At 72.1% G+C, this 115343-nt stretch carries 106 protein-coding genes and 1 tRNA gene (2 of these 107 only partly in view); 76 read left to right on the top strand and 31 right to left on the bottom strand.

Annotated elements, in window-relative coordinates; genetic code table 11:
• The 9 genes from moeZ to J2X46_RS01890 all read left to right on the top strand — a co-directional run.
• Positions 1–43 carry the 3' end of an adenylyltransferase/sulfurtransferase MoeZ gene (moeZ, locus tag J2X46_RS01930; protein WP_310246217.1) on the top strand. The gene continues 1157 nt to the left of window position 1, outside the view, so the window shows 43 of its 1200 coding nt (coding positions 1158–1200); its start codon lies off the left edge, out of view; it ends in the stop codon at positions 41–43.
• Positions 44–80: 37 nt separating this feature from the next.
• Entirely contained in the window at positions 81–953 is an 873-nt protein-coding gene (locus J2X46_RS01925) for a hypothetical protein (protein ID WP_310246213.1), read from the top strand.
• 77 nt (positions 954–1030) lie between these two features.
• A complete protein-coding gene (locus J2X46_RS01920; RefSeq protein ID WP_310246211.1) occupies positions 1031–1828 on the top strand; it encodes a DUF4129 domain-containing protein in 798 nt (265 codons plus the stop codon).
• Complete coding sequence (locus J2X46_RS01915) at positions 1825–2274, top strand: hypothetical protein (protein ID WP_310246210.1); 450 nt, start codon at positions 1825–1827, stop codon at positions 2272–2274. The genes J2X46_RS01920 and J2X46_RS01915 overlap by 4 nt, the downstream gene beginning before the upstream one ends.
• Complete coding sequence (locus J2X46_RS01910; protein WP_310246207.1) at positions 2261–3283, top strand: MoxR family ATPase; 1023 nt, start codon at positions 2261–2263, stop codon at positions 3281–3283. Before J2X46_RS01915 ends, J2X46_RS01910 begins: the two co-directional genes overlap by 14 nt.
• On the top strand, positions 3280–4557 hold the full coding sequence (locus J2X46_RS01905) for a DUF58 domain-containing protein (RefSeq protein ID WP_310246203.1): 1278 nt from the start codon (positions 3280–3282) through the stop codon (positions 4555–4557). The genes J2X46_RS01910 and J2X46_RS01905 overlap by 4 nt, the downstream gene beginning before the upstream one ends.
• Entirely contained in the window at positions 4557–5075 is a 519-nt protein-coding gene (locus J2X46_RS01900; RefSeq protein WP_310246201.1) for a hypothetical protein, read from the top strand. The genes J2X46_RS01905 and J2X46_RS01900 overlap by 1 nt, the downstream gene beginning before the upstream one ends.
• Positions 5072–5404, top strand: coding sequence for an MGMT family protein (locus J2X46_RS01895; protein ID WP_310246198.1), 333 nt, complete (start codon positions 5072–5074; stop codon positions 5402–5404). The genes J2X46_RS01900 and J2X46_RS01895 overlap by 4 nt, the downstream gene beginning before the upstream one ends.
• A gap of 5 nt (positions 5405–5409) precedes the next feature.
• Positions 5410–6078: a lysophospholipid acyltransferase family protein gene (locus J2X46_RS01890; RefSeq protein ID WP_310246196.1), complete on the top strand. Its 669-nt coding sequence runs from the start codon at positions 5410–5412 to the stop codon at positions 6076–6078.
• On the opposite strand, the gene J2X46_RS01885 is transcribed toward J2X46_RS01890, so the two are convergent.
• Genes J2X46_RS01885 through J2X46_RS01875 form a run of 3 tightly spaced genes read right to left on the bottom strand, consistent with a single transcriptional unit; the run spans position 6051 to position 9681 of the window.
• Positions 6051–7484, bottom strand: coding sequence for a DUF1116 domain-containing protein (locus tag J2X46_RS01885; RefSeq protein ID WP_310246194.1), 1434 nt, complete (start codon positions 7482–7484; stop codon positions 6051–6053). The two genes, J2X46_RS01890 and J2X46_RS01885, sit on opposite strands and share 28 nt — an antisense overlap.
• Entirely contained in the window at positions 7481–8965 is a 1485-nt protein-coding gene (locus J2X46_RS01880) for an FdrA family protein (RefSeq protein ID WP_310246191.1), read from the bottom strand. The genes J2X46_RS01885 and J2X46_RS01880 overlap by 4 nt, the downstream gene beginning before the upstream one ends.
• Positions 8962–9681, bottom strand: coding sequence for a DUF2877 domain-containing protein (locus J2X46_RS01875; protein WP_310246188.1), 720 nt, complete (start codon positions 9679–9681; stop codon positions 8962–8964). The genes J2X46_RS01880 and J2X46_RS01875 overlap by 4 nt, the downstream gene beginning before the upstream one ends.
• Positions 9682–9758: 77 nt before the next feature.
• Between J2X46_RS01875 and J2X46_RS01870 the strand changes: the two genes are divergently transcribed.
• From J2X46_RS01870 to J2X46_RS01860, 3 genes are read left to right on the top strand one after another with little or no spacing between them, the layout of a single operon-like run.
• On the top strand, positions 9759–11015 hold the full coding sequence (locus tag J2X46_RS01870; protein WP_310246185.1) for a helix-turn-helix domain-containing protein: 1257 nt from the start codon (positions 9759–9761) through the stop codon (positions 11013–11015).
• Positions 11016–11064: 49 nt separating this feature from the next.
• Entirely contained in the window at positions 11065–11586 is a 522-nt protein-coding gene (locus J2X46_RS01865; protein WP_310246183.1) for a hypothetical protein, read from the top strand.
• A 57-nt stretch (positions 11587–11643) separates the two neighbouring features.
• Positions 11644–11829 (top strand): hypothetical protein, encoded by a 186-nt coding sequence (locus J2X46_RS01860; RefSeq protein ID WP_310246181.1) that lies wholly within the window; start codon positions 11644–11646, stop codon positions 11827–11829.
• Positions 11830–11857: 28 nt separating this feature from the next.
• On the opposite strand, the gene J2X46_RS01855 is transcribed toward J2X46_RS01860, so the two are convergent.
• Positions 11858–12994: a serine hydrolase domain-containing protein gene (locus tag J2X46_RS01855; RefSeq protein ID WP_310246178.1), complete on the bottom strand. Its 1137-nt coding sequence runs from the start codon at positions 12992–12994 to the stop codon at positions 11858–11860.
• 131 nt (positions 12995–13125) lie between these two features.
• Here J2X46_RS01855 and J2X46_RS01850 point away from each other — a divergent pair, with 131 nt between their 5' ends.
• The gene (locus J2X46_RS01850; protein ID WP_310246176.1) at positions 13126–13407 is read left to right on the top strand and encodes a hypothetical protein; all 282 of its coding nucleotides are present in this window, start codon (positions 13126–13128) and stop codon (positions 13405–13407) included.
• Positions 13408–13470: 63 nt separating this feature from the next.
• Here J2X46_RS01850 and J2X46_RS01845 read toward each other — a convergent pair whose 3' ends face one another.
• On the bottom strand, positions 13471–13929 hold the full coding sequence (locus J2X46_RS01845) for a GNAT family N-acetyltransferase (protein ID WP_310246175.1): 459 nt from the start codon (positions 13927–13929) through the stop codon (positions 13471–13473).
• Between the two features lie 154 nt (positions 13930–14083).
• Here J2X46_RS01845 and J2X46_RS01840 point away from each other — a divergent pair, with 154 nt between their 5' ends.
• The 6 genes from J2X46_RS01840 to J2X46_RS01815 are packed head-to-tail and all read left to right on the top strand — an operon-like array spanning position 14084 to position 21275.
• Complete coding sequence (locus J2X46_RS01840) at positions 14084–15508, top strand: solute carrier family 23 protein (RefSeq protein WP_310246173.1); 1425 nt, start codon at positions 14084–14086, stop codon at positions 15506–15508.
• Complete coding sequence (locus J2X46_RS01835; RefSeq protein WP_310246170.1) at positions 15505–16347, top strand: FAD binding domain-containing protein; 843 nt, start codon at positions 15505–15507, stop codon at positions 16345–16347. Before J2X46_RS01840 ends, J2X46_RS01835 begins: the two co-directional genes overlap by 4 nt.
• Entirely contained in the window at positions 16344–16841 is a 498-nt protein-coding gene (locus J2X46_RS01830; protein ID WP_310246168.1) for a 2Fe-2S iron-sulfur cluster-binding protein, read from the top strand. The genes J2X46_RS01835 and J2X46_RS01830 overlap by 4 nt, the downstream gene beginning before the upstream one ends.
• Positions 16838–19249, top strand: coding sequence for an aerobic carbon-monoxide dehydrogenase large subunit (gene cutA / locus J2X46_RS01825; protein ID WP_310246165.1), 2412 nt, complete (start codon positions 16838–16840; stop codon positions 19247–19249). The genes J2X46_RS01830 and cutA overlap by 4 nt, the downstream gene beginning before the upstream one ends.
• A complete protein-coding gene (locus J2X46_RS01820) occupies positions 19246–19884 on the top strand; it encodes a carbon monoxide dehydrogenase subunit G (protein WP_310246164.1) in 639 nt (212 codons plus the stop codon). Before cutA ends, J2X46_RS01820 begins: the two co-directional genes overlap by 4 nt.
• Positions 19881–21275, top strand: coding sequence for an amidase (locus tag J2X46_RS01815; protein WP_310246161.1), 1395 nt, complete (start codon positions 19881–19883; stop codon positions 21273–21275). Before J2X46_RS01820 ends, J2X46_RS01815 begins: the two co-directional genes overlap by 4 nt.
• Here J2X46_RS01815 and J2X46_RS01810 read toward each other — a convergent pair.
• Positions 21197–21823, bottom strand: a complete 627-nt coding sequence (locus J2X46_RS01810) for a GNAT family N-acetyltransferase (RefSeq protein ID WP_310246158.1) — start codon at positions 21821–21823, stop codon at positions 21197–21199. The two genes, J2X46_RS01815 and J2X46_RS01810, sit on opposite strands and share 79 nt — an antisense overlap.
• A gap of 253 nt (positions 21824–22076) precedes the next feature.
• Between J2X46_RS01810 and J2X46_RS01805 the strand changes: the two genes are divergently transcribed.
• The 9 genes from J2X46_RS01805 to J2X46_RS01765 all read left to right on the top strand — a co-directional run bounded on the left by J2X46_RS01805 (position 22077) and on the right by J2X46_RS01765 (position 35158).
• Positions 22077–22520 (top strand): MaoC family dehydratase, encoded by a 444-nt coding sequence (locus J2X46_RS01805; protein WP_310246156.1) that lies wholly within the window; start codon positions 22077–22079, stop codon positions 22518–22520.
• On the top strand, positions 22517–23095 hold the full coding sequence (locus J2X46_RS01800) for an OsmC family protein (protein ID WP_310246153.1): 579 nt from the start codon (positions 22517–22519) through the stop codon (positions 23093–23095). The genes J2X46_RS01805 and J2X46_RS01800 overlap by 4 nt, the downstream gene beginning before the upstream one ends.
• 79 nt (positions 23096–23174) lie before the next feature.
• Complete coding sequence (locus J2X46_RS01795) at positions 23175–24479, top strand: NAD(P)/FAD-dependent oxidoreductase (RefSeq protein ID WP_310246150.1); 1305 nt, start codon at positions 23175–23177, stop codon at positions 24477–24479.
• A complete protein-coding gene (locus J2X46_RS01790) occupies positions 24476–25663 on the top strand; it encodes an NAD(P)/FAD-dependent oxidoreductase (RefSeq protein WP_310246149.1) in 1188 nt (395 codons plus the stop codon). The genes J2X46_RS01795 and J2X46_RS01790 overlap by 4 nt, the downstream gene beginning before the upstream one ends.
• A gap of 91 nt (positions 25664–25754) precedes the next feature.
• On the top strand, positions 25755–28583 hold the full coding sequence (locus J2X46_RS01785) for an NB-ARC domain-containing protein (protein ID WP_310246146.1): 2829 nt from the start codon (positions 25755–25757) through the stop codon (positions 28581–28583).
• A 456-nt stretch (positions 28584–29039) separates the two neighbouring features.
• Entirely contained in the window at positions 29040–31127 is a 2088-nt protein-coding gene (locus J2X46_RS01780; RefSeq protein ID WP_310246144.1) for a hydantoinase/oxoprolinase family protein, read from the top strand.
• Complete coding sequence (locus tag J2X46_RS01775; protein WP_310246142.1) at positions 31124–33130, top strand: hydantoinase B/oxoprolinase family protein; 2007 nt, start codon at positions 31124–31126, stop codon at positions 33128–33130. The genes J2X46_RS01780 and J2X46_RS01775 overlap by 4 nt, the downstream gene beginning before the upstream one ends.
• Positions 33131–33132: 2 nt before the next feature.
• Positions 33133–33804, top strand: a complete 672-nt coding sequence (locus J2X46_RS01770) for an NAD(P)H-binding protein (RefSeq protein WP_310246139.1) — start codon at positions 33133–33135, stop codon at positions 33802–33804.
• Positions 33805–33811: 7 nt separating this feature from the next.
• Entirely contained in the window at positions 33812–35158 is a 1347-nt protein-coding gene (locus J2X46_RS01765) for a lanthionine synthetase LanC family protein (protein WP_310246137.1), read from the top strand.
• A gap of 233 nt (positions 35159–35391) precedes the next feature.
• Here J2X46_RS01765 and J2X46_RS01760 read toward each other — a convergent pair whose 3' ends face one another.
• Both J2X46_RS01760 and J2X46_RS01755 read right to left on the bottom strand, forming a co-directional pair.
• Complete coding sequence (locus J2X46_RS01760; protein WP_310246134.1) at positions 35392–36036, bottom strand: response regulator transcription factor; 645 nt, start codon at positions 36034–36036, stop codon at positions 35392–35394.
• The gene (locus tag J2X46_RS01755) at positions 36033–36998 is read right to left on the bottom strand and encodes a sensor histidine kinase (protein WP_310246133.1); all 966 of its coding nucleotides are present in this window, start codon (positions 36996–36998) and stop codon (positions 36033–36035) included. Before J2X46_RS01755 ends, J2X46_RS01760 begins: the two co-directional genes overlap by 4 nt.
• A gap of 86 nt (positions 36999–37084) precedes the next feature.
• Here J2X46_RS01755 and J2X46_RS01750 point away from each other — a divergent pair, with 86 nt between their 5' ends.
• From J2X46_RS01750 to J2X46_RS01710, 9 genes are all read left to right on the top strand, one after another.
• On the top strand, positions 37085–37633 hold the full coding sequence (locus J2X46_RS01750; RefSeq protein ID WP_310246132.1) for an SPFH domain-containing protein: 549 nt from the start codon (positions 37085–37087) through the stop codon (positions 37631–37633).
• Positions 37630–38055, top strand: a complete 426-nt coding sequence (locus tag J2X46_RS01745; protein ID WP_310246129.1) for a TrkA C-terminal domain-containing protein — start codon at positions 37630–37632, stop codon at positions 38053–38055. The genes J2X46_RS01750 and J2X46_RS01745 overlap by 4 nt, the downstream gene beginning before the upstream one ends.
• A complete protein-coding gene (locus J2X46_RS01740) occupies positions 38052–39344 on the top strand; it encodes an ArsB/NhaD family transporter (protein WP_310246127.1) in 1293 nt (430 codons plus the stop codon). The genes J2X46_RS01745 and J2X46_RS01740 overlap by 4 nt, the downstream gene beginning before the upstream one ends.
• 34 nt (positions 39345–39378) lie before the next feature.
• Positions 39379–40107 carry an SDR family oxidoreductase gene (locus tag J2X46_RS01735; protein ID WP_310246126.1) on the top strand — a complete coding sequence of 243 codons (729 nt, stop codon included), beginning with the start codon at positions 39379–39381 and terminating at the stop codon, positions 40105–40107.
• 92 nt (positions 40108–40199) lie between these two features.
• On the top strand, positions 40200–41135 hold the full coding sequence (locus J2X46_RS01730; protein WP_310246123.1) for a carbamate kinase: 936 nt from the start codon (positions 40200–40202) through the stop codon (positions 41133–41135).
• A gap of 25 nt (positions 41136–41160) precedes the next feature.
• A complete protein-coding gene (locus J2X46_RS01725; protein ID WP_310246121.1) occupies positions 41161–42267 on the top strand; it encodes a ring-opening amidohydrolase in 1107 nt (368 codons plus the stop codon).
• A 94-nt stretch (positions 42268–42361) separates the two neighbouring features.
• Complete coding sequence (locus J2X46_RS01720) at positions 42362–42832, top strand: nucleotidyltransferase domain-containing protein (RefSeq protein ID WP_310246118.1); 471 nt, start codon at positions 42362–42364, stop codon at positions 42830–42832.
• 40 nt (positions 42833–42872) lie between these two features.
• Positions 42873–46106, top strand: a complete 3234-nt coding sequence (locus tag J2X46_RS01715) for an ATP-dependent DNA helicase (RefSeq protein WP_310246117.1) — start codon at positions 42873–42875, stop codon at positions 46104–46106.
• Positions 46103–49324 (top strand): ATP-dependent DNA helicase, encoded by a 3222-nt coding sequence (locus J2X46_RS01710; protein ID WP_310246116.1) that lies wholly within the window; start codon positions 46103–46105, stop codon positions 49322–49324. The genes J2X46_RS01715 and J2X46_RS01710 overlap by 4 nt, the downstream gene beginning before the upstream one ends.
• A 244-nt stretch (positions 49325–49568) precedes the next feature.
• On the opposite strand, the gene deoD is transcribed toward J2X46_RS01710, so the two are convergent.
• Entirely contained in the window at positions 49569–50279 is a 711-nt protein-coding gene (deoD, locus tag J2X46_RS01705; RefSeq protein WP_310246114.1) for a purine-nucleoside phosphorylase, read from the bottom strand.
• 44 nt (positions 50280–50323) lie between these two features.
• Here deoD and nudC point away from each other — a divergent pair, with 44 nt between their 5' ends.
• Positions 50324–51247 (top strand): NAD(+) diphosphatase, encoded by a 924-nt coding sequence (gene nudC / locus J2X46_RS01700; protein ID WP_310246111.1) that lies wholly within the window; start codon positions 50324–50326, stop codon positions 51245–51247.
• A 3-nt stretch (positions 51248–51250) separates the two neighbouring features.
• On the opposite strand, the gene J2X46_RS01695 is transcribed toward nudC, so the two are convergent.
• The gene (locus tag J2X46_RS01695) at positions 51251–51712 is read right to left on the bottom strand and encodes a hypothetical protein (RefSeq protein WP_310246109.1); all 462 of its coding nucleotides are present in this window, start codon (positions 51710–51712) and stop codon (positions 51251–51253) included.
• Positions 51713–51755: 43 nt separating this feature from the next.
• Complete coding sequence (locus J2X46_RS01690) at positions 51756–51986, bottom strand: mycoredoxin (RefSeq protein ID WP_310246107.1); 231 nt, start codon at positions 51984–51986, stop codon at positions 51756–51758.
• 159 nt (positions 51987–52145) lie between these two features.
• Between J2X46_RS01690 and J2X46_RS01685 the strand changes: the two genes are divergently transcribed.
• From J2X46_RS01685 to J2X46_RS01665, 5 genes are all read left to right on the top strand, one after another.
• Positions 52146–54224: an ATP-dependent DNA helicase UvrD2 gene (locus J2X46_RS01685; protein WP_310246105.1), complete on the top strand. Its 2079-nt coding sequence runs from the start codon at positions 52146–52148 to the stop codon at positions 54222–54224.
• 118 nt (positions 54225–54342) lie between these two features.
• Positions 54343–54525 (top strand): hypothetical protein, encoded by a 183-nt coding sequence (locus tag J2X46_RS01680; RefSeq protein WP_310246102.1) that lies wholly within the window; start codon positions 54343–54345, stop codon positions 54523–54525.
• A gap of 124 nt (positions 54526–54649) precedes the next feature.
• The gene (locus J2X46_RS01675; RefSeq protein WP_310246101.1) at positions 54650–55000 is read left to right on the top strand and encodes a WhiB family transcriptional regulator; all 351 of its coding nucleotides are present in this window, start codon (positions 54650–54652) and stop codon (positions 54998–55000) included.
• A gap of 85 nt (positions 55001–55085) precedes the next feature.
• A complete protein-coding gene (locus J2X46_RS01670) occupies positions 55086–55280 on the top strand; it encodes a hypothetical protein (RefSeq protein ID WP_310246099.1) in 195 nt (64 codons plus the stop codon).
• Positions 55281–55410: 130 nt separating this feature from the next.
• Positions 55411–55578: a hypothetical protein gene (locus J2X46_RS01665; RefSeq protein ID WP_310246098.1), complete on the top strand. Its 168-nt coding sequence runs from the start codon at positions 55411–55413 to the stop codon at positions 55576–55578.
• 7 nt (positions 55579–55585) lie between these two features.
• Here J2X46_RS01665 and J2X46_RS01660 read toward each other — a convergent pair whose 3' ends face one another.
• The 9 genes from J2X46_RS01660 to J2X46_RS01620 form a co-directional block, all read right to left on the bottom strand.
• Positions 55586–56086: a hypothetical protein gene (locus tag J2X46_RS01660; protein WP_310246097.1), complete on the bottom strand. Its 501-nt coding sequence runs from the start codon at positions 56084–56086 to the stop codon at positions 55586–55588.
• Between the two features lie 53 nt (positions 56087–56139).
• Complete coding sequence (locus J2X46_RS01655) at positions 56140–56589, bottom strand: thioesterase family protein (protein WP_310246095.1); 450 nt, start codon at positions 56587–56589, stop codon at positions 56140–56142.
• The gene (locus tag J2X46_RS01650; RefSeq protein WP_310246093.1) at positions 56586–57524 is read right to left on the bottom strand and encodes a 3-hydroxyacyl-CoA dehydrogenase NAD-binding domain-containing protein; all 939 of its coding nucleotides are present in this window, start codon (positions 57522–57524) and stop codon (positions 56586–56588) included. The genes J2X46_RS01655 and J2X46_RS01650 overlap by 4 nt, the downstream gene beginning before the upstream one ends.
• A 1-nt stretch (position 57525) precedes the next feature.
• Positions 57526–58413, bottom strand: a complete 888-nt coding sequence (locus J2X46_RS01645; protein WP_310246091.1) for a 3-keto-5-aminohexanoate cleavage protein — start codon at positions 58411–58413, stop codon at positions 57526–57528.
• Positions 58414–58439: 26 nt separating this feature from the next.
• On the bottom strand, positions 58440–59570 hold the full coding sequence (locus J2X46_RS01640) for a serine hydrolase domain-containing protein (protein WP_310246088.1): 1131 nt from the start codon (positions 59568–59570) through the stop codon (positions 58440–58442).
• A 6-nt stretch (positions 59571–59576) separates the two neighbouring features.
• Entirely contained in the window at positions 59577–61376 is a 1800-nt protein-coding gene (locus J2X46_RS01635; RefSeq protein ID WP_310246086.1) for an ABC transporter ATP-binding protein, read from the bottom strand.
• 1 nt (position 61377) lies between these two features.
• Complete coding sequence (locus J2X46_RS01630; RefSeq protein ID WP_310246083.1) at positions 61378–62238, bottom strand: ABC transporter permease; 861 nt, start codon at positions 62236–62238, stop codon at positions 61378–61380.
• Positions 62235–63188 (bottom strand): ABC transporter permease, encoded by a 954-nt coding sequence (locus J2X46_RS01625; protein WP_310246081.1) that lies wholly within the window; start codon positions 63186–63188, stop codon positions 62235–62237. Before J2X46_RS01625 ends, J2X46_RS01630 begins: the two co-directional genes overlap by 4 nt.
• A gap of 82 nt (positions 63189–63270) precedes the next feature.
• Positions 63271–64857: an ABC transporter substrate-binding protein gene (locus tag J2X46_RS01620; protein WP_310246076.1), complete on the bottom strand. Its 1587-nt coding sequence runs from the start codon at positions 64855–64857 to the stop codon at positions 63271–63273.
• Positions 64858–64958: 101 nt separating this feature from the next.
• Here J2X46_RS01620 and J2X46_RS01615 point away from each other — a divergent pair, with 101 nt between their 5' ends.
• The gene (locus J2X46_RS01615) at positions 64959–65780 is read left to right on the top strand and encodes an IclR family transcriptional regulator (protein ID WP_310246073.1); all 822 of its coding nucleotides are present in this window, start codon (positions 64959–64961) and stop codon (positions 65778–65780) included.
• A gap of 3 nt (positions 65781–65783) precedes the next feature.
• Positions 65784–68105 (top strand): sulfatase-like hydrolase/transferase, encoded by a 2322-nt coding sequence (locus tag J2X46_RS01610; RefSeq protein WP_310246071.1) that lies wholly within the window; start codon positions 65784–65786, stop codon positions 68103–68105.
• A gap of 8 nt (positions 68106–68113) precedes the next feature.
• Here J2X46_RS01610 and J2X46_RS01605 read toward each other — a convergent pair whose 3' ends face one another.
• The 3 genes from J2X46_RS01605 to J2X46_RS01595 all read right to left on the bottom strand — a co-directional run bounded on the left by J2X46_RS01605 (position 68114) and on the right by J2X46_RS01595 (position 69218).
• Positions 68114–68383, bottom strand: a complete 270-nt coding sequence (locus tag J2X46_RS01605) for a DUF202 domain-containing protein (protein WP_310246070.1) — start codon at positions 68381–68383, stop codon at positions 68114–68116.
• On the bottom strand, positions 68380–68748 hold the full coding sequence (locus J2X46_RS01600; protein WP_310246067.1) for a DUF202 domain-containing protein: 369 nt from the start codon (positions 68746–68748) through the stop codon (positions 68380–68382). The genes J2X46_RS01605 and J2X46_RS01600 overlap by 4 nt, the downstream gene beginning before the upstream one ends.
• Positions 68749–69059: 311 nt before the next feature.
• Positions 69060–69218, bottom strand: a complete 159-nt coding sequence (locus J2X46_RS01595) for a DUF5679 domain-containing protein (RefSeq protein ID WP_090969683.1) — start codon at positions 69216–69218, stop codon at positions 69060–69062.
• A 192-nt stretch (positions 69219–69410) separates the two neighbouring features.
• On the opposite strand from J2X46_RS01595, the gene J2X46_RS01590 reads away from it, so the two are divergent.
• The 3 genes from J2X46_RS01590 (at position 69411) to J2X46_RS01580 (ending at position 72171) form a co-directional block, all read left to right on the top strand.
• Entirely contained in the window at positions 69411–70229 is an 819-nt protein-coding gene (locus J2X46_RS01590) for an enoyl-CoA hydratase/isomerase family protein (protein WP_310246057.1), read from the top strand.
• A 252-nt stretch (positions 70230–70481) separates the two neighbouring features.
• The gene (locus J2X46_RS01585; protein WP_310246054.1) at positions 70482–71570 is read left to right on the top strand and encodes a PHP domain-containing protein; all 1089 of its coding nucleotides are present in this window, start codon (positions 70482–70484) and stop codon (positions 71568–71570) included.
• Between the two features lie 58 nt (positions 71571–71628).
• Entirely contained in the window at positions 71629–72171 is a 543-nt protein-coding gene (locus J2X46_RS01580; RefSeq protein WP_310246052.1) for a M48 family metallopeptidase, read from the top strand.
• Position 72172: 1 nt separating this feature from the next.
• Here the strand turns inward: J2X46_RS01580 and J2X46_RS01575 are convergent, their stop codons facing one another.
• Both J2X46_RS01575 and J2X46_RS01570 read right to left on the bottom strand, forming a co-directional pair.
• Entirely contained in the window at positions 72173–72721 is a 549-nt protein-coding gene (locus J2X46_RS01575) for an NUDIX domain-containing protein (RefSeq protein ID WP_310246051.1), read from the bottom strand.
• On the bottom strand, positions 72718–74049 hold the full coding sequence (locus tag J2X46_RS01570) for a zinc-dependent metalloprotease (protein ID WP_310246049.1): 1332 nt from the start codon (positions 74047–74049) through the stop codon (positions 72718–72720). Before J2X46_RS01570 ends, J2X46_RS01575 begins: the two co-directional genes overlap by 4 nt.
• A gap of 62 nt (positions 74050–74111) precedes the next feature.
• Here J2X46_RS01570 and J2X46_RS01565 point away from each other — a divergent pair, with 62 nt between their 5' ends.
• The 6 genes from J2X46_RS01565 (at position 74112) to J2X46_RS01540 (ending at position 79549) form a co-directional block, all read left to right on the top strand.
• Positions 74112–74549, top strand: a complete 438-nt coding sequence (locus J2X46_RS01565; protein WP_310246046.1) for a molybdenum cofactor biosynthesis protein MoaE — start codon at positions 74112–74114, stop codon at positions 74547–74549.
• Between the two features lie 42 nt (positions 74550–74591).
• Positions 74592–74828: a hypothetical protein gene (locus tag J2X46_RS01560; protein ID WP_310246044.1), complete on the top strand. Its 237-nt coding sequence runs from the start codon at positions 74592–74594 to the stop codon at positions 74826–74828.
• Between the two features lie 27 nt (positions 74829–74855).
• A complete protein-coding gene (locus J2X46_RS01555) occupies positions 74856–75908 on the top strand; it encodes a S16 family serine protease (protein ID WP_310246042.1) in 1053 nt (350 codons plus the stop codon).
• Positions 75905–76480, top strand: coding sequence for a PPA1309 family protein (locus J2X46_RS01550; RefSeq protein WP_310246039.1), 576 nt, complete (start codon positions 75905–75907; stop codon positions 76478–76480). Before J2X46_RS01555 ends, J2X46_RS01550 begins: the two co-directional genes overlap by 4 nt.
• Positions 76481–76492: 12 nt before the next feature.
• The gene (locus J2X46_RS01545) at positions 76493–79426 is read left to right on the top strand and encodes a UPF0182 family protein (RefSeq protein WP_310246036.1); all 2934 of its coding nucleotides are present in this window, start codon (positions 76493–76495) and stop codon (positions 79424–79426) included.
• A 49-nt stretch (positions 79427–79475) separates the two neighbouring features.
• Positions 79476–79549, top strand: a tRNA-Met gene (locus tag J2X46_RS01540).
• A gap of 96 nt (positions 79550–79645) precedes the next feature.
• Here the strand turns inward: J2X46_RS01540 and J2X46_RS01535 are convergent.
• Entirely contained in the window at positions 79646–80200 is a 555-nt protein-coding gene (locus J2X46_RS01535; protein ID WP_310246034.1) for a PadR family transcriptional regulator, read from the bottom strand.
• 76 nt (positions 80201–80276) lie between these two features.
• Between J2X46_RS01535 and J2X46_RS01530 the strand changes: the two genes are divergently transcribed.
• From J2X46_RS01530 to J2X46_RS01485, 10 genes are all read left to right on the top strand, one after another.
• The gene (locus J2X46_RS01530) at positions 80277–81809 is read left to right on the top strand and encodes an AMP-binding protein (RefSeq protein WP_310246031.1); all 1533 of its coding nucleotides are present in this window, start codon (positions 80277–80279) and stop codon (positions 81807–81809) included.
• The gene (locus J2X46_RS01525; protein WP_310246026.1) at positions 81806–84211 is read left to right on the top strand and encodes a xanthine dehydrogenase family protein molybdopterin-binding subunit; all 2406 of its coding nucleotides are present in this window, start codon (positions 81806–81808) and stop codon (positions 84209–84211) included. Before J2X46_RS01530 ends, J2X46_RS01525 begins: the two co-directional genes overlap by 4 nt.
• A 4-nt stretch (positions 84212–84215) precedes the next feature.
• On the top strand, positions 84216–84995 hold the full coding sequence (locus tag J2X46_RS01520) for an enoyl-CoA hydratase/isomerase family protein (RefSeq protein WP_310246023.1): 780 nt from the start codon (positions 84216–84218) through the stop codon (positions 84993–84995).
• Between the two features lie 11 nt (positions 84996–85006).
• The gene (locus J2X46_RS01515; RefSeq protein WP_310246020.1) at positions 85007–85918 is read left to right on the top strand and encodes an FAD binding domain-containing protein; all 912 of its coding nucleotides are present in this window, start codon (positions 85007–85009) and stop codon (positions 85916–85918) included.
• Entirely contained in the window at positions 85915–87123 is a 1209-nt protein-coding gene (locus J2X46_RS01510; RefSeq protein WP_310246018.1) for a 2Fe-2S iron-sulfur cluster-binding protein, read from the top strand. The genes J2X46_RS01515 and J2X46_RS01510 overlap by 4 nt, the downstream gene beginning before the upstream one ends.
• Before the next feature lie 30 nt (positions 87124–87153).
• The gene (locus tag J2X46_RS01505; protein ID WP_310246015.1) at positions 87154–88455 is read left to right on the top strand and encodes a benzoate/H(+) symporter BenE family transporter; all 1302 of its coding nucleotides are present in this window, start codon (positions 87154–87156) and stop codon (positions 88453–88455) included.
• Positions 88456–88582: 127 nt separating this feature from the next.
• Positions 88583–89335 (top strand): flavodoxin family protein, encoded by a 753-nt coding sequence (locus J2X46_RS01500; RefSeq protein ID WP_310246012.1) that lies wholly within the window; start codon positions 88583–88585, stop codon positions 89333–89335.
• A 16-nt stretch (positions 89336–89351) separates the two neighbouring features.
• Entirely contained in the window at positions 89352–91427 is a 2076-nt protein-coding gene (pta, locus tag J2X46_RS01495; RefSeq protein WP_310246011.1) for a phosphate acetyltransferase, read from the top strand.
• Entirely contained in the window at positions 91424–92620 is a 1197-nt protein-coding gene (locus tag J2X46_RS01490) for an acetate kinase (RefSeq protein WP_310246008.1), read from the top strand. Before pta ends, J2X46_RS01490 begins: the two co-directional genes overlap by 4 nt.
• A 184-nt stretch (positions 92621–92804) precedes the next feature.
• Positions 92805–93197, top strand: a complete 393-nt coding sequence (locus tag J2X46_RS01485) for an NUDIX domain-containing protein (RefSeq protein ID WP_310246006.1) — start codon at positions 92805–92807, stop codon at positions 93195–93197.
• Here the strand turns inward: J2X46_RS01485 and J2X46_RS01480 are convergent.
• From J2X46_RS01480 to J2X46_RS01470, 3 genes are read right to left on the bottom strand one after another with little or no spacing between them, the layout of a single operon-like run.
• Complete coding sequence (locus J2X46_RS01480; RefSeq protein ID WP_310246003.1) at positions 93194–95860, bottom strand: GNAT family N-acetyltransferase; 2667 nt, start codon at positions 95858–95860, stop codon at positions 93194–93196. The two genes, J2X46_RS01485 and J2X46_RS01480, sit on opposite strands and share 4 nt — an antisense overlap.
• A 50-nt stretch (positions 95861–95910) precedes the next feature.
• Positions 95911–96123 (bottom strand): hypothetical protein, encoded by a 213-nt coding sequence (locus tag J2X46_RS01475; protein WP_310246001.1) that lies wholly within the window; start codon positions 96121–96123, stop codon positions 95911–95913.
• A 36-nt stretch (positions 96124–96159) separates the two neighbouring features.
• Positions 96160–96771 carry a methyltransferase domain-containing protein gene (locus tag J2X46_RS01470; RefSeq protein WP_310245998.1) on the bottom strand — a complete coding sequence of 204 codons (612 nt, stop codon included), beginning with the start codon at positions 96769–96771 and terminating at the stop codon, positions 96160–96162.
• Between the two features lie 126 nt (positions 96772–96897).
• Here J2X46_RS01470 and J2X46_RS01465 point away from each other — a divergent pair, with 126 nt between their 5' ends.
• A complete protein-coding gene (locus J2X46_RS01465) occupies positions 96898–97581 on the top strand; it encodes a helix-turn-helix domain-containing protein (RefSeq protein ID WP_310245997.1) in 684 nt (227 codons plus the stop codon).
• Between the two features lie 5 nt (positions 97582–97586).
• Here the strand turns inward: J2X46_RS01465 and J2X46_RS01460 are convergent, their stop codons facing one another.
• On the bottom strand, positions 97587–98471 hold the full coding sequence (locus J2X46_RS01460) for an EamA family transporter (protein WP_310245996.1): 885 nt from the start codon (positions 98469–98471) through the stop codon (positions 97587–97589).
• Between the two features lie 83 nt (positions 98472–98554).
• Between J2X46_RS01460 and J2X46_RS01455 the strand changes: the two genes are divergently transcribed.
• Positions 98555–99415, top strand: a complete 861-nt coding sequence (locus J2X46_RS01455) for a LysR substrate-binding domain-containing protein (RefSeq protein ID WP_310245994.1) — start codon at positions 98555–98557, stop codon at positions 99413–99415.
• A gap of 6 nt (positions 99416–99421) precedes the next feature.
• Here J2X46_RS01455 and J2X46_RS01450 read toward each other — a convergent pair whose 3' ends face one another.
• Positions 99422–100228: an IclR family transcriptional regulator gene (locus tag J2X46_RS01450; RefSeq protein ID WP_310245990.1), complete on the bottom strand. Its 807-nt coding sequence runs from the start codon at positions 100226–100228 to the stop codon at positions 99422–99424.
• Positions 100229–100412: 184 nt separating this feature from the next.
• Here J2X46_RS01450 and kduI point away from each other — a divergent pair, with 184 nt between their 5' ends.
• The 10 genes from kduI to J2X46_RS01400 form a co-directional block, all read left to right on the top strand.
• Positions 100413–101231, top strand: a complete 819-nt coding sequence (kduI, locus tag J2X46_RS01445) for a 5-dehydro-4-deoxy-D-glucuronate isomerase (RefSeq protein ID WP_310245987.1) — start codon at positions 100413–100415, stop codon at positions 101229–101231.
• Complete coding sequence (gene kduD, locus J2X46_RS01440; protein WP_310245986.1) at positions 101228–102010, top strand: 2-dehydro-3-deoxy-D-gluconate 5-dehydrogenase KduD; 783 nt, start codon at positions 101228–101230, stop codon at positions 102008–102010. Before kduI ends, kduD begins: the two co-directional genes overlap by 4 nt.
• A gap of 139 nt (positions 102011–102149) precedes the next feature.
• Entirely contained in the window at positions 102150–103232 is a 1083-nt protein-coding gene (locus J2X46_RS01435; RefSeq protein WP_310245983.1) for a substrate-binding domain-containing protein, read from the top strand.
• Between the two features lie 68 nt (positions 103233–103300).
• Positions 103301–104248 (top strand): ABC transporter permease, encoded by a 948-nt coding sequence (locus J2X46_RS01430; protein WP_310245979.1) that lies wholly within the window; start codon positions 103301–103303, stop codon positions 104246–104248.
• On the top strand, positions 104245–105807 hold the full coding sequence (locus J2X46_RS01425; protein WP_310245977.1) for a sugar ABC transporter ATP-binding protein: 1563 nt from the start codon (positions 104245–104247) through the stop codon (positions 105805–105807). Before J2X46_RS01430 ends, J2X46_RS01425 begins: the two co-directional genes overlap by 4 nt.
• A gap of 1 nt (position 105808) precedes the next feature.
• A complete protein-coding gene (locus tag J2X46_RS01420; protein ID WP_310245974.1) occupies positions 105809–106816 on the top strand; it encodes an ABC transporter permease in 1008 nt (335 codons plus the stop codon).
• Positions 106817–106877: 61 nt separating this feature from the next.
• Positions 106878–108380, top strand: coding sequence for an aldehyde dehydrogenase family protein (locus J2X46_RS01415; protein ID WP_310245972.1), 1503 nt, complete (start codon positions 106878–106880; stop codon positions 108378–108380).
• Positions 108377–109042: a bifunctional 4-hydroxy-2-oxoglutarate aldolase/2-dehydro-3-deoxy-phosphogluconate aldolase gene (eda, locus tag J2X46_RS01410; protein ID WP_310245970.1), complete on the top strand. Its 666-nt coding sequence runs from the start codon at positions 108377–108379 to the stop codon at positions 109040–109042. The genes J2X46_RS01415 and eda overlap by 4 nt, the downstream gene beginning before the upstream one ends.
• Positions 109039–110139: a sugar kinase gene (locus tag J2X46_RS01405; protein WP_310245969.1), complete on the top strand. Its 1101-nt coding sequence runs from the start codon at positions 109039–109041 to the stop codon at positions 110137–110139. The genes eda and J2X46_RS01405 overlap by 4 nt, the downstream gene beginning before the upstream one ends.
• A gap of 331 nt (positions 110140–110470) precedes the next feature.
• On the top strand, positions 110471–115343 hold the 5' portion of the coding sequence (locus J2X46_RS01400; RefSeq protein WP_310245967.1) for a LamG-like jellyroll fold domain-containing protein. 932 nt of this gene lie beyond the right edge of the window; 4873 of the gene's 5805 nt are visible here — the first part of the coding sequence; the start codon lies at positions 110471–110473; its stop codon lies beyond the right edge, outside the window.

Raw genomic sequence — 115343 nt, 5'->3', positions numbered from 1 at the left:
CGCCTGGGTCAACCAGATCGACCCGAGCCAGCCCGACTACTGACGCGTAACCCCTCCCGACGCAGGTCGTTGGGAGGGGTATGCGTACTCACACGTTGCTCCTGACCCTCGTGGCCGCGGCCGGCCTCGTCGCCGCCGCCGCGACCAGCGCCCCGGCCTCGGCGGCGCCCAAGAAGCAGGTCCGCGCGAGCTGGGCGCCGGCCGACACCGCCACCATCCACCCGGGCGTGCAGATGTACACCGAGGGTGCGCAGTGCACGGCCAACTTCGTCTTCACCGACGGCGCCGGCACGACGTACGTCGGCTACGCCGCGCACTGCGCCGGCCTCGGTGCGGCGACCGACACCGACGGCTGCACCTCCGACTCCCTCCCGCTCGGCACGAAGGTCGACTTCGTCGAGGGCGGCTCGCTCGTCAGCGAGGGCACCCGGGTCGGCGGCGGCACGCTCGTCTACTCGTCGTGGCTGACCATGCAGGAGAACGGCGTCACCGACGCCGACACCTGCGCCTACAACGACCTCGCGCTGGTGAAGGTCGACGCCGCGGACGCCCCGAAGGTCAACCCGTCGATCCCGTTCTGGGGCGGCCCGGTCGGCATCAACACCGCCGGCACCGCAGCGGGTGACACCGTCTACAGCTTCGGCAACTCCAGCCTGCGCGGCGGCGTGGAGCAGCTCTCGCCCAAGCAGGGCACCAGCCTCGGCACCGACGCGGGCGGCTGGACCCACCCGGTCTACACGCTGACGCCCGGCGTCCCCGGTGACTCGGGCAGCGCGTTCCTCGACGCCGACGGCAACGCGCTCGGCGTGCTGTCCACGCTCGCCCTGGCCCCGCTCGCCGGCTCCAACGGCGTCGGCGACCTGGCCCACGAGCTGTCGTACGCCCAGGCCAACAGCGGCATCGCCGGCCTGCGCCTCGTGCCGGGCACCGAGCCGTTCAGCCCGCTGCTCTGATCCTTCCCCTTAGGCGCCCGACCCCACCGGGCGCGCCCCCCTCGCATGGCGCGAGCCCTTCACCTAGGGTTCGCGCCATGCGTGCGTTCGGTGCTCCTTCACCGGGTGCCCGTGCCGTGCTGATGGTGGCCGGGACGAGCCTCTTCATGGTGCTCGTCGCCTGGGCGACGCTGATCGGGCCCGACGAGGTCTTCACCGGGCCGGGGCCGCGACCGGGGGCCGGCACCACGTCGGCCGAGGAGTGCATCCCGGTGCCGGTGGTCACCAAGGCGGACGGCTCCACGGTGGAGCAGATCCCCGACGACATCAACGAGCGCAACTACTGCGAGCCGCCGGGCGCGGGGATCGGCCAGTACCGCGACCTCGTCGAGCAGCACCCGCCACCGCTGTGGATCAAGGTGCTGGGCTGGATCTTCCTCGGCACGCTGCTCCTGGTCGTCGCGGGCGGTGTCGGATGGCTCGTGGTCGCCGCCCTGCGCGCGATCTTCTCGAGGGGCGACGCGGTGCAACGTCTCGACGCCGAGTTCACGGTCCTCGGCGAGCAGGGTCGGGTGGCCGCTCAGGTGGTGGGCGACGCGGCCGAGCAGGACGCGCTCCTGCGCACCGGGGACGCGCGCAACGCGATCGTCGCGGCGTGGCACCGCTTCGAGGTCCACGGCGAGCGCGCCGGCGTCCCGCGCCAGGCCTCCGAGACCTCGTCCGAGTACGCCCTGAGGCTCCTCGACCTGGCGGACGCCGACATCGGCCCGGTGACCCGCCTCGCCGAGCTCTACCGCGAGGCCCGCTTCTCCGACCACCCCATCACCGAGGACCACCGCGCCGAGGCCGTCGCTGCGCTCGACGCCGTACGGCGCAGCCTGGGGGTGCGGTCGTGAGCTCAACCGTGAGGTGGCTGTCGCGTCGCTGGAGCGGCCGCGTCGGCGGAGGCGTCGTGCTGGCCGCCCTCGGCTACGCGCTCACCCTCTGGCTCGACTTCGACCCCCAGCCGTTCCCGTACGCCGTCTGGGCCGTCGTCGTGCTCACCATGACGTACCTCGTGATCGACACCGTGGACGCGCAGGCGGCCTACTGGGAGCAGCCTGTCGCGCCGAGGTCGGACCGCGTCGACGAGGTCACCTCCGACCTCCGGATCCTGGCGAGCCACCAGCAGGCCGACCACCCCTCCGACGCGCTGGCCCAGCGCCTCGTCGACCTGGCGCGGAGCCGCGACCCGGTCCTGGCGTCCGAGGTCCACGACGAGCTCGCCGGCCTGCGCCGCATCCCACCCGCGACCATCGACCGCATCCTGACCCGAATCGAGGAGTCCCGTGAGCGAAGCTGATCACCGTCCCGCTGCCGCCGTGCCGCCCGGCCCCGCGGAGGTGGCCCAGTTCGCCGAGCGCGTGCTGGACGAGGTCGGCCGAGCCGTCGTCGGCAAACGGGAGGTGCTGGCGCTGGTCCTGGCCGGCATCCTCGCCAAGGGCCACGTGCTGCTCGAGGACTTCCCGGGACTGGGCAAGACGCTCGCGGCGCGCTCGTTCGCAGGCGCTCTCGGCCTGGACTTCGCCCGTGCCCAGTTCACCCCCGACCTGCTGCCGGCGGACCTCACGGGGTCCTACGTCTACGACCAGCGGCGCGCGGAGTTCGACTTCCGGCCGGGTCCGATCTTCACGGGCCTGCTGCTCGCCGACGAGATCAACCGCACCCCGCCCAAGACCCAGGCGGCGCTGCTCGAGGCGATGCAGGAGGGGCAGGTGACCGTCGAGGGCCAGACCCACCAGCTCTCCCACCCGTTCCACGTCCTCGCGACCGCCAACCCGGTCGAGTACGAGGGCACCTACCCGCTCCCCGAGGCCCAGCTCGACCGCTTCCTCCTGCGGGTCGCCTTCGGCTACCCCACGGCGGGCGAGGAGTACGACGTCCTCCGCCGGCGGCTGGACCGCCAGCGCGAGGAGGTCGACATCGCCGAGGTGACCGACGCCGCCGGCCTGGCTGCGATGCAGGCGGCTGTCGAACGGGTGGTCGTCGACGAGTCCGTCGCCCGCTACTGCGTCGAGCTCGTCGCGGCGACGCGCGGGCACTCGGACGTGCTGACCGGCGCCTCGCCGCGCGGCAGCCTCGGCCTGGTGCTGACCGCCCGTGCCTGGGCGGCGATCCGGGGTCGCGACTACGTCGTGCCCGAGGACGTCAAGGTCGTCGCCCGCGCCGTGCTGGCGCACCGGATCACGGTCAAGCCCGACCTCTGGATGACCGAGGCGTCCGGTGCCCGCGTCGTCGACGCCGTGCTGGCGTCGGTCGAGACGCCGCGCACCCTCGAGTCGCACGCGCTCGGAGGGGGCGCGCAGCGGTGACCTCCTGGCGGCCGACCCCCGCGCTCGTCCGGGCCAGCCTGCTCGCCTTCGGGGGAGTGGCCGGCGGGGTCACGCTCGGCCAGGAGGTGCTGGTCGTGCTGGCAGCACCGTTCGCCGTGCTCGCGGCGATGGGTCTGGTGGCCCGGCCGCGCACGGCTCCGACGGTGTCGGCACGCCTCGACCACTACCACCTGCACGAGGGACAGGCCACGACCTCGCGGCTGGTCGTCGACGACCTCGCCGGCGTCGAGCACGTCACCCGTGTGGCCGCCCCCGCCGCCCACGTCGCGACCCGGCCCCAGCACGGCGCTGCCGGCAACCTGCTCGACGAGGGGCTGCCGACCGTGGTCTCCAGCCCGCGTCGGTGGGGCCGTCGGGCCGTCGGAGCCGAGCGGGTCGCCCTCACCTCGGCGTGGGCCGGATGGCGGTGGGGTCCCGTCGACCTCCCGGAGCACGGCTTCACCGTGCTGCCCCAGACGGCGCCGTACGACAGTCGGGCGGAGGTGCCGCAGCCCGACGGCCTCGTCGGCCGGCACCGGTCGCGGCGGATCGGCAGCGGCACGGAGTTCGAGGGCATCCGGCACTTCGCGGCCGGTGACCGGCTCAAGCGGATCAACTGGCCGGTTTCCCTGCGCACGAGTGAGCTGCACGTGATCACGACGCGCGCCGAGCAGGACGCAGGTGTGTGGGTCGTCGTCGACGGGCTGCGCGACATCGGCGTCTCCGGCGGGATCGACGGGGCGTCGAGCACGCTCGACCTGACCGTGCGCGCGGCCGCCGCGCTCGCGGAGCACCACGTCCGCACGGGCGACCGGGTCGGTCTCCTGGTCGTGGCCGGCGACGGCACCCGGGTGCCCCTGGGGTCGGGGTCGCGCCACCTGCACCGGCTCCGGGGCACGCTGGCCCGGGTGCGGACGGAGTCGCGCAGCGTCGCGCCCGAGCGCCTCGACCTCGGCGCGGGCGCCGGCAGCGTCGTGTACGTCCTGTCGCCGATGTTCTTCACCCCGCTCGTCACCGCGACCGCGAGCCTGCAGCGCAGCGGGGCGTCGGTCGTCGTGATCGACACGCTCGGCGACGCGATGTCCGATGCCGGGACCGACCGGCTCGCGCTGTCCTCGCTGGCCGCCCGGATGCAGAAGGTGGAGCGCGACGACCGGCTCGAGCGCCTCGCCGCGCTCGGCACCCCCGTCGTGCCGTGGCGGGGTCCCGGCACGCTCGACACCGTGCTGCGGCAGCTCGCGCGCCGCGGCCAGGTGCCGAAGGTGCGTGCGTGATGGCTCCCGCCCTCAGGCTGCGCGCGCCCGGCGTCACCACGCCCGTGGTCCTGCTGCGCGCCCTCGTGCTCGTGCTGCCGTGCATCGCGCTCGGCCTGGCGCTGCCGGAGTGGCCGCACTGGGCCGTGCTGCTGGCCGTCCCGGTGACGTCCGCGGCGTGGGCACGAAGTCCCGACCACGCGGTGGGGATCGCCCCGCTCGTGCTCGTCGGCGGCTGGTGGGCCGCGCACGGCATCGTCGACTGGAAGGTGCTCGTGGTCGCCGTGCTCCTCCTCGGCGCGCACGTCGCGGCGACCCTGCTGTCCTACGGCCCCGAGACCCTCGCGGTGGACCGGCGCCTGGCCCGCCTCTGGGCCGGCCGGTCGCTCCTCGCGCTGGTCCCGGTGCCGCTCGCGTGGCTGACCGTCCGCGAGATCGACCCCGGCTGGGCGCCCTCCTGGCTGTGGTCCGTCACGGGCGCGGCGACCGTGGTGCTGCTGCTGGCGACCGCCCGCCTCACGCGGTCCGAGCCCGTATGACCACGGAGGAGGAGCGCGAGCTCTACGCCGAGCTGGTGCTGCGCTGCGCCGAGTCGGTGCCGCGCGGCCGGGTGACGACCTACGGCGCGATCGCGGACGTCGTCGGCGAGCGGCTCGGCCGTGGTGGTCCGCGACTGGTCGGCAACGTGATGGCGATGCACGGCGGCGCCGTGGCGTGGTGGCGGGTGGTGCGCGCCGACGGCTCGCTGCCGTCCTCGCACGACGACGAGGCGCGGCAGGCGTACCTCGAGGAAGGGACGCCGCTGCGGCCCAGCGGCTCCGTGGACCTGGGACGCGCGTTCTGGCAGCCCGTGCTCGGGGCAGAATGAGCCGCATGCTCTTCTCGGTCGTGCACAGCGTCGTACCTCCGCTGGCCCGCGCCGTGTGGCGCCCGACCGTGGAGGGGCTGCACCACGTGCCGGCCACCGGGCCCGTGATCGTGGCGAGCAACCACCTGTCCTTCGCCGACAGCATGGTCATCCCCGTGGTCGTGCCGCGGAAGGTCGTCTTCCTCGCCAAGTCCGACTACTTCACCGGCACCGGGATCAAGGGCGCGCTGATGCGGAGCTGGTTCGAGGGGATGGGCAACCTGCCCGTCGACCGCGACGACACCAAGGCCGCGCTCGCCAGCCTCGACACCGCGCTCGAGGTGCTCGGCCGTGGTGAGGCGTTCGGCATCTACCCCGAGGGCACCCGCTCCCGCGACGGCCGGCTCTACCGCGGCCGCACCGGGGTCGCGCACCTCGCGCTCACCGCCGGCTGCCCGGTCGTGCCGGTCGGGCTGCAGGGCACTGCCGAGCTGCAGCCGATCGGCTCCAACCGGCTCACGCTCGCCAAGGTGACGGTGCGCTTCGGCGAGCCGATCATCGCCGCGGGGGAGTACGACGGCGTGCCCTCCGGGCGCGCGCGCCGCGAGCTCACCGACCGGATCATGACCGCCATCGCGGGCCTGTCCGGCCAGGAGCTCGCGGGCGTCTACAACGAGCGGTCCGCCCCTGCCTGAGCCGCCAGCGCGGCGAGGGCCTTCGGGAAGATCTCGGCCGGCGGGGTGACGAGCCCGGCACCGACCTGGCCCACGCCGGCGACCGCGCCGGCCATGCCGGTGTTGATCTGGGGCAGGATCCCGGTGCGGCACACCTTGGTGACGTCGATGCCGGTCGGGGTGCCCTGGAACTCGAGCACGGGGACGGACCAGCGCGGGTTCTCCGCGAGGGTGATCTCGTGCATCCGGCGGGTGGTGGCGAGGGCGTCGGGGACGGTGCCGCCGACGAGGCGCACGATCGCCGGCGCGGTGGCCATCGCGAAGCCGCCGATGCCGGCGGTCTCGGTGATGGCCGAGTCGCCGATGTCGGGGTTGGCGTCGTCGGGGCCGTAGTCGCCGAGGAAGAGGCCCTCCGCGACCTGGGCGGGACCGGTGAACCACTGGTTGCCGGTGCCCGAGACCTGGATGCCGAAGTCGGTGCCGTTGCGGGCCATCGCGACGACCATCGTCGACCCGGGGACGTCGCGCCCGGCGTCGAGCGCGAGCTTGCAGGCGGGCATCGCGAGGTTGAGGAAGAAGTGGTCGTTGCCGCCGACGAAGCGCAGCACGTCGGCGACGTCCTTGGCGTCGAAGGACCCCTTCTCCAGGCTGCTCACCATCGCGGGGGAGAGGTCGCGCAGCAGCATGAGCGTGCCGGCGCGGTTGCGGTTGTGCGCCTCGTCGCCCATCTGGAGCATCTGGGTGAGGATGCCGGTGACGTCGGTGGCCTCCTCGGTGCCGCGCACCGCGGCCTGCAGCAGCGGGCCGAGCACGTCACCCATCCAGCGCAGCCGGGTGAGCACCTCGTCGTTGTAGGCGCCGTAGCGCAGGACCTTGCCGAGGCCCTCGTTGAGGGAGCAGTACGTCCGTCGGCCGGTGGCGCGGTCCTCGAGGACCCACATCCACATCGACGGCGTGACGACGCCGGCCATCGGGCCCACGGCGCTGCGGTGGTGGCACGGCTCGAGGCTCACGCTGCTGCCCGACTCGAAGAGCGCGACCGCGTCCTCGGGGTCGTCGACCAGCCCCTCCAGCGCGGCGCCACCCATCAGGGCGCCGCGCAGGGGGCCGGAGGCCCGCTCCCACTCGATGGGCGGGCCGGCGTGCAGGAACTGGCCGCGCTCGAGGCCGAGGACCTCGCTCGCGGGGGCCACGTCGACGAGGTGCGCGGTGACGCCGAGCATCGCCTCGACGGCCTTGCGGTTGGCCTCGGGACGGCGCGGGTCGGTGGCCACGGCGGCGAGGTCGGCCTCGGTGCCGGGCATCGGCGGACGCCAGTCGACGCGCTCGACCTCGACGGCCTGGCCCTCGACGGACTCGGCGAACATGTCGGCGCCGCAGGTGACGACCGTGGGAGTGGTGGCGCCGACGGTCACGATCTCGGTCATCGCTGGGCTCCTTCGACGAGCTGGAGGGCGCGGCGGGTGGCCGACGCGTTGGAGAGGTGGACCTCGGCACCGGCGGCGACGAGCGCGTCGCGCTGGGCGGTGAGGCCCTGCGGGTCGAGGTCGGTGCCGACCAGGCTGACGACCACGGGGATCGCCCGGTCCTTGCGCGCCGCCTGGATGGCGGGCGCGAGCAGCGCGGCGGGGTCGGGCTCGGCTCCGTGGCCGAGCACCAGGTCGAGCAGGATCACGCCGGTCGACGGGTCCGCGGCCGCGCGGGCGAGCTGCTCGTTGCGCAGCGTCGGGTCGATCATCGGGTGGGCGCGGCCCTGGGTCAGCGCGTCGTCGCCGAAGTCGACCATCGTGTGGTCGTCGACCAGCAGGTCGTCGCCCAGGGCGAGCTCGTCGGAGAGCGGGATGTTGCTGCGGATCGGGCCGAGCGCCTCGGTCGCCATCAGCATCGACTCGTCGCAGAGCGTGCCGCCGACGAAGAGGCCGCGCAGCAGCGGTCCGGTCGCCTCACCGGTGTTGTCGGCGCCTGCCACCGGCCACTCCGGGGCCTCGTGACCGAGCCGCGCGAGGACGGCCTCGGCGACTGCGGTGAGGTCGCGCTGGCCGCGGCCGAGCAGGCCGAGCTCGACGGGGGTGCCGAGGGCCTCGGCGTCCGCGGCCAGGGCCTCGGCGACCTCGGGTGCCGGGGGCTTGGAGACCACGACGACCAGGTCGACGTCGGCGTCTGCGTCGAGGCGGCGGAGTGCCTCGCGGGTCGACGTGCCGCCGACGGCGGCCGACAGGTCGCGGCCCCCGACGCCGAGCGCGTGGCGGACGCCGACGCCCTCATAGGTCGCTCCTGCGTGGTGGAGCAGAGCGAGCAGCTGTTGGCAGCCGGTGCCCGACGCGGCGACGAGGCCGATCCGGCCCGGGCGGACGGTGTTGGCGAAGCCGAGCCCCACCCCGTCGATGACCGCGGTGCCGCAGTCCGGTCCCATCACGAGCGCGCCGCGCGAGGCGGCGTACTGCTTCAGGGCGACCTCCTCGGCCACCGGCACGTTGTCGCTGAAGATCATCACGTCGTGGCCCGCTTCGAGGGCGTCCATCGCCTCGACGGTGGCGCTGGCGCCGGGCACCGAGACCAGCGCGACCGCGCCGGATCCCGTACGACGCAGGGCGGAGGCCGTGGTGCGCGGCGGGGCGATCGTGGTGTCGCCGGCGCTCGGGCGGGTGGGCGCGAGCGCCGTGTCGACGGCGGCCAGCGCGGTCGCCACGTCGGCGGCGTCGTCGAGGCGGAGCGCGACGACCATGTCGTTCGGGGAGGACGCGGGGATGTCGAAGCCCATGCCCTCGAGCACCTCGAGGTTGAGGCCGGTGGCCATCGCGACCTGCGCGGCCACCACGCCGGGCGTGGCCTGCACGGCCCGGCTCACCTGGAGCAGGGTCACCGAGTCGGCGTACGCGCCGCTCCGGAGCTCGACGTGGTCCTTCATGCAGCCCTCCAGGCGTCTTGGGTGGTGGATCGGATCGCGAGGCGGGCGCCGGTCAGCAGCCCCGCTCCCGAGGTGGCGCCGACGGCCAGCAGGGCGTCGGCGCTCGTGGCGGTGGGGTCGGCCAGCCACGCGCCCAGCTGGGGCAGGACCTCGCCGCGGATCGCGCAGTCGAGGAGGGTGGCCGAGAGCAGTGTGGTCGCGCCGAGGCGGTGGCGTACGGCGTCGGTGACGGCCGCGTCGGGCCGGCCGAGCGCTGCGCGGGTGGCGAGCCAGCCTGCGAGCACGTCGTCACCCAGCGGGGTCAGGCCCGGTCCGCGGCCGACGAGCGTGGCGACGTGGTCGGCGGTCAGGCGGCCGTCTTCGGGCAGGTCCAGCCCGGACGTCATGAGAATCCCCGGTTCGGACCGAGGAATCCCATGACGTCCAACGACGGTGGCGCGGGGGTCGACCACGCGGCCGATCCGGACCACCTCGTCGCCGATGGCGAGGGTCCCGTCGCTGACGACCACGGGACGACCGGCCAGGTGGGCGATGTCGGGGAGCGTGGACCAGAGCGCGCACGGCACCCGGGTCGCGGAGGCCGAGACCAGCCCGACGCACCAGCCGTCGAGGTCGACGTACACCGCGGTGGCACTCGCGTGCAGCACGGGGCGCGGCCCGTCGGCCGCTGCGGCGAGCCGCGCCTGCACGCGGATCGGTGCAGCGACGGGGATCATTCCCCAGACGCTAACGGCTCGTGGCACACTCGCGAATGTGAGTTCCTGACAACGAAGGACATGAAGTGGGCCAAGACTTGATAAGCGATCCCGAGGCGGTCGCCGCGCTCGAGCGCGCGGACGCGCTCCACACCGCGCTGACCCACATCGTGCTCGAGGGCGGTGACCTGGCGGCCATCGCCGAGGCGGTCGCCGACGCCCTCGGCTGCGGGGTCGTGTTCACCTCCACCGACGGCCGCGAGCGCGCTGCCCACCTCGACGAGGCCCACCGCGAGGCGCTCGCGAGCGCCGACCTGCTCGACCCCACCGGCCGCGTGCGGGTGGAGCGGATCGACCCGGGCGGCACCGCGGTCGGCGACGGCGAGGCGCTCCTGCGTCGCGTGGTCGCAGCCGGCGTCGACCTCGCTCGCCTGGTCGCGCTTCGCACGGACGGCACGATCCACGCCTCCGACGTACAGGCCCTCGAGCGCGCCGCGATCGTGGCCGCGCTGCTGGTCACCCGTGTCGAGGCGATCACCGCGGTCGAGAACAAGTACCAGGGCGACTTCCTGCGCGACGTCTTCCTCGGCCGGGCCGGTGAGGAGGTGGACGTCGCCGAGCACGCGGAGGCCTTCGGCTGGAAGCTCGGTCGTCCCGTGATGGTCGTCGTGGCCGTGCTCGAGCCCGACGCGGTGGCGGCGCAGGGCTCGGCCGAGAACCGGCGGGCGTGGCACGACCGCTTCGCCGGCGCGTGGCGCCAGGTCTCGGCCAGCACCGACCGCAGCATCGCCTCGGTCGCCTTCAGCCGCGAGGTCGTCACGCTGGTGCCGGTCGACCCGGCCCAGGGCGTCGCGGCGGGTCACGCGGCGGTGGACCGGATGATCGAGGGCGTACGCGGCGACCGCGGCGGCGGCCGGATCGCGTTCTCCGCCGGCGTCAGCCGGATCGCGCACGACCTCGGCGAGCTGCCCGAGGCCTTCCGCCAGGCGCAGCGCTCGGTCGAGATCGGGCGCCGGGTCAACGGCGGGGGATCGGTGACCCGCTTCGACCAGCTCGGCCTGCACCGCCTGCTCGCGCTCGTCCCCGACGGCGCCGAGCTGTCGGCGTTCGCCGTCGACGTGCTCGGCCCGCTCGCCGAGCGGACCCCCGAGGCCGCCGACCTGCGCGAGACGCTGCAGGTCCTGCTCGACACCAACTTCAACGTGGCCGAGGCGGCGCGCGCCCAGTTCTTCCACTACAACACGATGCGCTACCGCGTCGGCAAGCTGCAGCGGATTCTCGGCCCCGTCGCCACCGACCCGCACCTGCGGCTCGACGTCGCCGTCGCGCTCCGGGCGCTGGAGATCGCGGAGTAGGAGCGCGGCGTTCCGGTCCGGCCGCCGACGGCGGTGCGAGGATGCCGCCGTGAGCACCCCCGCGACAGTCGCGCCGGAGGCGACGCCTCCGTTGCCGACCTCGATCAAGGTCCTGGCGTGGACGTCCCTCGGCAGCACGCTGGTGCCGTTGCTCGACCAGGGCATCAAGGACGACACGGTCTCGTTGGTCGGGTCCGTGGTGATCTTCGCGCCCCTCATGGGTTTCGTCGCGGCCGGCGTCGTCCGGGCCCGCACCGGCCGGCTCGTCCTCGCCTGGGCCGTGCTGTCGCTCAGCTTCCTCTTCGGGGCCCTCGGTCTCTTCACGAGTGACAGTGCCGACGATCGCGCCGTCACCGCGTTCTCGGTCGTGTTCACCGCGGTCTCGCTGGTCGCGCTCGAGAGGTTCAGCCGCACCGAGTGGTACGCCTGGCAGCGCACCAAGCCGTCCAAGAAGGCCGGTGCGTCCATCCGTGGCCTCGTCGCCATCGGGGTGCTGGTCGGTGCCCTCGGCGGGATCTCGGCGCCGCCCCCGGAGCTCGCGGACATGAGGGTCAACGCCGTCGAGCGGTGAGCCCGCCACCACGTCGGGCTCGACATCACTCCCACGCAACGCCATCGATTCGCCTCGATGATGAGCCTCGCCGCCGACGAGGCCGACCTGCCGGCCGACCCGGAGTTCCGCGCCGCGATCATCGGCTACCTCGAGTGGGGCACCCGCCTTGCGATGGAGAACTCGCAGGCCGGCGCCACGCCGCCTCAGCACGCGCCCACCCCGCGCTGGGGCTGGGGCGTCGCGCCGCCGTACCAGGGGTGATGGGCGCTGGGCGGTGGTCGTCGGGTGGTCAGCTACAGATGGCGGCGGTGATGAGGTTCGTCAGGATGGCACCTGCTTCGACGTCGTTCGTCATCGCGACCACGGACCTGGTGCCGTCCGGCACGGTCCATGCCTCGGTGCCGAAGCCGGGCAGTCCGCCGCTGTGCCCGACCATCTCGACGTCGCAGGGTGCGTTGAGCTCACCGAGGCCCAGACCGTACGACGTGCTGTTGCGGTTGAGCAGGTCACCCCGCCACGTACGCATGTCCTCGAACGTCGACGAGTCGACCAGCACCCCGCCGGTGAGTGCCTGGAGGAACCGGTCCAGGTCGCGGGCGCTGGACACGACGCCGCCAGCGCCCCACGCCATCGACATGTCGGTGAGGGTGACGTCACGGCGACCCTCGTACCCGTGGACCAGAGGTGCGTCGGTGACGCGGCCCGGGCTTGCCGACGTGTCGGTCATCAGGGCCGGTGAGAACACCCGCTCGTCCAGGATGCGGTCCAACGGCTGTCCGGCCACCTGCTCGGCGATGAGCCCGAGCACGACGTAGTTGGTGTTGGAGTAGCTGCTGTCCTCGCCGGGGTCGAACTCGGGACTGCGGGCGGTGGCGAGCTCCACCAGCTCGGTGGGTTCCCAGTGTGCGTCCCAGAGGAAACGCATCGAGTCGGTGTAGTTGAACAGGCCGCTGCGATGGGCCAGCAGGTCCTCGACGGTGATCTGGTCGCCGTCGGGCACCAGACCCGGCACGTGCTGCTCGACGGTGTCGGTCAGCGACAGGTTACCGTCCTCGACGAGCTGCAGGACCGCGACCGCGAGCATCGTCTTCGACACGCTGCCGATCTGGAACCGGTGCCGGTCGGTGAGCTGTTCGCCCCCACCCTTGCTGCCACCGCTTCCACGACGTGCCCGCACCGGGGGACCGGCTGACACGAATGCGGTCTGGTCTCCCACACGCACGAGGGCCAGGGCAGCCGGGTACGTCCCCTCGAGCAGCTCGAGCCGTTCCTCCATCGCTCGCGCGAGGGCGTCCACCGACACGTCCGCCGTCGGTGTCGAGCTCGTTGGCGCACCCTGGTCGCCCTTGTTGCTGCCGTCGTCCGCAGACGAGCAGCTCGCGAGAAGGACCCCGCAGAGCATCGCGACCGCCAACCGGCTGCTCACCCAGCCAGTGTGCTCTCGTGCCCGCCACTGCGCCACCGTCGCGGTCGTCGCCGCAGATTGGACGAACGCACCGCGGGCGATATGCGAACACCTGAGCGAGAGCCGACTATCCTCGACGTGTGGCGGGTGGGATGAACCGGAGGCGAGCCTTCGACGAGCGCGAGACGCTGGCCGAGCGGGTCGCCGCCACCCGCGCGCGGGAGGCCGGGGCGCAGCAGCCCGCCGAGCCGCAGCCGCCGCTGGTCAAGCACGCCTGGTACGACGGCCCGCGCGGCAGGCAGGCCGCGCTCCTGCTGGGGTGGCGCAACATCCAGGGGAGGTACGACGGCCGGATCTGCGTGGCCGCGCCCGACGGCGACGGGTGGGCGATCGTCGAGATGTGGGTCGACGGGGCGATGCTGTCGCCGGCGTAGGGAGATGGGTCTCGATACGCCTCGCTCGTTCCTCGCTCGGCTACTCGACCACCGAGGGGACGGTCAGAGCTGCTTCTCGTAGAACACCCGCGTGAAGCCGTGCTCGGTGGTGCGGTGGGTCTCGGTGTAGCCGATCCGCTCGTAGAGCGCCTGGTTCTCGACCATGGTCTCGTGGGTGTAGAGCCGGATCCGGTGCAGGTCGTGGGCCAGCGTCCGCTCCTCCGCGAGCGACAGGAGCGACCGGCCGACGCCGCGCCCGTGGTGCGCCGGGGGCACGGCGACGTTCTCCAGCAGCATCCCGTTGGACTCGGGCACGAGCAGCAGGAAGCCGACCACCGCCCCGTCGACCTCCGCGACCCACGCCTCGGAGTCCTCGACGGCGCCGGCGTAGTCGGTCTCCATGGGGCCTGGGCGGAGCCCGCCCATGCGCGCGACGTAGGGGGAGTACGCCGCCTCGGCGATGTGCTGCAGCGCGGGCACGTCGTCGGCAGTGGCCCGGCGGAGGGTGAGAGGTGGACCCATGCACAGAGGGTAGGGCTGAGCCCGGAAGCGCCGAAGAACTTGTCATCACCTACGGCGTTCCTTCGGCAGATGTCGCCAGTGAGGGTGTGTGATGTGGCGCACTAGTTTGTGGCTTCTCGGGTACACACCCCCTGCGAAATCTGGAGGCCTGCTCATGTCGATGTTCAAGTGGGACGTGGTCGATCCCGCTCCCGGCGAGGCGGTGCTCCCGCACCAGCGACTGCCGTGGGGCAAGACGATCGGCCTCGGTGCCCAGCACGTGGTCGCCATGTTCGGCGCCACCTTCGTCTTCCCGCTGGTGATGGGGCTCGACGCCAACCTCGCCATCATGTTCTCGGGTCTCTGCACCATCCTGTTCCTGCTCATCGTGCAGAACCGGGTGCCCAGCTACCTCGGCACCAGCGCCTCCTTCGTGGCCTCCGTCGCGGCGATCCGCCTGCTCGACGACGGCAACGACTCGTCGTACGTCACCGGCGCGATCCTTGTCGGCGGCCTCGTGCTCGCCGCGGTGGGTGTGCTCGTGCACTTCGCCGGCGCCGAGCTGATCCACAAGATCCTGCCGCCGGCCGTGACCGGCGCCGTGGTCATGCTGATCGGCTTCAACCTCGCGCCCGTCGTGGCCGGCATCTACTGGCCCCAGGACCAGTGGATCGCGCTGCTCACCGCTGCCTTCATGGTCTTCGCCGCGGTCGTGCTGCCGGGCTTCTGGTCGCGCATCGCGGTCTTCCTCGCGCTGATCTTCGGCTACCTCCTGTCGTGGATCGCCGACGCTGTCTTCGGCCCGATCACCTCGGTCCTCGGCGGTGCCGTCGAGGCCACCGAGCACGACCGCGTCTCGTGGGCCGGCGTGCAGGCGGCCGACTGGATCGGCCTGCCGAGCGGCACGCTGGCCGACGGCGTCTCCGTCGTGCACGCCCCGTCGTTCTCGCTGACCGCGATCCTCCTGGTCCTCCCCGGCGTCATCGCCCTCGTCGCCGAGAACACCGGCCACGTCAAGGCGGTCGCCGAGATGACCGGCGAGAACCTCGACCCCTACATGGGCCGCGCGATCGGCGCCGACGGCGTCGCGACCGCGTTCGCCAGCGCCTTCGGCGGCTCGCCCACCACGACGTACGCCGAGAACATCGGCGTCATGGGTGCCACCCGGGTCTACTCCACGGCGGCCTACTACGTCGCCGCGGTCGTCGCGATCCTGCTGGGCCTGTGCCCGAAGTTCGGCGCGATCGTCAACGCGACGCCCGGCGGTGTCCTCGGCGGCATCACGGTTGTGCTCTACGGAATGATCGGTCTCGTGGGCGCGAAGATCTGGGTGGAGAACAACGTCGACTTCGGCAACCCGGTCAACATGGTCGGCCTCGCCGGCGGCCTGATCGCCGGCATCGGCGGCGTCACGCTCACCTTCGGCGACGACTTCGAGCTCGGTGGCATCGCCCTCGGCACGATCCTCGTCATCGTCTTCTTCCACATGGTCAAGGGCCGCGCCGGCGACGGTGCGGGCACCGTGACCCGCAACCTCAGCCACCCCGACTACGACGGCGGCGTGGACGACGTGGCCTCGGGAGGCTCCGCCCCGCGATGAAGCCTGCACCCTTCGCCTACCTGCGTCCGTCCACCCTCGAGGAAGCCCTCGCGGCGCTCGCGGGGGAGCAGGGGGCGAAGGTGCTGGCCGGCGGTCAGTCCCTGGTCCCGCTGTTGTCCATGCGACTGGCCGCACCGTCGATGCTCGTCGACATCAACGCCCTGCCGGACCTCGGCTTCGTCCGTTCGGACGAGGCCGGGGTCCGGGTCGGGGCCCTCGCCCGCCACGCAGAGGTCCTCGCCTCCGCGGAGGCCGCCGAGGCCCAGCCGCTGCTCGCGATGGCGCTCAGCCACGTGGCGCACCCGACGATCCGCAACCGCGGCACGACCGTCGGCTCGCTGGTCCACGCCGACGCCGCGGCCGAGATGCCGATGGTGCTCCGGCTGCTGGAGGGTTCGGTCGACGTCGCGTCGGTGCGCGGTCGTCGTACGATCCCGGCGGCGGAGTTGTTCGCCGGCCCGCTCGAGTCGACGCTGGCCCACGACGAGGTCGCGGTCGAGGCCTTCTTCCCGGCCCTCGCACCCGGTGCCGGAGTCGCCTTCCAGGAGATCGCCCGCCGCCACGGCGACTACGCCCTCGTCGGCGTCGCTGCCGTCGTCGACACCGACGGTGACGAGGTCACCCGCGCGCGGCTCGGCTTCGTGTCGGTGAGCGACGTGCCCGTCGTCGTCGACGTCACCGACGCCCTCGACGACCCTGCGGCCAAGGCGCTCACCGAGCTCGAGCCCGCCGACGACATCCACGCCACCGCGGCCTACCGCGCCCACCTCGTGAAGGTGCTGGTGCCCAAGGTGCTGGCCGCGGCCACCGACCACGCACGCCAGAGGAAGGCTTCATGAGCAGCCAGCCCGAGGAGCTCCACGACGTCCGCCTGCACGTCAACGGGTCCGTCCACGAGGTGCGCGTGCCCGCGCGCCGCCTGCTGTCCGACGCGCTGCGCCACGACTGCGGCCTCACCGGCACCCACGTCGGCTGCGAGCACGGCGTCTGCGGCGCGTGCACGATCCTCGTCGACGGCACCCCGGTGCGCTCGTGCCTGATGTTCGCGGTCTCCGCGGTCGACGCCGAGATCACCACAGTCGAGGGCCTCACCGAGGCCGACGGCTCGCTGTCGCCGGTGCAGCAGGGGTTCTCCGACTGCCACGGCCTCCAGTGCGGCTTCTGCACACCGGGCTTTCTCACCACGATCACCGCCGGGCTGCGCGACAACCCCGACCCTTCGGAGGACGAGGCACGGGAGATGATCGCCGGCAACCTCTGCCGCTGCACCGGCTACCAGAACATCGTGAAGTCCGTGATGCGCGCCGCGGAGATCCAGCGGGGCGAGTCATGACCACGAAGCTGTTCGGCGCCAAGGTCCCGCGGGTCGAGGACCAGCGGTTCCTGCGCGGCCAGGGCCGCTATGTCGACGACCTGCTCCACGACGACCCGCGGCTGCTGCACTCCGCGGTGCTGCGCTCGCCGCACGCGCACGCCCGGATCACCGACATCGACGTCTCCGACGTGCTCGACCTCGACGGCATCCTGGCCGTGTGGACGTGGGACGACCTCACCGGCCCGATGGCCGAGCCGCTCCCGCTGCTGATCCCGCACCCGACACTGACCCACGGGCGCACCCAGTACGCCCTGGCCAAGGACGAGGTGAACTACGTCGGCGAGGCGATCGTCTTCGTCGTCGCCGTCGACCGCTACGTCGCCGAGGACGCCGTCTCGCGGATCCGGGTGTCGTACGACCACCTCGAGCCCGTCGTCGGCATCGACGCCGCCCGCGCTGCGCAACGCCTCGTGCACGACGACGTACCCGGCAACGTCGGCGCGCGGATGGAGCAGGAGAACGGCGACGCCCGCGCCGCGATCGCCGCCGCCCCGCACGTGCTGACCCTCGACCTCGACATCGAGCGCTCGGCCTGTACGCCGATGGAGGGGCGCGGCACCGTCGCCCGGTGGGACCCCGACACGAGCCGCCTCACCGTCTGGTCCTCGACCCAGACCTCCACCGGCGTCCGCGGCTGCGTCGCGGCCAAGCTGGGCCTCGACCTGGCCAAGGTCGACGTGGTGACGCCCGACGTCGGCGGCGGCTTCGGCGTCAAGGTCGTCCACCCCTGGCCCGAGGAGCTGCTCGTCCCGCTGGCGGCGATGACGCTCGGCCGGCCGGTGAAGTTCACCGAGGACCGCCGCGAGCACTTCATCTCGTCGGCCCACGAGCGCGCCCAGCAGCACCACGTCGAGGTCGGCTTCGACGACGACGGGCGGGTGCTCGGCCTCGACGTCGAGTTCTGGCACGACCACGGCGCCTACACGCCCTACGGCCTGATCGTCCCGATCATCACCTCGACGCAGCTGCTCGGCCCCTACAAGCCGCAGAACTACCGCGTCGTCTTCGAGTCGCTCTACACCAACACGGTCATCGTCACGCCCTACCGCGGCGCCGGCCGGCCGCAGGGCTGCTTCGTCATGGAGCGCACGATGGACGCGATCTCGGCCTACCTCGGCAAGGACCGCACCGAGGTGCGGTCGACGAACTTCATCCAGCCCGACGAGTTCCCCTACGAGCACGGCCTGATCTTCCAGGACGGTCGCGAGCTGACCTACGACTCCGGCGACTACCCGGCCTCGCTGGCCAAGCTCAAGGAGCTGGTCGGCTGGGACGAGTTCGAGGACTTCCGCGCCGAGATGGCCGCGCAGGGCAGGAGGGTCGGCATCGGCCTGGCCTGCTACGTCGAGGGCACCGGTGTCGGCCCCTACGAGGGTGCGCACGTCCACATCGAGACCTCGGGCAAGGTCAAGGTCGCCACCGGCCTCACGACGCAGGGCCAGGGCCACCAGACGGCGTTCGCGCAGATCGTGGCCGACACCCTCGGCGTGCGCTTCGAGGACGTCGAGATCACCACCGGCGACACCCGCAAGATGCCCTATGCCGTGGGCACCTTCGCCTCGCGAGCAGCGGTGATGAGCGGCTCGGCGATCCACCTCGCCGCGCTGCGCGCCAAGGAGAAGGCGCTGCGGATCGCCGCCGAGGCGCTCGAGGCGTCGGAGGAGGACCTGGAGATCGCCGACGGCGTCGTCTCCGTCCGCGGCACCGACGCCACGATCGACCTCGGCACCGTCGCCGTGCTGTCCAACCCGCTGCGCTACGCCTTCGACGAGGCCTCGAAGGCCGCCACCCAGTTCTCGGTCGGCGACCCGGGCAAGCCGCCGGTGGCCGAGGACGACGAGCCGGGCCTGGAGGGCAAGGACTTCTACTCGCCGCCGCGCTCGACCTTCGCCAACGGCATGCACGCGGTGATCGTCGAGACCGACCCGGAGACGGCCGAGATCACGATCCTGAAGTACGCCGTCGTCCACGACTGCGGCCACCTGATCAACCCGATGATCGTCGAGGGCCAGATCCACGGCGGCGTCGCGCAGGGCGTCGGCGGTGCGCTCTACGAGCGGATGGCCTACGACGAGTCGGGCCAGCTGCTCAACGCCTCGTTCATGGACTTCCTGATGCCCTACGTCACCGAGGTGCCGACCACGATCGACATCGACCACCTCGAGACCCCCTCACCGCTCAACCCGCTCGGCATCAAGGGCGCCGGTGAGGCGGGCGTGATCCCGTCCGCCGCGGTCTTCGCCGCCGCCATCGAGGACGCCGAGGGCTTCCCGATCACCGCGATGCCGATCTCGCCGTCCGAGCTCTTCGACCTGCGCCTCGCGCACGCCGACGAGTCACACCCCCTGTCTGAGGAGACCCGATGAAGTTCACCGGAGAGAACGTGCTCGCCGCCCCCGTCGAGCAGGCGTGGGACGCGCTGCTCGACCCGTCCGTCCTGGTCCGCACCATCCCCGGCTGCGAGCGCCTCGAGGCCACCGGCGACAACGCGTACGCCATGACGGTGACCGCGGGCGTCGCCTCGATCAAGGGCACGTACGCCGGCTCGTGCGTGCTGACCGACCTGGTCGAGCACGAGTCGCTGGTGATGAAGCTCGACGGCGCGGGCGCCCCCGGCACGATCGGCGCCACCGTCAACGTGCGCTTCATCCCCGAGGGTGCCTCGACGAAGGTGTCCTACGACGCCGACGCGGTCGTCGGCGGGATGATCGGCGGCGTCGGCCAGCGGATGCTGACCAGCGTCTCGCGCCGAATGGCCGGGGAGTTCTTCGGCAACGTCGACGCGGCCATCGCGGGTGGTCCCGCGGCGGCGCCGGTCGCTGCCGCGCCGGCCCAGTCGGGGGGCGACGCCGCCCCGGCCGCTGCCGGCCAGGTCTTCACCGCGCCGGCCAAGGTGTCGGCCGCCGGGTCCCGACAGGAGTTCCGCACCGGCGTCGCCGTCGGTGCCGGGCTCGTCGTGCTGGGCGTCGTGGTGGGCGGGATCTTCGGTCGTCGGCGATGAGCGACGTCACCGTCGACTCCACCGCGCGTGCCCAGGCTGCCGCCGTACGGTCGGGGGAGATCTCGGCCGCCGAGCTGCTCGAGCTGCACCTCGACCGGATCGAGGAGCGCAACCCCGAGCTCAACGCGATCGTCTCCCTCGACGCCGAGCGGGCCCGGGCGGCTGCCGCGGTGGCCGACCAGGCGCAGGCCTCCGGCGAGGAGCTCGGACCCTTGCACGGCTTGCCGTTCGCGGTGAAGGACACCCACGCCCTCGCGCGCTGGCGCACGACCTACGGCTCGCCGATCTTCGCCGACGCGGTCGCCGACCACGACGACCTGCTGGTCGAGCGGATCCGCGCGGCCGGTGCGGTCTTCGTCGGCAAGACCAACGTGCCGGAGTTCGCGGCCGGGTCCCACACCTTCAACAAGGTCTTCGGCGTCACCCGCAACCCGGTCGACCCGAGCCGGTCCGCCGGCGGGTCCAGCGGGGGAGCGGCGTGCGCGCTGGCCTCCGGCATGGTGCCGCTGGCCGACGGCTCCGACATGGGTGGTTCGCTGCGCAACCCGGCGTCGTTCTGCGGCGTGGTCGGCATGCGCCCGTCGTGGGGCCGGGTGCCCGAGTGGCCGCTCTACAACCAGTGGGAGACCACCTCGGTCGGCGGTCCGATGGCGCGCAACGTCGGCGACCTCGCGCTGCTGCTGTCCGTGATCGCCGGTCCCGACCCGCGGGCGCCGCACGCGCTGGGTGACCCCGGGTCGGCGTTCGCGCCCCCGGTCGCTCCCGTCTCCCTCGGCGGGCTGAAGGTCGCGTGCTCGGTGGACCTCGGCGGGGCGCTGGTGGTCGACGACGCCGTCGCGGGCGTCGTACGCGCAACCGCGGAGCGGCTCTCGGGCGCCGGTGCGGCGGTGGGCGAGGCGCACCCCGACCTGTCGCTGGCCGACGACACCTTCCGCACCCTGCGGGCGTGGCACTTCCAGGCGAAGTTCGCCGACCTGCTGGCGCAGCACCCCACCTCGTTCAAGCCGTCGCTGGAAGCCAACATCCGCGCCGGTGAGTCGCTCACCGGCGCGGACGTGGCCCGTGCCTATTCCCAGCGCACCGCTCTCGCGGAGACGATGCGCGTCTTCTTCGAGCAGTACGACGTCCTGCTCCTGCCGACCTCACAGGTCCCGCCGTTCCCGGTGGAGCAGGAGTTCCCCGAGACCATCAACGGTCAGCAGATGCCCGACTACCTGGCGTGGATGCGGTCGGCGTACTTCATCACCGTGACCGGCTGCCCGGCGATCTCGGTGCCGGCCGGCACCACGCCCGACGGCCTGCCCGTGGGCGTTCAGCTGGTCGCCAGGCACGGCTCTGACCGCCAGCTGCTGGAGGTCGCGGCGGCCGTCGAGGAGCTCCTCGCGAGCTGACCCGCGAGGGCCAGCACGGCCCGCCGGTTGACCGGCGATCCCGAGGGGGCGACGCGGGGTTCCCCGCGTCCCTCGAGCAGGCCGTCGGACATCCGCAGCCGGATGCCGACCCGGGACAGCAGCGCCTCCGAGGCGCGGTTGCCGGGCTCGACGGTCGCCTCGAGGTACCGGATCCCGTGGTCGCGGGCGACCGTGGTGACCGCGTCGACGAGCGCCGACCCGATGCCGCGGCCCTGGTGGGCGTCGGCGACCTCGAAGGCCAGCTCGGCGGTGTGGAGCTCCGTGCGGATGTAGCGGGCGATGCCGACCGGCACGCCGTCGACGAGGGCGACCCACGCGACGTGGCGGTGGCCGTCGACGTCGGCGAGCGAGCGTCGGTGGGCGCCCGGCAGGCGCGGCATCGGCACGAGGAAGCGCTGGTGCCGCGACTGCGGGGACAACCCGTCGAAGACGGTCTCCAGGACGGAGACCTCCCCGCCCGTGAGGGGGCGGAGGAGGACCGAGCCCCCGTCCGCGAGGCGGACGGTGACGTGGACGTGGTTGTTCATGACGCCTCCTTCTCCAGCTCCAGCAACCGGGCCATCAGTCGTTCGGGCCGGCGGGAGGCAGTGCGGAGCTCGCGTTCACGTGAGCTCGCGAGGGTGACGTTGAGTGCGTGGTGCATGAGGTGCTCCTGATCGATTCCGTGTGTACGGCACCGAGGGTGTGACGACGCCCTTCCGGCGGCCTTCCCTCGACTCCTTCCCGCGAGGGAAGGAATGCGGAAGGCCCGCGGAAGGTCGGCGCGACAACCTCCTCGCCATGACCACCACCCAGGTCGGCGCCACGGCCCGGCTCACCCGGACCGTCACGCGACGTGACATCGAGCTGTTCACCGAGATCAGCGGTGACCGCAACCCGATCCACTACGACGACGAGCTCGCCGCACGCTCCCGCTTCGGCGGGATCGTCGTGCAGGGCGGCGTGACGTCCGGGCTGCTCAACGCGCTCGTCGCGGAGCAGCTTCCCGGACCGGGAAGCGTCTTCCTCGAGGTGTCGTGGCGCTTCCTCGCGCCCGTCCGCCCGGGTGACGTCATCACGGCCGCCGCTGTCGTCCTCGCGACCCGCGAGGACAAGCCGGTCACCACGCTCGCCACGAGCGTCACGAACCAGGACGACGTCGTCGTCCTCGACGGCACCGCCGTCGTCTGGCGCGACCCGTCGGTCGCCGCCACCGCCCACCAGAAGCAGGAGAACACCGCATGAGCACCATCACCACCGAGAAGTCGCCCCTCAACGGAGTGGACGTCCCCACGCTCTTCGCCACCCGCGACGCCGTGAAGCAGACCACCGAGATCGCCAAGTTCCAGTTCCGGGCCGCCAACACCTGGGTGTCCGGCACGCACAGCCGGTCCAGCTTCACCGGGTTCCACGGTGCGATGCAGGAGATGGAGCACGCCCAGGAGACCGTGGTCGAGTCCGACCACCCGGCCGTCCTGGTCGGCACCGACGTGGGCCCGACCCCGGTGGAGTACCTGCTCCACGCGATCGCGTCGTGCCTGACCTCCGGCATCGCCAACGTCGCGGCGGCCCGCGGGGTGAAGCTCACCCACGTGTCCTCGACGGTCACCGGTGACATCGACCTGCTCGGGATCCTCGGTCTCTCCGATGGCTCGGTCCGCAACGGCTACGAGCAGATCAAGGTCACGTTCCGCGTCGAGGGCGACGCCGACGACGCCACCCTGCGCGAGATCGTCGAGCAGTCCCGGCGCCGGTCGGCCGTCTACGACGCGCTCACCAACCCGACGCCCGTCGCCATCGAAGTCGTGACGGGCGCCTAGCCCGTCACCCCCTGACTGAGCGGTCGGCCGGCCCCCACCGGCCGGCCGCTCTGGCGGGACACCCTGGAAGGAAATCTGGATGACCACCATCGACACCGTCGTCGTGGGGGCCGGCCACGCCGGCCTGGCCGTGAGCAGGCTGCTCACGGACGCCGGCCGCGAGCACGTCGTGCTCGACCGCGGCCGCATCGCCAACCGCTGGCGCACCGAGCGCTGGGACTCCCTGCACCTGCTCACGCCGAGCTGGATGACCAGGCTCCCCGGGTGGAGCTACACCGGCAGCGACCCGGACGGCTACCTCAGCGTCGGATCGTTCGTCGGCTACCTCGAGGCGTACGCCGCCTCGTTCGGCGCGCCCGTCGTCGACGGCGCCACCGTGCACGAGGTGGCGGCCGTCCCGGGTGCGAGCCCGGCCCGTCGCTACCGCGTCGTCACCAGCCGCGGCACCTGGCACGCCCGCCACGTCGTCATCGCGACGGGGCCGCACGGGACGCCGAACGTCCCGACGGGGCTGGGCGGCCTCGACACCTCGCGCGTCGACCTGCTGACCTCGAACAACTACCGCAACCCCGCCCGGCTCGCCGCCGGCGGCGTGCTCGTCGTGGGCGCCTCGGCATCGGGCCTCCAGATCGCCGACGAGCTCAGCCGCGCCGGCCGCGACGTCACCATCGCAGTGGGGCGCCACACCCGGATGCCGCGGCGCCACCGCGGCCTCGACATCTTCTGGTGGCTGGAGAGCACCGGTCGCCTGGCCCGCACCATCGACGACGTGCCCGACCCGCTCGCGGCGCGCGGCGAGACCTCGCTGCAGCTCGTCGGCCGCAACGACCCGGAGCGCGCGACCCAGGACCTCGACCTCGGCCGCCTCCAGGCGCGCGGGGTGCGGCTGGTCGGCCGCGTCGAGGCGATCGAGGGCCGCACCGCGCGGTTGCGCGACGACCTCGCCGGCACCGTCGGCGCGGCCGACGCCGCCCTGCACCGCTTCCTCGACAGCCTCGACCGCTTCGTCGACCGGGCCGGCCTGGGCCACCACCTGTGGGACGCGCCGCGTCCGCGACCCGTCGCCGTCGGGCCGGCGCCCGAGCGCCTCGACCTGCGTGCCGAGGGCATCGGCACCGTGCTCGTCGCCGCCGGCTACCGCCCGCACCACCCGTGGCTGCGCCTGCCGATCACCGACGCCGACGGCACCATCCGGCAGCGCCGCGGGGTGACCCCGGCCGAGGGCGTGTACGTCGTCGGGCAGCGGTTCCAGCACCGGCGCGACTCCGGCTACATCGACGGCGCGCGCCACGACGCCCACGCCATCGTCGGCCACCTGCTCGCCTCGAGCGGGTCGGCGACGCCGGAGCCGGTCGGCGCGGGTCGACGGGAGCCGGCGGCATGAGCGGCACGGCTGGAACGGGCCGGGTCGACGTCGTCGTGGTCGGCGGCCGGGTCGCCGGCGCCTCCACCGCCCTGCTCCTGGCCCGTGCCGGTCTGTCGGTCGCGCTGGTCGAGCGGGGACGGCGGGGGAGCGACACCCTGTCGACGCACGCCCTGATGCGCGCCGGGGTGCTCCAGCTCTCCCGCTGGGGCGTGCTCGACGGCATCGCGGCCGCCGGCACCCCGGCCGTGCGGCGCACCGTGTTCCACCACGCCGACGGCGAGGACGTCGCCGTGACGATCCGGCCCCGCTCCGGCGTGGACGCGCTCTACGCGCCGCGCCGGCACCTCCTCGACCGGCTCCTCGTCGAGGCCGCGGAGGAGGCCGGCGCACGCGTCCTGCACGGCGTCACCGTGACGTCGCTGCATCGCGACGCCACTGGCCGCGTGACCGGCGTCGTCGGACGTACGGAGGGCGGCGCCCGCCTCGACCTCGCCGCCGGGCTGACGATCGGTGCCGACGGCATCCGTTCCCGCGTCGCCGAGCAGGTCGGCGCCGCGACGACGTGGCGCGGGCGGACCGCGAGCGCCGTGCTCTACCGGTACGTCGAGGACCCCGGCGCCGACGCCTACGAGTGGACGTACGGCACCGGCGCCGCGGCCGGCGTCATCCCGACCAACGACGGGGCGTCCTGCCTGTTCGTCTCCACCACGCCCGCCCGGATGCGGCGCCTGCGTCGGCGGGGCGTCGACCGCGCGGTCGACGACCTGCTCGAGGCTGCCGGCCCGGAGGCCGTCGTACGTGCGCGTGACCTCCGGCCGGTCTCGGCGGTGCGCGGCTGGGCCGGGGTTCCCGGCTTCGCCCGCCGGTCCTACGGGCCCGGGTGGGCGCTGGTCGGGGACGCCGGCTACTTCAAGGACCCGATCACTTCCCACGGCATCACCGACGCGCTCCGCGACGCCGAGCTGCTCGCCACAGAGGTGCTCGCCGCGCATGGCGGCGACGTGGCGCAGGAGGTGGCGCTGGCGCGCTACGAGGCCACCCGCGACCGGCTCTCGCGGCAGCTGTTCGAGACCACCGAGCGCGTCGCGGCCTACGACTGGGACGGCCCCGGCATCCGTTCCCTGCTCCTGCGGCTCAGCGCCGCGATGGGCGAGGAGGTCGAGCACCTCGAGCAGCTCGCCGCCGTCCGGCCCTCCGCCTGAGCGGCGGGACCCGGGTCGAACCCCAAAAATGGCGTCGATCGGGCGCCGTCGCCGGGCGTAGAGTCGCATCGCTCGTGGCTGGGAGGGTGCGATGCACGTCGACATCAACCTCCTCGGAGGTTTCGCGGTCGTCATCGACGGCCGCGCCGTCGCCGCGCACGCGTGGAGCCGCCGGAGCGCGGCCACGCTCGTCAAGCTGCTCGCACTCCGCCCGGGACGGCAGCTGCCGCGCGAGCAGGTGGTCGACCTGCTGTGGCCCGACCTCCTGCTCGAGCAGGCGGCGCCCCGGCTGCACAAGGCCGCCCACTACGCCCGTACGGCGGTCGGTGTCCCGTCGGCGGTCGTCCTCGCGGGCGACGTCGTCACGTTGCTGCCCGACGCCGAGGTCGTGGTCGACGTCGAGCGGTTCGACCGGGCCTCGGGCGATCCGGCCTCGGTGGACGAGGCGATCGGCCTCTACCGCGGCGACCTGCTGCCCGAGGACCTCTACGAGCCGTGGGCCGACGCCGAGCGCGAGCGGCTGCGGGTGTCGTACCTCGAGCTGCTCCGCTCCGCGGGGCGCTGGTCCGACCTCGTCGCCGCCGAGCCGCTCGACGAGGAGGCGCACCTGCGGCTCGTGCAGGAGCACGTCGAGGCCGGCAACCGCGCCCAGGCGCTGCGCCAGCTCGAGTCGATGGCACGGCTCTGGCGCAACGAGCTCGGTGCACTGCCCGGCCCGGCGGCGCGGGCCCTGCACGCGCGGGCGCAGGCGATGCCCGCGGTCGAGCCGTCGATCCTGGCGCCAGGAGCGGGCTCCACCCGCGTGCCCCGACCGGCCACGCCCACCATCGGGCGCAGGCGCGACGTGACCGCGGCGCTCTCGCTGCTCGACGACCACAGGTTGGTGACCCTGCTCGGCATCGGCGGGGTCGGCAAGACGCGGCTGGCCGCCGAAGTGGCGCACGAGTGGGCCGAGGAGACCGGCCTGCGCACCTGCTACGTCGACCTCACCAAGGTCGAGGACGCCGGCCTCGTCGCCGAGCTAACCGTCAGCGAGCTCGGCGTCCGGTCCGGCGACAACGCCAACGTGGTGCAGATGCTCGAGGAAGCGTTGCGGGGCCAGTCGATGCTGCTCGTCCTCGACAACTTCGAGCACGTCGTGGAGGCCGCCGACCTCGTGCCGCGGATGCTCCAGTGGTCGGCCGACCTCCGAATCCTGGTGACCAGCCGGGCGCGGCTGCGGGTCGCGGGGGAGCGGGTCTACGAGGTGCACCCGCTCGGCCGGCGCGGGGAGAACGACGCCGAGGGGCTGGCCGACGCCGTCGCGCTGTTCGAGCAGGTCGCGACCGCGGTCGATCCGCACGTCCGGCTGGACCAGCACGCCGACGACGTCGCCGCGATCTGCCGGGCGGTGGACGGCCTGCCGCTCGCCATCGAGATCGCAGGCGGTCACCTCCGCACTCTCTCGCCGCCGCTGCTGCGCGAGCGGCTGACCAGCCGACTGGGCTCCGCGGCGGCCACGAGCCGCGACCTGCCCGACCGGCAGCAGACCATCCCGGCGATGATCGACTGGAGCCTGCAGCTGCTCGGTCCGGCCGAGCAGCGGCTGTTCTCCCGGTTCTCGGTGTTCACCGTGTGCGTGCCGCTGGAGGCCGTCGAGGCGGTGTGGGCCGACGGCGACGTGGTCGACCCGCTGAGCGTCCTGGTCGACCACAGCCTGATCCGCCGCACGACCGGTCGCCACAACGAGCCGCGCTTCGGGATGCTCTCGCTGGTGCGGGAGCACGCGGCCCGGGAGGCCGCGGGCGACGCGGAGGTCGCGCGGGCGGCGCATGCGTCGTACTTCTCGTCGTGGCTCGACGACCTCTACGAACGGCGCTGGACCGACGCGACCTACCGCTGGCTCGACGACATCGGCGAGATGCTCCAGGAGGTGCGCGCGGCCCACAGCTGGGCGGCGCGCGCCGACGACGTACCGCTGACGGCAAGCATCACCGCGTCACTGGGTGCCTACTGGTTCCTCGAGGGCAACCACGCCGAGGGCCTGCGCTGGATCGACGAGATGCTCGCGGTGGAGGACCGGCTCGACCCCTACGTGTCGGCGCGGATCCACCTCGCCGCGGGCTTCATGGCGTACCCGTCGAGCCGGCCCGAGGCGCGCGCTCACTGGGAGCTCGCGACAGAGCTGTTCCGCGGCCTGGGGGAGACCCGCCTGGTGGCCTACGGGCTGGCGGTCACCTCGGCGACCTACATCGGCGACGTGGGGCACGTCGAGCTGTCGATGCAGATGAACGACGAGGCGCTGGCGCTGGGTCGTACGACGGGCAGCCCGGCGCTGGTCGCGCAGGTGCTCAACGTCCGGGGCGAGCTGACCCGCGTGGCCGGCCTCGACGACCTGGCGCGCGAGGCCTACGAGGAGGGCCTGCAGATCTCCGGCACCCTCGGCGACGAGATGTACGTGGCCGTGTTCCTCTCCAACCTCAGCTACGTCGCCGAGCACCGCGGCGAGCACGAGGAGGCCCGTCGGCTCACCCACCGCGCCCTGCGGATCTGCTGGGCTCAGGGCCGGCGGCTGATGGCGGCGTGGACGGTCTCGCAGCTGGCCGGGCCCGAGCACGCCCTGGGGCGATCCGAGCTCGGTGCCGTGCTGGTCGGGGCCGGCGACGAGGCGCTGCGGGTGCTCGGCGCCCGCAGGCACCCCGGCGACGTACCGGAGCACGCGCGCGTCGTGATGCTGCTGCGGGCGAGCCTGGGCGACGACCGGTTCGAGGAGCTGCGCGACGAGGGCGCCCGGCTGACCCTCGACCAGGTGCTGGCGCGCATCCTCGACGGCGAGGGTGACGAGGGCGGTGACGACGGCGGTGACGAGGGCGGTGACGAGGGTGAGCGGGTGCGCGTGCCTGTGCAGAGAGCTGTGCAGGAACGTGTGGGGAAACCCTGACTCCTTGGGGATGGAAGTGGTCCGTCTGGGGACGACGCGCCGGAACCCGAAGTATGTGAAAAAAGCTTCGCCGAACCCCTTGCGGACCCCCCGGCGCGGGGCATAGAACTCTCCCTACGCAGCCCCGCAAGGGGAGGCGGGATGGCTCCGGAAGGAGGGTCCACACGACGGGAACCGGTTCGCCGGGGATCGTCGCAGGCACCGGGTGATGCGGTGGCTGGGACCGGACCGAGGGAGTGATCGACCGGGAGCATCACCACGACCGGTCACCCAGATGAGCTGGACGCTTCGGCGACCTGCACATCGCCCGAAGGGCCCTTGTCGCTCATACCGACGAGGGCCCTTCACCTATTTCGGCCCAGGTGCCAGCTCGTCACAGGTCTTGCCGATGAATCGCTGTTTCGTCGGCAATCTCTGCCGTGGTGGTCGCCACGGCCTCCCAGTTGAATCGACCCCATGACGCAGCGGCGGATCAGGATCGGCATCGACACCGGAGGCACGTTCACGGACGTGGTCGCCTTCGACGAGGACTCGGGGGAGCTGGTCACCACCAAGACCCCGAGCACGCCGGGCAACCCGGCCGACGGCTTCATCGCCGGCATCGAGAAGATCCTCGGCATCGTCGAGGCCGACGGCAGCGACATCACCGCCGTCTCGCACGGCACGACGGTGGCGACCAACAAGCTGCTCGAGGGCAAGGTCGAGGCGCTCGGCTTCATCACCACCGAGGGCTACGAGTTCATGCTCGAGATCGCCCGCCAGTCCGTGCCCGACGGCTACGGCAACTCGTACTTCTGGGTGAAGCCCGATCGCATCGTGCCGGCCGACCGGGTCCGCACCGTGGGCGGCCGCCTCGACTTCACCGGGGCCGAGATCCGGCCGTTCGACGAGGATGCCGCCGTGGCCGCGGCCCGGTGGTTCAAGGACCAGGGGATCACCACGATCGGCGTCTGCCTGCTCCACGCCTACGCCAACGACGAGCACGAGCTACGGATGCGCGACATCCTGCGCCGCGAGCACCCCGACGCGATCGTGTCGATCTCCAGCGAGGTGCTCCGCGAGTACCGCGAGTACGAGCGCTCGATGACGACGCTGGTCGACGCGGCGGTGAAGCCCAACGTCAGCCGCTACGTCACCAACATCTCCGACCGGCTGGTGAACTTCACCGGCAACGTCATCCCGTTCTACGTGATGAAGTCCAACGGCGGCGTGCTGTCGGCCGATGAGGTCGTGCACCAGCCGATCACCACCGTGCTGTCTGGCCCGGCCGCCGGCGCGCTCGGTGCGGCCCTGATCGCCAAGGTCGCCGGGTTCCCGAAGATCCTCACCTGCGACGGCGGCGGCACGTCGACCGACGTGTCCGTGGTCCTCGACGGTGAGCCGACGCTGACCACCGAGGGCACCGTCGGCGCCTACCCGAGCAAGATCCCGATGATCGACGTCGTCACCGTCGGCGCGGGCGGCGGCTCCATCGCGTGGCTCTCGCCCGAGGGCACCCTGAAGGTCGGGCCCCACTCGGCCGGTGCCGACCCGGGCCCGCTCTGCTACGCCAAGGGCGGCACCCAGCCGACCATCACCGACGCCCACGTCACCCTCGGCCGGATCCCTCCCCACCTGCTCGGCGGCGAGATCCCGCTCGACGTCGACGCGGCCCGCACCGGCATCGCCGACCTGGCCGGCAAGCTCGGCCTCGACTTCGAGACCTGCGCGACCGGCATCCTGGAGATCTCCGCCTGGAACCAGGCCAACGCGCTGCGCCAGGTGAGCGTCAAGCGCGGCCTCGACGTGCGCGACTTCATGCTGACGACCTTCGGCGGCTCCGGCTCGCTCCTGGCCTGCCGGCTCGTCGACATCCTCGACCTCGCAGGAGTCGTCGTACCTCCCAACCCGGGCAACGTGAGCGCCTTCGGCCTGCTGACGGTCGACGTGAAGAACGACTACGTCCAGACCCACGTGGCCAAGGAGTCCGCGCTCGACCACGCGGCCGTGCAGGCGGTCCTCGACGACCTGACCGACCGGGCCCGGGAGGCGCTCGAGAAGGAGGGCTTCGCCGCCGCCGACCACCGCTTCCAGCGCACCATCGACGTGCGCTACGTCGGCCAGGCCTTCGAGGTGCGGGTGTCCGCGCCCGAGGGCGTCGTCGACGAGGCGTACGTCGCCCAGGTCGCGGAGAGCTTCCACGCCGAGCACCACCAGCTCTACGGCTACGACTTCCGCGGCGACCGCGACCAGCAGGTCGAGTGGGTCAACCTCCGCGTCACCGGCATCGGCCCGATCACGCGCCCCGAGATCCAGACCCTCGACAAGGCCGACGGTGACGTCGAGGGACGCGCCGTTCGCGGCCGTCGCCCGGTCTGCTTCGACGCGGCGCAGGGCTACGTCGACACCCCGGTGATCTGGCGCCCCGACCTCGGCGCGGGCGACACCTTCAGCGGTCCCGCGATCGTGGAGGAGTTCGGCTCCACCATCCCCGTCCACCCCGGCTTCGAGGTCGTGGTCGACGACTGGGCCAACCTCGTGATCCGGAAGGAGGGCGTCCGATGACCACCTTCGACACCACGGTCGACCCGTCGTACGTCACCGCGAAGCCCGTCAACCCGGCAGGCCTGCCCACGTCGTACGAGCACGGTGGGCGCCTCACGGCCGAGGGCACGACCGTCGACCCGATCCTCGTCGAGATCGTCCAGGGCACCCTGGCCAGCGTCGAGATGGAGGTCGAGACCGCCATCGGCCGGACCTCGCGCAGCCCGATGATCCGCGACGCCCACGACTTCCGCGCCGGCATCCACGACCGCCAGCTGCGCAAGCTCACCGGCCGCTCCTACAGCGCGCTGGTGCACCCGATCGTGCGCGACTACCCGATCGAGGAGATGCGCGAGGGCGACGTCTTCTTCCACAACGACGTCTACGAGTCCGAGGGCGGCATCGGCCACCTGCCCGACCTGTGCGTCACCGTCCCGGTCTTCCACGACGGCGAGGTCGTCGCGTTCGTGCAGGCCTTCGGCCACCACGACGACATCGGCGGCGCGGTGCCGGGCTCCATGCCCAGCAACGCCACGACCGTGTACGAGGAGGGGCTGGCCGTCCCGCCGATCAAGCTGTGGGACGCCGGCGTGCCGAACAAGTCGGCGCTGCGGATCATGACCCGCAACTCGCGCATGCCCGACAGCCTCGCCGCCGACCTCGACGCCGAGTGCTCGGCCTGCCTGATGGGTGCGCGCCGGCTCGGCGAGCTGTTCGAGCGCTACGGCCGTGACGCGATCGAGGCGTCGTTCGACGCGATCCTCGACGCGACGACCGAGACCTACCGCCGCGAGATCCTCTCGAAGATCCCCGACGGCACCTACGTCTGGGAGGACTACGCCGAGCACGACGGCGTCGACGAGCCGCAGCTGCACACGCAGCGGATCACCCTGACCAAGGTCAGCGACGCCCCCGCGGACCCGGAGATGGGTCGCCCCGCCGGCCCGCGGCTGATCATCGACTTCACCGGCACCAGCGCGCAGGCGAAGGGCCCGATCAACCACTGCGGCGACTACGTCGGCGGCAACTTCCTCAAGAAGTGGCTCGCGCCGATCCTGCGCAACCTCGCCGACACCCCGGAGCGGATGGCCGAGCTCGACGTCAACGAGGGCATCGTGCCGCTGATCGAGATGCGCTTCCCGGAGAAGGGCACGCTGCTCACCCCGATCCACCCCGGACCGACCAACGCCCGCACGTTCGTCATCCTGCGGCTGCTCGGCGTGCTCGCCGGCGTGGTGGCCAAGGCCGTCGACGGCAAGATGCCCGCCGACCAGGAGACGATCCGCTACACCGGCGTCTACGGCAAGGACCTCGAGGGCAACGACTACCTCATGCGCGAGGTGCTCGGCGGCGGCTCCGGCGGTCGCTACTACGCCGACGGCGAGGACACCATCCACGTCGTGCCCGACTCGCGCAACCTGCCGACCGAGTTCACCGAGTCGCGCTTCCCGTTCATCGTCGAGCGCCTGGGCCTGGCCCAGGACTCCGGCGGCGCGGGGGAGTACCGCGGCGGCCTGGGCTACGAGAAGCACATCCGGATGCTCAAGGACGCGCACTTCATGTCGATCGCCGACCGCTCGATCCTGGCCTGCTGGGGCGTGCGCGGCGGCAAGGCCGGGATGCCGTTCCAGGTCGTCATCGACCCGGGCGGCCCCGACGAGCGCGAGGTCGACGCCCTCGCCGACGCCGAGGTGGTCAAGGCCGGCCAGGTCGTCCGCATCCGTACGACGGGTGGCGGCGGCTGGGGTGACCCGCTGGCCCGCGACCCCGAGCTCGTCGTGCGCGACGTGGTCTGGCGCAAGGTCTCGGCCGAGGCCGCGCTGCGCGACTACGGCGTGGTGCTCACCGGGCTCTCCAGTTCGGGGGCCGACGCGGGCGACCTGGGCTTCGACGCCGACGCCACCGCCGCCGAGCGGGCGGGCCGGGCCGCGTGGAGCCGGGAGGACGACGCCTTCTTCGACCGCGGGCCGGGCTACTCCTCGCTCGCCGAGGGCGCCGCGTTCGCCGAGGTCGACCGGATCTGAGCATGGCGGGGCGCGTCGCAGTCATCGGAGGCCACGGCAAGACCGGGCGGGCCGTCTGCGACGCGCTGGCCGCCGAGGGCGTGGGTGCGCTGCCGCTGGGTCGGGCCGACTGGCCCGGCCTGGCGGCAGCGGTGCGCGGGTGCGAGTCGGCGTACGTCATCGCGCCGAACCTGCACCCCGACGAGCCGGCCTACGTCGCCTCCGTGCTCGCCGCCCTGACGGCGTCGGGAGTCGGGCGCGTGGTCTACCACTCGGTCGCCTCGCCCTACGCGCCCGCGATGCCGCACCACCTCGGCAAGGCCGTCAGCGAGGACCTCGTCCGTCGCAGCGGGCTCGAGTGGACGATCCTCCAGCCCGGCGCCTACCTCCAGAACCTCGACCTCACCGGGCCGGTCGACCTGCCCTACTCGCCGGACGTCCCGTTCGGCTTCCTCGACCTCGCCGACCTCGGGCGTGCGGCGGCGGTCGTCCTGACGCAGCCGGGCCACGTCGGGGCGACGTACGAGCTCGCCACCCGCGTCGCGACCGTGCGCGAGCTGGCGTCCGAGGCCGGTGTGGAGGTGCGACAGGTGCCCGACCCGGGCACGCACCCGTGGCTGGGCGCGATGTTCGCCTACTACGACGACCACGGGCTGCCGGTCGGCACCCGCGTGCTCGCGTCGCTGGTGCCATGATCGTGGGGTGACCACGCCCGAGACGTACGCCGACCTCGGTGAGGCCGGCTGGCGGTGGGTGCTCGACCAGGTCCGGTGGGACGACGGGCCGTGGATCCCCGAGTCGGTTGCCCCGGGCGGTGACGATGGCGCCGGCGGGCCGCCGGACGACCGCGACAACATGCACAGCGGCATCGGCGGCCTCGCGCACGTGCTGGCCGAGATCCGCGAGGCCCGGCCGTGGACCGACGAGGAGACGGCGCTCGCCGACGGGATCGCCACGCGGATCCGCCGCGACCTGGGTGGCCGGTCGCACTACACCTACTTCGACGGCCTGGTCAGCGACCTCGGTGTGCTCTCGGCCCTCGGGTCGGACGGCGCGGACGGGGTGGTCGCGCGGCTCGTCGAGCTCCGCCAGGACGACGGGTGGGACCAACCGTTCCTGGGGCCGGACGCCCCGGAGCACAGCCGCATCAACGACATGACCCTCGGCACGGCGGGCATCGTGCTGGGGGCGGTCTGGGCGCACCGACTCGGCACGCCCGGCGCCGCTGAGCTGGCCCGCACGGCCGCCGACATCCTGCTGGCCGAGGGGGAGCCGACCGAGGCCGGCACCAACTGGTACTTCGTCCCGCGCCGCTTCACCGTGGACCAGCCGCCCGCGCGGCGCGAGCGCCAGATGCCCAACTGGTCGCACGGCCTGGCCGGCATCGCGGGCGCCCTCGCCATCGCCGGGGCCGAGCTCGGGCGCCCCGACCTCGTCGAGGCGGCCCGCCGCGGCGCCGAGCACCTGGTCACCATGGGCGACACCAGTGGCGGCGGGTTCCGCCTCCCGCACGTCCTCCCGGGCCAGCCCGACATGGACGAGTTCACCTACACCTGGTGCCACGGCCCGTCCGGCACGTCGCTGGCGTTCACCGCGCTCGAGCACGCCGGCATCGAGGAGGTCGCGGGGGAGTCCCCGGCCCAGTGGCAGCGCCGCTGCCTCCACAGCGTGCGCACCTCCGGGATCCCCGAGCGCCTCCACCCGGGCTTCTGGGACAACGACGGCCGCTGCTGCGGCACCGCCGGCGCCGGCGACGTGTTCCTCGACGCCTGGCAGCGCCGCGGGGTCGAGGACGACCTCGCCTTCGCGCAGGTGCTCGGCGACGCGATCGTCAGCCGCGCGCTGGTCGACGGTGACCGGGCGACCTGGCGCTTCACCGAGCACCGCAACGAGGATCCGCTGCTCCCGCCGGGCGTCGGCTGGATGCAGGGCGTCGCCGGCATCTCGGCGTACCTCCTGCGGCTCGCGCGCGTGCTCCGCGGGGGACGTACGACGCCCGCGGTCGCGCGGCTCGACACCTGGTGGAACCTGCCGCTGTCACCCGCCTGATGAATTTCCACCCGAGTGCGTGGAAGTTCATCCGGGTCCACGCTCAGCCACCGCTGCGCGCCCTGAACTTCCGCCCGAGCGCGTGGAAGTTCATCGGGGTCCACGCTCAGCCTCCGTCTGCGTGCGATGGACTTCCACCCGAGTGCGTGGAAGTTCATCGGGGTCCACGCTCAGCCCCCGCCTGCGCGCCCTGAACTTCCACCCGAGTGCGTGGAAGTTCATCGGAGAGCGAGCTAGGGCTCGATCAGCCCCGCCCGGATGGCGTACCTCGTCAGCTCGACGCGGTCCCGCATCCCGAGCTTGCCGAGGATGTTGGCCCGGTGTCCCTCGACCGTCTTGAGCGCGATGTGGAGGTCACGGGCGATCTCGCGCGACGAGCGGCCCTCGGCGATCAGCTTGATCACCTGGTCCTCGCGCGCGGTGAGCACCGACGTCGGCACCCGCTCGCCGCGGCGGAGCCGGTCGAGGTAGTCGCGCACGAGCGTGCTCTCGGCGCCGGGGTAGAGGAACGTCTCGCCGCGCATCGCCGAGCGGCAGGCTCCGACGAGGTCCTCGTCGGCCACGGACTTGAGGACGTATCCGCTGGCACCGGCCTTGAGGGCGCCGAAGAAGTACTGCTCGTTGTCGTGCATGGAGAGCATCAGGATCTTGGGCGGGTCGCGACGCTGGGCGATCTCGGCGGCGGCCTGCAGCCCGGTCATCCGCGGCATCGCGATGTCGAGCACGACGAGGTCGACCTGGGTGTCGCGCACGCGCTGCACCGCCTCGGCGCCGTCGGCCGCCTCCGCGACGACCGACAGGTCAGCCTCCTGCTCGAGGATCAGCCGCACGCCGCGGCGGACGAGGGTGTGGTCGTCGGCCAGCAGGATCCGGATCACGACTCGACTCCCACCGGCACCTTGAGGCGCACCGTCGTACCGTGCCGAGGCCGGCTGATCACCGACAGCTCGGCGCGCACCAGGGCCGCGCGCTCGCGCATGCCCATCAGCCCGGACCCCTCGGCGAGCCCGTCGAAGCCACGCCCGTCGTCGCGCACCTCCAGCACGACGCTGTCGCCGAGCTTCTGGAGCGACAGCTCGACCTCCTGCGCGTCGGCGTGCCGTGCGGCGTTGGTCAGCGCCTCCTGGGCGACGCGGTAGACCACGACCTCGGCCTCGGCGCTCAGCGGCGGCAGCCCCGGCGCGAACGACCGCCGTACGGACGCCGCACTGTGGTCGGCGAAGTCGGTCGCCAGCGCGGCCAGCGCGCTCGCCAGCCCGAGGTCCTCCAGCACGCCGGGACGCAGCCGCCGCGCCACCCGTCGTACGTCGTCGAGGCCGGCGCGGGCACTCTCCCGCACGGCCGCCAGCTCGGGCACGAGCGAGGCGGGCGCCTGCGACTCGACCTGCTTGAGCCCGAGCAGCACGACGGTGAGGCTCTGGCCGACCTCGTCGTGGAGCTCCTGGGCGATGCGGTGCCGCTCGGCCTCCTGCGCCGACAACGCGCGCGCGTCCCCGGCACGGCGTTCCTCGGCGAGCCGGAGCATCAGCCCGTTGACGCTCTCCGCGATGCCGCGCACCGGGCCCGAGCCCTCCTCGGGAAGACGCGTCGGGGCGAGGTTGTCGATGCCCTCGAGCCGGGTGATCAGCCGCTGCAGCGGAGCCAGCGCCCAGCGGATCAGCAGCGCGTTGGTCAGGATCATCACGACCAGCCCGAGGCCGATGACCACGAGCTCCGACGGCACCGGGTCGGCCGACACGCTCGCCGGCGAGAACACCAGCACCAGGGCCCCGACCACGAAGACCACGCCGTTGATCAGGCAGACCGTCCAGAACAACGGCAGGTGGCTGGGCAGGCGCATGCGCCCAGCCTCCCACCCGCGCGCACGTCGCCAGATGGGGTCAGGGCCCCATGTGATCGGGCGCCCGGACTCCGAAGACTCGAGGCATGCCCCCGCCGGACGAGAACACCACCACCGACCCGACCGGTGTCGCGTGGGTCGTGTGGCTCGTCATCGTCGGCCCGGGGCTGTTGTTCGTCACCTTCGCCTGCGTACGACGAGTCGGCCCGGGCGAGCTGGTGCTGGTCGTGCGCGGTGGCCGGGTCGTGCGGGCCCGGGGCAACGGCCCCGTCGCCCGCTGGCCGGGCCTCGAACGCTTCGAGCCGGTGCCCACGGGGCCGCAGGTGCTCCCGCTGGTGGTGCGCTCGCGCACCCGCGACGGCGTCGACGTGGTCGCGCTGGCCGACCTGACCATGGAGGTCCACAGCGTCCGACCGGGCTCGCGCTACGTGCCGGCCGCTGACGCCGCGCGCGTCGCCGAGGAGACCGTCGGCACGGCGGTCGAGCGGCTCGAGGTGGGCACGCTGGTCGACGAGCTGCAGTCGCTCGAGGTCGCATGGCCCGAGCAGGTCACCCGTCGGCTGCCTGCGGGCGCGGTCGCGACCGCCCTCGCCGTCACCGAGGTCGAGGCGCGCCTCACCGGTGGCGCCGCGTGAGCACGCCGTACCTCCTCGAGGTGGCCGTCTCGGTCGCCCTGCTCGCCTCGGCGATCGGCTTCGCGATCGGGCTGGCGATCGGCCGCGGCCGCCAGCCGCGCTGGCAGGAGAAGGGCAGCTTCGTGCACAAGGTCTCCATCGGGTTCGCCTCGCTCGACCGGCTCGACGCGGTGATGCTGCGGTTCGAGGTCGAGCCGGGCTCGCGGCTGTCCGGGGTCGAGATCGGTGAGCTCCGGCTGCCGGACGGCTCGGGCGTCTCGCTGGTCACCCGCGGCACGCAGGTCATCGTCCCCGAGGCGCGCGACGTGCTGCGCACCGGCGACCAGGTGCTCGTCGTCGCCGCCCTCGGGCAGGTCACCTTGGTCGAGGAGCGGCTCCGGTCGATCAGCCGCTACGGCCGCCTCGCGGGGTGGGCCGCGTGATCCTCACCTCCGCCGCCCTGGCGGTCTTCATCGTCAGCTATGCCCTCATCGCGACCGAGCGTGTGCACCGCGTCGCCGCCGCCCTCGGCGGTGTCGCCGGCATGGTCGTCATCGGCCTCGTCGACGCCGAGACCGCGTTCTTCGAGGAGCACACCGGCGTCGACTGGAACGTCATCTTCCTACTCTTCGGGATGATGATCATCGTCGGTGTGCTCAAGCAGACCGGGCTCTTCGAGTTCCTCGCGCTGTGGGCGGCCAAGAAGTCCGGCGGGCACCCCTACAAGCTGCTGGTGCTGCTCGTCCTCGTCGGCGCCGCGGTGGCGCCGATCCTCGACAACGTCACCTGCGTGCTGCTGGTCGCCCCGGTCACGCTGTCGGTCTGCCGCAGGCTCGACCTGCCGTCGGCGCCGTACCTCATCTCGCTCATCCTCGCCTCCAACATCGGCGGGATGTCGACCCTCATCGGTGACCCGCCCAACATCATCATCGGCAGCCGCGCGGGGCTGAGCTTCGACGACTTCCTCGTGCACTCGCTGCCGCTCACGATCATCCTGCTCGTGCTCTTCGTGGTGATGGCGCGCTGGCTCTTCCGCAAGGACCTCCAGCAGATGGGCGACGTGCACGGCCTCGACGACCTGCGCCCCGCCGACGCGATCACGAACGTCCGGATGCTGCGCCGCTCGCTCGTCGTGCTGTTCCTCGTGATGATCGCCTTCAGCCTCCACACGGTGCTCCACCTCGACCCCTCGGTGGTCGCGATGATGGGGGCCGGTGCGACCGTGCTCGTCTCCCGCACCGAGCCCGAGGAGTTCCTCGAGGAAGTGGAGTGGGACACCCTCGCCTTCTTCATGGCGCTCTTCGTGCTCGTCGGGGCCCTCGTGCAGGTCGGCATCATCGGCGCGATCAGCGAGTGGGCGGCGGAGGCGATGGGGGATCGCGAGCTGCTCGGTGCCACCGCACTGCTCTTCGGCTCGGGCATCATCGGCGCCTTCGTCGACAACATCCCCTACACGACCGCGACCGTGCCGGTGGTCGAGGAGATGGTCGGCAGCACGGCCGCCAGTGGGGCCGACAGCCCGCTCTGGTGGGCCTTCGTGTTCGGCGCCGACCTCGGGGGCAACGCGACCGCGGTGGCGGCGGGCGCCAACGTCGTGGTGCTCGGCATCGCCGCCAAGGCGGGGGAGCCGATCAGCTTCTGGGGCTTCACCAAGTACGGCGTCGTGGTGACCGTCGCGACCTTGCTCGTCGCGTGGGTCTACGTCTACCTCCGCTACTTCGCGCTCGCCTGACGCGGGCCGTGCGCTCCTGCGGTAGACAGTCCCCATGCGCACCCTCGTCACCGGCGGCACCCGCGGCATCGGCGCGGCCGTCGCGCTCCGGCTCGCCGCCGACGGGCACGACCTCGTGCTGGGCTACGCCCGCGACGAGTCGGCCGCGGCGGCCACGCAAGCCCAGTGTCGCGACCTCGGGGTGGACTGCTCGACCGTGCGCGCCGACCTCACGTCGGACGCCGGCATCGACAGGCTGTTCACTGCTGCCGGTCGGCTGACGGGCGTCGTCAACAACGCGGGCGCCACCCTGCACCTCGGCCGCCTGGCGGACACCACGCCCGACGTGGTCCGCGCGACGATCGACCTCAACCTCACCGCGGCCGTGCTGGTGGCCCGCGCGGCGGTGCTCGCGATGGCGCCCTCCCGTGGCGGCGACGGGGGAGTCCTCGTGAACATCAGCTCGGGCGCCGCGACCCTGGGCTCGCCGGGGGAGTACGTCCAGTACGCCGCCGCCAAGGCCGGCGTCGACGCGCTCACCCTCGGCCTCGCCCAGGAGGTCGCCGGCGACGGCATCCGCGTGGTCGGGGTCGCGCCCGGGATCATCGACACCACCATCCACGCCGACGCGGGCGAGCCCGGACGGGTCGAGCGGGTGGGCCCGCTCGTGCCCCTCGGCCGCGCCGGGCAGGTCGAGGAGGTCGCCGCCGCCGTGGCCTGGCTGATGTCGGGCGAGGCCTCCTACGTCACCGGTACGACGCTGCGGCTGGCTGGCGGGCGATAGCGACGCTGTTGGCACACGTTGCCAACAACGGCGGCGTTCGTTGGCCGATCGTGCCGGTGGTGCGGGTGGTGTGGATCACTACGGTTGCGTCCATGAGGGTCCTGCTCGCACTCGGCGGAAACGCCATGACGAACGCCGACGGCCGGGCCCGTCCCGAGGACCAGATCGCCGCGGCGCAGGTCGCGATGGCCGCGGTCGCCGGTCTGCTGGAGCACGACCACGACGTCGTCATCACCCATGGCAACGGTCCCCAGGTCGGCAACCTCCTCGTGAAGAACGAGCTCGCCGCGGCCGTCGTACCCCCCGTCCCGCTGGACTGGTGCGGCGCCCAGACGCAGGCGACCCTCGGCAACGTGTTGATGGACGCGCTCGACCACGAGCTGGCCCTCCGCGGCGTCGATCGTCGCAGCGCCGCGCTGGTCACCCGCACGCTGGTCGACGCCGACGACGAGGGGTTCACCCGCCCCACCAAGCCGATCGGGCGACACCTGCCCGAGGCCGAGGCCCGGCTGCTGGTCGACCACGGCGAGACCTGGGAGGACCGCGGCGAGAAGGGCTGGCGCCGCGTCGTCGCCTCGCCCGAGCCGCTGGAGATCCTCGACGCACCTGCCGCGCTCGCGCTGATCGAGGCCGGTTTCGTGGTGGTCGCCGGTGGCGGTGGCGGCATCCCGCACGTACGCCGCCCCGACGGGTCGCTGACCGGCGTCGAGGCCGTCATCGACAAGGACCTCGGTGCGGCCCTCCTGGCCCGCACCACCGACGCCGACGTGCTCGTCATCGCCACCGACGTGCCCAACGCCGTCATCCGCTGGGGCACCCCCGACGCCGAGCCGCTCGGCACGGTCACCGTCGACCAGCTGCGCGCGTACGCCGCCGAGGGCCACTTCGCGTCCGGCTCGATGGGCCCCAAGGTCGACGCCGTCTGCCGCTTCGTCGAGACCACCGGCAAGCGGGGCGTCATCACCAGCCTCGACCAGATCACCGCTGCGGTCGCCGGAGACGCCGGCACCGTCGTCGTACCCGCCTGACCACCCCACTCCGGAAGGAATCCAGATGCCCAGCGCCATTGAAGTCCGCAAGGTCCCGATCCACTCCGTCGCCGACGCCTCCGAGCTGACCAAGCTCATCGACGAGGGCGCCATCGCGGCCGACCGCGTGTTCGCGATCATCGGCAAGACCGAGGGCAACGGCGGCGTCAACGACTACACCCGCATCATCGCCGACCGGGCGTTCCGCGAGGCCCTGGTCGCCCAGGGCGCCGACCCCGAGCAGGTCAAGGGCATCCCGATCGTGTGGTCCGGCGGCACCGACGGCGTGATCAGCCCCCACGCCACGATCTTCGCCACCACCGACGTGCCCGAGGACGACCCGTCGCGTGACGAGCTGCGGCTCACCGCCGGCTTCGCGATGAGCGAGGCGATCCTGCCCGAGGAGATCGGCTACACCGCGATGATCGAGAAGGTCGCCGCCGGCGTGAAGGTCGCCATGGAGCGCGCTGGCATCACCGACCCGGCCGACGTGCACTACGTGCAGACCAAGACCCCGCTGCTGACGATCCACACCATCCGCGACGCCAAGTCGCGCGGCAAGACCGTGTGGACCGAGCACACCCACGAGTCGATGGACCTCTCCAACGGCGTCACCGGCCTCGGCATCGCCGTCGCCCTCGGCGAGATCGAGATGCCGACCGACGACGACGTCATGCACAACCGCGAGCTCTACTCCTCGGTGGCCTCGTGCTCCTCGGGTGTCGAGCTCGACCAGGCCCAGATCGTGGTCGTCGGCAACGCCACGGGCGTCGGCGGCAAGTACCGCATCGGCCACTCGGTGATGAAGGACGCGCTCGACGCCGACGGCATCTGGGAGGCCATCCGATCCGCCGGCCTCGACCTGCCCGAGCGGCCGCGCACCAGCGACCTCGACGGCAAGCTGGTCAATGTCTTCCTCAAGTGCGAGGCCAGCCAGGACGGCATGGTCCGCGGTCGCCGCAACGCGATGCTCGACGACTCCGACGTGCACTGGCACCGCCAGATCAAGTCCTGCGTCGGCGGCGTCACCGCGGCCGTCACCGGCGACCCCGCGGTCTTCGTGTCGGTCTCCGCCGCCCACCAGGGCCCCGAGGGCGGCGGCCCGGTCGCCGCGATCGTCGACCTGTCCTGAACCTCGCGCCGGACGTCATGCGGACGGGGGCCAGGGGTTTCCGCCGTCCGCATGACGTTGCACGACCCCGGTCCCGCGTGATGATGGTTCGGTGATGGACGCCCAGGAGGTTCGTCGGGTGCTCGATGCGCTCGACGCCGCCGATGTCGGCCACTGCCTCGCCGGCGGGTGGGGCGTCGACGCGCTCGTCGGCGAGCAGACCCGTGAGCACCGGGACCTCGACCTCCTTGTCGACGCCGAGGACTTCGACCGTGCACGCGACGTGCTCGATCGGATGGGCTACCGGCCGGAGACCGACTGGCTGCCCGTACGGCTGGAGGTCGCGGCCGCAGGACTGCGTTGGGTCGACCTGCACCCCGTCGTGATGGACGATGACGGAAACGGCGTGCAGCAGGGCCTGGACGGGACGACGTACACGTATCCGCGCGAGGTGTTCACCTTGGGCGTGGTCGACGGGCGTCTGGTGCCGTGCGTAACGGCGGAGCTGCAGCGCGAGGTCCACCAGGGCTACGAGCTCCGGCCCCAGGACGAGCACGACCTCCGGCAGCTCGAACGGCTCGGCTAGGCGCCGAACCCGTGTCGGTGGTTCGTGATGGGGTGTCCCCATGAGCAGTACGACGACCCGCTACCGCCTGGTGGCACCCGACCGATCGGTCGTGGTGCCCGAGCTCGACGAGCACCAGCAGCGCGTGGTCGACCACGAGGGCGGGCCGCTGCTCGTCCTGGCCGGTCCGGGCACCGGCAAGACCACGACGCTCGTCGAGGCGATCGTCGACCGCATCGAGCAGCGAGGCGCCTCGCCCGACTCCGTCCTCGCGCTGACCTTCTCCCGCAAGGCCGCCGAGCAGCTGCGCGACCGCGTCACCTCGCGCGTCGCCCGCACGACGTCGGCCGCGGCCTGCTCGACGTTCCACTCCTTTGCCTACGCCCTGGTCCGGAAGTACGCCCCCCACGAGCTCTACGAGGGCGCCATCCGACTGCTGTCGGCCCCGGAGGCCGACGTCGTGCTGCGCGAGCTGCTGCGCGACAACCCTGAGTCGGTGGTGTGGCCCGAGCCGCTGCGGCGCGCGGCCGGCACGCGTGGCTTCGTGCGCGAGGTGCAGGCGGTGCTCGCCCGGGCCCGGGAGAAGGGTCTCGACCCCGCCGGCCTGCGCGGCCTCGGCATCGAGCACGACCTGCCGGAGCTGGTGGCGGCCGGGCTGTTCCTCGAGCAGTACCTCACCGTCCTCGACAACCTCGGTGCCACCGACTACTCCGACCTGATCCGGCGGGCCGTGATCGAGGCGGAGACCCACCGCGACGAGCTGCGCGCCCGCTACCGCCACGTCTTCGTGGACGAATACCAGGACACCGACCCCGGCCAGGTGGCGCTGCTCCGCGCCATCGCCGGCGACGGCCGCGACCTCACGGTGGTCGGCGACCCGCACCAGTCGATCTACGGCTTCCGCGGCGCCGACGTGCGCGGCATCCTCGACTTCCCCGCGAGCTTCCCGACCGTGTCGGGCGCGCCGGCCCCGGTGGTGGTGCTGCAGCGCACCCGGCGCTTCGGCCCGCGCATCCTGCTCGCCGCCGGTCGCGTCGCGTCCCGGCTCACGCTCACCGGCAGCATCGAGACCGAGGCCCGGGAGGCGTTCCTCGCGCCCGAGGCCGTGCCCGGTCCGCAGGGCGACGGCCGGGTCGAGGTGGTCACCTACGACACCGAGCGCGCCGAGGCCGAGCGCCTCGCCGACCTGCTGCGCCGCGCCCACCTCGAGGACGGCATCGCCTGGGACCGGATGGCCGTGCTGGTGCGCTCGGGCCGTGCCAGCATCCCGCCCCTGAGCCGCGCGCTCGCTGCCGCCGGCGTCCCGGTCGAGGTGGCCTCCGACGACCTGCCGCTGGTCCGCGACCCGGCGGTGCTGCCGCTGCTCGACGGGCTCCGGGCGGTCGTCCACCTCGATGACGACGACCCCGACTCGCCCGACTTCCTCGACCCCGGCCGCGTCGAGTCGCTGCTGCTGTCGCCGCTCGGCGGTCTCGACGCGTCCGACCTGCGCGCCCTCGTGCGGCGCCTCCGCGCCCGCGAGAAGGAGCAGGCCGATGCCAGCGAGCGTCGTACGTCGCGTGAGCTGCTGCGCCTCGCCGTGGTGACCCCCGGTTTCCTCGACGGGCTGGAGGGCCCCGACGTCGAGCGCGCCCAGGCCCTGGCCACCCTGCTGCGCGACGGCGTCCGGATGCTCGAGGACAAGGCCGGCGTCGAGGACGTGCTCTGGCACCTCTGGTCCACCACGCCGTGGCCGACCCGGCTCCGACGGCAGGTCGACGTGGGCGGCTCCTCGGCGCGCCGAGCCCACCGTGACCTCGACGCCGTGGTGGCGCTCTTCGAGCTCGCCGCGCGAGCCGTCGACCAGCGCGACCACGTCGGCGTGGCGACGTTCTTCGCCAGCCTCGTCGCCCAGCAGCTGCCCGCCGACACGCTCGCCGAGCGCGGGGTCCGCGGCTCCGCGGTCCGCCTGCTCACCGCCCACCGCTCCAAGGGCCTCGAGTGGGACCTCGTCGTCGTCGCCCACGTCCAGCAGGAGGTGTGGCCCGACCTGCGCAGGCGGGCGACGCTGCTCGGTGCCGATCGCATCGGCGTCGACGCCTCGGGGATGCCCGACCTCGTCCCGCCTGTCACCACCCGGGCGCTGCTGATGGAGGAGCGCCGCCTCTTCTACGTCGCCTGCACCCGCGCCCGGCGCCGCCTCGTGGTGAGCGCCGTGCGCTCGCCCGACGACGACGGCGAGCAACCATCGCGCTTCCTCGAGGAGCTCGGCCTGACGATCGACCACCAGGACGGTCGCCCGCCGCGCCCGCTGTCGCTGGGCGGGCTCGTCGCCGAGCTGCGTCGCACCGCCGCCGACCCCGAGGTCTCGACGCCGCTGCGCGAGGCCGCAGCCCGGCGCCTGGCAGCGCTCGCCGCCGAGGAGGTCGACGGCCGCCAGCTGGTGCCCACCGCCGACCCGTCCACGTGGTGGGGCACCCGCAGCGCGTCCCGCTCGATCGAGCCGATCCGAGACCCGGAGCGGCCGGTGCCGATCTCGGCCAGCATGCTCGAGTCGATCCTCATCTGCCCGGCCCAGTGGTTCTTCGAGCGCGAGGCCGGCGGGGTCTCCGCGGTGCACCAGTCGGCCAACCTCGGTCAGGTGCTCCACGCCCTCGCCGAGCGCGTGGCCAGCGGCGACCTGCCCGCCGAGGTCGACCCGCTGATGGCCGAGGTCGAGGCGATCTGGGACCGCCTCGCCTTCCGCACGCCGTGGTCGCGCCAGCGCGAGCTGGCCCGGATCCGCAAGGCCGTCGGCCGGTTCGTCCAGTGGCACCTCGCCAACCCGCGCAGCATCCTCGGCGCCGAGACACGCTTCCGGTCCGTCGTCGACGTCGACGGCCGCCCCGTCGCCCTCACCGGCTACGCCGACCGCCTCGAGGTCGACGACGCCGGACGCGTGGTCGTCGTCGACTTCAAGAGCGCTCGCGTGGCGCCGTCCGGCCCCGCCGTGGCCGGCAACCTCCAGCTCGCCCTCTACCAGTACGCCGTCGACGCCGGCGCCCTCGACGAGGAGGCCGGCCGCTCGGTGTCGTCCGGTGGGGCCGAGCTGGTCCAGCTCGGCATCGACGACGACTCCACGACCGCCAAGGTGCAGGCCCAGCCGGTCCACGGCGACGACGGCCCCGAGCGCACCGTGCTTCGTGCCGGCCTGTCCCGGGCCGCCGAGCTGGTGCGCGCCGAGACCTTCCCGGCGACCGCCGGTCCCCACTGCCGCGACTGCCCGTTCGTCGCCATCTGCCCGGCCAAGGGCGCAGGGAGCGTGACCGTCCAGTGACCGAGGTCGCCTTCCAGCCGGTCCGGCTCGACACCCCCGAGGACCTCCGCGCCCTCATGGGTGCCGAGCACGCACCCAGCGACGAGCAGTGGGCCGCCATCACGTCCCCGCTGCGCCCGACCGTCGTGGTCGCGGGCGCGGGCAGCGGCAAGACCACCCTGATGGCCCAGCGGGTGGTCTGGCTCGTCGCCACCGGCAAGGTGCGGCCCGAGGAAGTGCTCGGCCTGACCTTCACCACCAAGGCCGCCGCCGAGCTGCGCCACCGCGTCACGGCGGCGCTGGGCAACGCCGGACTGCTGGACCGCTCGGTCGTCGCCGAGGGCGAGGACGTCCTCGAGCCCACCGTCGCGACCTACCACGCCTACGCCGCCGCCCTGCTGACCGACCACGGCCTCCGCATCGGCCACGAGCCCGACACGCGGGTCGTCTCCGACGCCTCGCGCTACCAGCTCGGCGCCCGCGTCATCGAGCGGTTCACCGGCCACATCGAGCTGCTCACCGACCACCCCGCGACCGCCATCCAGAACCTCCTCGCCCTCGACGGCGCGATGAGCGAGCACCTCGTCGACGAGGCCGACGTGCGCCGCATCGACGACGAGGCCCGCCGCGGGTTCGAGCGGGCGATCGAGGAGGAGCAGGTCGGCAAGGGCCGCAAGACCTACCTCGACCCGCCGGCCAAGGCGATCCACGCCATCGACCGCCGGGCCGAGCTGCTCCAGCTGGTCTCCGGCTACCGCCGGCTCAAGGCCGACCTCGGGCTGATGGACTTCGGCGACCAGATCGCGCTGGCGGCCCGGCTGGTCGACGACCAGCCGGAGGTCGGCGAGCTCGAGCGGGCGCGCTTCAAGGTCGTGCTCCTGGATGAATACCAGGACACCTCGGTCGCCCAGGCCACCATGCTCGCCCGGCTCTTCTCCGGGCCCGACGACGACCACGGCCTCGGCCACCCGGTCATGGCGGTGGGCGACCCCAACCAGGCGATCTACGGCTGGCGGGGCGCCTCGGTCTCCAACATCCTCAACTTCGCCGGCACCTTCCCGGCCGCCGACGGCGAGCCCGGCCGGCTGCCGCTGACGGTCAACCGACGCTCCGACCGCCGGATCCTCGACGTCGCCAACCGGCTGGCCGAGCCGCTGCTGGCGGCCTACGGCGACAAGGTCGCCCGGCTGCGCGCCGCCGAGATCGCGCAGGACGGCATCGTCGAGACCCACGTGTTCGAGCGGGCGATCGACGAGCTCGCGTGGCTCGCCGACTCCGTCAAGGACGTCCACGCCTCCGGCACGCCGTGGTCCGACGTCGGCGTGCTCAGCCGCGACAACGCCCAGGCCGAGGAGGTCTACGACACCCTCACCTCCGCCGGCATCCCCGTGGAGATCGTCGGCCTCTCCGGCCTGATCCGGCTGCCCGAGGTGGCCGAGGTGGTCGCCACGCTCACGCTCCTCCACGACGTCACGGCCAACTCCTCGATGCTGACCCTGCTCACCGGCCCCCGCTGGGCGATCGGGCCGCGCGACCTGCGGCTGCTCGCGCTGCGGGCGGCGGAGGTCGCCGGCGTACGGACGCGGGCGGAGGCGGCGACGGTCGCCGACCAGCTGCTGCAGATCGCCGACGGCATCGACGCCTCGGAGCTCCCGGCGCTCAGCGACGCCGTGGAGTCGCCGGGCGAGGCGTCGTACTCAGCCGAGGCGCTCGACCGGTTCGCCCTCCTCGCCACCGAGCTGCGCCGGCTGCGCACCCACGTCGGCGACCCGCTGCTCGACATCGTGCGCCGGATCATCGACACCACCGGCGTCGACGTCGAGCTCGCGTCGGCGACCTCGCCCGCCGCCGCCGCGCGGCGCGACAACCTCGACCTGTTCGTGAAGGCGGTCGCGGAGTTCCAGAGCGTCGACGGCGACGTCACCCTGCCGGCGCTGCTGGCCTACCTCACCGCCGAGGACGACCAGGGCAACGGCCTCGACGTCGCCACGCCGACCGCTGCCGACTCGGTCAAGCTGCTCACCGTCCACCGCGCCAAGGGGCTCGAGTGGTCGTCGGTGTTCTGCGTCGGCGTGGGGGAGACCCGGTTCCCGAGCAACCGCTCGCGTACGCTCTGGACGTCCTCGCCGGCCGTGCTGCCGGCGCCGCTGCGGGGCGACCGCATCGACCAGCCGCAGCTCGTGGGCCACGACAAGGCCGCCCTCGACGCCTACCGCGCCGCGACCAAGGCGCACGACGCCGAGGAGGAGCTGCGCCTGGGCTACGTCGCCTACACCCGCGCTGCCCACCACCTCTCCGTGACGTCCTACGTCTGGGGCCAGCGGTCCACGCCGTTCGGGCCGTCCGACTACCAGCGCGTGGTGCGCGAGCAGCTCGAGGAGTGGGGCCAGCCGGTCGAGCACTGGCTGGAGAAGCCCGAGGGCAAGTCGCCCAACCCGAACGACGACGTCGATCCCTCCCGCCCCTGGCCGGTGCCCGGGCCGGGGAAGGAGGCCGCCCGCCGGCTGGCCGCCGCCGAGCTGGTGCGCAGCGTCGACCGGACCGCGCCGGACGAAGGCCTCGACATGGTCGAGGCGGCCCGTGTGGCGGAGTGGGACGACGACCTCGTCCAGCTCCTCACCGAGGCCCGTTCCGAGCGCGCGACGTCCGTCGACCTCCCGCTGCCCAGCAGCCTGTCCGCGACCTCGGTCGCCCGGCTGCGTGACGACCCCGAGGGCTTCGCCCGCGACCTGGCCCGCCCGATGCCGCGTCCGCCCGCGCCCGCCGCGCGCTTCGGCACCGCCTTCCATGCCTGGGTGGAGGAGCGGTTCGGGCAGCAGGCGCTGATCGAGCCCGACGAGCTGCCCGGTCGCGCCGACGCCGGCATCGACGACGAGGCCGACCTCGGCGACGTGGTCAAGCGGTTCGAGGACGGCCCGTTCGCCGAGCGCGTCCCGCACGCCGTCGAGGCCCCCTTCGCCCTCGTCCTCGCCGGCCAGGTCGTCCGCGGCCGCATCGACGCGGTCTACGCCGAGCCCGCCGACTCAGGTGGCGGCTACCTCGTCGTCGACTGGAAGACCAGCCGCCACGAGACCTCCGACCCGCTCCAGCTCGCCCTCTACCGCCTCGCCTGGTCCGAGCTCACCGGCACGCCCCTCGACCAGGTCCGCGCGGTCTTCCACTACGTCCGCTCCGGCCGCACGGTCGAGCCGAAGGACCTCCCCGACCGCGCCGCCCTCGAGGACCTCTTCGCCCTCTGACCACTCGTCGACACGAGCGGTGGTCCACCCACATTCCGAGCCCGCGGAATGTGGCTCCGCCACCGCCACCGGAGTGTCGTACGACGACACGCGGGCGAGCGGTGGTCCACCCACATTCCGAACCCGCAGAAGGTGGCTCACCCACCGCCACCGGAGTGTCGTACGACGACACGCATGCGAGCGGTGGTCCACCCACATTCCGAGCCTCGGAAATGGAGGTGGACCACCGCCCAACCGGGAGAAGTCAGCGGAGCGCGGCGGTGAGCGCGATCTCGACCATCTCGCCGAAGGTCTGTTCGCGCTCCTGGGAGGTGGTCTCCTCGCCGGTGACGATGTGGTCGGAGACGGTGCAGATCGCGAGGGCGCGGCGGCCGTACTTCGCGGCGAGCGTGTAGAGCGCGCTCGCCTCCATCTCGACGCCGAGGACGCCGTACTTCACCATCTCGCCGAGCAGCTCGGGGCGGGCGGCGTAGAAGGAGTCGCTGGAGAAGATCAGCCCGACGTGGAAGGGCGAGCCGCCGTCGCGCGACTCCGCTGCCTCGACCGCGCCGCGGAGCAGCCCGAAGTCGGCGACGGGTGCGTAGTCGATGCCGTGGAAGGCGATCCGGTTCATCGCGGAGTCGGTGCACGCGCCGGAGGCGATGATGACGTCGCGGATGCCGACCGCCTCGGTCACCGCGCCGCACGAGCCGACCCGGACGATCGACTGGACGTCGTACTCGCGGAACAGCTCGTTGACGTAGATCGCCATCGACGGCTGGCCCATGCCGGAGCCCTGGACGGAGACCGGCTGGCCCTGCCAGATGCCCGTGAAGCCGTACATCCCGCGCACCTCGCTGTAGCAGCGGGCGTCGTCGAGGAAGGTCTCCGCGATCCACCTCGCGCGCAGCGGGTCGCCGGGCAGCAGGACGGTCGGGGCGATGTCGCCGGGCTGGGCGCCGATGTGGGTGCTCACAGGCGCAGACGTTACCGACTCGGCGACCGGCTAGCGTGATTCTCGTGACCAGCGATCGCACCCTCCCGCACGTCGCCCTCTCCCGCCACGCGCACAACCGGCTCGGCCTCCGGAGGACCGACGAGGAGTGGCTCGCAGCAGTACGACGCGACCCCGCGACGCGCGTGCTCGTGGTGGCCGGCAACCGGCTCCGCCCGGTGGACGGCGAGGTCCGGTGGAGCAGCCCCGACGAGGCACCCGACGGCACGCTCGTGCTGCTCGGGGACCGTGACGAGGTCGTGCACCTCGCGGTCATCGTCGCCCCCGAGGACGCGCCCGGCGACCCCGAGGAGTGGATCCCACTGCGCGGGGTGCTCGGCCTGCTGACCGACGACGCGGCCGACCAGGCGCCGCTGCTGATGCACGCCATCGGCCTGGCCGAGTGGCACCACGCCACCCGCTTCTGCCCGCGCTGCGGCGGAGACCTCGTGAGCCGGGCCGCCGGCCACGAGCTGCGCTGCACGCAGTGCGACCGCGCGCAGTTCCCGCGCACCGACCCGGCGGTGATCATGGCGATCACCCACGGCGAGGGCGACGACGAGACGATCCTGCTGGGCCGCAACGTAGCCTGGCCCGCGGGCCGCTGGTCGACGCTCGCCGGCTTCTGCGAGCCGGGGGAGACCCTCGAGGACGCCGTACGACGCGAGGTGGACGAGGAGGTCGGCGTCCGGGTGGGCGAGGTGTCCTACTTCGGCAGCCAGCCGTGGCCGCTGCCCGCGAGCCTGATGCTGGGCTTCACCGGCAAGGCCCTCACGACCGAGATCGACGTCGACGGCGCGGAGATCGAGGAGGCGCGCTGGTGGACGCGCGCCGAGTTCGAGGCGGCCGGACGCTCCGGGGAGCTCGTCGTGCCGCGGGGCATCTCGATCTCGTCGTCGCTCATCGAGAGCTGGTTCGGCCGCCCGCTCGACGGCCCGGGCTGGGACTGAGCCTCAGGCGCAGTTGTCGCAGATGCCCGTCGCGGGCAGCGCGAGGTAGCACGTGGGGCACAGGTTGACCGGCTTGTCGGTCGCGGCGACGCGGGTGGGACGCGGAGTGCCGGTGCTGCGCGGGGACCGGGTCGACGTCGACGACGCGCGCGGCGTGCGCGCGCGGGTGCCCGGCACCCGCTCGGACGGCGGGGAGTCGTCGCGGATGTCGAAGCCCAGCCGGGTCAGGTGCTTGCTGGCACCGGCCGAGCCGCCGGGGATGTCCTGGGGCGAGAGCGTGCGACCCGTCGCCAGGCCGTGGGCGATGCCGGCGATCGCGGCAGCGTCGTACTCCTTGCCGTGGTGGAGCAGCACGTGCGTCGAGACGCCACCGCGGACCAGCATGTAGTTGGCTCCGCCTGCGAGGTCCCAGGTCTCCATCGCGGTGAGGACGTGGTCACGGTCGATCGAGTTCAGCAGCGACACGGCAGCAGGCTAACCCCGGCAGGTGAACACGTGGACGGCAGCCTCACGCAAGTGCGGCCAGCTTGTCCTTGACCTGCGCCACCGACGGGTTGGTCAGCGTGCTGCCGTCGGCGAAGAGCAGGGTCGGCACGGTCTGGTTGCCGCCGTTGGCCTGCTCGACGGTGAACGCCGCCTCGGGCTCCTGCTCGATGTCGACGATGGAGAAGCCGATGCCCTCCCGGTCGAGCTGGCTCTTCAGGCGGTGGCAGTAGCCACACCAGGGGGTGGTGAACATCGTGAACTGGCTCTCTGGCATGTCCCGCACAACCGCGCCCGTCCCGCTGGCATTCCCGCCCTCCACAGGTACGACGACCAGCCGGGGCAGGCTGTCGGCCGCGGCGTCTAGGGTGGCGCTCGCCAGCCCAGCCCACCCCCGACCCTGCAGGAGCCGACGTTGCTCGAAGCGCTCGATCCCGAGCAGCGACAGGTCGCCGAGGCCCTCCGCGGCCCGGTGCGCGTGCTCGCGGGCGCCGGCACGGGCAAGACCCGGGCGATCACCCATCGCATCGCCCACGGCGTCGCCACCGGGGTCTATGCGCCGACCGAGGTGCTGGCCCTGTCCTTCACCACGCGCGCGGCGGGGGAGATGCGCGAGCGGCTCCGCTCGCTCGGTGCGCCGGGCGTCCAGGCGCGCACGTTCCACTCCGCGGCGCTGCGCCAGCTGAGGTTCTTCTGGCCGCGGGTGCACAACCGCGAGCTCCCCGAGCTGACCGAGTCCAAGCTGGGCATGCTCGCCCTGGCCGCCCGGCGCCAGCGCCTGGGCGTCGACCAGGCCACCCTGCGCGACTTGGCCAGTGAGATCGAGTGGGCCAAGGTCTCCAACGTCGCCCCCGACACCTATCCGACCGTCGCGGCGTCCCGCGGCCGCGCCGTCTCGGGGCTCGACCCAGCAGTGGTCGCGCGGGCGTTCGACTCCTACGAGGAGGTCAAGCGCGACCAGGGCCGGATGGACATGGAGGACGTGCTCCTCTTCGCAGCCGGGCTGCTCGCCGACAACGAGGCCGTCGCCGCCCAGGTGCGTCGGCAGTACAAGTGGTTCGTCGTCGACGAGTTCCAGGACGTCTCGCCGCTCCAGCAGGCGCTGCTCGACCTCTGGCTGGGCGGCCGCGACGAGCTCTGCGTGGTCGGCGACCCCGCCCAGACGATCTACTCCTTCGCCGGCGCCGACGCGCGCTACCTCCGCGACTTCACCCAGAAGTTCCCCAGCGCCACGAGCGTCGAGCTGGTCCGCAACTATCGCTCAACCCCCGAGGTCGTCGCCGGCGCCAACAAGCTGCTGGCCGGCACGGCCAGCAAGGGCGTCGACCTCGTCGCCCAGCGGAGTGCCGGTGCCGCGATCTCGTTCCGCGAGGCCCCCGACGAGGTGGCCGAGGCCGACGCCGTCGCCGAGCGGGTCGCCGAGCTGCGGTCGTCCGGCACCCCGGCGAGCCGGATGGCCGTGCTGCTCCGGATCAACGCGCAGTCCGAGCGCTTCGAGGAGGCGCTGGCCGCGCGCGGCATCCCCTACGTCATCCGTGGTGCCGCTCGTTTCTTCGACCGGGCCGAGGTGCGGCAGGCGATCACGCTGGTCCGTGGCGCGGCCCGCAGCGGCGAGGCCTCCGGACCGGTCGCCGGGTCCGTCGAGGCGGTGCTGTCGCAGATGGGCCACTCCACGCAGCCGCCCGAGGGCAGGGGAGAGGTCCGCAACCGCTGGGAGTCCCTCCAGGCGCTTGTCGACCTGGCGAGCGACTTCGGCCGCGAGCACCCCGACGCCGACCTCGGCGCGTTCGTCGACGACCTCGACCGCCGGGCCGGCGAGCAGCACGCGCCGGTCGCCGACGCCGTCACCGTCGCCACCATCCACTCGGCCAAGGGCCTGGAGTGGGACGCCGTCTTCGTGGCCGGCATGCACGAGAAGATGATGCCGATCGCGCAGGCCCAGACGCCCGCCGAGGTCGAGGAGGAGCGCCGCCTCCTCTACGTCGCGATGACCCGCGCACGCGACGAGCTCGCCGTCTCCTGGGCGACCGCCCGCGAGCCCGGCGGCCGCGTGACCCGCGGCAGCTCGCCGTTCCTGGCACCGCTGCTCGACGGCGTGCCCGGCGTGTCCGCGCAGCGGCGCGAGCGCAGCAAGCGCAACCGCGCCGCGATGCACTGCCGCGAGTGCGGCAAGGCGCTGTCGAACTCACGCGAGAAGAAGACCGGCCGCTGCGCCGACTGCCCGGCGTCCTACGACGAGGCGCTGTTCGAGCGGCTGCGCGAGTGGCGCCTGGCCCGGGCCTCGGCCGACGGCGTCCCGGCCTTCGTGGTCTTCACCGACGCGACCCTCCAGCTCATCGCCGAGCACGTGCCGAAGGACGACCGCGGACTGCGCGCGATCAGTGGCGTGGGCCCCAGCAAGCTGACCAAGTACGGCGACGAGGTGCTCGCCGTGGTCGCCGGAACAGCCGTCCAGGAGGCCCTCGACGGAACTTCTGAAAAGAAATCCGAGTAATACCCACAAAATCGTTTGCCCCTGACGTCGGTCAGGGTTTAGCGTTCCTCTCACAACAACCCGCGCATGGGATCGCTGACAACGATCCGCGCCCGATGCCCCGAAGGAGGTGGCCCTCATGGAGAACTACACGAAGACGATGACGGCGTGGACGCCGTCCTTCGGCATGTCCATCCTCGGCCGCCCCTGCGCGCACCTTCGCGCCTTCGGTCCCGCCGTGGTGGCTGTCCAGGGCGACGCCGCCATCGTTCGCATCAAGGGCGATTTCCCGGGTTCACCTGCCTGGAGTCCGTCGACATAGGTCATTCACCTAGATCGGCAGCCTCCAGGCCGCGGAACCCACACCGGGATCCGCGGCCTTTCTGTTTGTCCAACACCGAGTTTCACAAAACCCGCGATCAGGTCAACGAGTAGGAGGTGAACACATGACCATCAGCGTTCTCGACCGCAACCGAGCTGCCGGCAAGACCGAGATGGAGGCCCAGGCCCCCCTCGGAGCACTGCACGACGCAGCTGCCGGAGTGGATGAGGAGTTGCTGCCCTGCCGCGTCAACGACGCAGAGCTGTGGTTTGCCGAGTCCCCCGCGGACGTGGAGCACGCCAAGGCCCTCTGCATCGACTGCCCGGTGCAGGCGCTGTGCCTCGACGGAGCCCTCGAGCGGCGTGAGCCGTGGGGCGTCTGGGGAGGCGAGCTCTTCCTCCAGGGCGTGGTGATCCCGCGCAAGCGGCCGCGAGGCCGGCCCCGCAAGTCCGACCAGACCGTCCAGGTCGCCTAGGTCGGGCAGCACCCAGCAGGACGGGGCCGCCGAGAGGCGTCACCGCGAACTCATCCCTCCAAGGAAACACAGGAAATACACCTCCATGAAGACCTACCGAAACGGAAGCAACGACATGAATCTCATGCATGAAGAACTCGCACGCGCGCAAATGACCGCGCGCCTGGGAGAGGCGCACGAACTGCGGCGCGGCCACCGGTTGGCCGTGGCCCGTCGTATGAGCCGCAAGGCCGAGCAGGCCGCGCAGCAGGCGCGTCTCGCCCTCGCTCGCGCGATCTGACGAACTCCCTCCTCGGAGGGCTCTCGCCCTGATCGCGGGTGAGCACCACACGAGCCGGTACGGCGTCACCGAGACGTCGTACCGGCTCGTATGCATGTCGGCCCGCGGTCGCCAGGGCTACGCTCGTGACGTGAGCGAGCTTGTCACCTGCGCCTTCTGCGGCACGCAGGCACCCGAGGCCGAGACCCTGACGTGGACGACCGCCGTCGAGCGGGGCCGCAAGCAGGCGTTCTGCGACACGTGCTCGCGCGACAACCTCCGGGCGATGGAGAGCAAGCTCGACAGCGAGTGGTGGTAGCCCGCCGTCAGGCGGTGTCGAACCACGCGCACCCGCAGTAGGGGTGGCGCTCCCACCGGCGCGACGGCGGCAGCGGCTCGTCGCCGAGCGACCACGAGGTGAGCCAGGTGTACGGCGTCTCGCCGCGCGCCCAGCGCGCGAGGTCCCGCGCGCACGTGCCGGCGGCCAGGGCGAGGAGTGGAGGCGGCAGGTGGCCGGGACGGCTGCGGCTGCCGTCGTCGAGCACCGCGGCGGCCACGCACCGGGCGCACGGCCCGACTCCGGGTGCCGCCCACGGGCCGACGTCGACCGCCCACGGCCACACCGCGACCAGCAGGTGGGGGAGCGAGGACACCGTCCAGTCGTCGAGCGTCGCCGACACCAACCGGCCGGGGGTGACCGCGACCCCCACCGGGGCCCCCGCGTCGACGGCCACGCCGGCCACCGCCAGCGCTGCCGTGACCGGGCGTTGCCACTCGTCGGGGCAGTCGAGCTGGGCGCGTAGGAGCGGGTGGGGCCGACCGGTCATGACGCCACGCTGCCACCGCGCGCAGGGGCGTGGTGGGCTCTCCACAGCCTTCTTCAGCGCGAGCCGAGCGGCCGGATCCGTCCGCTGGCCTCCTCGGGAGGGTCGACGACCAACGAGCGGGCCAATGCGGCGACGTCGTCGGGGAACGGCGCCGATCCCCGGCCCACCACGTGGACCCCGAGCACCTCCTCGGTGGCGCGCAGCCGGCCGTCGACCCACATCTCGTGCCAGATCCACAGCAGCTTGCCGGTCGCGCCGATGACCGACGAGCGCACCTCGAGGTCGGCGCCGGCCGAGACCTCGTCGAGGTAGCGGACGTGTGCCTCGACCGTGTAGAGGGAGGCGTCGTTGGCCGCTCGGTAGTCGGGACCGATGCCGACGGCGTCCATCACGTTGTCGGTCGCGTGCCCGAAGACCAGCACGTAGTAGGGCTCGGAGAGGTGGCCGTTGTAGTCGATCCACGCCTCCTGGACGGGCTCGCGCCAGGTGAGCGGTTCGCTCATGCCCGGCCCAGCGCGCGCAGGACCGCGACGACGCCGCGGTCGCGCTCGGCGACCAGGTCGTCGATGCTGCGCCCGTCGGCCTCGCGCTCGCACCCGTCCACGACGGCGTCCCGCAGCTCCGGGGTCAGCTCGGCCGCGACCAGGCGGGTCCAGGGGGAGAGCAGCGAGGGCCCGAAGTGGTCGAGCATGTGGGCCATCCCGCCCTGCCCCCCGGCGAGGTGGAAGGTCAGCATCGGGCCGAAGACCGGCCACCGCAGGCCGGGCCCGTCGGTGATGGAGAGGTCGATCTGCTCGACCGTCGCCTCACCGGCCGCGACCATGTGCAGCGCCTCGCGCCACAGCGCCTCCTGCAGCCGGTTGGCGATGAAGCCCGGGACCTCGTGGTTCATCGTGATGACAGACTTGCCGGCGAGCTTGAAGAACTCCGAGGTCCACTCGACCACCTCGGCCGAGGTGCTCGTGCCGCCCACGACCTCGACGAGCGGGATGAGGTACGGCGGGTTGAACGGGTGGCCGACCACGGTGCGGTCGGGGTGCGCGCACTTGTCCTGCATCTCGCTCATGCCGTAGCCCGAGGTGGACGAGGAGATCACCACGCCGTCGGGGGTCGCGGCGTCGATGTCGGCGAGCAGCGTGCGCTTGAGCTCGAGGTCCTCCGGGGCGCTCTCCTGGACGAAGTCGGCCTGCGCGCACGCCTTCGCGAGGTCCGGCTCGAAGGCCAGGTTGTCCATGCTCGCGCCCTCGGCGAGGCCGAGCTCGGTCAGTGCGGGCCACGCCGCGCGGACGAGGTGCCGCAGCCGCTCCTCGCCGTCGGGCGCGGGGTCCCACGCCACGACGTCGTACCCGCGGGCGAGGAAGTAGGCCACCCAGCCGCCACCGATGACGCCGGCACCGACGCACACCACGGTGCGTACGTCGGCAGGTGCGGGGCGCACGTCAGGACCGACCCTTCAGCTGGAGGATCTCGCGACCCTCGTCGGGGGTGGCGACCTTGGCTCCCATGGACTCCACGATCGTGCGGGCCCGCTCGACGAGCTGCGCGTTGGTCGCCTTGACGCCCTTGGCGAGGTAGAGGTTGTCCTCGAGCCCGACCCGGACGTGCCCGCCGAGCAGGACCGACTGCGCGACCCACGGCATCTGCATCGGGCCGAGCGCGAACGACGCCCAGACCGCGTCCTCGGGCAGCTGCTGCACCATCGCCATGAGGGTCATCGGGTCCGCGGGCGCGCCGTAGGGGATGCCCATGCAGAGCTGGTACATCGCCGGAGCGTCGATCAGGCCCTCCTCGACCAGGGTCCTGGCGAACCACAGGTGGCCGGTGTCGAAGATCTCCATCTCGCAGCGGACGCCGAGCTCCTGGATCTTCTTCGCGCCCTCGCGCAGCATGTCGGGGGTGCTGACGTAGACCAGGCTGCCCTCGCCGAAGTTCAGGCTGCCGCAGTCGAGGGTGCAGATGTCGGGCAGCAGCTCCTCCACGTGGGGGAGCCGGTCGACCCCGCGGACCAGGTCGGTGCCGTCGAGGAAGGTCGTCGGGTCGGCCGGGTCGAGGACGAGGTCGCCGCCCATGCCCGCGGTCGTGTTGATGATGACGTCGACGTCGGACGCGCGGATGCGCTCGACGACCTCGCGGTAGAGCGCCACGTCGCGCGAGCCCACGCCGGTCTCGGGATCGCGGACGTGGATGTGCACGATCGTCGCACCTGAGCGAGCCGCGGCGATGCCGGACTCGGCGATCTGCTCCGGTGTGACCGGCACGTGCTCGGACCGGCCGACGGTGTCGCCGGCTCCGGTGAGGGCACAGGTGATCATCACGTTGCGGTTCACGGGTCTTGCTCCTTCACTGGGTGGGGTCAGGGCGTCGGGTCAGAGGTGGCGAACAGGTCGAGCAGGGCGTGCAGGCCGAGGTAGCTGAGGTCGCGCGCCTGGCGGTCGACGAGGAAGTCGTCGTAGGGCCAGAGCGAGGTCTTGACCACCACGGCACCGGTGCTGCGGTCGGCGGCGGCGAGCTGGCCGCGGCTCCCGTCGGCGGTGAGCCGGTCGCCGGCCGGGTCGAGGGGCCACCAGTGCAGTCCGAAGCCGGCGTGGGTGGTGATGGAGCTCGGCAGCCGCCCCGGGGCCAGGAAGGGGTACGCCGGTCGCGCGGCGGCCTCGACCCACGCGGGGTCGAGCATTCGACGGCCACGGTCGTCGGTGCCGTCGACCGCCAGGAGCGCGATCCGGGCCCAGTCACGCGTCGTGGCGGCGAGCCCACCGCCGGCGAGCGCGACGCCGCGACCGTCGACGGCGACGGCGGCCTCGTGGGTGCACCCGAGGTCGGCCCACAGGCGGGCCACGTCGTCGGCGTACGAGCGACCCGTGGCACGCTCGCGCACCCAGTCGAGGACCTGCGAGTCGGCGGTGCAGTAGCTCCATCGGGTGCCGGGCTCCGCGCCGGGTCGCACCTCGAGCAGCAGGGCTCGCGATTCGCCGTCGGGGAAGCAGCCGAGCAGCCGGGACGCCGCGCTCGCGGGGTCGCGGTGGTCCTCGACCCAGTCGACGCCGCTGGTCATGGTGAGCACGTCACGCACGGTCGCCGTGGACCAGCCGGTGCCGGCGAGCTCGTCGACGTGGTCGGTCACGAGGTCATCGAGACCGAGTGCACCGTCGGTGCACGCCCGCCCGACGAGGTGGGCGAGCACGGACTTGGTCATCGACGCCCCGAGGAAGAGGGTGTCGGCGCCCAGCCCGTCGGCGTACCACTCGTGCACGAGGCGGCCGCCGTCGAGCACGAGCAGCGACGTCGTCCAGGTCGCGTCCCGCCACTCCTCGAGGGAGTGCGAGCGCCCGGCGCCGGCGACCTCGACGGCCAGCGGGCGCGGCGCTGCCGCCAGGCCGCGCGGGTCACCGGCCGGCACCACGGCGTGGCGCCACCCCGGCTGCCGCTGGGGGTCGATGAACGACAGGGTCGAGAGCCGGGACCCCGCGATGGAGGCGGTGGGCATGGTGGCCTAGTCGATCCTCGGGCTGTTGCTCAGCAGCGTGCGCGTGTAGTCCTCGCGCGGCGTGTCCATCACCGTGACGACCGACCCGGACTCGACGACCCGCCCGGCCTGGAGGATCTGCACGCCGGCGGCGATCGAGCGCACGAGCGCCAGGTTGTGGGTCACGAAGAGCATGCTGATGCCCCGCGAGAGGCGCAGGCCCTCGAGCAGCTCGACGATCGACCCCTGCACCGACACGTCGAGCGCGGAGGTGATCTCGTCGCAGATCATCACGTCGGGCTCGGCGGCCAGGGCTCGGGCGATGGCGACGCGTTGCCGCTCGCCACCGGAGAGCCGGCTGGCCTGGTAGTGCAGCATCTGCGGGCCGAGGGCGACCTGGTCCATCAGCTCCACGACCCGCTCGGTGGCCTCCTTGCCCTTGGCCAGCCCGAAGAGCTCCATCGGGCGCTTGACGATCTGCTCGATCGTGAGGCGCGGGTTCAGCGAGAGGTAGGGGTTCTGGAAGATGTACTGCATCCGGCGCCGGTCCTCGGCGCTGCGCTTGCGGGCGCTGGTGGCCAGCTCGCGCCCCTCGAAGGTGATCGTGCCCGTCCAGTCCTTGTGCAGGCCGCCGACCGAGCGCGAGATGGTGGTCTTGCCGCTGCCGGACTCGCCGACGAGCGCCACCACCTCGCCCTTGGCGAGGTCGAAGGACACGTCGTGCACGACGTGCTTGCGGCCGTAGAAGACGTCGAGACCGTCGACGGACAGGATCACCTCGCGCTCGCGGTCGGGGTCGGCGTCGGGGACGGTGCCGATGTTGATGTCCCAGGTGCCGATCTCGCCGACCCGGTGGCAGCGGACCTCGTGCTCGGGCGCGATCGTGCGCAGCTCGGGCACCTCGGAACGGCACCGGTCGACGACGAAGGCGCACCGGTCGTTGAAGCGGCAGCCCCCCGGGCGGCGGCCGGGCGACGGCGTACGACCCGGGATGCCCTTGAGGGCACGCGCCTGGCTCAGGTGCGGGATCGAGTCGAGGAGCGCGCGCGTGTAGGGGTGCGACGGGTTGGCGAAGATCGTGTCGCGGGGACCGAGCTCGGCCACCTGGCCGGCGTACATCACGGCGACGCGGTCGGCGATGTTGGCGACGACGGCGAGGTCGTGGGTGACGTAGAGCGCGCTGACGCCGTGGGTGCGGCAGAGCTCGGCCATCGTGTCGAGCACCATCTTCTGCGTGGTGACGTCGAGGCCGGTGGTCGGCTCGTCGAGGACGAGCACCTTCGGCTTGGGCAGGAAGGCCATCGCGAGGGCGACGCGCTGCACCTGGCCGCCGGAGAGCTGGTGGGCGTAGCGCTTGAGGAACTCGTCGTCGCTCGGCAGCCCGACCTCCTCGAGGCCGGCGCGGGCCGCGGCGAGCCGGGACTCGCTCGTGCCGATGCCGCGCAGCTGCTGGAGCTCGACGAGCTGCTTGCCGATCCGGATGCTCGGGTTGAGCGCGGAGGCCGGGTCCTGCGGGACGTAGGCGATCTCCTCGCCGCGCAGCTTGCGGACCTCCTTCCACGGCAGCTGGAGCACGTCGCGGTCCTCGAGCAGCACCTTGCCCGAGGAGATGTGGGCGCCGGCGCGGGAGTAGTTCAGCAGCGAGGTGCCGACGGTGGTCTTGCCGGAGCCGGACTCGCCGACCAGGCCGACGATCTCGCCGGGCTTGAGCACCAGGTCGATGTCGTCGACGACGTCGACCTCGGAGCCGGTCAGGCTGACGCCGAGGTCCTCGATGATGAGGCCGCTCGTCCGGCGTACCTGGTGGCCGCTCTCGGTGGCGGTCATGTCACTCGCCCTTCTGGCTGGCCTGGGCCAACCCGTCGGCCATCAGGTTGGTGGCGATGGTGAAGATCGCGATGACGAGCACCGGGGCGAGCACCGCCCACGGCTGGGTCTGGAGGCCGAGCCGGTTCTCGTTCATCATCTGGCCCCAGTTGGCCGCACCCGGGTCGGCGGCGAAGCCGAGGAAGCCGAGGGCCGCCACGATGCCGATGGAGTACGTCAACCGCAGGCCGGCCTCGGCGAGCAGGGGACCGGTCATGTTCGGCAGCACCTCGGCGACGATGACGCGCGAGCGCTTCTCGCCCAGCGCCTCGGCGGCCACCACGAAGTCACGCGTGACGATGCCGAGCGCGACGCCGCGTGCGACCCGGGCCACGCGCGGGGCGTGCCCAGCGGCGACGAGCACGATGATCACCCAGGCCGACGGGTTGCGCAGTGCGGTCAGGACCACCAGCGACAGCAGGATCTGTGGGAAGGCGAGGAGCACGTCGTTGAGACGCATGATGATCTCGTCCCACCAGCCGCCGGTGTAGGCGGCGACGACGCCGATCAGCACGCCGACCACCATGCCGAGCACGGTGGCCAGCACGGAGATGGTCAGCACCTCCTGGCCGCCGTGCATCACGCGGCTCAGGACGTCCTGGCCGATGTAGTCGGTGCCGAAGACCCCGTCCTTGGAGTAGGGCGGTCCGGCGGTCTCCTTCTCGCCGTAGGGCGAGAAGAACGGCGCGAGGATCGCGAACGCCACGACCAGGATCGTGCCTGCGAGGCCGAAGACGAAGCGCTTCTGGCGCAGCGCCCGGCGGAAGAAGCTGGCGGGTGCGGGGGCAGCCGTTGCTGCCGCGCCGGTGGATGCGTGGCTCATGAGGAGATCGCCGTCCTCGCTCGCGGGGTCAGGAGGATGGACAGCACGTCGGCGACGAGGTTCACCACGATGTAGACGCCGGCGATGATCATGCTGAGCGCCTGCACCATCGCGACGTCGTGGTTGCGGACCGAGTCGACGAGCTGGCGGCCGACGCCGGGGTACTGGAAGAGGGTCTCGACCAGCACGACACCGCCCGCGAGCCAGGCCAGCTGCAGCGAGACGACCTGGATGCCGGGCACGATCGCGTTGAGCAGGGCGTGCTTGCGCATCACCACCGGCTCCGGGATGCCCTTGAGCCGGGCGAGCTCGACGTAGTCGCTGTCGAGGACCTCGAGCAGGGTGGCGCGCACGATGCGTGAGACGTAGGGCGTCACCGCGATCACCAGGGTGGCGATCGGCAGCACCATGCTCTTCGGCTCGTCCCAGGGGGAACCGCCCGGGGCGACGAGCGTGACGGCCGGGAAGATCTTGAACACCGACGTCGCGAACAGCGACACCAGCAGGATGCCGGTGACGAACTCCGGCACGCCGGCCAGCGCGAGCAGGATCGTCTGGATGACGGTGTCCGGGCGCCGGCGGCGGAAGTGCGAGGAGATCATCGCGATGCCGAAGGCGAGCGGGATCATCACCAGCGCCGACAGGAGCACCAGCACCAGGGAGTTGACCACGCTGCTGGAGATCTGGCCCCAGACCGGCTGCTGGTTGGCCAGCGACGTACCGAAGTCGCCGGTGAGCAGGCCGCCGAGCCAGTCGAAGTAGCGGCTGATGATCGAGTCGCCGACGCCGAGCTGGGCCTCGAGCTGCTCGCGCCGGGCGACGTTGGTGCCGTAGTCGCGACCGAGGATCGCGCGCACCGGGTCGCCCAGCGCCGCCGTGGCCAGGAAGACCACGATCGAGACGAGCCAGAGGGTGAGCAGGGCCAGGCCGAGGCGGCGGGCGAGCCACACGGCCCACGCCGCCCCTCCGGAACGGCCTCGAGGAGGAGCGACCTCCTCGAGCGGATCAGGGAGAGTCGCTTCCTGTGTCATGTCAGACCGACACCTTGCGGAAGCAGTAGTTGCCGAGCGGGAGGTACTTGCTCGGCTCCAGGCCCTGCACCGTCGAGCCGTAGGCGTCCACCTGCTGGCGGAAGCCCCAGATGATGTAGCCGCCCTCGTCGTACTCGATCTCCTGCGCGTCGTGCAGGAGCGTGGCCCGCTTGGTCTCGTCGACCTCCTTGGCCGCGGCGTTGACGAGGTCGCGGTGGTCGGCGTTGTCCCAGTGGGTCTCGTTGTAGGTGCCGCCCTGGTTGGGCGGGAACGTGCCGACGACGGCCTGCGGGATATAGTTGCGGGTGTTCCAGAAGTCCTGGGCGAACGTGTAGGACAGGTAGTCGTCGTCGTAGAACGGCGTCTTCTTGGTGACCTTCACCTCGACCCCCGCGGCCTTGGCCTGCTCGGCGAACAGGTTGGCGGCAGGTACGGCGACCGACCCGATGTCGTCCCCGGTGAAGAGCTCGACCTGCAGCCCGTCGGCGCCGGCCTGGGACAGCAGCGACTTGGCCTGGTCGATGTCCTGCTCACGCTGGGGCAGGTCGCTCGCGTAGGCGACGTCGAGCGGGGCGTACATGTCGTTGCCGAGCGAGCCGTAGCCGCTCAGCGTCTGGTCGATCATCGCCTGGCGGTCGACGATCAGGCGCATCGCCTGGCGCACCTTGACGTCGTTGAACGGCGCCTGGTCCACGCGCATCGTGAACGGCACCCACTGGCCGCCCTCGGCGGTGAGCACGCCTGCGCCCGCACCCTTGATCGTGTCGACCAGGTTGTAGGGCAGGTTGTCCAGCGTCTGGATCTGGCCGGCCTGCAGCGCGTTGACCTTCGCGTTGTCGTCGGCGAAGTCCTGGATGACCAGCTCGTCGAGGAAGGCGGCCTCGCCCCAGTAGTCGGCGTACTTGGTGAAGGTGCTGGTCTTGCCGGCCTCGAACGACTTGTAGGCGAACGCCGCGGTGCCGACGGGGTTGGCCGGGTCGAACTCGCCGCCCGGGATGATGCCGAGCGTGTACTCCGCCAGGAGCGAGTCGAGGATCGCGTAGGGGGTGCTCAGCACGATCTTCAGCGTGGTGTCGTCGACGACCTTCGAGGACTCGAAGTCGATGATCTGCGAGAGCTGGCCGCCCGCGGACAGCGGCGCCTTGGGGTCGGCGACGCGGCGGATGCTGAGCCAGGCGTCCTCGGCCGTGACGGGCGCACCGTTGTGGAAGGTCGCACCGGCGCGCATCTTGACCGTCCACGTGATGGCGTCCTTGGACGGCTCCACGGACTCGGCCAGGGCCGGCTGCAGCTCGTAGTTGTTGTCCCAGATGAGCAAGGGCTCGTAGAGGTTGAGGCAGCGCGCGATGTCGGCCGCGGTCACCGGCTGGTGCGGGTCGAGCGTGTCCTTCGCACCGCCGCCGGTGGCGCCGTGGATCAGCTGACCGCCCGAGCTCTGCGGCCCGCCGCCCCCGCCGCCCCCGCCACCGTCGCCGCCACCGCAGGCAGCGAGGAAGCTGCTGCCGCCGAGCGCCGCCGCGGAGACTCCGGAGTACCGGAGCACCTGACGTCGAGAGATCTTCCAGTTGCCTGCTTGGTTCTGGTTCACTTCGTGAGCCCCCTGTTGCGCAATGCGAACGGCGGTAGTGGTAGACGCAACATAGGCCGCTCGCAAGGAGGGGTCAATGAACTTGAGGGAAAAGAGAAGGGATGTCCCAGGAGGACCGGACCGGTGGTTCCAACCGGGTGCAGTCGATCGAGCGGGCTGCCGCTCTCCTGCGCGCCGTGGCCGCCTCGACCGGTCCGGACGGCACCGCCGCCGCCCTCGCGGAGGCCGTCGGGCTCAACCGGACGACCACCTGGCGCATCCTGGCGACCCTCGAGCAGCAGCGTCTCGTCACGCGTGACGACGCGACCGGGATCTACTCCCTCGGGTTCGGGCTCATCGACCTCGCCGGCCAGGCCGGGGGCGCCGCGCTCGCGCGTGCGGCACAGGTGGTTCTCCAGGGCCTGGCCGCGAGCGTGGGGGAGACAGCGGCGCTCGCCGTGGTGCGCAACGGCACGCTGACCTACGTGGCGGAGGCGACGGGCGGGGCGGTGGTCAGCGCGGGGTGGCGCGACCGGGCCGTCTCGATGCACGCCACGTCGACGGGCAAGGTGCTCCTCGCCTGGTCCGAGCCCGAGCTGGTGCGCACCCTGCTGCGCCTGCCGCACGGCGACGACCTGCCGCGCCACACCGACGCGACCATCACCTCCCTCGCCGCGCTCGAGGAGGAGCTGGTCCGCACCCGCAGTCGCGGGTACGCCGTGTGCCGCGGCGAGTTCGAGACAACGGCCTGGGGCGTCTCGGCCCCGGTGCTCGACGTGTCGGGCCGCCCGGTGGCGGTGGTCAGCGTGTGGGGACCGGGGGACCGGCTCACCGAGGAGCGCTTCGAGCCGCTCGGCCGCCTCACCGTCGCGGCCGCGGAGCAGATCGCAGGGCGCAGCACCGCTGCGGATGACCGGAAGACCACGACACGCGAGGAGCACTGACCGTTGAACGCCGACAACCCGCGCACCGACCCCGACCGGAGCCGACTTCCCCTGGACGTCGACACCACGGCCCGGCCGATCCGCCCCGTCGAGGCACCGCCCCGGTCGCCCAACGTCGTGGTCGTGCTGGTGGACGACATGGGGTTCGGGGCCTCGTCGCCGTACGGCGGTCCGTGCGAGATGCCGACCGCCCAGCGGCTGGCCGACGAGGGACTGCGCTACAGCCGCTTCCACGTGACGTCGCTGTGCTCGCCCACCCGGCAGGCCCTGATGACCGGTCGCAACCACCACTCCGTGGGCATGGGTGTCACCTCGGAGATGTCGACCCCGGAGCCGGGCTACCACGGCTACCGTCCCGCGAGCGCCGCCACGATCGCGCAGATCCTCAGCGGCAACGGCTACTGCACGGCCGCCATCGGCAAGTGGCACCAGACCCCGCCGGTGGAGGTCAGCCCGTCGGGCCCGTTCCCGCGCTGGCCGATGGGGGAGGGCTTCGACTTCTTCTACGGCTTCATGGGCGCGGAGATGAACCACTGGTACCCCCAGCTCTACCAGGGCCGGTACGCCGTCGAGCCTGACAAGCTGCCCGAGGACGGCTACCACCTCTCCGAGGACCTCGTGGAGAAGGCGATCTCCTGGATCGAGAACCAGCAGGCGATCACGCCGGACCGGCCGTTCTTCACCTACGTCGCCTTCGGTGCCACGCACGCGCCGTTCCACGTGGCGCCGGAGTGGCGTGACAAGTACGCCGGCAGGTTCGACGCCGGCTGGGACGCGCAGCGCGAGGAGACGCTGGCGCGGCAGAAGGAGCTCGGCATCGTCCCCGAGTCGACCGACCTGGCGCCCTGGGCCACCGGCGTACCGCGCTGGGAGGAGCTCGACGAGACCGAGAAGCGGGTGGCCGCGCGGTTCATGGAGACCTACGCCGGCTTCGCCGAGCACACCGACGCGCAGGTCGGGCGGCTGGTCGAGGCGCTCGAGGACATGGGCGTGCTCGACGACACCCTCATCATCTACATGCTGGGCGACAACGGCGCGTCCGGTGAGGGTGGCCCGCGCGGCACGTTCCGCGAGCACCTCGTCGGGCACGGCATCCAGGACGAGACCGCCGACATGGCGGCCCGCCTCGACACGCTCGGCGACCCCACGACGTACGCCATCTACCCCGTCGGCTGGGCGCTGGCGATGAACACGCCCTACCCGTGGACCAAGCAGCTCGCGCACCTCGGCGGCACCCGCGACGGGATGATCGTGCGCTGGGGCAACGGCATCGAGGCGCGCGGCGAGATCCGGCACCAGTGGCACCACGTGATCGACGTGCTGCCGACGATCCTCGAGGCGGCCGGCGTCCCGGCCCCCGCGGTCTACGGCGGCGTCGACCAGCAGCCCATCGAGGGCACCAGCCTGGCGTACTCCTTCGACGACGCTGACGCGCCCGAGCGCCGCAGCACCCAGTACTTCGAGATGATCGGCAACCGCGGCATCTTCCACGAGGGCTGGACCGCCGTCACCCAGCACAGCATCCCGTGGGAGATGGTGGGCGACGACAAGCCGCCCTTCGACGAGGACGTGTGGGAGCTCTACGACCACACCAGCGGCGACTGGAGCCAGGCGCACGACGTCGCGTCGAAGCACCCCGACAAGCTGCGCGAGCTCCAGGAGCTCTTCATGCAGGAGGCCGCGCGCTACCACGTGCTGCCGCTCGACGACCGGGTCACCGAGCGCGAGAACCCCGACGTCGCCGGTCGTCTCGACCTGCACCTGGGCCGCTCGTCGCTGTCGTTCGGCCCGCGCGTCGGCCGGTTGACGGAGGAGGCCGCGCCCAACGTGAAGAACCGCTCGCACGTCATCACCGCCGACCTCGAGGTCGTCACCGGCGCGAGCGGCGTGGTCGCGGCGCAGGGCGGTCGCTTCGGCGGCTGGTCGCTCTACCTCGTCAACGGCGTGCCGCACTACGCCTACAACTTCGTGGGCCGCGACCTCACGGTGGTGCGTGGCGGCAAGCCGATGCTCCCGGGGCGGCACGACCTGGTCGTCCGGTTCGACTACGACGGCGGGCCGGTCGGCAGCGGCGCAGACGTGCGGCTCGAGGTCGACGGCGTCGCGGTCGGCAGCGGCCGGATCCCCACCACGACGGCGTACTACTTCTCCTTCGACGAGACCTTCAACGTCGGCGTGGACCGCGGCACCCCCGTGGTCGACGACTACCTCCCGGTGCGCAACGCGTTCGAGGGGCTGATCCACCGCGTGCGCTTCGACCTCGACGAGGTCGCCGACCCCGGCACGGACGAGGGACGCGAGCAGGCGGTGATGGTGCACCAGTGAGGGCTCGTTCAGCCGAGGATGCCGCGCACGGCGAGCGCCCCGAGCAGGACGACACCCGCGACCAGCGCCAGCCCGGTGGCGCCGACCCAGCGCACCCGGCCGAGCCACACGAACCCGAGGACGGCGCCGAGGCCGCCCAGGAGGACGAGCAGCGCCGGCCGGCCCGTGCCGACCACGGCGAGGTGCGCGACCAGGAGGCCCGTCGCGACCAGCGAGAGCGCCGTACGACGCCACGCGAGGAGCGTGCGCTCGTACTGGTCCTCGAGGTCGCTCGTCACAGCACCAGCACGACCAGCAGGGCAGCCACGACGACCAGGGCCAGCGAGAACCACGCCAGCGCTGCCGTGCCGGGGAGCGGACGACCCTGCCGCATGGCGCGCTCGGCCCCGGCCCAGCGCAGCCACGAGGCCGCGGCCCCGAGCAGGCCGAGGACGACGAGCACGACCGCGAGCGCGGTCTGCAGGCCACGCGGGCCGTCGAGGTCGACCGCATCGAGCGCCACGCCGCCGGCAAGGAGCGCCAGGGACGTGCGGACCCAGGCCAGGAAGGTGCGCTCGTTGGCCAGGCTGAAGCGCTGGTCGGGCGCGGCGCCGCCCCGGTAGACCCAGGACGGCCAGCCCTCGCGCTGCGGGTGTTCGCTCACGAGGCGACTGTAGGGCGGTGACCCCGAAATGCAGAGCGGCGGGGGGGGGCGGGGGGGGGGGGGGGGGGGGGGGGGGCGGCGGGGGGGGGGGGGGGGGGTTGGGGGGGGGGGGGGGGGGGTGGGGGGCGGACCGGCACCCCCCACCGGGCCACCAGCGGGGCGGCGAGGCGCCGCCCGGGTCCCCCCCGGCGGCCCCCCCCGCGCGGGGGGGGTTTGCGCCCCCGGGGCGCGTGTGGGGGGGGCCCCCCGAAAGGCCGCGCGGCGGCCACCCCGGGTGGTGCCCCCGCCGCTGTCAGCTCAAGGGGTGGGTGTCACGCCTTGCCGAGGATGCGGTTCAGGTTGGTACCGCAGACCGGGCACACGCCCTTGGCCATCTTGGTGCCCTTGTCGTTGACCTTGATCTCGCCCTCCGCCTCGCGCTTCTCCTTGCACTTGACGCAGTAGAACTCACCGCTCCAGGTCTCCGCCATGACGGCCTCCTTGCTTGTTTCTCTTTGGTCGTCGCGACGGGGTTGCTCGTGGGGGAAGCCCGCCGGGGAGCAGGGCGGTCGCCCGTGCTCCGTCGACGACCCTACGCCACGCGTGGCCCACGCTCACGCACCACACGCGCTGAGCGTGAAACCGGGTGATTTCACGCTCAGCGCCCTCAGTACCCTCAGGCCATGTCCGAGAGCCCTTCTGACCTCCTTCCCGACCTCACCCACCTGCGCCTCGAGCGCCCCTCCGAGGGGGTCGCGCTGCTGACCCTCGACAACCCCGGCATGCGCAACGCGATGAGCGACGAGATGACCTCGTCGTGGGTCGCGGCGATCGACGCGCTGGCCGCCGACCGGTCCGTACGGGCCGTCGTGGTCACCGGCGAGGGCAGCGCCTTCTGCTCCGGTGGCAACACCTCGTGGATCGCCAGCGAGCCCGACGCGAGCGTCGACCACCTGCGCGCGCGGATGATGCCGTTCTACCGCGCCTGGCTCTCGATCCGCCGGCTCGAGGTGCCGACCATCGCGGCGGTCAACGGGCACGCCATCGGCGCCGGGCTGTGCCTCGCCCTCGCCTGCGACATCCGCTACGCCGCCTCGGGCGCCAAGCTCGGCCTGCCCTTCAACAAGCTCGGCATGCACGCCGGCATGGCCGGGACCTACCTGCTGCCCAACGTCGTCGGACCCGCCCACGCCCGCGACCTGCTGCTCACCGGCCGCGTGGTGGAGGCCGACGAGGCGCTGCGCCTCGGCCTGGTCTCGCGCGTGGTCGACGGTGACGGCTTCCTCGACGACGTGCTGGCCACGGCCGCGGAGGTCGCGGCCACCGCGCCGATCGCGGCCCGCCTGACCAAGATCGCGCTCGCCGACGGCGGGCACGCCGACTTCGAGTCGGCGCTGCAGTGGGAGGCGCTCGCCCAGCCGATGACGCTGGCGACCGCCGACCTCCAGGAGGGCATCGCCGCCGCGAAGGAGAAGCGGGCGCCCGACTTCCAGGGCCGCTGAGGCCCCGGAGACGAAGAAGGGGCCCCGCAGCCGTCGACGCCTGCCTTCCCCTGCTGACGTCGAGGAGCCGTGGGGCCCTTCTGGGCGCAACGCTAGGAGGACCGCGCCCGCACGGTCAACGGGTCGACGTCCACCCCTGTGGACAGGCCTGTGGAGAGGATGTGCACGGCGGTCGCGGGGTGGTGGAGGGCCCGTCCGGCTGTGGGGAGGGCCCTGTGGGCGACACGCCCGGCTCGTCGCCGTACTGTGCGGGTGACCAGCGGGTACGGCTGCGACGGGGCTGTGGAGGAGAAGAAGTTGGCCGACGACGGCGAGATCGAGCGGGGTCCGGTGGCCACGTTGCGCCGGATCGCGTTCCTGATGGAGCGCCAGCGCGAGGAGAGCCGCCGGATCGAGGCCTTCCGCAACGCCGCGCGCACGATCCTGCCGCTGCCCGAGGAGGAGGTACGCCGCCGCGCGGAGGAGGGCACGCTCACCGAGCTCACCGGCATCGGGCCGAGCACCGCCGCGGTGATCACCGACGCCTGCAACGGCGTCGTCCCCGAGCGACTGGTCAAGCTGGAGAAGACCGCCGGCCCGCTCGCGACGGGCGGCGAGGAGCTCCGCGCGCGGCTGCGCGGCGACCTGCACTCGCACTCCGACTGGTCCGACGGCGGCTCGCCGCTGGAGGAGATGGCGATGACCGCCATGGAGCTCGGCCACGACTACCTCGTGCTCACCGACCACAGCCCGCGGCTCCGGGTGGCCAACGGGCTGAGCGCCGAGCGCCTCACCCGGCAGCTCGGCGTCGTCGACGCGGTGAACGAGCACCTGGAGGGGAGCTTCACCCTGCTCAAGGGGATCGAGGTCGACATCCTCGACGACGGCGCGCTCGACCAGACGCCGGACATGCTCGGACGGCTCGACGTCCGCGTCGCGTCGGTGCACTCCAAGCTCACGATGGACGCCGCGCCGATGACGCGGCGGATGATCGGCGCGGTCCGCAACCCGCACACCAACGTGCTGGGCCACTGCACCGGGCGCCTCGTCACCGGCAACCGCGGCGTGCGCGGCCAGAGCCAGTTCGACGCGAAGGCGGTCTTCACGGCGTGCGCGGAGGAGGGCGTGGCGGTGGAGATCAACTCGCGGCCCGAGCGGCGCGACCCGCCGACGAAGCTGCTGGAGCTCGCGATCGACCTCGGCTGCCTGTTCTCGATCGATTCCGACGCCCACGCACCGGGCCAGCTCGACATGCTCGACTACGGCGCCGCGCGCGCGACGGAGGCGGGCATCGACCCCGACCGGATCGTCAACACGTGGGAGCGCGACCGGCTCCTGGCCTGGGCCGCGGCCCGGCTCTGAGCACACCCGCCAGCGCGTACGACGACCCGGCGTGGGTGGCGACGGCTAGGTTCGAGCCATGAGCCAGTCGACCGGGGCGGTGCCCGAGGTGGAGGTCCGCCGCTCGCGGCGGCGCCGCCGCACGGTCTCGGCCTACCGTGACGGCGACCGCATCGTGGTGCTGATCCCGGCCACGATGAGCAAGCGCGACGAGGCGACGTGGGTGGCCGACATGGTCGCCCGGATCCAGCGCCAGGAGAAGCGCAAGGTCCGCTCCGACAACGACCTCGTGCTGCGTGCGAGCAAGCTCAACGACCTCTACCTCGGCGGCATGGCGGTGCCCACGTCGGTGCGCTGGGTGACCAACCAGAACGCCCGCTGGGGGTCGTGCACGCCGGGGGACCGCACGATCCGGCTCAGCGACCGGCTCCAGCAGATGCCCCCGTGGGTCGTCGACTACGTCCTCGTGCACGAGCTCGCCCACCTGCTCGAGGCCGGGCACACGCCGGAGTTCTGGGCGTGGGTCGACCGCTATCCGAGGGCCGAGAAGGCCAAGGGCTACCTCGAGGGCTACTCCGCGGCCGCCCGCCTCGAGCCGCCACCCGGCGGCGAGGACGACTGACTCAGCCCCGCACCCGCGCCACGGCGGCGTCGATGAGGGCGTACATGTCGTCGAAGGTCTCAGGCAGCGCGTCGACCGGCCACCACCGGACGTCGATCGACTCGTCGCTGGCCGCGTGGCTGGCATCCGGGTCGGCGACGGCCAGGAAGCGGACGTCGAGGTGCTGCACCGTGCCGCGGTCGGAGCAGAAGTCGACCGCGTGCGCATCGAGGCACAGCGGGTCGTGGTCGAGCTCGAACTCGGTCAGCCCGGACTCCTCCAGCAGCTCGCGCCGCGCGCCCGCCGAGAGCGAGTGGTCCTCCGGCTCGAGGTGACCGCCGAAGGCCAGCCAGGCGTCGGCCTTGCGGTGGTGGTTGAGCAGCACCCGGTCCCCGTCGGGGGACACCACGATGGCGCCGGCCGTGAGGTGCTCGGGGAAGCACGACTTGGCCAGGCCGTCCTCGTGCGCGGCGAGGTGGCTGAGGAACCGGGCGCGGTGCTCGGCCTGCGCCGGCGACGGCGCTGGCCAGATCGTGAGGGTGGCGACGGCGCTGGCGTGCAGGCCGCTCACTCGGTGGGCCGCGTGTCGTCGCCGCCGTCGAGCAGGTCGCGCAGCCCGGCGTCGAACTCCTCCTCCGACAGCTCGCCCACCGCGTCGGACCCCTCGCGGAAGCCCAGCGGGTCGTCGAGGTCGGCGGCGGTCGGCAGCAGGTGCGGCGACATCCACACGCCGTCGCGGGCCTCGGTGCCCTGGCGGGTGCGCAGCGCGCCCCACAGCGTGGAGGCGTCGCGCAGTCGGCGGGGTCGCAGCTCGAGGCCGACGAGGGTGGCGAAGGTCTGCTCGGCCGGCCCGCCCGCGGCACGCCGGCGGCGCACGGTCTCCTGGAGCTTGGCGGCTGCCGGCATCCGCTCGGCCGTGGCCTGGCTGACGACCTCGTCGACCCAGCCCTCGACCAGCGCGAGGGTGACCTCGAGCTTCTCGAGCGCGGCCTTCTGGGCAGCGGACGGCTCGGGGTCGAAGAGACCGCCGGCCAGCGCGTCCTGCATCGCGGCAGGGTTGGTCATGTCGATGTCGCGGAGCTTGGCCTCCATGCCGGAGGTGTCGAAGTCCATGCCCGCGCCGTACTCGGCGACCGCGCTGATCAGGTGGTCGCGCAGCCACGGGACGCCGGCGAAGAGCCGCTGGTGGGCGGCCTCGCGCAGCGCGAGGTAGAGGAGCACGTCGTCGGTGGTCACGTCGGGCAGCTCGGCGGCGAAGGCCTCGACGTTGGTCGGCAGCAGGGCCGCCTTGCCGATGGGGCCGAGCGGCAGGCCGATGTCGGAGGCGCTGAGCACGTCGCCGGCGAGCGCGCCGAGGCCGCTGCCGACCTGCGAGGCGACCATCGCGCCGCTGGCCTTGCCGAGCATCGCCATCAGCGGGCCCGCGAGCTGGCGCATCTCCTCGGGCATGGCCTGCCCGAGGGCGGCGGTGGCGGAGCCGGCGATCGGCTCGACGAGCACCTTCCAGACGTCGATGGTCTCCACGATCCACTCCGCGCGCGACCAGGCCGCGGTGGTGGACACGCCGGTGGGGAACTCGGTCGTGGTGTCGAGCCAGTGGTCGGCGAGGCGTACGGCGTCGGCGACCGCGCCGGACTGGGCGGCGCTCACGGTCGGGTCGGGCTCCTGCGCGGCAGCCTTGCGGGCGAGGTCGAGCACGGTGTCCCAGTTGACGGGGCCGTCGTGCGGGGCGAACAGCGACTGCATCTGCGCCATCAGCTGGTTGAGGTCGGGCATGCCGCCACCCGCGCCGAAACCGCCCATCTGCGAGAAGATCTGCTCGAAGGGCGTGCCCTTGAAGGGGTTGTTGTCGTCGGGGTCCTGGCCGGATGGTCCGGGGCCGCCGGGGGTGTCACTCATGGGTCCCACGGTACTCACCGGGCCCAGACGCGGCACCGGCGTGCGGGCCTACACTCGGCCGCGTGAGCGACCCCCAGCACGATGCCGTGCGTCTCGTGGCCATCCGCGACACCCCCCTCGACGTGGCCGAGGTCGTCGACGCGCTGGGCGACGAGGGCGCGGGCGGGCTGACCCTCTTCATCGGCCAGGTGCGCGACCACGACGGCGGCAAGGGCGTCACGGCGCTCGACTACTCGGCGCACCCCACGGCGCTCGCGCGCCTGGAGGACGTGTGCCGTCGCGTGGCCGAGGAGCACGACGTGCGCGGGGTGGCGGCGGTGCACCGGGTCGGCCCGCTGCAGATCGGCGACCTCGCCGTGGTCGTCGCCACCACGGCCGCCCACCGCGGCGATGCCTTCGCGGCCTCGCGGGCACTGATCGACACCCTCAAGGCCGAGGTGCCGATCTGGAAGCACCAGGTCTTCGACGACTCGACCGAGGAGTGGGTCGGCACGCCGTAGGGCTTCCCGGCCCCCGGCCCGGCGCGCACCTAGGCTCGGCGCGTGGAGATCCTGCTCTGGCTCGTGCCCGCCGCCGTGGTGACGGTCGTGGCCATGCTCTGGGTGGGCTGGGTCAGCCGCGACGGCCGTGGTGAGGTCGACCGCGACGTCGCCGTCGAGCGGCTCGGCAAGGCCCTCGCCAAGGAGCTCCCGGCCGGCACGCGTCGTACGGCTGCACCGGCGCGCGACCGCAGCACCGGCATCGCCGTGCGGCCCAGCCACGGGTCCGGCGCAGGCTAGTTGCGGTCGTTTGAGAGAGTTGCGCCCATGAGTCAGCGGACCAGGGCGGGGCTGATCGCGCTGTGCCTGCTGGCCGTGCTGTGGGGGACCGCCGCCTTCGTGCCGCTGCCCTACGTCACCTACTACCCCGGGCCGACCGTCGACATCCTCGCCGAGGCCGACGGCGCCGAGCGGGTCTCGGTCACCGGGCACCAGGCCTACTACGACGACGGCCAGCTGCGGATGACCACGGTCTACGTCAGCCAGCCCGAGGACGACGTGACCCTGCCCGAGCTGCTGCGGGCCTACTTCGACCCTGACGCGGCGGTGTGGCCGCGCTCGTCGATCTACGCCCCCGACGAGACCGACGAGTCCAGCGACCAGCAGTCCGCCGTCGCGATGGTCTCCTCCCAGGACACCGCCGTCGCCGCGGCGCTGACCGAGCTCGGCGAGAAGGTCGACCCGGTTGTCGAGGTCCAGGGCGTCACGCCGTCGCTCCCCGCCGACGGCAAGCTCAAGGTCCGCGACGTCATCCTCGAGGTCGGTGGCACGAAGATCACCCAGGGCCAGGACGTCATCGACGCGGTCGACGCCGCCGACGTCGGCGAGCCGCTCGCGTTCGTCGTACGACGTGACGGGAAGAAGGTCACCGTCGAGGTCACCCCGCGCGAGGTCGACGGCGACAAGCGCATCGGCATCACCCCGGGCGTGGGCTACGACTTCCCGTTCCAGGTCAGCGTCAACATCTCCGAGAACATCGGCGGCCCGAGCGCCGGCCTGATGATGTCGCTGGCCATCTTCGACACCCTGACGCCCGGCTCGATGACCGGCGGCGCCGAGATCGCCGGCACCGGCACGATCACGCCGTCCGGCGACGTGGGCCCGATCGGCGGCATCCAGCAGAAGATCGCCGCCGCGCGCGACGCCGGCGCCGAGCTCTTCTTCGTGCCGGCCGACAACTGCGACACGATCGGCGGCGTCGACCCCGGCGACATGCGCCTGGCGAAGGCGACGACGATGCACAAGGCAGTCCAGACGCTCGCCGACTGGACCGCCGACCACGACACCGAGCTCCCGACCTGCGAGGACACAGCGTCATGACGACCGACGACCCGGCCGAGGCCCAGGCGCTCCCCGAGGACCCCGCGCTCGCCGCGGCGGTGCTGGAGATCGAGGCGCACGTCGCCGCCGAGGGATGGGACCGGCCGGCGCGGCTCTACGCGCTCGTCGACACCGCCGAGCTGGTGGCGCAGGAGCCCGCTCTGGCCGCGGCCATGGCGATCGACGGTCCCGGCGACGACGGGTCGTTCACCCCGATCGAGCAGGAGGGGCTGCCGCCCGGGCAGGCGCTGGAGGAGGCCCTGCACTCGATCGCGTGGCCCGACAGCGTCGCCGGTTGCGCCGCGGTCATCGAGCGGCTGGTCCTCCCGCCGGGCGTCGACGACGAGATCCCCGACGACCCGACGTCCGCCGAGCTCTTCGCCCGCGAGCACCCCGACCGCCAGGAGGTCCGGATGGTCGCGGGCGTGACCCGCGCCGGGGCGTCGTACTGCGCCTTGCGGCTGCGGGCCCACGACGACGAGCAGTCGGTGGTCAACGGCACCGAGCTGGTGCCCGGCCTCCTCGAGCTCCTCCACGCGACGCTGCACGACACCCCCACCGAGAACGTCTGAGCAGGGACCGGCATGAGCACTCCGTTCGACAACCCCCGACCGACCCCGCCGCGCCCGGCGTCGACCTCACGGCGGCCCGGCGCGCTCGTGATCACCGCGATCGTGCTGATCGTCGGCTTCATGCTGCTCAGCGGCTTCGCGTCCTTCTGGACCGAGCGGCTGTGGTTCCGGTCCGTGGGCTACAGCGAGGTCTTCACCACGCTCCTGCTGACCCGGATCGGGCTGTTCCTGGTCTTTGCCGGGCTGATGGCCGCCACGGTGGCCGTGACGATGGCGATGGCCTACCGCTTCCGCCCGGTGCTGTGGCCGGGCATGCCCGGCATGCCCGACGACGGCATGGACCGCTACCGCGAGCTCCTCGCGCCCCGCATGGGCTGGGTGATCGGTGGCGCGTCGGTGGTGATGGCGCTCTTCGCCGGCGCCTCGGCGACCGGGCAGTGGCGCAACTACTCGATGTGGCGGCACAGCCAGACCTTCGGCACCCACGACCCGTACTTCAAGAAGGACGTGGGGTTCTACGTCTTCGACCTGCCGTTCTGGCACTACGTGGTCGACTTCATGATGGCGCTCGCGGTGGTCGGCCTGCTCGCCTCGATCCTCGTCAACTACATCTTCGGCGGCATCCGGATCTCGGCCCGGCCGGGGGAGCGGCTCACCAGCGCCGCCCAGATCCAGGTGTCGGCGCTGCTGGCGATGTTCGTGCTCGCCAAGGCCGTCGACTACTGGCTCGACCGCTTCGACCTCGTGACCAACTCCGGCTCGATCTTCACCGGCATGGGCTACACCGACGACAAGGCCGTGCTGCCGGCGAAGGAGATCCTGGCCGGCATCGCGATCGTGTGCGCGGTGCTGTTCCTGGCCAACATCTGGCGCCGCACGTGGCTGCTGCCGTCGGTGGGCGTCGCGCTGTTCGCGCTGTCGGCCATCATCCTCGGCCTCATCGTGCCGACGCTGGTCCAGGCGATCCGGGTCAACCCCAACGTGCCGGACCGCGAGGGCCCGTACATCAAGGAGAACATCGACGCGACGCGCCAGGCGTACGCCCTCGACCAGGTCGACGTCGGCACGGTCAACGGCACGCCGATCACCGGCGGCGGTCGTGTCGACACCCTCGACGGGATGACCTCGAGCGTGCCGCTGGTCGACCCGAAGGTCGTCAGCGACGTCTTCGAGCAGCAGCAGCAGGTGCGCGCGTACTACTCGGTGAGCGACGTGCTCGACGTCGACCGCTACGAGATCGACGGCAACGACCGCGCGCTCGTGCTCGGCGTGCGCGAGCTCGACCAGAACGGCATCGCCGAGGGCGACCGTAACTGGTCGAACCTCCACACGGTCTACACGCACGGCAACGGCGTCATCGCGGCGTACGCCAACCAGCGCCCGGAGGACGACTCCAGCCAGTCGCTCAGCATCCAGTGGGCCGAGGGCCAGGAGGCCAACGAGGACGCCCTGACGCGGCTGTTCCCCGACGGCTACGAGACCCGCGTCTACTTCGGCGAGAAGAGCCCGTCCTACAGCATCGTGGGCAAGACCAGCGGCGGCAACGACGTCGAGCTCGACCTCCCGCAGGGCGCGCGCAGCGAGTCCAACCAGGAGACGACGTACACCGGCTCGGGCGGTGTCCCGGTCGGCGGGCTGTTCCGCAAGCTGCTCTACGCCGTGAAGTTCAGCGAGCCCAACTTCCTGCTCTCCAGCCGGGTCAACGCGAACTCCAAGGTCCTCTACGACCGCAACCCGCGCACCATGGTCGAGAAGGTCGCGCCGTGGCTCACGGTGGACTCCGACCCCTATCCGGTGCTCGTCGACGGCAAGATCCAGTGGGTGCTCGACGGCTACACCGTCACCGACAAGTTCCCGCTGGCGCAGCGCGAGTCGCTGGAGACGATGACCGACGACTCGCTCCAGCAGAACAACGGCTTCCAGACGCTGCCGACCGACGAGATCAACTACATGCGCAACTCGGTGAAGGCCACCGTCGACGCGTACGACGGCACCGTCACGCTCTACGCGTGGGAGGACACCGACCCGATCCTCAAGGCGTGGGACGAGGTCTTCCCCGGCCTGATCAAGTCGCGCGACGAGATCCCCGACGAGCTCGTGTCGCACCTGCGCTACCCGGAGGACCTCTTCAAGGCCCAGCGCTACCAGTTCCAGCGCTACCACGAGACCTCCGCCGCCGACTGGTTCGAGGGCTCGACCCGGTGGGAGGTCCCGAAGGACCCGCAGGCCGCCAGCCGCCTGCAGCCGCCGTACCGCCTGTTCTCGGAGGCGCAGGCCGACGGCGACCCGGTGTGGTCGCTCACCTCGGTCTACGTGCCGCGCGAGAAGGACAACCTCGCGGCGTTCATGAGCGTCAACAGCGACGCCACGAGCGACGACTACGGGAAGATCTCCGTCCTCGAGCTGCCCGACACCCGCACCGACGGCCCGCGCCTGATCGCCGCCGCGCTGAGCACCGACGAGGAGGTGCGCCAGGAGCTGCTGAGCTTCACCCAGGGTGACGCGAAGCCGATCTTCGGCAACCTGCTGACGCTGCCGATCGGCGACTCGTTCATGTACGTCCAACCGCTCTACACGCGGCGCGACGACGAGTCGGCGTACCCGATCCTGCGGTTCGTGCTGGTCTCCTACCAGGGCCGCGTCGGCATCGGCGAGACGCTCCGCGACGCCATCGAGGACTCCCTCGACGGCGTGGTCAGCACCCCGACCGAGACGCCGACGCCGTCGGAGACGCCCACCACGTCGCCTTCGGAGTCGCCGAGCGAGACCCCGAGCACGCCGGCGCCCGGCGGCACGCAGGCCCAGATCCGGCAGCTGCTGGTGCAGGCCGAGGCCAAGTTCACCGAGGCCGACGCGGCGCAGAAGGCCGGCAACACGGTCAAGTGGGCCCGTCTTATGGAGGAGGGCCGCGCGCTCATCGAGGAGGCCGTCCGCCTGGCCGGCTGACCCCGATTTGGGTTCGCGTGGACCGCCCCTGTACTGTTCTGTTCACCGACGCGGGGTGGAGCAGCTCGGTAGCTCGCTGGGCTCATAACCCAGAGGTCGCAGGTTCAAATCCTGCCCCCGCTACAAATCCGGAAGGCCCTCACAGTCTGACTGTGAGGGCCTTTCGCATGATCACGGCCACGCCGACCCATCTGGGCGTCGCCCAGGAGCGCCGCTCCCTCATTCGCCCGACGAACTGCACGTCCGCTCCCGTTCGTAGTCCTCCCAGAACCGCAGGGCCGCACGTTCGATCTCGAGCCCGAGGCGCAGTGGCACCATCCGGCCCGCGACGTCCTCTCGACCAGCGAAGCGCTCCTGCATGCCCTCGTAGGTCGCGATCCTCTCGCGGTGCTGGTCGATCTGCGCACTCGCGAGAGCGAGCAGGTCGTCCGGCTCGGCGAACTCGCCGAAGAACAGCTTCATCTCCGCGACGTCGCGCACCTGCATCTGCTCGTTGGTCGGCTCGGCCAGCCAGCTCCTGAGCTCCTTCATGCCCACCTCGGTGACGCTGTAGGTCTGCCGTCGACGACCGTCCGGTTCGGTCGCGACGCTCAGCAGCCCCAGTTCGACGAGCCGCTTGGGCTCCGAGTACAGCTGCGCATGCGGAAACGGCCAGAAATAGCCAACCGAGTGACCGATCGCGCGCTTGAGGTCGTAGGAGGTCGTGGCGCCGCGCATCGCCACCATTCCGAGCACCACGTACGAGGTCGGTGTCAGCTTGGTGGCCATTGACATGGTCCGAAGCGTACCGTACGGTCGCCTTAATGGTCCGTTTCATACGGTCTGGCTCGTACGTTCTTGGAGGTCTCGAATGGACATCGCCACAGCGATGAGGTGGACCGCGGAGCGCTATCCGCACCGACGTGCCGTGGGTGGGTCCGTGCCGCTCACCTACGCCGAGTGGGACTCCCGCACCGACGACCTGGCCCGGGCGCTCATCGCTCGCGGCGCCACGCCGGGGTCGCGGGTCGTGCTGATGCTTCAGGGCGGCGAGCCGCTCGCGTCGTTGCACCTGGCTGCACAGAAGGCTGCGCTGACCTCGGTGCCGCTGTCGACCCGGTTCAGCGTGGGGGAGCTCGCCTACTGCATCGCCGACTGCTCACCCGCGGTGGTGGTCGTCGACGGCACCACTGCGACCGCAGTCTCCGACGCCCTCGCCACCGTGTCCGAGGCTCCGCCCGTCGTCCACGTCGACGATCTCCTCGGAGGAGGCCACGCCACGGGGCGGTTGCCGGCGAGCCCGAAGGAGACCGACGTAGGCCTCATGCTCTACACCTCCGGCACCACCGGCACTCCCAAAGGCGTCCCGCGCAGTCAGCGAGCCGAGCACAGCGCCGCGGTCGCCCACCTGATCCAGACTGGTCAGCCCACCGGCGCCGTCAGTCTCGGCGTGATGCCGCTGTTCCACACGATGGGCATCCGTAGCCTGCTGGCCAGCATCGTCGGCGCCGGCATCTGGGTGCCACAGCCGAAGTTCGACGCCGACGAATCGATGCAGCTGATCCTCGAGCACAAGGTCGACACGCTGTACCTGGTCCCCACCATCTTCTGGTCGCTGCTGCAGACCGGCCAGCTTGACCGGGCCCGATCGGTACGACGCCTTGCTTACGCGGGCGCACCGATGACCCCCACGCTCGCCGAGCAGCTCGTCGCCGCTCTGCAGCCCGATCAGTTCGTCAACCACTTCGGCAGCACGGAGATCTACACGTTCACGATCGGCCCCGACGGGGCCAGCAAGCCCGGCTGTGCCGGACGGGCGGGTGTCTTCACACGGATCCGGCTCGTCGACCCGGACCCGCAGGCACTCCCCGACCAGATCGTCGGCCCGGGGGAGCAGGGACAGATCGCGGCCAGCATGGAGAGCCCCGAAGCCTTCGCCGGCTACTGGAACCGGCCTGACGCCGACGCCAAGTCGATCCGAGACGGCTGGTACTTCCCCGGCGACCTCGCCACCGCGGACGAGGACGGCGACCTGTGGATCTCCGGCCGCGTCGACGACATGATCAACTCCGGCGGCGAGAACCTCTACCCCGAGGAGATCGAGAACGCCCTGGCCAGCTGTCAGCACCTGGATCAGGTCGTCGTGGCCGGCACGCCGCACGACAAGTGGGGCTCCGCCGTCACCGCCTTCGTGGTGGCGCGACCCGGAGCCGAGCCCCGACGCGCGCTCGACGACATCCAGGCGTGGATCCGGACCGAGTCCGGGCTGCCGTCCCTCAAGCGGCCGAAGCGGCTGGTCGTCGTGGACAGGATCCCCACGTCCGCAGTCGGCAAAATCCTGCGCCGACGGCTGATCGAGGGCGACTACGAGATCCTCGCCGACACCGAGGCTGCGACGTCGTGAGCGGCCTGGCGCGCATCGAGGACGCCGCTCTGCTGACCGGTCAGGGCCGTTTCCTCGACGACATCGACCCTCTCCCCGGCACGCTCGTCGCCGCGATCGTGCGCAGCCCCCACCCACATGCTCGGATCCGTGGAGTGAACCTCGAACGGGCGCGCCGATACCCCGGCGTGGCCGCCGTCATCGGACCCGACGAGGTGCTGGCCACGCTCCACCCGTTCCCCCTCTCGGTGAAGACGCCGATGCCCTACTACCCGACCGGGACCGACAAGGTGCGCTACGTCGGCGAGCCCGTCGCGGTGGTCGTGGCCAGCAACCGCTACACCGCTGAGGACGCCGCCGACCTGGTCGAGATCGACTACGAGCCGCTAGACGCAGTGGTCGGGACCTACGCTGCTCTCGAGTCCGACGCTCCCCGCCTCCACGACACCGCGGCTGACAACGTCGCCACCGACCGGACATTCACGTTCGGCGAGGTCGACGACGCCTTCGCCCGGTCCCCGCACACGATCACGGGCCGGTACTCCTTCCCGCGCTACTCCTCCACACCGATGGAGTGCTACAGCGTCATCGCGGACTGGAAGGAGACCGACGACGGTCCCGAGGTGACCACGTGGGCCAACTTCCACGGCCCGTTCTCGATGGTGCAGGTGCTGGCCGGCGCGCTGGGCCTCCCCACCTCTCGGGTGCGCCTGATCGTGCCCGCCGACATCGGCGGCAGCTTCGGCATCAAGGCCGCCGTCTACCCCTACGTGGCGCTGATGGCGCTGGCCAGCAAGCACGCCGGCACTCCGGTGCGATGGACCGAGGACCGGATCGAGCACATGCTCGCGAGCTCGTCGGGCTCGGACCGCGAGATGACGTTCGAGGCGGCGGTCGACGACGACGGCGTGATCTCCGCGCTCAAGGTCGACCTGATCGACAACGTCGGCGCCTATCTCCGTCCGCCCGAGCCCAGCACGCTGTACCGCTGCTTCGGCAACATCACCGGTGCCTACCAGGTCGAGCACGTGCAGATCCGCGCCCGGGCCGTCGTGACCAACAAGGCGCCCACCGGTCTCAATCGCGGGTTCGGCGGCCAGCAGCTCTACTTCGGGCTCGAACGGTTGGTGGACGACATCGCCGCCCAGCGGGGCCTCGACCCTGCCGACGTACGCCGACGCAACCTGATCCGGAGCGACGCGTTCCCCTACGCCACCCCCAGTGGCGGCATCTACGACTCCGGCGACTACGAGAAGGCCTTCGAGCTGGCACTCGATGCCGCCGGCTACGACAGGCTGCGTGAGAAGCAGCGCAGCGCACGTGAGCGCGGTGAGCTGTTCGGGATCGGGCTCGCCACGATCGTCGACCCGTCGGCCACCAACATCGGCTACGTCGGCCTGGCGACCCCCGTCCACAACCGTGGGCGCGGCAAGTCGGGGTCGACCGAGCACGTGCGCGTGAGCATCGACCCGCAGGGCGTCGTCACCGTCCTGTTGGGCACCGTCCCCCAGGGGCAGGGCCACGCCACGGTCGCACGTCAGCTGGTCGCCCAGCGCCTGGGCCTGCCGCTGGAGCAGGTACGTCCCCGGGTCGAGATGGACACGACGTCGACCCCGTGGACGATCAGCTCCGGCAGCTACTCCTCCCGGTTCGCACCGCTGCTCACCAGCGCGCTGATCGAGGCCGCCGACCGGGTCGCAGCCAGCGTCCGCACCGCCGCGTCGGTGCTGTTGCAGGCCGACCCGGAGGAGCTGGAGCTGGCCGACGGACAGGTTCGTGTTGCCGAGGACCCCGATCGCGCCGTGGCATTCCGCCACGCGGCCGGACTGCTGCACTGGGATCCGGGCTCGCTGCCAGACGGCGTCGACGCACGGACGTACGAGGAGGCGGCCTTCACCCCTCCGCAGTCCACGGCAGCGTCGAAGACGGACCAGATCAACTCCAGCCTCTGCTACGGCTTCGTGGCCGACGTGGTCGCCTGCCGGATCGACCCCGACACGCTGCAGATCAGCTTCGAGACGATCTCCACCGTCCACGACGCGGGCACGATCCTGAACAAGACCCTGCTGGACGGCCAGATCCACGGGGCGATGGTGCAATCCCTCGGAGGCGCTCTCTACGAGGAGATGGCCTACTCCGACTCGGGCCAGCCCACAGCAACCACGTTCATGGACTACCTCTGCCCCACATCGGCGGAGTCGTCGTTCCCCTTGACCAGCAACCACCTGGAGACGCCGTCTCCGCTGACCACGCTCGGGGCCAAGGGGAGTGGTGAGGGCAGCTCGATGAGCTTCCCGGTCGCCATCGCCAACGCCGTCGCCGACGCGGTGTCGCCGCACGGGGCGCGCATCACCTCGCTGCCTCTCCACCCCAATGTGCTCCACGAGCTGCTCGTCGCGAGCAACCCCACCGAAAGGAACTGATCACATGCCACTGACCGGAGGCGAGATCCGTCTGGAGCGCAGCCACGACGGCCGCGTCGCGAACCTCACGCTGGACCATGGGCGGTACAACATCATCACGTGGGAGACCCGCCAGGTGATGGCAGACCGGTTCGCCGAGATCGACCGGGACGCCGACATCAAGCTCGTCGTCATCCGTGCGGAGGGAGAGCACTTCTCCTCGGGCGGCGACATCGCCGGCTTCATGGAGGTCGACCCGATCGACCTGACCGACCTCGGGCACAACGTGACGGCTGCTGCCCGGAGTCCCAAGCCGGTCATCGCGGCCGTCGACGGCTACTGCTTCGGGGTGGGCCTCGAGCTCGTGCTCGCCACCGACATCCGACTGGCCACGCCGCGCAGCCGCTTCGCCCTGCCGGAGATGAAGCTGGGGATGATCCCCGGCAGCGGCGGCACCCAGCGCCTCGCCCGCCTCATCGGCCTCTCCCGGGCGAAGTACCACGTGCTCACAGGCGAGCGGATCACGGGTGAGCAGGCGCTCGACTGGGGCATGGTCTCGGTGCTGGCCCCCGACGGGGATGCACTGGAGCAGGAGACGCTGGCGCTGGTCGACAAGATGCTCGGCTACTCCCCGCTGGCGATGCGTACGGCCAAGGAGGTTCTCGACAGGGGCGTCGACGCGCCCCTGTACTCCGGCATCGAGCTCGAGCGCAAGGCGTACTCGATGCTGCGTGCCAGCGACGACTTCGCCGAGGGCGTCGCCGCGTTCGGCGAGAAGCGAGCTCCCTCGTTCACCGGTCGCTGAGGTAGCAGACCATGAAGGCAGCTCCCTTCGCCTACGTGCGCCCCGGCGCGGTCGACGACGCATTGACCGAGCTGGGGCGCGACGGCGCCAAGGTCATCGCCGGTGGCCAGTCACTGGTGCCCGTCCTGGCCATGCGACTCGCTCGGCCCACCACCTTGGTCGACATCAACGCCATCGACGAGCTCTACGTCCTCGACACCGACGGTGACACGCTCCGCGTCGGCGCCTGCGTCCGGCAGCGCACCATCCAACGCGACGCGCACGGGGCCGTCGTCCCCCTGCTGCGACTCGCGCTGCCCTGGGTCGGACACCGCGAGCTGCGTAGCCGCGGCACGGTGTGTGGCAGCCTGGCCCACGCCGACCCCGCCGCAGAGCTGCCCGCCGTCGCGGCCTGCCTGGACGCCACCCTCACCATCCGCAGCCGCGGCGGCGAACGGACCGTGGCTGCCTCGGACTTCTTCACCGCCGCCATGACGACGGCGACCCAGCCCGAGGAGCTCGTCACTTCGGTGCATTTTCCCCATGCGAAGCCACACGAGGGCTTCGGCTTCGCCGAGATCGGCCGCCGGCACGGGGACTTCGCCCTCGCGGGCGTCGCGGTCCGGGTCGACGTCGGTGACCCCGCCCGACCGACCGCCCGCGTGACTGCCTTCGGCATCTCCGACAGGCCGATCGTGCGCGACGTCTCGACCCTGGTGCGCGAGGCCGTCGCCACCGATGGCTCGCAGACGCCGGAGGCCGCCCTCCGCGCCGCACTCGTCGACGGTGCCGCAGCCCTGGCTGAAGACGTCGTCGACACCGGCGGCGATGCGCACGGCAGCACCGCCTATCGCCGCCAGCTCATCGCCGCGCTGGCCAGTCGTGAGATCGCGCGCGCCTATGTCCGAGCATCTGCTTCCACCACCGTGAAGGGGCCTGCATGAGCACGCTGCGCACAGTCGAGCACACCCCGGCCGAGGCCGAGATCCCGGTGACGTTCACCGTCAACGGCACCCCCGTGTCGCTGCGGGTACCGGCTCGGATGACCTTGGCCGACGCCCTGCGCGAGAAGCTCGGCCTCACCGGCACGCACCTCGGATGCGAGCACGGCGTCTGCGGCATGTGCACGATCCTCGTCGACGGCGACGCCTCTCGAGCCTGCCTGCTGTTCGCGGTCCAGGTCGACGGCTCGGACCTCACGACGGTCGAGGGACTCGGCCGGCCCGACGACCTCCACCCGTTGCAGGAGTCCTTCGGGCGACACCACGGCCTGCAGTGCGGGTTCTGCACCCCCGGCTTCCTCATGAGCTCCTACGACCTCCTCAGCCACGAGCCGGACGTCGACCGTGCGGACCTTCCTGAGGAGCTGTCGGGCGTCATCTGCAGGTGCACCGGCTACCGCAACATCATCGACGCCGTGGACGACGTGGCGACCAGCCACCGCGATGGTCTGCCGCAGCCGACCAACTGCGGGCACCGCACGCTGGTCGGGCGAGGCGGCGCCGGCTCCACCGCGCCTGCAAGCGAGCCGGAAGAGGCCGCCGCCGCTGTCGAGCAGGACCGACCGGACGAGATCACCCTGCCCAGCGGGGAGCCCACCATCGCCGTCGAGCTCACCAGCTCCCTGACCTCGTCCCTCTCCGACGTAGGCAAGGTCTTCGACGACGTACGTCTGCTGGCTCGCTGCCTGCCAGGAGCCGAGCTCACCGACGAGCTCGGGCACGGATGGTACCGGGGCCGGGCACGGATAGCTCTGGGCCCCATCCGGCTGTCGTTCACCAGCGTCGCCCACCTGCTGGTGCACGAGTCGGACCAGATGCACGTGCTGGCCCAGGGAAGCGACGCCAGCGGTGGACGGGCACAGGCGGAGATCCAGCTGTCCGCCTATGAGGACGGCGACGGGACCCGCCTGGAGGCACGCGCGCGTGTTTTCCTGGTGGGCCGCATAGCCGGCTTTGGCCGCTCGCTCGCCGGCGACGTGAGCCGTCGCATGTTCGAGGATTTCGCGACATCGCTCGACCAGGCCGCCCGTGGCGAGGTCCCCGTCGAGGCCGAGGCGCCTGGCGTCCTCCGTCTCCTGCTCGACGCCGTTCGCGACCGCCGCCGCCGTGGTCGGGAGACCGGCCGCCGACGGCGGTCCCGGAAGTAGCTCCGTCCACCCACTCCGAAACGAGGCACCATGTCCAGCACCTCACCCTCAACCCACGAGACAGCTCCGAGACCCGAACGTGAAGGGCGCCTCATCGAGGGCGGGCCGGGTTTCGCCAGCGGACTCAGGGACCTGCGCCGTCACCTCAATGTCGCCACGGTCGGAGCTGGTCTGGTGGCCGCCATCTTCGGCTGCACCGGTCCGGCCCTCATCATCATCAACGGTGGCACCGAGGCCGGACTGTCGGCCGACCTCGTCACCTCGTGGATCTTCGGTATCTACGTGTTCGGCGGGGTCATCTCCCTGGTGCTCGCCCTCTTCTACAAGATCCCGGTCACTGGCGCCTGGAGCATCCCTGGCGCAGTGCTGGTGGTGGGTGCCCTCGCGACGTTCGAGTTCAGTGACATGGTGGGCGCTTTCCTCGTCGCCGGAGTTCTGGTCTTCCTGCTAGGGGTGACGGGCTTGATGCGCCGGGTGGCTTCGTGGCTTCCAGTGCCCATCGTGATGGCGATGATCGCCGGCGCCCTCATCCGGTTCGGCATCGGCGTGGTGAATGCCGGACTGAGCGCCCCCGTCATCGTCGGGGCCGCCGTGATCGGGTTCCTCCTGCTCTCGCGGTTCATCAAGTCGGTGCCGGGGGCTGTCGGTGCTCTGCTGCTTGGAACGGCCGCTGCGGCGGTCACCGGCGCCTTCAATGATTCGGCCTCAGGTCTCGGGATGTCCGCGCCCACACTCATGGCACCCACCTTCGACCTCAACGCGATCCTGGCCGTCTCGGTGCCCCTTGCCGTGCTGGTGATCGGGGCCGAGAACGCACAGGCAACGGGTGTGCTCATGGCGGAGAAGTACCGACCGCCGGTGAACTCGATGACCCTGATCAGCGGCTTGGGGGGCATCCTGGCCAGTGTGTTCGGCGGCCACAACGCGAACATCGCCGGACCGATGACCGCGATCTGCTCCTCGGAGCAGGCCGGTGAGGATCGGTCAGGACGGTATGCCGCAACCGTGGTCAATGGCATCCTTTTCATCGCCTTCGGAATTGCCGCAGGCGCGGCTGTTGCCGCGGTGACGATGCTCCCCGGCGAGCTGATCGCCGCGGTCGCCGGTCTGGCCATGGTCGGCGTACTTCTGTCGGCGTTCAGCGGAGCCTTCGCGGGCAGCCGCTTCCAGGTCGGCGCGCTTGCAGCCCTGGTCATCGCGATGAGCGGTGTCACGGTGCTCAACATCTCAAGCCCGTTCTGGGCGCTGGTGGGCGGCGTGCTCATCTCGCTCGTCCTCGAGCCGAAGGACTTCAAGGCGAACGGGACGACGCACGACGGCCAGACGGCTTGAGGCTCGGCTCCGAGCAGCGACGCTGACACCGCAGGTGCAGGAGTGTCCCTGCACTTCCCGCGGCCCTGCTCGAGGGACGACGATGGGTGCGCCCTCCTCCCGGAGTGCGTCCGTGGAAGGAGCCGTCATGTTCCCCGAGTCCGTCGCCCGGTTCATCGATGCGGAGGTGGCCGCCTCCACCACCGCCTACGACGACCTCCGCGTCGTCATCCTCAACGGCACGCTCAAGCGCTCGCCCGAGCCGAGCCACACCGACGGGCTGCTGTCGGTGACCCGCCGGGTGCTCGACGGCGTCGGCGCCCGGGTCGACGCAGTCCGGCTGGTCGACCACGTGATCCCACCGGGTGTGCAGCCCGACATGCGCGACCACGGGTGGGAGCGCGACGACTTCCCGGACATCTACCGCTCGCTCGTCGAGCCGGCCGACATCGTCGTCCTCGCCACACCCATCTGGCTCGGCGACCAGTCGTCGCTCACCCGGCTCGCCATCGAACGGCTCTACGGCTGGTCGGGGGAGCTCAACGACAAGGGGCAGTGGAGCTACTACGGCAAGGTCGGCGGTGTCGTGATCACCGGCAACGAGGACGGCGGCAAGCACTGCGCTGCCCAGATGCTCTACGCGTTGAGCCACATCGGCTTCACGATCCCGCCGCAGGTCGACGCCTACTGGAACGGCGAGGCCGGGCCGGGGCCGTCGTACCTCGACGACGACCGTGGCTCGCAGAACCAGTGGACCAACCGCAACGAGGTCTTCGCGGCCTGGAACATGCTCCACACCGCCCGCCGCCTCAAGGACCTCGACGGGCTCCCCGCCCACGGCAACGTGACGACCAACTGGGACTTGTCGGACGCCGAGCACCCGAATCCGGAGTACCGGTAGTCGCTACGCTCGGCCCATGGCACGCAGCGTGTACGTCGCCGGGGTCGAGGGGTTCACCGGCAAGTCCGCGGTGGCGCTCGGCGTGCTCGAGCAGCTGTCCCGCCGGGTGGCGAGGGTGGCGGTGTTCCGACCGGTCGTGCGCACCGACGCCTCGACCGGCGACGAGCACGACTACGTCCTCGACCTCCTCGTCTCGCACGACGCCGTCGCGCTGACGTACGACGAGTGCGCCGGGGTCAGCTACGACGACGTGCACGCCGACCCCGACGGGGCGATGGACCGCATCGTGGCTCGCTACCACCAGGTCGCGGAGCAGAGCGACGCCGTGGTGGTCGTCGGCAGCGACTACACCGATGTGGGGGCGCCGGCGGAGTTCGCCTTCAACGCCCGCGTCGCGGCCAACCTCGGTGCGCCGGTGCTGCTCGTGCTCAGCGGCAACGGCCGCGACACCGCCCAGCTCTGCACGGCGGCGGCGATGGCGGAGGCCGAGCTCGCCGCCAACCACGCCTCGCTCTTCGCGATCATCGCGAACCGCGTCGACCCGGACGCGACCGAGCGCACGGCCGCGGCGCTGCGCCGCGACGGCGTACCTGCGTTCGCTCTGCCCGAGCAGCCGTTGCTCAGTGCACCGTCCGTGGCCGACCTGATGGCGGCCTGCGACGGCCACCTGGTGCGGGGCGACGAGGCCCAGCTGACCCGCGAGGTGCCCGGCCTGGTCGTCGCGGCGATGACGCTGCCCAACGTGCTGGACCGGCTCTTCGACGGCGCCCTCGTGGTGACGCCCGGCGACCGGCCCGAGGTGGTGCTCGGCGTGCTCACGGCCCACCAGTCGGCGAGCTTCCCGCAGATCTCCGGCATCGTGCTCAACGGCGGGCTCGACCTGCCCGAGCAGGTGGACCGGCTGCTCGACGGGCTCGAGGTGGCGCTGCCCATCGTGGCCACCGACCTCGGCACGCACGCGACCTCGACCGCGTTGACCAACCGCCGCGGGCGGCTCGACAAGGACTCGCCGCGCAAGATCGCCACGGCGCTGAACCTCTTCGCCGAGCACGTCGACGGCGACGAGCTGGTGAGCGGCCTCGAGGTCGCGCGGACCTCCGTCGTCACGCCGCTGATGTTCGAGCACCAGGTGCTCGACGACGCGATCGCCGACCGCCGCCACATCGTGCTGCCGGAGGGGGAGGAGGAGCGGATCCTGCGCGCCGCCGACATCCTGCTGCGCCGCAACGTCGCCGACCTGACGCTGCTCGGCGACCCGATGATCGTGCGCGCCAAGGCCGCGCACCTCGGCATCGACGTGTCGGGCGCGCGGGTGCTGAGCCCCCACGACGAGGAGCTGCGCGAGCGGTTCGCGCAGGAGTACTACCAGCGGCGCGCGCACAAGGGCATCGACCTCGACGCGGCCCGCGACATCGTCGTCGACGTGTCGTACTTCGGCACCATGATGGTCGAGCTCGGCCTCGCGGACGGGATGGTGTCGGGGGCGGTGCACACCACGGCCCACACCATCCGCCCGGCGCTCGAGGTGATCCGCACGGTGCCCGAGGTCTCGGTCGTCTCGTCGGTCTTCTTCATGTGCCTCAAGGACCAGGTGCTCGTCTACGGCGACTGCGCGGTCAACCCTGACCCGACCGCTCCCCAGCTCGCCGACATCGCCATCGCCTCGGCCCGCACGGCGGCGGCCTTCGGGGTCGAGCCGCGCGTCGCGATGCTGTCGTACAGCACCGGCACGTCCGGCAGTGGCACCGACGTCGAGAAGGTCACCGAGGCGACGGCGCGGGTGCGCGAGCGGGCGCCGGACCTGCTCGTCGAGGGCCCGATCCAGTACGACGCCGCGATCGACGCCGCGGTGGCGCGGACCAAGCTGCCGGACTCCGCCGTGGCCGGTCGGGCGACGGTCTTCGTCTTCCCCGACCTCAACACGGGCAACAACACCTACAAGGCCGTGCAGCGCTCCGCCGGCGCCCTTGCGGTCGGCCCGATCCTGCAGGGGCTGCGCAAGCCGGTCAACGACCTGTCGCGCGGTGCGCTGGTGCGCGACATCGTCAACACCGTGGCGATCACGGCGATCCAGGCGCAGGCGAAGTCGTGACCGAGCGGGTGCTGGTCCTCAACGCGGGCTCGTCGTCGCTGAAGTACCGCCTGCTCGACGGCTCCACCGGCGCGGCCGAGGCGTCCGGGTCGGTGGAGCGGATCGGCGAGTCCAACGGGAAGCTGACGCACGCGGTGGGCGGCGAGGACCACACCGAGGAGCGCCCGATCGCCGACTTCGAGGACGCGCTGCGCTCGGCGCTCGACGCCTTCGACACACACGGTCCGGCCCTCGACCCCGGCTCGCTGGCGGCCGTGGGGCACCGGGTCGTGCACGGCGGCGACCTGTTCGCCGAGCCCGTCGTCGTCGACGACCGGCTGCTCGAGACCGTCGAGGACCTCGTGCCGCTCGCGCCCCTGCACAACCCCGCCAACCTCGAGGGGCTGCGGGTCGCGATGCAGCTCTTCCCCGGCGTGCCGCAGGTCGCGGTCTTCGACACCGCGTTCCACCAGACGATGCCCGAGCACGCGTACACCTACGCCATCCCGCGGGCCTGGCGCGAGGAGCACCGGATCCGGCGCTACGGCTTCCACGGCACGTCGTACGCCTTCGTGTCCCGTCGTGCCGCCGAGCTGCTCGGGCGGCCGTTGGAGGACACCAACCTCGTGGTGCTGCACCTCGGCAACGGCGCGTCCGCCGCGGCCGTCCGCGGCGGCCGCTCGATCGACACCTCGATGGGCCTGACGCCGCTCGAGGGACTGGTGATGGGCACGCGCTCCGGCGACCTCGACCCCGCCGTCCACGGGCACCTGCACCGCGAGCTCGGCTGGTCGCTGGAGGAGATCGACCGCGCGCTCTACCGCGAGTCCGGCCTGCTCGGGCTGTCGGGCGTCAACGACTTCCGCGAGCTGTCCGAGCGACGCGCCGCCGGTGACGCAGCGGCCTCGCTGGCGTTCGACGTCTACGCCTACCGCGTCCGCAAGTACGTCGGCGCCTACTACGCCGCGCTCGGCGAGCTGCACGCGGTGGTCTTCACCGGCGGCGTCGGCCAGCACAGCCCCGAGCTGCGGGCGGCTGCCCTCGACGGCCTGTTCCGCCTCGGGATCGTGCTCGACTCCTCCCGCAACGAGGCCCGCTCGTCCGAGGCCCGCTTCGTGTCGGCGGAGGGGTCCGCGGTCGCCGCCCTCGTCGTGCCCACCGACGAGGAGTGGGAGATCGCCCGCCAGGCGCTGGAGGTCGTGCGGGGGTCCTAGACCACCACCTCGGACACATGTCCGGGAAGTCGCCCTCGGAACGGCCGCGCGAGGGCGACACGGCGGACACGTGTGCGCATGTGCGGCGTAAGTGACCCTCGCGACCGCAGATCGTGGGCCACATCCGCTGCACGTGCGGCGGGCAGCAGGGGTACATGTCGTACGGCCGTGCTTCGATCCACCCATGGTCCAGGTCGTCGTCGGTGCGCTCGTCCGTGAGGGGCGGGTGCTGCTCGCGCATCGCAGGCCCGACAAGAAGGCGTTCCCCGACGTGTGGGACCTGCCCGGGGGAGTCATGGAGACGGGGGAGTCGGAGCCGGAGGCGTTGGCGCGCGAGCTGTTCGAGGAGCTCGGGGTGCGGATCGCGACGGAGTCGACGTCCCACCTGTGCCGGGTGACGGTCGACCCGGGTGGCGGTGAGGCCGTGCTGAGCGCCTGGCTGGTGGGGGAGTGGGAGGGCGTGCCGACCAACGTCGCGCCCGAGGAGCACGTCGACATCGGCTGGTTCGCCGCGGACGACCTGCCGCCACTCGTCCACCCGCGCGTGCGCGCGGCCGTGCTGGAGACGATGGCCTAGGAGCGCAGCCGCCGGGGGATGCCGGTGTCGAGCTCGGGCGGCTCGGCGAGGCGGACCTTCACATCGACGCAGAAGAGCCCGTGGGCGTTGACGACGACGGGCTCGAGGGTGAGGTCGGCGACGTGGGGTACGTCGACGGCGAGGCGCCCGACCGACACCACCAGCGCCTCGAGCGGGGCGAGGTCGACCTCCTCGAGTCCGTGGTCGCCGACGAGCTGCGGCCACAGCCGCAGCGCCCGGACGGCGCGGGCCGCGTCGGCAGCCTCGACCGGCGGGAGCAGCAGCACGTCGTCGGCCCAGCTGCCGGCGGGACCGGCAGCACCGCCGGCTGCCACGCGCACGAGCGGGCCCAGCTGCGGGTCGCGGACGAGCCCGACCGAGGCCTGGTGCCCGAGCACGAGCGGCTGGACGAGCACGTCCACGTCGGGGCGGCCGAGCTCCTCGGCGAAGCGTCGTACGGCATCGGCGACGTCGTCGCCCGTGCGGACGTCGATGCGCACCAGCCCGCGGTCGGACTTGTGCAGCACCGTCGGGTCGGCGACCTTCACCGCGACCGGGTAGCCGATCTCGTCCGCGACCCGTGCTGCGTGGGCCGGTCCGGACGCGAGGGTGCCGACGAGGTGGATGCCGTAGGGCGCGAGCAGCTCGGCCTGGTCCGACGCCGCCAGCCACTCGGGCTCGCCGGCGCGCGCGGCCAGCCGCGAGCGGGCCCACGTGCGGGCGTGCACGCCCCGGGTGCCGAGCTCGACCTCGGGCTGGTCGGCGGGCACGCGTCGCCAGGCGGCGTACCTCATCGCCCGGCCCAGCGCGCCGATCGCGGCGTCGGTCGTGCGGTAGGCGGTGACGCCGGGGAGGCCGCGCGCCGCGTCGAAGGCGGCGCCCGGCGTGACGAGCAGGAGCGGCACGTCGGCGCCGGCGGGACGAGCCGCGGCGACCGCCGCGAAGAGCGCGTCGCGGTCGGTGAGCCGGTTGGCGACGAGCATGACGATGACCGCGTCGGCCTCGCCGCTGTCGAGCACGACCCGCAGCGCGGCGGTGAGCTCTGCGGGGGTGACGTCGGCGCCCAGGTCCACCGGATTCCGTACGTCGACCGTGCCCGGCGCGGCTGCGCGCACGGCCTCGCCGAGCTCCACCGACGTCGGCGTCACGAGCATGCCCTGGCCGTCGGCGCGGTCGGTGGTGAGCGCGCCGACCCCGCCGGTGTTGGACACGATGCAGACGCGCAGACCGGCGGGGAGCGGCTGCTCCACCAGCAGGAGCGCGGTCTCGGTGAGCTCGGCGCCGGTGCGGCAGGCGATCACACCCGACTGGTCGAGCAGGGCGTCCACGCCCACCCCGATGGTCGAGGTGGAGTCCTGGCGCGCACGGGCGCGACCGCCGACCACGGCGAGCAGCGGCTTCTGCTCGGCGAAGCGGCGGGCGGTCCGCGCGAACTTCAGCGCGTTGCCGAACGACTCGAGGTAGAGCGCGCCCGCCGCGACCGCGTCGTCGTCCATCCAGGCGGCGAGCAGGTCGTTGCTCGAGACGTCGATCTTGTCGCCGAGGGAGACGAACGCGTGCACGCCGAGGCCGACGTCGCGGGCCAGGTCGAGCAGCGCGAAGCCCATGCCGCCGGACTGCGAGGCGACGGCGAGGCCGCCTACCTCGGGCACGTCGTGGAGCAGGGTCGCGTTGAGCCCGTCGGCGTTGTCGAGGACGCCCTGCGAGTTCGGCCCGACCAGCCGCAGGCTGTGCCCGCGCGCGAGCTCGAGGAGCTCGAGGCGTCGCTCGTCGCTGCCCGTGCCGGAGAACCCCGACGAGATGACGACGGTCGCTCCCGCACCGTTGGCGGCGGCGTCTCGCAGCACGTCGGCCACGCCGTCGGCCGGCACCGCGACCACGACGAGGTCGACCGGGCCGTCCAGCTCGGCGAGGCTGCGGGTGGCGGGCAGTCCGTCGATCGACGCGGCCTCGGGGTGGATCACGTGCAGCGCACCGGCGTAGGACGAGCTCCGGATCGCCTGGAGCACGCCGTGGCCGAAGCCGCCGGCCGAGCGTCGTACGCCGACGACGGCCACGCTCGCCGGGTGGAGCAGCGGCTGCAGCGAGCGCGCGGCGGCGCGCCACTCGCGGCGGTCGGCCGCCTCGACGGCCTCGCGGGAGGCGTCGGTGCGCAGCACCACCGACACCTCGCCCTCGACGTTCTCCCGGGTGGCGGCGAAGCCGGCGGCCCGGAAGACGCGGAGCATGCCGTAGTTGTCGCCGAGCACCTCGGCCTCGAACCGGCTCACGCCGTGCCGCCGCCCGAGCGCAGCCAGGTGCTCGAGCAGCAGGCTGCCCAGGCCGCGACCGCGGTCCTCGTCGGCGACGAGGAAGGCGACCTCGGCGGCGTCGGGGCTGAGCAGCTCGGCGGTGGCCAGCCCCGCGACCCGGCCGCGGATGACGGCAATCGGCGCCGCCGACCCGGAGTTGTCCGGCGCGAAGACGTGGTCGACGTACTGCCGGCCTGCCTCGCGGCTGGGCGAGAAGAACCGCAACCGCAGGGTGTCGACCGACACCGACTCGTGAAGCGCCAGGACGGCGTCGCGGTCGTCGGGCCGCAAGGACCGGATCACCGCGACGCTGCCGTCGGCGAGGAGCACGTCCGCCGGCTCGGCGGTCCAGTCCCGCGGGGCGACAGTCACGTCCCCAACGTGCCAGAGGTGGCGGCGCGGTGCCAGACCCGTCCCGACCGCTAGGGACGGGTGCCGCTGACCACGAGCATCTCGCACGGACCGACGAAGCCGTCCGGTCCCTCGAACTGCCCGAGTGCCTCCTCGATCTCGCGCCACGCGGCATCGCGCTCGTCCGGCCCGACGCCGGAGAGCATCTGGTGCAGCGCCCCGAACGACTCGTGCTCGAACCGCACGCACTCCGCGGCGCTCGCCATGCGCACCGGCGACGGCACGGACGTGACGGTGACGTCGGCGAAGCCCGCGGCGACTTACGCCGCCTCGGCGACCCCGGGTGCCGCCAGGCTGAAGGGGCCCGGCAGCCCGGGCGCCGGTGCCGGCAGGCCGGCGATCCGCCGGATGATGCCGACGGGCAGGGCGAAGAAGCCGTTGAGGTCGGGTGTCGAGTACACGATCGAGGAGAACCGCCCGCCCGGGCGCAGCACGCGGTGCACCTCGGAGAGCGCGCCGTGCTGGTCGGGGAAGTAGATCAGGCCGACGCGCGAGATCGCAGCGTCGAAGCTCCCGTCCGGCACTGCCGACAGGTCTTCACCGTCGGCCTCGAGCGTCGCGACCTGCGTCAGCCCCTGATCCGCCGCGACCGCGGCGGCGTGCTCCAGGATCGCGGGGGAGATGTCGGTCGCCAGCACGTGGCCGGACGGACCGACGCGACGCGCGGCGGCGAAGGACTGCCCGCCCGCCCCGGCGGCGACGTCGAGCACGCGCGCGCCCGGCGTGAGGCGTACGTCGTCGAGCATCCGCTCGGTCGCCTCACCGAGCCAGTCCTCGATGCTCGGTCCCCAGCGGTGCCAGGCGTCCGCCGCGGTCTCCCACTGGGCACGGGTGGTGGCCTTGAAGGCGGTCGGGTCGAAGGTGGTGGTCATGGTCGTCTCCTGTTCTCGGGTGGACGTCCACGCTCGCCCGAGCGGGCGGATCCTCTCCAGAACGAGTTCTGGACCCGGCCGGAACAATTTCTGGACTCGCGCCGGGGCCGGGCAGACACTGAGGGGATGAAGGACTACGGGCAGTACTGCCCGGTGGCGCTGGCGAGCTCGGTCCTCGCCGAGCGCTGGACGCCGCTGATCGTGCGCGAGCTGGTGCTGGGCGGGAAGCGTTTCAACGAGATCGCGCGCGGGCTGCCGGGGATCTCGCGCACGCTGCTCAAGCAGCGCCTCGAGCACCTCGAGCGCAAGGGCGTGGTCGAGCGGGTGCCGGTCCCGACGGGCCACGAGTACCACCTCACCCCGGCCGGGCGGGACCTCGAGCCCGTCATCATGGCGGTCGGGGAGTGGGCGGTGCGCTGGATGTTCAGCGAGCCGGAGCCGCGCGAGGTCGACCCGGTGACGCTGACGTGGTGGATGTCGCGGCGCCTGGAGGTCGACGCGCTGCCGGAGCAGCGCACGGTCGTGCAGTTCGACTACGCCGGCGACGAGCCGACGCGGATCTGGATGGTCATCGAGCGTCGGGAGACCTCGATCTGCACCGACCCGCCCGGCTTCGACACCGACCTCACCGTCGCCGTGGCGCCGGTGGACCTGATGCGCGTCTTCTCCGGGATCGTGACCTATCCCGAGGCGCTCGCCCAGGGTGCGCTCAGCCTCACCGGGCCCCCGCGGCTGGTCCGCGACTTCCCGCGCTGGTGCGCGTGGAGCCCGTTCGCCCCGGCCGTCCGCGAGCGGCTCGGCCTGGCGTAGCCGGGTCAGGCAGGCGTCGGCGCCGGGTTGAGCGGCTCGGCCGCGGGCACCTCGTGGCGGGCGCCGCTGCGCTCGGCGCCGATGCCGGCCGCGACGACCAGGCCGACACCGGCGACGGACAGCGCGTTGGGCACCTGGGACAGCGCGACGAACCCGATGATCAGCGCGAACGCCGGCTCGAGGGCCATCAGCGTCCCGAAGGCCGCGGTGGTCAGCCGGCGCAGGGCGAGCAGCTCGAGCGCGAACGGCACCACCGGCAGCAGCACGGCCAGGCCGAGGCCGACGAGCAACAGCTCGGGCGTGAGGTGGCCGACGACGCCCGGCCCGGCGACCACGGTCGCCACGACGGCCGCGACCGGCATCGAGATGGCGAGCCCGCCGAGCCCGCTGACCGCGTCGCCGACGCGCTGCGTCAGCAGGATGTACGCCGCCCAGCAACACGCTGCCGCGAGGGCGAACCCGACGCCCACCGGGTCGGCGTCGCCGGTCCACGGCTGGGTCAGGCAGAGCACGCCGGCGGCGGCGAGCAGTGCCCAGACCCGGCCAGTGCCGCGGCTGCGGACCACGGCGACCCCGAGCGGACCGAGGAACTCCAGTGCGCTGGCGGTGCCGAGCGGCAGCCGTGCGACGGCGGCCATGAAGAGGAGGGTGACCCCGGCGGTGGCCACGCCGAGGGCGGTGCCGGCCTGCAGTGCCTCGCGGCTGAAGGTCGAGAGCCGCGGCCTGACCAGCACGAGGAGCAGGACGCCGGCCCAGAAGAGCCGGAGCCAGGCGGCACCGCCGGCCCCGACGTCGTCGATGAGGCCGACGGAGGCGGCGAGGCCGAGCTGGACGCAGAGCATGGAGGCGACGGCCATCGAGGCACCGGTGCGGGCGGGTGAGAGCTGCATGCGACCAGTGAACGACCTCGTAAGTGTTCGTGTCCACGTGACTTTGCTGGACCAACCGTTCACGAATCATGCACAATGACGAGATGGACGTGCGCCGCCTCCAGATGCTGCTCGAGCTCTCCCGCCTCGGGTCGATGCACGAGGTGGCCGACGCCATGGGCACGACGACATCGAGCGTCTCGCAGGGCATCGCGGCGCTGGCGAAGGACGTCGGCAGCCCGCTCCTGGCTCCCGACGGTCGTCGGGTCCGGCTCACGCCGGCGGGCCGTCGCCTGGCCGAGCACGCCGTCACCATCCTGGCCGCGGTCGACGCGGCCCGCCTCGACCTCGACCCGACCTCGGAGCCGATCGGCGTGCTGCGCGTGGCCGGCTTCGCCTCCGCGATCCGTCGCTCGCTGCTGCCCGCGATCGACGACCTGCGCCGCACCAACCCGGGCATCGAGGTGCACGTCCTCGAGTACGAGCCGCTCGAGTCCTTCGACCTGCTGGCCCGCGACGACGTCGACCTCGCCCTCGTCTACGACTACGACCTGGCCCCGGTCGACTGGCGCGCCGACCACGAGGTGACCCCGCTCTGGGACCTGGAGTGGGGCGTCGGCGTGCCGACGGAGGACCGCCACCTCGGGCTCGCCGACCTCGCCGACCGCGACTGGATCGTGAACTCGCGCAACACCGCCGACGAGGTCGCGCTGCGCACGCTCGCCTCGCGGGCCGGCTTCACGCCGCGGGTGGTGCACCGCATCGACTCGCTCGAGCTGGTCGACGACCTGGTGGTCGCCGGCAGGGGAGTGGGACTGCTGCCGCGCGGGCGGGCGTCGCGGCGCGGGGTCAGCGTCGTACGGCTGAAGGACCCGTCGGTCTTCCTCAGGGCGTACGCCGTGACCCGACGCGGTCGCGACAACTGGCCGCCGCTGCGGGCGGTGGTGGACCGGCTGGCCAGGTGACGCCCGTCAGCGCACCAGGCTGTTGCCGTGCACCGCGGCGAGGCGGGCCTTGACGCTGAGCAGCGTCTCGATGATCAGGTCCTCGCGGCCGTTGTCGAGCCGGCTGGTCGGCACGGCGACGCTGAGCGCGTCGACCGCGTGGTTGCTGAAGGGCAGCGCGACGCCGAAGCAGCGCACGCCCATGCACGACTCCTCGCTCTCGGTCGCGTAGCCCTGGAGCTGCGCGGTCTCGATGATGTGGAGCACCGCGTCCTTGTCGGTGGTCGTGTTGGGCGTGATCGCGGTGATGTGCTCGGGCACCATGTCGCGGCGCTGGTCCTCGGGGAGCTCGGCGAGGAGCGCCCGGCCGAGCGAGGTGGCGAAGGCAGGCAGCCGTCGGCCGACCGCGGAGTGCATGCGCAGCGGGTGCACCGACTCGCGCTTGGCGGTGTAGATGACGTCGGCGCCGTCGAGGCGACCGAGGTGGACGGTCTCCTCGGTGGCGGCAGCGACCTCGTCGAGCACCGACTGCGCGCGGGCGAGCACCGGGTCACCGTCGAGGTAGGCCGAGCTCACCACGAGGGAGTGGATGCCGAGCTGGTAGACGCTGCCGGTCGGGTCGGTCTGGAGCCAGCCGCGGTCGGTCATCGTGCGCAGCAGCGCGTGCAGGCTGCTCTTGGGGATGTGGAGCCGCGTGGACAGCTGCAGCTGCGTGCCGGGACCGTTGGCCGCGATCTCGTCGAGCAGGTCGAGGGCGCGCGCCGCCGACTTGACGGGGCCGGCCGCGGTGGGGCCGACGGCGGCCTCCTTGGTCAGTTCTGCTTGCTGCGTCATCGCACTCTCCTCGTGAGGACTCCAGGGGGACGGGGAGACGTTCCCCCCGAGATCAATGTAAGGGTAGCGCGAGTTCGCATACATGGACAGGTTTCTGCCCCTTGACCAGTGACGGCCGTCACGTATAGTCTCGAACTCAGTTCACATAGACGAACGCAGTTCACATAGACCAAGGGGTGACCGAGTGATCCAGGTTCGATATTCGACTTCGCCGAGCAGTGCGGAGACGGCTACCACGGCGGACCTGCGCGAGAACTTCCTCGTCCCGGACCTCTTCGTCGAGGGCGAGGTGCGCGCCACCTACACCCACGACGACCGCATGGTCATCGGCGGAGCGGTGCCCGGCACCGGCCAGCTCGACCTCCCGGCCTACACCGAGGTGCTCGGCACCGAGCAGCACCTCGAGCGCCGCGAGCTCGGCATCATCAACGTCGGCGGCGCCGGCCACGTGCTCGTCGACGGCGAGAAGTTCGAGCTCGAGCACCTCGACGGCCTGTTCGTCGGCCGGGGGAGCGAGGTCGCCTTCGCCGGCGCCGAGGCCGCCTTCTACTGGGTGTCCGCCCCGGCCCACGCGACGTACCCCACGACGGCGCTGGTCCACCGCGACGTCGAGCCGGTGGCCCTCGGGTCCGCCGACGCCGCCAACGAGCGCAACCTCTTCCGCTACGTCTGGGGCCAGGACGTGGAGACCTCGGTCCTGCAGTTCGGCGTCACCGTGATCGCCAACGGCTCGGTGTGGAACACCTTCCCGCCGCACCTGCACGACCGCCGCACCGAGATCTACTGCTACGTCGACCTGGCCGAGGAGGACCGCGTCTTCCACTTCATGGGCCAGCCCGGGCACACCCGCCACCTCGTCCTCCGCAACCGCGAGGCCGTCATCTCGCCGCCGTGGTCGATCCACGCCGGCGCCGGCACCGGGTCGTACGCCTTCATCTGGGCGATGGCGGGGGAGAACAACTGCTACACCGACCTGAGCCCCGTCGCGGTGGAGGACCTGTGATCGACGCGTCCCTCCCGGGCCTGTCCCGCTCGCCCTTCGACCTGCACGGCAGGTGCGCGGTGGTGACCGGAGCCGGGCGCGGCATCGGACGGGCCGTCGCGCTCGGCCTCTCGCAGGCCGGCGCCGACGTCGTCCTGCTCGGCCGGCCCGGCAGCAACGACGCCACCCGTGAAGCAGTGCTCGCGGCCGGCGGCAAGGCCGACGTCGTCGAGCTCGACATGGGCGACCACGCCGCCGTCGCGCAGGTGGGCGCCGAGCTCGTCGACTCCCGCCAGGTCGACATCCTGGTCAACAACGCCGGCATCATCGACCGCGAGGACGCGGTCGACGTGGACCCGGCCGCGTGGCAGCGCGTGCTCGACGTGAACCTCAACGGGCTGTTCTTCCTCTGCCAGCAGCTCGGTCGGCCGATGGTCGAGCGCGGGCACGGCAAGATCGTCAGCATCGCCAGCCTGCTCTCCTTCCAGGGCGGCATCCGCGTGGCGTCGTACGCCGCCAGCAAGCACGCCGTCGCCGGCGTGACCAAGGCCCTGGCCAACGAGTGGGGGCCGCACGGCGTACAGGTCAACGCCATCGCGCCGGGCTACATCGCCACCGACAACACCACCGCCCTGCGCGAGGACGCCGACCGCTCGCGGTCCATCCTCGAGCGGATCCCGGCCGGTCGCTGGGGCGGCGCCGAGGACATCGCCGGCGCGGCCGTCTTCCTCAGCTCGTCGGCAGCCGACTACGTCAACGGCCACGTCCTGGTCGTCGACGGCGGCTGGATGGCCCGCTGACCCGCACGTCCCAGTCCAGCACCACCGCACCACCAGCAGCACCCGCACAGTGAACAACCACCTCCACCTCGGGGCGCACCACAAAGAATCAGTCAGTCCCACCGCCGGACCCCGGCACCGAAGAGAATGAGGATCGACCATGAAGTCCATCTCCCGACCCACTGCAGCCGTCATCGGCCTGACCCTGGCCGCTGCTGCCCTCGCGGGCTGCAGTGAAGAGGCCGGCGGGGCCGGCGGCGGTGCCGAAGCCGGCGGCTGTGCTCCCGAGGACGTCGTCCTCGTGGGCCAGGTGCGCAACGAGTCCAACCCCTACGAGGCCTCGTGGCTCGACGGTGGCGACGCGTTCGCCGAGCAGGTCGACCTGTCCCAGAAGCGCCTGACCTACGACGGTGACTCCACCAAGCAGCAGGAGCAGATCACCCAGCTCCTCGCCGGCGACACCGAGTGCCTCGTGATGAACATCCTGCCCAACGGCGACTCCGACACCCTCCCGATCGTCGAGGGCGCGCAGGAGGCCGGTGCCTACCTCGTCACCCAGTGGAACAAGCCGGCCGACGTCAACGTCACCGACTACAGCCAGTGGCTGAGCCACATCACCTACAACGGTGTCGAGTCCGGCCAGCAGATCGGTGACGCGCTCGCCGAGGCCATCGGCGGCTCGGGCGGCATCATCGCCCTCCAGGGCATCCTGGACACCGGTGCCGCCAAGGACCGCTTCGCCGGTCTCGAGGCGTCGCTGGAGGCCAACCCGGACGTCACGCTGCTCGACCAGCAGACCGCCAACTTCTCCCGTGACGAGGCCCTCGCCGTCACCAAGACGCTCCTCACCAAGCACGGCGACAAGATCAAGGGCATCTGGGCCGCCAACGACGACATGGCGCTCGGCGCCCTGGCCGCCCTCGAGCAGGCGGGTCGCGACGACGTCGCGGTCGTCGGCATCGACGCCGTGCCCGACGCGCTGACCGCCATCGGCGACGGCACCATGACCGCGACCGTCTCCTCCGACGGCCCGTGGCAGGGTGGCATCGGCCTGGCGATCGGCTACTGCGTGGCCACCGGTGAGCTCTCCGTCGACGACATCGCCGACGAGGACCGCGCGTGGTTCGCCGAGCAGTTCCTGATCACCGGGGACAACGTCGCCGACTTCACCGCTCCCGAGGTGGACGAGGCCGACTTCAGCTGCGACAACGTCTTCAGCCGCTCGCAGGGCGCGATTTCGTGACCATGACATCCCCCGCCCAGGCCGACACCGACGCAGTGGTCGCGCCGCGCCCCCGGCCTCGGCGGGGGGTGTCTCTCCGGGACGCAGGTCCCCCGATCGCACTGGTCGTCATCTTCGGCATCTTCTCCGTGCTGAGCTCAGACTTCCGCACGGTCGGCAACGTGCAGAACATCATGGACGCGGCGGCGGTCCTCGCCGTCGTGGCCTGCGGCATCACCTTCGTGCTGATGATGGGGTCGATCGACCTCTCGGTGCCCGGCGTGATGGGAGCCTCCGCGATCGCGGTGGCCCTCCTGGTCGCCAACAACCGCAACGGCAACGACTGGGGACTTCTCGGGGTCCTCGTTGCGGTCCTGCTCGGCGCGGGCCTCGGGTGCGTGAGCGGCATGGCGCTGGTCAGCCTCAAGGTGCCGTCGTTCATGACCACGCTCGGCGTCTCCGCGGTCGGGCTCGGCGTCGCGACCCTCATGTTCGCCGGCGTGCAGCCCAACATCTCCGACGAGGTGCTCCACGGCTGGGCGGTCAACCGCTTCCTCGGCCTGGCCTACCTGACCTGGATCGCCATGGTCTGCGTGCTCATCGGCTGGCTCATCCAGCGCTACTCGCGCCTGGGCCGCTATGCGTACGCCATCGGCGGCGCCGAGGAGGTGCTCGCGCTGTCCGGGGTGAAGGTCGCCCCCTACAAGGTCGCCGTGTTCACCCTCGCCGGCGCGTTCTACGGGCTGGCCGGGGTGATGGTCACCAGCCAGCTCAGCGCCGGCCTCGTCCAGGCGGGCAAGGGCTACGACTTCGCGGCGATCACCGCCGCCGTCGTCGGCGGCACGCTGCTCACCGGCGGTCGCGGGGGAGTGCTCCACTCCGCGGTCGGCGTCCTCCTCGTCACCGTCCTCACCAACGGCCTCGTCCAGGTCGGGGTCAGCCCCTACTGGCAGGGCGGTGTCCAGGGACTCATCGTCGTCGCGGCCGTCTCGGCCGCGGTCATCCCCCAGCGTCGTAGGAACCAGGTGACGAAGTGACCACCCACGTGCAGGCCCGCCCCGAGTCGGTGGCACCGGCCCCGGTCAACGCCCTCGAGGTGCGCGGCCTGGTCAAGCACTACCCGGGCGTCAAGGCGCTCGACGGCGTCGACCTGGTGGTGCGCCGCAACGAGGTGCTCGGCCTCGCCGGCGAGAACGGTGCCGGCAAGTCCACCCTCCTCAAGGCGCTGGTCGGCCTGGTCCGGCCCGACGCCGGCGAGATCTGGGTGCGCGGTGAGAAGGTCCGGCTCAAGAGCGTCGTCGACGCCGCCGACCACGGCATCGGCATGGTCTTCCAGGAGCAGTCGCTGGTGCCCAACCTCACTGCCGCCGAGAACATCGTCCTCGGCAGCGAGGGCAAGGGCGTGCGCCGCGGCATCTACCGCTGGGACACCCTCCGCCGGATGGCCCAGGAGCAGCTCGACAAGATCGGCTCGCACATCGACCCGCTGGCCCGCACCGACACGCTGTCGTTCGCCGAGCGCCAGATGGTGGAGATCGCCAAGGTGCTCCGCATCGAGGAGCGCACCTCCAACCCGCCCGTGATCATCCTCGACGAGCCCACCTCGGTGCTCGAGGGCAAGGAGATCGAGACCCTCTTCACGCAGGTACGACGTCTGCGCGAGTTCGCGTCCGTCATCTTCGTCTCGCACCGCCTCGACGAGGTCCTCGACGTCTGCGACCGCGTGACCGTGCTGCGCGGCGGACAGTCCGTGGGGGAGGTGTCCACCGCGGGCGCCGTGCCCTCCGAGCTGCACCGCATGATGATCGGCTCCACCGGGTCCGACGACCACTACCACGACGGCCTCGCCGAGCGCTCCGACGAGCCTGCCCGCCCGCGCCTGGTGGTGAAGGGCCTCGCCGGCAAGAGCTTCCGTGACGTCGACCTGGAGGTCCGCGCCGGCGAGATCGTCGGCATCGTCGGCGTGCACGGCTCCGGTCGTGAGGACGTCTGCCGCGCGCTGTTCGGCGCCGAGCCGACGCTGGCCGGCGAGGTGACCCTCGACGGCGAGAAGCTCGACCTGTCCGGCACCCGTGCCGCGGTCGCCTCCGGGGTCGGCTACGTCCCCGCCGAGCGCAAGATCGAGGGCATGGTCGGGCCGATGTCGGTCGCCGACAACATGACGCTGACCAAGCAGAAGTCGCGCTGCGCCGGCCCGATGGTCGTCCCGCAGAAGCAGGCGAGCCTGGTCGACACGTGGATCGAGCGCCTCTCGATCCGCACCCCGCACCGCGGCACCCAGATCGGTCGCCTGTCCGGCGGCAACCAGCAGAAGGTCGTCCTCGCCCGCTGGCTGGTGGCCGGCGACATCCGGCTCCTGCTGCTCGACCACCCGACCCGCGGCCTCGACATCGGCGCCCGCTCGGAGGTCTACCGCCTGATGCGCGAGCTCGCCAACAGCGGCGTGGCCACCGTGCTGCTCGCCGACAGCCTCGAGGAGGCCATCGGCATGTCCGACCGGATCATCGTGATGAGCGACGGCCGGGCGACCAAGGAGGTCGCGTGCCCCTCGGGTGGCAAGCCGACCCCGCTCGACCTGGTGAAGGAGATGGTCTGAGATGAGCACCCCCGTCATCGCCGACCCCGCATCGAACCCGGCCGCCGAGGCCGCGATCGTCAAGGGCGGTCCCACCGTCGGGCAGCGGATCACCTCGTTCATGCCGGTGATCGCGCTCGTCGCGCTGCTCGCCGCGTTGACGATCGCCGACCGGGACTTCCTGACCCAGCGCAGCCTCACCGCGGCGGTGCGCACCTCAGCACCCCTCGTCGTACTGGCTGCGGGGGCGACGCTGGTCGTGCTGTGCGGTGGCATCGACCTCTCGATCGCCGCGCTCTGCTCGCTCTCGACGGTGTTCTTCGCGATGTGGCTGCCCGACCTCGGCGGCCTCACGATCCTCGCGGTCATCGCGGCCGCCGGCGCGATCGGAGCCGTCCAGGGCATCGCCCACGTGCTGCTCCGGATCCCGTCGTTCGTCGTGACGCTCGGCGGCATGAGCATCTTCTCCGCCGTCGCACTGGTGATCTCCGACGCCGGCCCGATCCGCGTCGTGGACCGCGACGCCACCAAGTGGCTCAGCCTCTACGTCGCCGGCTACGTCCCGATGTCGTTCTTCGTGGCGCTGCTCGTGGTCGCGGTGGTCTCGCTGGTCGTCAAGCTCACCCCGCTGGAGAGCTTCGTGCGTGCCACCGGCTACTCCGAGTCCGCCGCCCGGCTGGCCGGCACGCCCGTCGACCTGGTCAAGGTCGCGGCGTTCACCATCTCCGGCGCCTGCGCCGGCCTCGCCGCCGTCATGCTCGCGTCCCGCAACTTCAGCGGCAGCCCGACCATGGCCGACAACCTCCTGCTTCCCGCGGTCGCCGCGATCGTCGTCGGAGGTACGGCGATCACGGGCGGCCACGGCTCCCTCTGGCGCAGCCTCGCGGGTGCCCTCGTGGTCACCCTCCTGCGCGTCGGCCTGCCGATCGTGGGCGTGCCGTCGGCCTGGGAGCAGATCCTCTACGGCGCGATCATCGTCGCCGCCGTCGCGCTGACCCTCGACCGGTCGAAGGTGGCGATCATCAAGTAGTCGCGGCCGACCAGACCTCTCCACCACTGATCCCAGCACCCCGCACCCCGGAAGGCTTCTCATGACCACCGAGTCCCAGCTGAGCTCCCAGCTCCTGCCCGCCGTCTCCTCGTTCCTCTCCTCGCCCCGTCAGCTGCTGATCGACGGCGAGTGGGTCGACGCCAAGGACGGCCAGACCTTCGACACCCTGAACCCCGCGACCGAGGAGGTCCTCGTCAAGGTCGCCCAGGCGTCGGCCGTCGACGCCGACCGCGCCGTCGTGGCCGCGCGCAACGCCTTCGAGGCCGGTTCGCCGTGGTCGAAGATGACCCCGCGCGACCGCTCCCACCTGCTCTGGCGCATCGGCGACATGATCGACGAGCGCATCGAGGAGTTCGCCCAGCTCGAGTCCCTCGACAACGGCAAGAGCCTCGCCTCCGCCCGCGGAGACGCCGGCGTGGCCGCCGAGCTGTTCCGCTACTTCGCCGGCTGGGCCACCAAGATGGAGGGCACCACCATCCCGATGTCGGTGCCGGGCCGTGAGTTCCACGCCTACACCCGTCGCGAGGCCATCGGCGTCGTCGCCGGCATCGTGCCCTGGAACTTCCCGCTCACCATGGCGGCGTTCAAGGTCATCCCGTCGATCACCGCCGGCAACACCGTCGTCCTCAAGCCCGCCGAGCAGACCCCGCTCACCGCGCTCTACCTCGGCCAGCTGCTGCTCGAGGCCGGCGTCCCCGCCGGTGTCGTCAACGTGCTGCCCGGCTTCGGCGACGCGGGTGCCGCCCTCGTCGACCACTTCGACGTCGACAAGGTCGCCTTCACCGGGTCCACCGAGGTCGGCAAGAAGATCGCGGCCGGCGCCTCGAAGAACCTCAAGAAGGTCTCGCTCGAGCTCGGCGGCAAGGCGCCCAACATCATCTTCAACGACGCCGACCTCGAGGCGGCCATCGCGGGCGCCGCGCTCGCTGGCTACTTCAACGAGGGCCAGTGCTGCGTCAACGGCTCGCGCCTCTACGTCCAGCGCGACGTCTTCGACCAGGTCATCGAGGGCGTCGCGGCGGCGGCCAAGGCGATCAAGGTCGGCAACGGCTTCGACGCCGACACCACCATGGGCCCGCTGGTCTCGCAGGAGCAGCACGAGAAGGTCATGGGCTACGTCGCCGGTGCGGTCAAGGACGGCGCCAACCTCGTCGCGGGCAGTCCCGACCGGGCCGCCGAGAAGGGCTACTTCTTCTCGCCGACCCTCATCACCGGGGTCACCGAGGACATGGCCGTGCAGACCGACGAGATCTTCGGCCCGGTCATCACCGCCATCCCGTTCGACACCGAGGACGAGGTCGTCGCCGCGGCCAACAACACTGTCTACGGCCTCGCCGCCGGCGTCTGGTCCAAGGACCTCGGCACCGCGCACCGTGTCGGCAGCAAGCTGCGCGCCGGCACGGTCTGGCTCAACACCTGGCACGCCGACGACGTGACGCTGCCCCGTGGTGGCTTCAAGCAGTCCGGCTGGGGTCGCGAGCTCGGCTCCTTCGGTCTCGACGACTACACCGAGCTCAAGACCGTCATCGCCGAGCTCCGATGAGCGGGAGCCCCACAGACGTCCTGGGCGGCCACCGGATCGTCCCGGTGGTCGTCCTGGACGACCCAGCCAGGGCCGATGCGCTGGGCAGCGCCCTCGTGACGGGCGGACTGCCCGTCGCCGAGGCGACCTTCCGCACGCCCGAGGCCGCGGCCGTCCTGCGCCGGCTTGCCGACACCGACGAGCTCGTCGTGGGCGCCGGCACGGTCCTCACCGCGCGCCAGGTCGACGAGGCGCTCGAGGCGGGTGCGAAGTTCATCGTCTCGCCCGGCCTCAGCGCTGCCGTCGTACGACGGTGCCAGGAGGCGGGCGTGCCCGTCGTCCCGGGGATCAGCACGCCCAGCGAGATCATGCAGGCGCTCGACCTGGGCCTCGACACCGTGAAGTTCTTCCCGGCCGAGGCCAACGGCGGGCTGCCCACGATCAAGGCGCTGGCCGCGGCCTTCCCGCAGGTGCGCTTCATGCCCACCGGCGGCATCACCGTCGACACGGCACCGGCCTACCTCGCGCACCCGTCCGTCGCCGCCGTCGGCGGCAGCTGGATGGTCGCGGGCGACCTGCTCAGAGACGAGCGCTGGGACGAGGTCGCCAGCCGCTGCGCCGCCTCCACCGCCCTCTACGCCCACGACTCTCTGCAGCCTGAACTCCGAGGAGCCACCGCATGAGCATCGAGACCCGACCCGCCGAGGAGTGCGAGCTCGACATCGTCGCGCTCGGCGAGGTGATGCTGCGCCTGGACCCGGGGGAGGGCCGCATCCGCACCGCCCGCCGGTTCGAGGCGTGGGAGGGCGGCGGTGAGTACAACGTCGCCCGCGGCATGCGGAAGGTCTTCGGCAAGCGCGCCGGCGTCGTCACCGCCCTGGCCGACAACGAGATCGGCCACCTCGTCGAGAACCTGATCATGCAGGGCGGCGTGGACACCTCGCTGATCCGCTGGGAGTCGTACGACGGCATCGGCCGCACCGTGCGCAACGGCCTGAACTTCACCGAGCGCGGCTACGGCGTCCGGGGTGCGGTCGGGGTCTCCGACCGCGCCAACACCGCGATCGCCCAGATGAAGCCGGGCGCCGTGGACTGGGACGACCTCTTCGGCCGTCGTGGCGTGCGTTGGCTGCACACCGGTGGCATCTACGCCGCACTGTCGGAGAACGCCGCAGCCGTGGCCGAGGAGGCGATGGCGGCCGCGCAGAAGCACGGCACGGTGGTGTCCTTCGACCTCAACTACCGCCCCAGCCTGTGGGCGGGGATCGGGGGCACCGAGTTCGCCCGTGACGTCAACACCCGGCTCGCCGGGCACGTCGACGTGATGATCGGCAACGAGGAGGACTTCACGGCCGCGCTCGGCTTCGAGGTCGCCCACGTCGACGAGAACCTCAGCGCGCTGCCGATGGACAGCTTCGAGGCGATGGTCGGCACGGTCGCGGAGAAGATGCCGTGGTTCAAGGTCATCGCCACGACCCTGCGCACGGTCCACACCGCCAGCGACAACGACTGGCAGGCGATCGCCTGGTCGCCGGACACGGGTGTGCTCGCCTCGGCCCCGCGTGACCACCTCGGGATCTTCGACCGGGTCGGCGGCGGCGACGGCTTCGCCTCCGGGTTGGTCTACGGCCTGCTGGAGGGCGAGCCCCTGCAGCAGGCCCTCGAGCTCGGCGCCGCCCACGGCGCGCTCGCGATGACCACGCCCGGTGACACCTCGATGGCCACGGCCGCGGAGGTGCGCGCGCTCGCCGGCGGCGGCAGCGCGCGCGTGCGCCGCTAGTCGCACACGTTTCTGCACAGCACCACCACCCCCAGACCAGGTCTGGGTGGTCCGGCCCCGTGCGGGGGATCGGCCACCCAGACCTGTTTTCATGTATCTGAACCACATCTCCATTGCGTTCACGATTCTGGACAGAGTTCTTGACTCTGTGTGACGGGCGTCATACGTTCAGTCCTGTCTCCACCACACGTCTCCGTGAGCGCTGCCCGCACCCGCCGCCCGCCGAGCTCTGACCAGTCGAGCCAAGGGAACGAAGATGAACCTGCTACGCAGTTCTGCACGCGGGCGGCACGCGAGCCGCCTCCGCCGTGCGTCAGCGCACCTCGTGGCCGTGACGGCCGCGGTGGCCGTCGCGCTGCCGCTGTCGGCCGTCACCACCGCCCCCGCGTCCGCCGCCCCCGGCGACGACGACGTGCTGCGCGTCCTGCTGTTCTCCAGCGGCGACGGCGTGCACGGCTCGGTGGCCAACACCCGCGCCGCGGTCCGGGAGCTGTCCAACTCCCTCGCGGCCCAGTACGAGCTGGACGGCAACACCGGCGACCCGGCCCAGGCCGTCGCCGACATCCAGGAGACGACCAACGCCGCCGCCGCGTTCACCCCGGAGAACCTGGCCACCAAGGACGTCCTGGTCTTCGCCCATACCGCGGGCGTGCTGTTCACCCCCGACCAGCGCACCGCGCTCGAGGCCTACATCCGCGGTGGCGGCGGCTTCGTCGGCATCCACTACACCGGCTGGTCGCCCGACCAGACCGAGCACGACGTGAACCCCTTCTACCACCGCCTCGTCGGCGCGGCCGCGACCGGCCACCCCGAGCCGGCCGGCGGCCAGCGCGGCACCGTGAACGTCACCGACGCCACCAACGCGCTGACGGCCGGACTCCCGTCGTCCCTCTCCTACACCGACGAGTGGTACGAGTGGGACGTCAACCCGACGCAGAACGTGCGCACGCTGGTGTCGGTCGACGAGTCGTCGTACGCCCCCGGCACGCGCGTCGGTGAGGAGGGCACCTCCCACCCGGTGACGTGGTGCCAGACCATCGACCAGGGCCGTTCGTGGTACTCCTCGCTGGGCCACCACGCCTCCGCCTACACCGCGGCCGACGACGGCGCGAACGCCAACGACAACCAGGCCGACGACTTCGTGCGCGCCCAGCTGCGCAACGGCATCGCCTATTCCGCCGCGCTGCTGCCCGCGGACTGCTCGCCGCCCCAGAAGGACGAGCAGGGCTCGTGGAGCGACGTCACGCCGTGGCCGGTGATGCCGATCAACGCCGCCCTTACCGCGGACGGCAAGGTCCAGTCCTTCGGATCGGTCGCCGCCCCCGGGTGCACCGACAACAACCTCTACGACTACAGCGGCAACGACTGCGTCACCCAGGGCGGCCAGACGCAGATCGACGTCTGGGACCCGAAGGTGGTCCGCACGGTCGGCAACCTCGTCGCGGGCGTGATCCCCAACGCGACCTACACCGATCTGTTCTGCTCCATGCAGGTGCAGATGCCGCACCGCCGCTCGACCTTCACGGTCGGCGGTGACGACGGCCTGGGCGGCAACGCGCCCAACGACGCCGCGATCGGCGTGACCAGCTACTCCAGCGGCAAGGGCCTCAAGAACGAGGCACCGATGAACTACCCGCGCTGGTACCCCACGGGCACGACCCTCCCGAGCGGCTCGGTCGTGGTCCAGGGCGGCTCGCTGCGTGGCGGCCCCGGTGGCCCGGGCGTGCTGACGCCCGAGCTCTACGACCCCTCGCAGGGCAACTCCTGGAAGCTCCTCACCGGTGCGACCAGCTCGGCGGCCTACGGCGACGCCCAGAACGGCCAGCCCGACGAGAACCGCTGGTGGTACCCGCGTGCCTTCGTGGCCCCAACCAACGGCCACGTGTTCAACATCTCCGGCACCCAGATGTCCGAGCTCGACCCGAGCGCCGACGGTGGCGCCGGCTCGATCACGCTGCGCGGCACGCTGGGCAACGGCACGGGCAACCAGGGCGACCTCGGCAACCCGGTCGGCGCCACCTCGACCGCCACGATGTACCGACCCGGCAAGATCCTGCAGGTCGGTGGCGGCTGGTGGGCCAACGGCGGCGGCCCCGCCGGCGCGCGCGCCGGCTTCACCGTCGACATCTCCGGCGGCACCGCTGACCCGGTCGTCACCGCGACCGACCCGATGAAGTACGGCCGCCACTGGGCGTCCTCGACCGTCATGCCCGATGGCAGGGTCCTCGTCACCGGCGGCTCGCGCGACAACAACGGCCAGGCCGGCTACGTCACCAACCCGGAGATCTGGGACCCGGAGGCCGCGAGCGGCTCGCAGTGGACCGAGGTCGACGTGCCCGAGGAGCACGCCCGTCTCTACCACTCGACCGCGCTGCTCCTTCCCGACGGCAGGATCATGGTCGGCGGTGGCGGCGCGCCCGGTCCGCACAACTACACCGACGTGCAGTACTACTCGCCGACGTACCTCTTTGACGGCAACCAGCCGGCGACGCGACCCGTCGTCACGAACGCCCCGAAGAAGATCGGCTACGACGGCACGTTCTCGGTGTCGTCCGACAAGCCCGTCGAGCGCGTCACCCTGGTCCGCAACGGTTCGGTCACCCACGGCTTCAACAACGACCAGAACTTCCAGGACCTGGACTTCACGCAGAGCGGTGGCACGGTGAGCATCGACTCGCCGGCCGACGCCAACTACGCCCCGCCCGGGGCCTACATGGTCTTCGTGTGGAGCGACGGCGTGCCGTCGGTCGCGAACATCGTGCAGCTCGACCCGCAGGTGAAGATGGACTCGCCGGCCCCCGCGGTCGTCGACCAGTTCGAGTACCCGCGGCTCCCGGCCAACTTCCTGTCCATCAGCTCCTACCCCGACACCGCCCAGGTGGGCGCCGGCAGCAGCCGGATGTCGCCGTGGACGGTGGACGGCGAGGTGCAGCTGGTTCGCTCCAACGCGGCCAGCATGCGCGGCCTCGGCAGCACGGGCTACCACCTCTCACTCGGCACCAACGGCAGCCTGACCCGCACGCTCAAGGGTCTCGACGTGGGCAAGCAGTACCGCGTGTCCCTGCGCTACGCCCGCGACAGCCGTTCCACGGGGACCGGGCCCGGCACGGCGACGCTGTCGGTCGGTGACCTCACCAGCACGCTGTCGGCGACCACCGACAGGTCGTCCACCACCGCCTTCGACACCTACGTCGGGACCTTCACCGCCGCCGCGCGGCAGCAGGACCTGACGCTTGCAGGCGGCGGACCGGGCGCGACCCTGGTGGTCGACGACCTCGTGGTCGTCGGCTCGGGGCTCGGGAGCGCCGACGCCCAGGTGAGGTACGAGTTCGAGGAGGGCGCCGGCACGACCGCTGCCAACACCGGCTCGGACATCACCGTCGGCGACGCCACGCTGGTCGGCACCTCCGGTTGGAGCACGACCGGCATCAACGGTGGCGCGCTCGACCTGAAGGGCGGCAACAACGCCAACACGGTCGACCTGCCCGACAACCTGCTCCAGGACGAGGCGAGCTTCACGACCTCCTTCTGGGTCCGGCCCGACACCAAGGGGAACTGGATCAACCTGTTCCACATCGGTGACGGCCTGGGCGACGCAGGCAGCTTCTTCCAGATCCAGATGCAGACCGACGCCGCCCCCGGCGGGACCGGGCTCGCAGCGACGTTCAAGAAGAAGGGCAGCAACGTCCAGGAGCGGGTCTACGCCACTCCGACCAAGGACGTCACGGCCAACCAGTGGAACCACGTCGTCTTCACGCGACAGGGTGCCGTCGGCACGCTCTACCTCAACGGTCAGCAGATCGCCCAGCGCACCGACCTGACGCTGACGATGACCGACGTCGGTCCGACGACGAACAACTGGCTGGGTCGCAACGGCTACCCCGACCCGGCGTTCGACGGACTGATGGACGACGTACGCCTCTGGACCACGGCCCTGTCGGCCGCTGACGTCTCCGGCCTGTACGCCGACGGCAGCGCGCTCGGCACGACCACCACGGTCGCCACCTCGCCCGCATCCCCGTCGGAGTTCAACGCCCCCATCACGGTGTCGGCGACGGTGAAGGACTCGGCCGACGCCAACCCGACGGGTGTCGCAGAGCTCTGGATCGACGGCGAGAGCGTGGGGAGCCAGGTCACCGTCACCCACGGCCAGGTCTCGTTCCCGCCGGTCACGCTGGCCCCGCGCCAGCACGCCATCGAGGTCCGCTTCGTCGCGGCCGCCGGGTGGCGCGACTCGGTCGGCACGGCCCAGCACACCGTCTCCCGGCCTCCGGTCGGCGAGGGCGTGCCGGTGCACTACAAGTTCGACGAGGGCTCGGGCACCACGTCGGTCAACTCCGGGTCCGACCCGGCCATCGGCAACGCCACGCTGCAGGGCAACGCCGGCTGGACGCCGACCGGCAAGTACGGCGCCGGCGTGAACCTGCCCGGCCAGGGCCACGTCCAGCTCCCGAACGACATCACGTTCGGCATGGACGAGGAGATGACCGTCTCCACCTGGATCCGTCCCACGGCCCTGCCCAACTGGACCACCCACGTCCAGATCGGCAAGGACACGACGGAGTTCCTCCTGCTCCAGTCGGAGACCGACAACGGCAACCGCGGCTTCGCGGTGACGATGCGGATGAACAACGGCGAGCAGTACCGCACCCAGCTGAACGGCACCGCCGACCTGCCGCTGAACCAGTGGACGCACGTCGCCGTGACGCTCGGCCCCTCGCCCACCGGCGGTGGCACGACCGTGAAGATCTACTTCAACGGCGTGCTGCAGACCAACGGTGGTGTGCGGGACAACGTCCCGGTCACCATCGGGGACATCGGTGACGGCGGCACCACCGCCAACTACATCGGCAACGGCAGCTGGAACGACCCGCGTCCGACCGAGCAGCAGGACGACTTCCGGATCTACGGCTACGAGCTCACTGCCGCCGACGTCCTGGAGCTGTTCGAGGGCGACGTCAACCGGGCGCCGGTCGGTGTCGACGACACCTACACGACGACGGAGGGTCAGGCGCTCGTCGTCGAAGCCCCCGGCGTCCTCGCCAACGACACCGACGCCGAGGGCGACACCCTCACCGCCACTGGGCTCACCCAGCCGGCCGACGGAGTCGTGACGATGGCTGCCAACGGCTCGTTCACCTACACGCCCGACGCCGACTTCGTGGGCACGACCACCTTCACCTACACGGCGTACGACGGCACGT

It is taken from the genome of Nocardioides sp. BE266, from assembly GCF_031457855.1.
Lineage (GTDB): Bacteria > Actinomycetota > Actinomycetes > Propionibacteriales > Nocardioidaceae > Nocardioides.
The sequence above is the reverse complement of the archived record's forward strand: the minus strand, read 5'-3'. Positions and strand labels throughout refer to the sequence as shown.

Coding starts and splice junctions, on each gene's coding strand:
- J2X46_RS01670 (WP_310246099.1), top strand. CDS start 55,086: ATGAAGACCTACCGAAACGGAAGCAACGACATGAATCTCATGCATGAA.
- J2X46_RS01545 (WP_310246036.1), top strand. CDS start 76,493: ATGAGCACTCCGTTCGACAACCCCCGACCGACCCCGCCGCGCCCGGCG.
- pta (WP_310246011.1), top strand. CDS start 89,352: ATGGCACGCAGCGTGTACGTCGCCGGGGTCGAGGGGTTCACCGGCAAG.
- J2X46_RS01900 (WP_310246201.1), top strand. CDS start 4,557: ATGGCTCCCGCCCTCAGGCTGCGCGCGCCCGGCGTCACCACGCCCGTG.
- J2X46_RS01925 (WP_310246213.1), top strand. CDS start 81: ATGCGTACTCACACGTTGCTCCTGACCCTCGTGGCCGCGGCCGGCCTC.
- J2X46_RS01780 (WP_310246144.1), top strand. CDS start 29,040: ATGACGCAGCGGCGGATCAGGATCGGCATCGACACCGGAGGCACGTTC.
- J2X46_RS01660 (WP_310246097.1), bottom strand. CDS start 56,086: ATGACCGGTCGGCCCCACCCGCTCCTACGCGCCCAGCTCGACTGCCCC.
- J2X46_RS01875 (WP_310246188.1), bottom strand. CDS start 9,681: ATGATCCCCGTCGCTGCACCGATCCGCGTGCAGGCGCGGCTCGCCGCA.
- J2X46_RS01535 (WP_310246034.1), bottom strand. CDS start 80,200: ATGTCAATGGCCACCAAGCTGACACCGACCTCGTACGTGGTGCTCGGA.
- J2X46_RS01795 (WP_310246150.1), top strand. CDS start 23,175: ATGACCACCATCGACACCGTCGTCGTGGGGGCCGGCCACGCCGGCCTG.
- J2X46_RS01655 (WP_310246095.1), bottom strand. CDS start 56,589: ATGAGCGAACCGCTCACCTGGCGCGAGCCCGTCCAGGAGGCGTGGATC.
- J2X46_RS01785 (WP_310246146.1), top strand. CDS start 25,755: ATGCACGTCGACATCAACCTCCTCGGAGGTTTCGCGGTCGTCATCGAC.
- J2X46_RS01420 (WP_310245974.1), top strand. CDS start 105,809: ATGAGCACCCCCGTCATCGCCGACCCCGCATCGAACCCGGCCGCCGAG.
- J2X46_RS01590 (WP_310246057.1), top strand. CDS start 69,411: ATGTCCGAGAGCCCTTCTGACCTCCTTCCCGACCTCACCCACCTGCGC.
- J2X46_RS01570 (WP_310246049.1), bottom strand. CDS start 74,049: ATGAGTGACACCCCCGGCGGCCCCGGACCATCCGGCCAGGACCCCGAC.
- J2X46_RS01735 (WP_310246126.1), top strand. CDS start 39,379: ATGCGCACCCTCGTCACCGGCGGCACCCGCGGCATCGGCGCGGCCGTC.
- J2X46_RS01720 (WP_310246118.1), top strand. CDS start 42,362: ATGGACGCCCAGGAGGTTCGTCGGGTGCTCGATGCGCTCGACGCCGCC.
- J2X46_RS01675 (WP_310246101.1), top strand. CDS start 54,650: ATGACCATCAGCGTTCTCGACCGCAACCGAGCTGCCGGCAAGACCGAG.
- J2X46_RS01920 (WP_310246211.1), top strand. CDS start 1,031: ATGCGTGCGTTCGGTGCTCCTTCACCGGGTGCCCGTGCCGTGCTGATG.
- J2X46_RS01415 (WP_310245972.1), top strand. CDS start 106,878: ATGACCACCGAGTCCCAGCTGAGCTCCCAGCTCCTGCCCGCCGTCTCC.
- J2X46_RS01635 (WP_310246086.1), bottom strand. CDS start 61,376: ATGACCGCCACCGAGAGCGGCCACCAGGTACGCCGGACGAGCGGCCTC.
- J2X46_RS01580 (WP_310246052.1), top strand. CDS start 71,629: ATGAGCCAGTCGACCGGGGCGGTGCCCGAGGTGGAGGTCCGCCGCTCG.
- J2X46_RS01405 (WP_310245969.1), top strand. CDS start 109,039: ATGAGCATCGAGACCCGACCCGCCGAGGAGTGCGAGCTCGACATCGTC.
- J2X46_RS01630 (WP_310246083.1), bottom strand. CDS start 62,238: ATGAGCCACGCATCCACCGGCGCGGCAGCAACGGCTGCCCCCGCACCC.
- J2X46_RS01820 (WP_310246164.1), top strand. CDS start 19,246: ATGAAGTTCACCGGAGAGAACGTGCTCGCCGCCCCCGTCGAGCAGGCG.
- J2X46_RS01520 (WP_310246023.1), top strand. CDS start 84,216: ATGCCACTGACCGGAGGCGAGATCCGTCTGGAGCGCAGCCACGACGGC.
- J2X46_RS01805 (WP_310246156.1), top strand. CDS start 22,077: ATGACCACCACCCAGGTCGGCGCCACGGCCCGGCTCACCCGGACCGTC.
- J2X46_RS01725 (WP_310246121.1), top strand. CDS start 41,161: ATGCCCAGCGCCATTGAAGTCCGCAAGGTCCCGATCCACTCCGTCGCC.
- J2X46_RS01505 (WP_310246015.1), top strand. CDS start 87,154: ATGTCCAGCACCTCACCCTCAACCCACGAGACAGCTCCGAGACCCGAA.
- eda (WP_310245970.1), top strand. CDS start 108,377: ATGAGCGGGAGCCCCACAGACGTCCTGGGCGGCCACCGGATCGTCCCG.
- J2X46_RS01840 (WP_310246173.1), top strand. CDS start 14,084: ATGTCGATGTTCAAGTGGGACGTGGTCGATCCCGCTCCCGGCGAGGCG.
- J2X46_RS01515 (WP_310246020.1), top strand. CDS start 85,007: ATGAAGGCAGCTCCCTTCGCCTACGTGCGCCCCGGCGCGGTCGACGAC.
- J2X46_RS01750 (WP_310246132.1), top strand. CDS start 37,085: ATGCCCCCGCCGGACGAGAACACCACCACCGACCCGACCGGTGTCGCG.
- J2X46_RS01530 (WP_310246031.1), top strand. CDS start 80,277: ATGGACATCGCCACAGCGATGAGGTGGACCGCGGAGCGCTATCCGCAC.
- J2X46_RS01450 (WP_310245990.1), bottom strand. CDS start 100,228: ATGACGCAGCAAGCAGAACTGACCAAGGAGGCCGCCGTCGGCCCCACC.
- J2X46_RS01845 (WP_310246175.1), bottom strand. CDS start 13,929: ATGGGTCCACCTCTCACCCTCCGCCGGGCCACTGCCGACGACGTGCCC.
- J2X46_RS01815 (WP_310246161.1), top strand. CDS start 19,881: ATGAGCGACGTCACCGTCGACTCCACCGCGCGTGCCCAGGCTGCCGCC.
- cutA (WP_310246165.1), top strand. CDS start 16,838: ATGACCACGAAGCTGTTCGGCGCCAAGGTCCCGCGGGTCGAGGACCAG.
- J2X46_RS01555 (WP_310246042.1), top strand. CDS start 74,856: ATGAGTCAGCGGACCAGGGCGGGGCTGATCGCGCTGTGCCTGCTGGCC.
- J2X46_RS01690 (WP_310246107.1), bottom strand. CDS start 51,986: ATGTTCACCACCCCCTGGTGTGGCTACTGCCACCGCCTGAAGAGCCAG.
- J2X46_RS01500 (WP_310246012.1), top strand. CDS start 88,583: ATGTTCCCCGAGTCCGTCGCCCGGTTCATCGATGCGGAGGTGGCCGCC.
- J2X46_RS01470 (WP_310245998.1), bottom strand. CDS start 96,771: ATGACCACCACCTTCGACCCGACCGCCTTCAAGGCCACCACCCGTGCC.
- J2X46_RS01460 (WP_310245996.1), bottom strand. CDS start 98,471: ATGCAGCTCTCACCCGCCCGCACCGGTGCCTCGATGGCCGTCGCCTCC.
- J2X46_RS01455 (WP_310245994.1), top strand. CDS start 98,555: ATGGACGTGCGCCGCCTCCAGATGCTGCTCGAGCTCTCCCGCCTCGGG.
- J2X46_RS01615 (WP_310246073.1), top strand. CDS start 64,959: ATGTCCCAGGAGGACCGGACCGGTGGTTCCAACCGGGTGCAGTCGATC.
- J2X46_RS01830 (WP_310246168.1), top strand. CDS start 16,344: ATGAGCAGCCAGCCCGAGGAGCTCCACGACGTCCGCCTGCACGTCAAC.
- J2X46_RS01770 (WP_310246139.1), top strand. CDS start 33,133: ATGGCGGGGCGCGTCGCAGTCATCGGAGGCCACGGCAAGACCGGGCGG.
- J2X46_RS01715 (WP_310246117.1), top strand. CDS start 42,873: ATGAGCAGTACGACGACCCGCTACCGCCTGGTGGCACCCGACCGATCG.
- J2X46_RS01465 (WP_310245997.1), top strand. CDS start 96,898: ATGAAGGACTACGGGCAGTACTGCCCGGTGGCGCTGGCGAGCTCGGTC.
- J2X46_RS01790 (WP_310246149.1), top strand. CDS start 24,476: ATGAGCGGCACGGCTGGAACGGGCCGGGTCGACGTCGTCGTGGTCGGC.
- J2X46_RS01890 (WP_310246196.1), top strand. CDS start 5,410: ATGCTCTTCTCGGTCGTGCACAGCGTCGTACCTCCGCTGGCCCGCGCC.
- J2X46_RS01550 (WP_310246039.1), top strand. CDS start 75,905: ATGACGACCGACGACCCGGCCGAGGCCCAGGCGCTCCCCGAGGACCCC.
- J2X46_RS01775 (WP_310246142.1), top strand. CDS start 31,124: ATGACCACCTTCGACACCACGGTCGACCCGTCGTACGTCACCGCGAAG.
- J2X46_RS01895 (WP_310246198.1), top strand. CDS start 5,072: ATGACCACGGAGGAGGAGCGCGAGCTCTACGCCGAGCTGGTGCTGCGC.
- J2X46_RS01485 (WP_310246006.1), top strand. CDS start 92,805: ATGGTCCAGGTCGTCGTCGGTGCGCTCGTCCGTGAGGGGCGGGTGCTG.
- J2X46_RS01755 (WP_310246133.1), bottom strand. CDS start 36,998: ATGCGCCTGCCCAGCCACCTGCCGTTGTTCTGGACGGTCTGCCTGATC.
- J2X46_RS01640 (WP_310246088.1), bottom strand. CDS start 59,570: ATGCCCACCGCCTCCATCGCGGGGTCCCGGCTCTCGACCCTGTCGTTC.
- J2X46_RS01680 (WP_310246102.1), top strand. CDS start 54,343: ATGGAGAACTACACGAAGACGATGACGGCGTGGACGCCGTCCTTCGGC.
- J2X46_RS01595 (WP_090969683.1), bottom strand. CDS start 69,218: ATGGCGGAGACCTGGAGCGGTGAGTTCTACTGCGTCAAGTGCAAGGAG.
- J2X46_RS01850 (WP_310246176.1), top strand. CDS start 13,126: ATGAACCGGAGGCGAGCCTTCGACGAGCGCGAGACGCTGGCCGAGCGG.
- J2X46_RS01800 (WP_310246153.1), top strand. CDS start 22,517: ATGAGCACCATCACCACCGAGAAGTCGCCCCTCAACGGAGTGGACGTC.
- J2X46_RS01835 (WP_310246170.1), top strand. CDS start 15,505: ATGAAGCCTGCACCCTTCGCCTACCTGCGTCCGTCCACCCTCGAGGAA.
- J2X46_RS01510 (WP_310246018.1), top strand. CDS start 85,915: ATGAGCACGCTGCGCACAGTCGAGCACACCCCGGCCGAGGCCGAGATC.
- J2X46_RS01860 (WP_310246181.1), top strand. CDS start 11,644: ATGATGAGCCTCGCCGCCGACGAGGCCGACCTGCCGGCCGACCCGGAG.
- J2X46_RS01880 (WP_310246191.1), bottom strand. CDS start 8,965: ATGAAGGACCACGTCGAGCTCCGGAGCGGCGCGTACGCCGACTCGGTG.
- J2X46_RS01730 (WP_310246123.1), top strand. CDS start 40,200: ATGAGGGTCCTGCTCGCACTCGGCGGAAACGCCATGACGAACGCCGAC.
- J2X46_RS01435 (WP_310245983.1), top strand. CDS start 102,150: ATGAAGTCCATCTCCCGACCCACTGCAGCCGTCATCGGCCTGACCCTG.
- J2X46_RS01810 (WP_310246158.1), bottom strand. CDS start 21,823: ATGAACAACCACGTCCACGTCACCGTCCGCCTCGCGGACGGGGGCTCG.
- J2X46_RS01885 (WP_310246194.1), bottom strand. CDS start 7,484: ATGACCGAGATCGTGACCGTCGGCGCCACCACTCCCACGGTCGTCACC.